Genomic DNA, 112,915 nt, shown 5'->3' on the forward strand with positions numbered 1-112,915 from the left:
AGCACCTTGCTGAAGGTGCCCGCGTACAGCACCCGCCCCTGCGTATCCAGGCTCTTCAGGGCAGGCAGCGGGCGGCCGACGTAGCGGTATTCGCCGTCGTAATCGTCTTCCACGATCCAGGCTCCGCAACGCTCGGCCCAGTCCAGCAGCGCCTGCCGGCGCGGCAATGACAAGGACATGCTCAAGGGGCTTTGATGGGCAGGCGTCACCACCGCGCCGCGCGCCCGTCCCGCCCGCTCGATGCCGGCGCCGACCATGATGCCGTCCTGGTCCACCGGCACGGGTACGGGTTTCAAGCGCGCCTGCTCCAGCAGCGCGCGGGTCGGGGGATAGCCTGGATCTTCCATCCAGACCTGGTCGCCGGCTTCGAACAGCGTCTGCAGGATCAGCGCCATCGTGCTGTTGTAGCCGGCCGTGATGAACACCTGCGAGGGCTGGCAATGGATGCCGCGCGCCACCTGCAGATAGGCGGCGGTCGCGCCGCGCAGGGCCGGCAGGCCGCCATGGGGCGGATAGGCCAGGTCCGTGGCCTGCAGGCCGCGCAACTGCCTCGCGCCCAGGCGGGCCCAGAGCTTGCGGGGAAATTCATCCAGCGCCGGCAGGCCCATCTGGAACGGCCGCAAGCCCGAAGGCTCGCGCCAGCCCGGGCCGTCGCCGGGCGTCTCGGGCGGAATGGCCACGGCGGGCGGCGGCGCGTGCTGGGGCTGCAGGTCGGGCGCCACCACCGTGCCGGCCTGGCCGCGCGCCTGGATATAGCCTTCCGATGCCAGCAGCGAATACGCGACCTCCACCGTGCCGCGCGCCACGCCCATTTCCTTGGCCAGCGCCCGCGCCGACGGAATGCGGTCGCCCGGCTTGAGCGTGCCCTGCGCGATGGCGCCGCGAAAGCGCTCATAGACTTGGCGGTACAGGGGCTCGGCGCCGTCCGGCGGCGCCGGCGGGTCCTGTGGCTGCGGGCTGATCATGGCATAGTCCAGAATTCAATTTATGGCCCTTCTAATTATGGCATGCGGCTCCTAACATGACTGCACATGAACCCCGACACCGCTAGTGCATCCATGACCGAAGCCACCATGCAACACATCGAAAGCCCGCAGGATCTGCGGGCCTGCCTGCCGCTCATGCGCGAACTCAGGCCTCATCTGAAGGAAGACGCCGATTTCATCGAGCGCGTGAGCCGCATGCGCGCCGATGGCTACCGGCTGCTGGCCGCCATGGACCAGGGCCAAGCCGTCGCGCTGGCCGGCTACCGCCTGCAGGAAAACCTGATCTACGGCCGCTTCCTGTATGTGGACGACCTGGTGGTGGCCAACGGCCGTCGCGGCGAACGCTGGGGCGCCCGGCTGCTGCAAGCCCTGGACACCGCCGCGCGTGACAACGGCTGCGCCCGCCTGGTGCTCGACACCGGCCTGGGCAACGCCCTGGCCCAGCGCTTCTACTTCCGCGCCGGTCTCTTGACCAGCGCCATCCGATTCAGCAAATCCCTGGAAACTTCCGCGTCATGAATATCCTGCGCATCATCTGCAGCCCGCGCGGCCGCGCCTCCGAAAGCTATCGCCTGTCGCAAGCCATCGTCGACCAGCTCACCGCCGCCGCCCCGGGCGCGGCCGTGGTCGATGTGGACGCGACTGCCCTGCCCTTGGTCGACTCCGACTATGCGGCCGCACTGAGCGCGCGCCAGGACCCCACGGACGGACGCGAGCATCGCGGCGCGCTGGGCCTCTCATCCGAATTGATCCAGTCCCTGCAGGCCGCGACCCATGTCGTCATCGCGACCCCGATGCACAACTTCACCGTGCCGGCATCGTTGAAAACCTGGATCGACCACGTGGTGCGGGTGCGCAGCACCTTCCAGATCACGGCCCGCGGCAAGGAAGGCAGCCTGGAGGACCGCCCGGTATACGTGGCGATCTCCTCGGGCGGCGACTTCGGCTGCGACGGACAGAGCCAGCCGGACTTCCTTACGCCGTATCTGCAGCACGTGCTGGGTACGATGGGGCTGAAGAACGTGACCTTCTTCTCGGTGCAAGGCACCGCACGCGGCGCGGACGCGTTGCAGGCGGCCCGCGCGCAGGCGCAATCGGAGGTCGTCGCGCATCCGTTCGCGGCAGGATTGCATCCGGAGTTCGCGGCAGCTTGATCGCGCCGGGCTGGTGCCCGCGCATCATGGCGCGCGCACCAAGCCGCCTCATGCTTAGGAATAGCGCCGGCGCCCGGCCCGCGTCCGCAAGAAGTATTAGGCAATCGGGCTGCGTTGACACCTCCAAATAGCCGGCACTACGCTCTTGGCCAGAACCCTCTCGCCTGACCAGACTACGCCGTACATCCTCATTCGGGCATGGGTGCAGGAGGCGTGCAATGACACTGACCAGTCCCGGCATTTTCCTGGCCGCCGCGCTCGCGCTGTGGGTTCTCGCCGCGCCGCGCGCCGAGGCGGCCTGCGCTGACAAGAAGATCCTGTCCATGGCCAACGACGGCCGCACGGTCAATGCCATCGCCAAGGCCTGCAGCATGCCGGCGGCCAAGGTCCGGGGCGTGATCGAGCGCGCCGATGCCGCCGACGACGCGCCGCCGCCCGCACCAACGCCCAAGGCCAAGGCCGAACGCGCCGCCGCGCCGGAGCCGCCTCGGAAGCTGCCGTCCGGCGCAGGACTGGCGCAATGCGATTGCCAGGGCATGGTGCCTTATGGCGAACGGGCGCCGGACCTGCGCTGCCAGAGCGGCATGTCGATGGCGACGCCCTGCGCGGGCTACTGCTCGCCCCACGGGGTCGCGCCATGGCGGCGCATATGTAGTTGAGACCCGCAGTCAGCGCCCGCCGTCAAGACTCGCACAGCCACGCCCTACTGCCTGGCGCTGGGCATGAACCAGCGGTAGTAGGCGTTGTCGCCGTCGTCGCGCGCCAGCTTGTTCATTTCCCTGCCCCAGGTTTCACGATCCCCCACATAGGCCGCCAGCGAAGCCCGGTAGAACGTGTCCAGCCGCGCCCGCTCCAGCTGCATGTCGGCGCGCAGCGCGTCGGACGCGCCGACCAGCGGCGGTTCGCTGCGCAAGGCCAGCAGCGCGGGCAGGACGCGCGCCACTTCGCGCGGCCGGACCCAGGTCGCATACTCGATGCCGGGGCGGTCGTCGGTCACGGCCGGGGTATCGCCGGCAAAGCGCGCCAGGCCGTCCCGGTCTGTGACCCAGGTGGACAACAAGGCCGCGGCCGATGGTACGCCCACTGCCCGCAACGCGGCGGCGGTATCGGGCTGGGCGTAGCGCGCCTGGATGCGGGCCGCGTCCAGCGTCAGCGGCTGCATCGAACCCAACAGCAGCATTTCATGCAGTTCGCTGGTCCAGAGCTGGGCATGCGGAAAGACCTGGATGAAGCTGGCGATGAGCGCGCGGGTGTCGTCCTCGTTCTGCGTGGGCAGCGGCAGCCATTGCGCCACGATGCCTTGCGGCGCGAGCCGGCTTGCGGCCAGTTGGTAGAAGTCGCGGGAATACAGATTCACCACGCCCGCGGCCGAGGGCGGCGGCGGCTCCAGCGTGATCAGGTCCCAGCGTTCGGCGCTGGCCTGCAGCTCGCGGCGTCCGTCGCGCAGCCGTTTGTCCAGGCCCGGATCGGTGGCGGCCTGGAACGTGCCCTGGAAGTGCGGCGCGGCGCGCAGCACGGCCGGCAGCAGCTCGGCGACCGCGCGCTTTTCCAGCCCGCGGTACTGCGACAAGGCGCCGGCCGTGATGCCGGTGCCATAGCCCACCACCAGCGCGGACCTGGGTTCGCCCGCATGCACGATCAAGGGCAGCAGCGCCTGCAGCCGCATGTATCGCAGCGAAGGCATGGCGTCGCCCGAGTTCGATACGCCCTGGATGTAGAGCCGGTGGAAGCGATTGCCGTTGCCGGCGCGCTCGACCACGGCCACCGTGCCGCCATGGCTTTCCTCGTAGAACACCAGGCCCGCGCCGCTCGCCCCGGGCAGTAGCCGCGCAAACTGGTCTGCCGGCAGCATGGCGACCACCGCCAGCGTGGCGAGGCCCGCGATGCCGGTGGCCCAGCCAGTGGCGGCGCGGCCATCCGACCTTCCGCGCCAGGCCGCCACGGCGCCCACCGCCGCTGCGATGGCCGCCAGCACGCTCAGCGTGCGCACCAGCCCCAGGGCGGGCAACAGCAGGAATCCCGTCAACAAGGTGCCCGCGATGCCGCCCAGCGTGTTGCCGGCGAGTACGGCGCCGGCCTTGCAACATCAGCCGGCCTGCGGCGCCTCCTGCCGCATCAGGCTGGCGCGCACCTGGTCGATGCGCAGGCCGTCGCGGCGGGTGACCTCGAAGCGCCAATCGCGCCACTCGATCGCGTCCCCGGCTTCGGGGATCCGGCCGCCGGCGCGCAGCAGGCAGCCCGCCAGCGTGGCATCCGGGTACTCCTCGGCCAGGTCCGGCGCGTCCAGCAGGCGCGCGGCTTCCGCAACGGCCAGGCGGCCTTCCAGCAGCCAGGTTCCATCCGCCAGCTGCAAGGCTTCGGGCTGGTCTTCCTGATGCTCGGGCAGGTCGCCCGCGACGGCGGTCAGCACGTCCATGGGCGTGATCAGACCTTCGCACACGCCATGCTCGTCGACCACGATCAGCATGTGCTCGCGCGAACCGCGCAGCTCATCCAGCACCTTGAGCACCGGCATGGTTTCCATCACATAGCGCGGTTCGCGCGCCAGCTCCACCAGATCGATCGGGCCAGGGTTCTGCAACAGCGGCAATACGTCCTTGAAGTGCAGCACGCCCAACACATTGGACGGATCGCCCGCGCACAGCGGCAGGCGCGAGTGGCCGCTGCCGAACTTGCGCACGATGATCTCCGGCGTATCGGCCACGTCCAGCCAGACCATGTCGCCGCGCGCCACCATGATGGAACGCACGTCCCGCCCGCCGATCGACAGCACGCGTTCGATCATGGTGCTTTCCTCGGGCGCGAAGGCCGGTTCGCCGTCCGCGCCGTCGACCAGCGCGGCCACCTCGTCGGCCTGGCCGGCGGCCTGCCCCGCACGGCCGGCGCGCAGCAGGCGCAGCACGGCCTGCGCGGTGCGCTGGCGGCGGCCCAGGGCGTGGGTGCCTTTGACGCGGTTGCGGCGCGCCAGCTGATTGAACAGCTCGATCAGGATCGAGAAGCCGATCGCGGCGTACAGATAGCCCTTGGGCACGTGGAAGCCCAGGCCTTCCGCCACCAGGCTGAAGCCGATCATCAGCAGCAGGCCCAGGCACAGGATCACCACCGTCGGGTGGCGGCCCACGAAAGCCATCAGCGGGCGGCTGGCCAGCATCATCACGGCCATGGCCACGATCACCGCGATCATCATGATGCTGAGGTCCTGCACCATGCCCACGGCGGTAATCACCGAGTCCAGCGAGAACACCGCATCCAGCACCACGATCTGCAGGATCACCTGCCAGAACACGGCATGCTGCGGCTTCTGGCCTTGCTCGTGGCCGGCGCTGCCTTCCACGCGCTCATGCAGCTCCATGGTGCCCTTGAAGAGCAGGAACAGGCCGCCCAGGATCAGGATCAGGTCGCGTCCGGAGATCTCCGCGCCCAGCAGCGTGAACATGGGTTCGGTCAGCGTGACCACCCACGCGATGCTCGCCAACAGGCCCAGGCGCATCACCATCGCCAGCGTCAGGCCGATCAGGCGCGCGCGGTTGCGCTGCTCGGGCGGCAGCTTGTCGGCCAGGATGGCGATGAACACCAGGTTGTCGATACCCAGCACAATTTCAAGCACGACCAGGGTCGCCAGGCCCAGCCAGGCGGTGGGGTCGGACATCCAATCGAAAATCATCGAGGTTCCATGCAAATCGGGACCGGGCGCCATGCGGCGCCGGCCAGGATCAAGGGGAATGCGCCGCGGATGCGGGCATGAGGCTCAGTGCGGGCGCGAACGGCCCCAAGGACGGCCGGCGGAGCGCGGCCGCCCAGGCGCGGCGTGGCCGCGGCGGCGAACATGGAGTCGGCTTGCGGGCTGCGCGCCCGGGCCGTGGCGGGAAGATGGGGCATCGGGCGCCGGCTTGCTTGCGGCGCCCTGCTAGGGGGTGGGTCTTCAGTCATAGATGGCGGACGGCTCAGGCTGCCGGGGCAGCAAACGGATAGAGCGCCCGCCTTGCTCTCTTTCTTACGGGAAACTGAATACTACATGAATCCGGTCTCTCCCGCATCCGACGAAGCCCAGGCATGCCATGCCGCGGGCACGCTGCTTTGCGGCATTTTTACTGGTGTTTACCCTAGGTCGACGATATACTGCGGGCACCTTCAACTCACCAGAGATCAATGTGGACAACGACGGATGTAGTCGGAACACGACTGCAAGCGCCGCTTGACGCAGGATCCGCGGAAATAGTCCGCGCCGGTCCTGTCTGACAGCCAGGACCCGGCTCTTCGGTACCCGACACGGGACCGCCAGCCCTCTCCCCTACTGCTTGCCGACGCGATGCGTTGCGCCTTGTTGCGCGCGCCTGCGCACCGGCCTGGCGGCGCATGCACGTGGACCTGCCACCGTACTCCCCGCTAAGGAGACGATCATGCGTATCAAGCAATTCCTGCCCTTCCTGGACCGGAGCGGCGCGGCCGCGCCCATGGCGGCCGCGTCCAAGACGGCCCCTACCACCTATCAATTCACCATCGTGAGCCTGGGCGACACGCTCAACGCGCTGCGCAAGCAGCTCTACTACGAACTGCGCGACCTGGACTTGCGCGTGCTGGCGGTGCGGATTTCGCGCGCCGAATCGGACCAGCTCGCATCCACCGTCGTCACGCTGCATTGCCCGCCGCATCTGCGCAATCTGTTGGGCGCGGTGGCCTTGCGGCTGGGCCAGAGCCCGGACGTGCGCCGAGTGCACTGGGAATGCGAGTCCGGCGCGGCCATTGCCGTGCTGCCCGCCTGACGCCAACTCGCGGCCAGGAGGCTGTCATGAAAGATCCGTACAAAACCCTGATGATTGCGCGCGTCGTCCTGCTGGCGCTGATCTGGCTGGCGGGACTGCTGCTGGTCCTGGCGTCGGTCTGGCGCCTGCCCTGAGCCCGCCCGCGCCCATCCATAACATGCTGAAGAAGAGAGAAGAAGATGAAGAACTTCGAAAACATCCAATTCATCACGCTGGCCAATACCCTGGTCAGCCTGCTGACCGCGTTCGTGCTGGGCTCGGTGGTCGGCTTTGAGCGCCAGTTCCGCCAACGCACGGCCGGCCTGCGCACCAATGTGCTGGTGGCGGTGGGCGCCGCCATCTTCGTGGACCTGGCGTTCCGAGTGGGCGGCGCCGATGGCGGCTCACGCGTCATTTCCTACGTGGTCTCGGGCGTGGGCTTCCTGGGCGCCGGCGCCATCATGCGCGAAGGCGGCAGCATCCGCGGCCTGAACACCGCCGCCACGCTGTGGGGCTCCGCCGCCATCGGCGCCTGCGCGGGCGCATCGTTGATCCTGGAAGCGGTTGCCGCCACCGCCTTCGTGCTGGCGGCGAACACCTTGCTGCGTCCGGTGGTCAGCTACGTCAACCGCCAGCCGGTCGACTCGCAGACCACCGAAGTCACGACCGTGATACATGTAATCGCGAACGTGGAGCAGCGGCAGGCGGCCATGACGGTGCTGGAAGACGTGCTCGAAACCGAACAGCTGCCCCTGTCCGAACTGAAGATCGACCAGTTCGGCGAGAACGAAGTCGAAATCGAGGCGGCGTTGAGCGAGGCTTCGGTCGACGAGCTGGACCTGGACCGCGTGACCGCCAGCATCGCGGCCTCGCCCGCCGTGCGCACTGCCTTCTGGGCCGCCCGCACCGTGTAGCGCTGCCCGCCTGGCGCAATGCCGCCGAGGCCGGATCCCAGCGCCGCCCCGGCAGTTACGCCTATTTACGTTTTGGGAACGCGGATTGCTCCGCTTTCCGGATCGACCCATCCGGAGCGTCCATGCCCTCCTCCCGCTACATCGATGCCACCACGCTGACCGTGCTGACCGTGAACACGCACAAGGGTTTCACCAGCTTCAACCGCCGCTTCATGCTGCATGAACTGCGCGAAGCCTTGCGGATGGCGAGCCCCGACATCGTGTTCCTGCAGGAAGTGCTGGGAGAACACCAGGGGCACGCCGAACGGCATCAGGCCTGGCCTGCCCTGTCCCAGTACGAATTCCTGGCGGACTCGCTGTGGACCGATTTCGCCTACGGCCGCAACGCGGTCTACCCGGCGGGACACCATGGCAATGCGCTCCTGTCGAGATATCCCATCGAACGCCACGAAAACCATGACGTCACCGTGCATGGGCATGAGGGCCGCGGACTCCTGCACTGTGTGCTGCGGGTGCCCTCGCTGGATACGCCGGTGCATGCGATATGCGTGCACCTGGGCCTGCTGGAAGGCCACCGGGGCAAGCAGTTGCGCCGCCTGTGCGAACTGGTGGCGCAAGGCGTACCCGCCAGCGAACCGCTGCTGATCGCAGGCGACTTCAACGACTGGCGCCTGCGCGCCGACTCGCTGATGCGGGATTGCGGCACGCGCGAGGTCTACACGTCGCGTCTGGGCCGCCCCGCCCGCACGTTTCCTGCGCGCTGGCCCTTGTTGCGGCTGGACCGCATCTATGTGCGCAACGTCCGGGACTGGCAGCCGGTGCCGCTGGCCTCGCGGATCTGGTCGCGCCTGTCTGACCATGTGCCGATCTGCGCGGAGATCGCGCTATGAACCTGCGCTGGCGCGAGAACAACCGCTACACGCTGCTGGAGAATGGCACCGGGTATTTTCCGGCCGTGCTCGATGCGATTGCCGCGGCGCGCGGCGAAGTGCTGGTGGAAACCTTCATCCTGTTCGACGATGCCGTGGGGCAGGAGTTCCAGCGCGCCCTGATCGCCGCCGCCCGTCGCGGCGTCAGCGTGGACCTGACGGTGGACGGCTATGGCTCGGACGAGCTGGACGGCGCCTTCGTCGGCGCCATGACCGAAAGCGGCATCCGTGTGCATGTGTTTGATCCGCGTCCGCGCTTGCTCGGCGTGCGCACCAATGTGTTCAGGCGCATGCACCGCAAGATCGTGGCGGTCGACCGCCGGGTCGCCTTTGTCGGGGGTATCAATCTTTCCGCCGACCACCTGCCCGACTACGGGCCGCAAGCCAAGCAGGACTATGCGGTGCGGCTGGAAGGCCCGCTGGCCGCGGACGTCGCCGACTTCGCGCGCGAGGCGCTCGCGGTGGACGCGTGGACCCGCAAGCGGCGGCGGCCGGCGCGCCTGGATCCCATGCCGGAAGGCGACGGCGGCGGCCGCCTGGTGGTGCGCGACAACATCGAGCATCAGACGGACATCGAACGCTACTACCGGGCCGGCGTGCGCGCCGCGCGCGAGGACGTGCTGATCGCCAACGCCTATTTCTTCCCCGGATATCAGTTGCTGCACGACCTGGCCAACGCCGCCCGTCGCGGCGTGCGCGTGCGGCTGCTGCTGCAAGGCGAACCCGATGTGCTGGTCGCCCGCCTGGCGGCGTCCATGCTGTATGACTACCTGATCGATGCGGGCGTGGAGATCTACGAGTACTGCAAGCGCCCGCTGCACGGCAAGGTTGCCTGCGTGGACCGAGACTGGAGCACCATCGGATCCAGCAATCTGGACCCGCTCAGCCTGGCGCTCAATCTGGAAGCCAACGTGGTGGCGCGCGACGCCGGTTTGAACGCCGCGCTGCGCCGCAGCCTTGACCGGCTCATCGAACAGGATTGCCGGCGCATCGAGCTGCCCGAGGGGTCCAGGCGGCGCTTGCGGCGGCTGTGGATCGGCGTGGTGGTATTCCATTTCCTGCGGCGCTTTCCCGCCTGGGCCGGCAGCCTGCCCGCGCACAAGCCCCGCCTGAAGTCGCTGCCTATCCAGGCGCAACAGGAGTCGGCATGAGAGTGTTCCGCTCCACGTTGACGCGCGCGTGGAGGCACCGCTGGCCGCGGGTCAAGCGTGCCTTGCCGGTGATCGTGTTGGCGTTGGTGGCGGCGCTGCTGTACTACTTCGGCCGCTCGGTAGACTGGGCGCAGGTCTGGATCGCCATGCGTAGGATACCGCCGGAGACCATAGCCGCTGCCGCCGCACTGGTCGTGGCGGGCTACCTGACCTACGGCGGCATGGATCTCCTGAGCAAGCGCTACACCCGGCATACCCTGCCCTGGCCCAAGGTGTTGGGCGTGGCCATGATGAGCTATGCCCTGAATCTGAACCTGGGCGTGCTGCTCGGCGGCCTGGGCGCGCGCCTCAGGCTGTACGCGCGGCTGGGCTGCCGCAAGTCGGTGGCGACGCGCGTCACGCTGTTTTCGGCAGTGTCGAACTGGATAGGCTACGCGTGGATCGCGGGCGCGCTGTTCGCGGCGGGCGCGGTGTCCGTGCCGCAGGGTTGGGCCATCGGGTCACACCTGCTGCGTGCACTCGGCGTCGCGTTGCTGTTGCTGGCGGCAGGCTACGTGGCTGTGTGCGCACGGGCGAAGCGGCGCACCTGGACCTGGATGGGACAGCATGCGGTGCTGCCCGGCGCCGGCATGGCGGTGGCGCAAAGCGTGGTCGCGGCCCTGTCGTGGGCCATCATGGGGGCCATCATCCATCTGCTGCTGCAAGGCAAGGCCAGCTATTTTGCGGTGCTTGGCATCCTGCTTTGCGCCAGCTTCGCGGCCCTGGTCATCCGCGTGCCGGGCGGACTGGGCACCACGGAAGCCATCTTCGTGGCCACGCTCGCGCCCGGGATCCCTGCTGCCGAGGTGCTGGGCGCGGCGCTGGCCTACCGGGCGCTCTATGCGTTCGCGCCCTTGTTCCTGGCCCTGGCGGCCTTTGCCGCGTTGGAGGTGAAACTGAGGCACAGGCGCGCGCAACCGGCAGTTGAGCCCAGGCCGGCTGCGGCTGACAGGCGCCGCAACGACGCCGGCCACTCGTTCAAGGCTTAGGCGTGAGCAGGTCCGACAAGGCGTTGCCCAGTTCCTTCACGGCGCCGGTAACGCCTTCGGCCGCACCTTCGGCGCCCACGCCGATCGCATGGCTGAAGCCCTGGGCCACCTGGGCGGTAAAGCCGCGCGCGACGGAGAACTTGGGATTGTCGAGGTCGCCTGCCAGGGAAAAATCGAAGCGCAGCGTGCCGCTCTGGTCCTTCAGCGCCGCCAGCACCGCCTTGCGCGGCAGTGAAAACAGGTCGCCGTTGCCGCCGAAGCGCAAGCCTCGCAGGGCCACGGTGCCCGTGGCCTGCAGCCGTCGCTTGGTGATGGCGGTGCGCATGTCCAGGTCCATGGCGCCCGCGGCCAAGGACGTGGCGCCGTTGTCGGCCAGGTACGGCGCGGCATGCTGGATGTCCATGTTGCGCACCGCCACCTTGATGTCGGCATCCGTGCCGCCCAGCACCAGCCAACCCTGCGCGCGCACCGTGGCGGCCCCGTTGCGGTTGCCTTCGACATTGCCGGAGAATTCCATCTCGCTGCGCGAGCCGTCGCCGGGGATGGTCAGCGGACGCAGACTCGCCTCGACGCCCGAAAACGGGATCCTATGCGCGGGCCGAGAGACTGCGGCGTCCTCGAAATCCAGCCGGCCGTCGCGCAGTATCAATTCCGCGATGCGGATAGGCATGTTGCGGCGCGGCTGGCCGTCGCCGCCTTCGCCCGCCCGCATCGAGGCCTGCAACGCGGGCGCAATGTCCATATCGCCATTGGCCCGGCGCACCACGGTGAAGTCGAAGCCTTCGATGATGACGGTCTTGAAGACCGTCTCATGGCGCAGGAAGGCAGACCAGTCCGGCTCCAGGATCACGTGCCGCGCGCGGGCTCCTGCCTGGCCCGTGCCGCCGGATATCGTCACGTCCTTGAGGATCACCTGCCGATAGCCGATGTCGACCTGCCCCACCTCGCCGCGCGGACCCAACATGTTGGCGATGCGCTGCTCGGCGATGCGCAAGGCGGCGAACGCCAGCACGACGCCCACCGCCGCAACCAGGGTCACGACCGCCAAGGCTTTCCCCCATGGCGATTTGCGGCGTGGCGCGGTTGGGTCGAGGTTCATCGTGGATTCCGGTGTTGCGGCGCAATCCGAGCATGGTCCTGGAAACGCCCCGCCCTATCAATGGGCAAAAAGGATTAGGCGCTCAGCGGCGTTTATGGTCGGCCATGAGGCACACGCCCGCCAGCACGCCGATCAGCGCCGCGCCCGCCAGGCTCTTCCAGGCGTTTTCATGGACGTACTCGTCGGCGGCATGGGAAGCATGCCGGGCGCGCTCCCAGGCCGCACGCTCCCAGCCCTTGGCGTGCTCGCGCGCGGCTTCGAGCTGCTGCTTGAGGCTGTCGCGCGCAGCTTCGATCTCGGAACCGCTATAGCTCGCCGTGCTGCGCAAGAGCGCCTCGGTGCCGGCAATCAGTTCGCGCACCGTGCGCGTGTTGTTGTCGGCGGGTTGAAACATGTCCCGCAATCCGTGGTGCTTGTTCATACGTGCTCCTTGTGAAAAAACATGTGCGGCAGAAGGCCGCGGTTCCTCAAAGCCTGTCGATCCCCGGCGTCTGCTGGGGATCCAGTCCGGGCATGGGGTTGGGCAGGCTGTCGGGCGGCCAACGGCCGTGCCGGTCGGTCTCGTGCCGGCCTGGGTCGGGGGTGGGCTGTTCGGCGGGATGCTGCTCCGGCCCTGGCGGTTTGGGGTCCGCGGGCCGGGAAGGCCCGGAAGGTCTGGTCTTGGTCATGGCATGCTCCTGAACGACAGAATGCGATCGATGCGGCCGCGGCCTCATCCCGCCCACCATTGCTTGATGGTCGCGCGCAAGGCCGCGCCTGCCGCGCCGCCCTCTTCCTTGCGCAGCGCCTGGAAGTACGCGGCCACCTGCTTGGCCGGAATGTGCGGCGGCAAGGGTGGCACCTCGGGGTCGGTCACCATTTCCAGCACGACCGGACGGGTCGCCGCCAGGGCTTGGTCCCAGGCGTCTCCCACGGCGTCCGGACTGTCCACCCGTATGCCTTCCAGGCCTAACAGGCGGCCATACTCCGCGTACGAAAACCGGGGCAGCCATTGCGAATCCGGGAACCTGGGGTCGCCTCCCATGACGCGCTGCTCCCAGGTGACCAGATTGAGGTCGCCGTTGTTCAGGACCATGACGATCAAGGTCGGGTTGGCCCAGTCCTTCCAGCGGTGGGCGATGGTGATCAGCTCGTTCATGCCCAGCATCTGCATGGCGCCGTCTCCGACCAGCGCGATGACGGGCCGCTCCGGATGCGCCAGCTTGGCGGCAAGCGCATAAGGCACGCCGCAGCCCATGGTGGCCAGGCCACCCGATACCGAGCCCATCATTCCATCGCGCATGGCGATGTCGCGCGCATACCAGTTCGCCGCCGAGCCCGAGTCGCAGGTCAGAATGCTGCGCGGCGGCAGCCGTTTGGATAGTTCCAGGAAGGGACGTTGCGGATTCAGCGGCCGGGCCTGCACCATTGCGCGCGCCTCCACGGTTTCGTGCCAGCGCGCGACCTTGCCCTCGATGCGTTCGCGCCAGCGGCGCGCGGTCTTGGGCTGCAACAAGGGAATCAGGGCCTGCAGGGTCAACCGGCTGTCGCCGACCAAGCCAAGTTCCACGGGATAGCGCAGGCTGAGCTTGCGGCCGTCCAGATCGATCTGCACCGCCCTCGCCTGTCCTGGCGGCGGCAGGAACTCCGAGTACGGAAACGACGTGCCCACCATCAGCAGGGTGTCGCACTCGTTCATCATGTCCCAGCTGGGCTGCGTGCCCAACAAGCCGATGCAGCCCGTGACGTACGGCAGGCTGTCGGGTACCGCCGCCTTGCCCAGCAGCGCCTTGGCCACGCCGGCGCCCAGCAGTTCAGCGGTCTGGCGCACTTCCGCGCCGGCCTGCAACGCGCCCGCCCCGACCAGCATGGCGACCCGTTCGCCGTGGTTGAGGATGTCTGCGGCATTGCGCAAGGCGGCCTCGCCCGGCACGCCGGCATGCGAGGTCAAGCCTATGCCCGTCGGCACGGTCCCATGTTCGCGGGCGGGCGTCTCCACCGCCGGCAAATCCTGCACATCGTTTGGAAAAATGACGCAGGTCACGCTGCGCCGCTCCAGGGCGATGCGCATGGCGCGGTCGATCATGTGGCGCGCCTGTTCGGCGGTCGCGGCCATCTGCACGTAATCGTGCGCCACGTCCTTGAACAGGCTGATCAGGTCGACTTCCTGCTGGTAGTCGCCGCCCAGGGCGCTGCGGGCCTGCTGGCCGACCAGGGCCACGACGGGCTGATGGTCCAGCTTGGCGTCGTACAGGCCATTCAGCAGATGGATGGCGCCGGGACCGGAGGTCGCCAGGCAGACCCCGGCCTGCCCGGTGAACTTGGCGTGGGCGCAGGCCATGAACGCCGCGGATTCTTCGTGGCGGGCCTGGACGAACTCCAACGGCTCACGGGTGCGGCCGAAGGCGCCGATCAGGCCGTTGATACCGCCTCCGGGGTAGCCGTAGATCCTTCTGACCCCCCATTGCGACAGCCGTTCCAGCACAAAGTCCGCCACAGTCTTCATTCGATGCTCCGCGTTTTCCCGCAATTCGACAGAACGCCCAGACCAGCAATTACCGTTCCCGGCCGTGTCCGCCTGCGCCGGTGCCGGCGCAGGCACGGCGCTTGCGGATGAAAGCCCCAGCGGCGGACGCGCTCGACGATCCGCCTGAACGGGAGTTGGCATGACAAAGATTCGAACCCTGGTAGTGGCGGGTGAAGCGTTTCCCCTGGCCAAGACGGGCGGCCTGGGGGACGCCATCACGGGCATGGCGCGCGGGCTGTGCGAAGCCGGCGTGCCCGTGACGGTGCTGCTTCCGGCCTACCGCGGCGTGCGCCAGCGGCTGGAGCGCTTGCGGGTGGTGGCGCCACTGCACAATCTGCCGGGAGGGGAAGCCCGGCTCCTCGCCGGGCATTGCGCCCAGTCGGGGCTGGACTTCCTGCTGCTCGAGAACGACGCGCTTTATGACCGCCCTGGCATCTATCTGGACGAAAACAGTTGCGAGCACGCCGACAATGCGCTGCGCTACGCGGCGCTGGCCCATGCGGCGGTGCGCGTGGCGGGCGGTTTGCCCGGCATCGCGCGGCCGCAATTGCTGCATGCGCACGACTGGCACGCCGGACTCGTACCGCTGCTGCTGTGTGAATACGGCCCGGGCGACGTCAAAAGCATCATGACCATCCACAACCTGGCGTTCCAGGGACAGTTCCCGATGGAATGCGCCGCCTCCCTGGGCATACCTGAACGCTACCGCAACGACGAAGCCGCCGGCGCCTGGGGCCGCTTGAATTTCCTCAAGGCCGGTATCCGCTACGCCGACCGCGTCACCACCGTCAGCCATACCTATGCCCGGGAAATCCTGACGCCCGCCTTTGGCTGCGGACTGGAGGGGCTGCTGCGGCGGCGCGCCGCGGATCTGGTGGCCATCCCCAACGGCATCGACAACATGGTGTGGAATCCGGTGCGCGATCCGCATCTGGGCTCATTGCGGTTTTCGGCGCGCGACCTGGCCCGCAAGGCGCGCTGCAAGGCGGCCCTGCAGCGGGAGTTCGGCTTGCATGAAGATGCCGAAGCCGTGCTCCTGGCGATGGGCAGCCGCCTGACGGAACAGAAGATGGCGGACGTCGCCGCGCAGGCCTTGCCCGAGGCGCTGGATCGCCACCCGCGCCTGCAGGTCGCGATCCTCGGCCAGGGCGACCGCCGCCTGGAAGAAGCTCTCAAACGACTGTGCGTGCGCTTTCCCGGGCGTTGCTCCACCCGCATCGGCTATGACGAGGCGGTGGCCCACCGGCTGCACGCGGGCTCCGACATGCTGCTGCACGGCAGCCGCTTCGAGCCCTTCGGCCTGACGCCGCTGTATGCAATGCGCTACGGATCCATCCCGATAGGTTCGCGGGTGGGCGGCATGGCCGATACGATCGACGATCCCGGGCCGCGCGCGCCGCTCTCGGCAATGGCCGGCGCCAATGGCTTGCTGTTCGACGGCGACGACCCCGCGGCCATGAATGCGGCCATCGCCCGCGCCCTGCGCCTGCGCGAGGACGCCATGCTCTGGCGCACCATGCAGCGCAACGCCATGAACGCGGATTTCAGCTGGCGCGCCGCCGCGGCGCCCTACGCCGAGCTCTACCGCTCTCTGGCCGATACCGGCAGGAGACCCCGCGTGCCTGCCGCGGCCGAGGTAGCCACTTTGCGCGCTGGCCAGCGTTCTGGCGGGCCGTTGCCCGCGCCCGCCGTCTAGGCGCCCCGACAGGAGGAACCGCAGGTGCCCACAGCCCCGCCAACCCATCCGCACGCTCCCTTGCGCCTCTACCACGCCCGTGGCGGCGCAAGCGGGGACGCCTGCGCCCGTGGCGGCGAAATCGGGCCGCGCCTTTATTCACACTTGCGGCAACGCGGATTCAATGCCCTGCTGATGCCGGCGCCCTGGCTGCAGGGGCCGGAAAGCGCCTCGCCCGCCCCGCTGGATGCCGACAGCGCGCAGCTGGCAGGCGGGCGCGTGCCCATGGCCGACTGGATCGAGCAGGCCGCAGGGCAGCTCGCCGAACATGGTCTGGCCCTGTACCTCGACATCGTCATGGACCGCTGCGCCATCGGCGCCGTAGCCGACACGGCTGGCCCCGGCTGGTACCAACCGCCCGCCGAAAACCCCGCGCGCGATCCGCGCATGAGCGCCGACGTGCGCGAGGCGCTGCACTTGCGTCCGGGGCCGCCGCCGCCCGGCTTTGTGGAGACCTGGAGCAAACGGCTGCGGCGCTGGTTCGAACGCGGCGCCGCAGGCTACGTCTTCCATGCGCCGCAATGCCTGCCGGCCCAGGACTGGGCGGCATTGGCGGTGGCGTTGCGCGGTCCGGATCGCGCCGCGCAACTGTTTGCCTGGGCGCAGGGACTGACGCCCAAGTCGCTGGCGGCCTTGCGCGGCGCGGGCCTGGACGGCCTGTGCTCGTCCTTGCCCTGGTGGGACTGCAAATCCGGCTGGCTGGCGGAGGAAGACCGCAGGCTGCGCGCCATTGCACCCGTCATTGCCGCGCCGCCGCGCGACGTCCCGGACAAGCGCGGCGCCTGGGCCGCGGCGCTATGCGCGGATGTCCTGATGTTCGATGGCGAGGACGATGCCCGGCTGCCCGACGTAGCCGAGGCCAATCGCTGGTTTGCGCAAGCCGGATTGCGCGGCCCGCTGCGTCTGGCCGGCGGGCGCGACGGCCACTGCACCCTGCTGCTGCGCGAATGCGCGGCCGGTACCGCCGTCCTGGCGCTCAATCCGTCGGATACGGAGGAGGCAAGCGTGGATTGGGACGCGCTGGCGCCGCTGCTGCCGCCGGCCGATTTCCTGTCCGAAGGCGTGCCGGACGGCCTGGCGCCGCAAGGCAATGCCATTGCGCCCGCGGGTTGCGCCATGTATCTGCTCGAACCCACGCATCCCGTGCGCGAAGCTTCGCGGCATGTGGCGCGCCGCCAGGACGGCGCCGCCAGCCAGCGCATCGTGGTCGAGCAGGTCAGCCCCACGGTGGATGGCGGCGCCTTCCCCATCAAGAGCATCCCGCATGAGCGGATTCCGGTGCGCGCCGACATCTACATGGACGGCCATGAACTGCTGGCCGCCGAACTGCGCTGGCGCGCGGCCGACGAAAGTTCGTGGCGCGCAGCGCCCTTCACGCGCGGCTTGAACGACCGCTGGGAAGCTTCGTTCCGTCCGCGCCGCATCGGGCCGCACGAGTTCGTGGTGCATGCCTGGCTGGACGCCTGGCAGACCTTCCGCCATGACTTCGAGGTGAAACACCAGGCCGGCGTGGACCTGCGCCTGGAAGTGGAGGAAGGCCTGCTGATGCTGCGCGCGGCGCTGGCGCGCGCCCGCAACGCCTCGCACCCCGGCGCCATGACGTTGCGCAACACGCTGCAGAGATTCGGCAAGGCCGCCGAAGACGAACCGGCCCCGCCCACACCGCAACAGATCGATGCACTGCTGGACGAGGATCTGGCCGGCACCATGCGCGAACTGGACGACCGCCCTTTCGAATACGTCAGCCCCGCGCCCTATCCGGTCTGGGTGGATCGCGGCCAGGCCTGCCACGCCAGCTGGTATGAGCTGTTTCCGCGTTCGCAATCCGCGCTGCCCGGCCAGCATGGCACCTTCGACGACGTCATTGCGCGGCTGCCGGACGTGCGCGAGATGGGATTCGACGTGCTCTATCTCCCGCCCATCCATCCCATCGGGCAACGCAACCGCAAGGGGCGTAACAACAGCCTGCGCGCCGAGCCCGGCGACGTGGGCAGTCCCTATGCCATCGGTTCTGCCGACGGCGGGCACGATGCGGTTGAACCGCTGCTGGGCGGGCTGGACGGCTTCTTGCGGCTGGTGGACGCGGCCCGCGCCCACGGCATGGAAGTGGCGCTGGACTTCGCGATCCAGTGCTCCCCGGACCATCCCTGGCTGGCGCGGCACGCGGACTGGTTCTTGTGGCGTCCGGACGGTTCGCTGCGCTATGCCGAGAATCCGCCGAAGAAGTACCAGGACATTGTCAATGTCGCCTTCTACGGCGCCGTCGCCCGGCGCGCGCGCAAGCTGACCCTGTGGCGCGGCCTGCGCGACGTGGTGCTGTTCTGGGTGCAGCATGGCGTGCGCACCTTCCGGGTCGACAACCCGCATACCAAGCCGCTGCCGTTCTGGCAGTGGCTGATCGCGGAGGTCCACGCGCAGCATCCCGACGTGATCTTCCTGTCGGAAGCCTTTACCCGGCCCAAGATGATGTACCGGCTGGCGAAGATCGGCTTCACCCAGTCCTACACCTACTTCACCTGGCGCAATGACAAGGCGGAATTGGAGGCCTATCTGGAGGAAGTCTCCACGCCGCCCGCCGCCGATTTCTTCCGGCCGCACTTCTTCGTCAACACGCCGGACATCAACCCCTACTTCCTGCAGTCCTCGGGCCGCCCGGGCTTTCTGATACGCGCTGCGCTGGCGGCGCTGGGGTCCGGCCTGTGGGGCATGTACAGCGGCTTCGAACTGTGCGAGTCGGCCGCCTTGCCGGGCAAGGAGGAGTACCTGGACTCCGAGAAGTACGAGTTGCGCCAGCGCGACTGGTTTGCGCCGGGCAACATCCGCGCGGAGATCACCCGCCTGAACCAGATCCGGCGCGCCAACCCGGCCCTGCAGAGCCATCGGGGCCTGACCCTGGCGAATAGCGGCAACGACCGCGTGCTGGCGTTCTGCAAGTCCACGCCAGGCCGCGGCAATTTCATCCTCGCGGTCATCAGCCTGGATCCCTTCCAGCCGCAGGCGGCGCGCATCGAGGCGCCATTCTGGCTGTTCGGCGAGGCCGACACGGGCCGGCTGATCGCAGAAGACCTGCTGGCTGAACGCAGCGAGCCATGGCAGGGGCAGATCCGCGAACTGACGCTGCATCCCGATCAACCCTATCGCGTGTGGCGCTTGTCGCTGCATGGATGACGCCGCGCGCCCATTGCCATGATCAGTGAAACCCAACCTCTCCAGGACGACGGCCTTTGGTACAAGGATGCGGTCATCTATCAGCTGCACGTCAAGTCATTCTTCGACTCGAACGGCGACGGCGTGGGCGATCTGCCCGGCCTGATCTCCAAGCTGGACTACATCTCCAGCCTGGGGGTCAACACGATCTGGCTGCTGCCCTTCTATCCCTCGCCGCGCCGAGACGACGGCTACGACATCGCCGACTACCGTGGGGTGCATGCGGATTACGGCACCGTGGCCGACGTGAGGAAGCTGATCCGCGCGGCCCACGCCCGTGGCCTGCGCGTCATCACCGAATTGGTGGTCAACCATACTTCCGATCAGCACCCCTGGTTCCGCCGCGCGCGGGCGGCCAAACCAGGATCGGCCGCGCGCAACTTCTACGTCTGGTCGGATAACGACAAGGCCTATGCGGGTACGCGCGTCATCTTCTGCGACACCGAGAAATCCAACTGGACCTGGGACCCCGAGGCCGGCGCCTATTTCTGGCACCGCTTCTACTCGCACCAGCCCGACCTGAACTACGACAATCCGCAAGTGCTCAAGGAAGTGCTGGCCGTGATGCGCTATTGGCTGGACATGGGCGTGGACGGCTTGCGCCTGGACGCGGTGCCGTACCTGGTCGAACGTGAAGGCACCAACAACGAAAACCTGCCCGAAACGCACGAGGTGCTCAAGCGCATCCGGGCCGTGATCGACGCCGAGTATCCCAACCGGCTGCTGCTGGCCGAGGCCAACCAGTGGCCGGAGGACGCGCAGGAATACTTCGGCGCCGGCGACGAATGCCATATGTCCTTCCATTTCCCGCTGATGCCGCGCATGTACATGGCGATCGCGCAGGAGGACCGCTTCCCCATCATCGACATCATGCGCCAGACGCCCGACATTCCCGCGTCCTGCCAATGGGCGATCTTCCTGCGCAACCATGATGAGCTGACGCTGGAAATGGTCACCAGCCGCGAACGCGACTATCTGTGGAACGTGTACGCGGCGGACCCGCGCGCCCGCATCAACCTGGGCATCCGGCGCAGGCTGGCGCCGCTGCTGGAACGCGACCGGCGCAGGGTCGAGCTGATGAACAGCCTGCTGCTGTCCATGCCGGGCACGCCCGTGCTGTACTACGGCGACGAGCTGGGCATGGGCGACAACGTGCACCTGGGCGACCGCGACGGCGTGCGCACGCCGATGCAATGGTCGCCCGACCGCAACGGCGGCTTCTCGCGCGCCGACCCCGAACAGCTGCCGCTACCGGTGCTCATGGGCCCGCTGTACGGCTATGAAGCGGTGAACGTGGAGGCGCAACAGCGCGATCCGCATTCCCTGTTGAACTGGACCCGGCGCCTGCTGGCGCAGCGCCGACAAAGCCATGCGTTCGGACGCGGCGCCTTGCGTTTCATCTTCGCGGGCAACCGGAAGATCCTGGCCTATCTGCGCCAATGGCAGGACACCACCATCCTGTGCGTGGCCAACCTGTCCAACGCCGCGCAGCCGGTGGAACTGCAACTGCAGGAGTTCAACGGCCGCGTGCCGGTGGAAATGCTGGGCGGCACGCCGTTCCCCGCGGTAGGCGAGCTGCCCTACCTCCTGACCCTGCCGCCTTACGCCTTTTATTGGCTGGACCTGAGCAACCAGGCTGCCCCGCCCGACTGGCATGCCAGCACGCCCGAACAGATGCCGGAGCTGACCACCCTGGTGCTGCGCGCGCATGGCGGCGCGGCCTTGACGGACGCGTCCCGCGCCACGCTGGAGCGAGAAGTGCTGCCCCAGTACCTGGCGCGCCAGCGCTGGTATCCGGGCAAGCAGCCGCCGGCGCGCGCACGCCTTGCCTACGCCACGCCGTTCACCGGCGCGGATGGCGAGTACTACTGGGCCGAGGTCGAGCCCGAAGACGGCGTCGACGGCCTGCGCGCGCAGGTGCCTTTCGTGCTGGTCTGGGACGAGGCCGCCGCCGTGCAGTATGCGATCGCCCGGGTGCGGCGCGGCGCGGAAGTCGGCGTGCTGGCGGACGCCTTCCTGCAGCCCGGTTTCGTGCGCACGGTCGTTCAGGCTATGCAGCAGGGCCGCGAGCTCGACGGCCGCAGCGGCGGCAAGCCCGGCGACAAGCCGGGGGTCATCCGCTTCCTGCCCGAAGCAGGCCTGGCCGACCTGGAGGTCGCCGGGGACGGCGAACTGCAATGGCTGACAGGAGAACAGTCCAACAGCTCGGTCGTTGTCGATGGCAAGCTGATACTGAAGCTGATCCGCGCCGTCCAGCCCGGCGGATCGCCCGAGTTGGAGATGACCCGCTACCTGACGCGCGCCGGCTACGCCAACATGCCGGCGCTGCTGGGCGAGGTGCAACGGGAGGACGCCGACGGCGTGGTCCATACGCTGGCGGTGGCGCACCGCTATGTCGCCAACGAGGGCGACGCCTGGAACTGGACGCTGGATCTGCTCAAGCGCACGCTGGACAATGCGCTGCTGGTGAACCAGAGTCCTGACGAGTTCGCCCAGGACCTGCAAGGCTACGCCGCAATGGCCGCCACCATGGGCGAGCGCCTGGCGCAGATGCACAACCTGCTGTCGCAGGCCACCGACGACCCCGCGTTCCAGCCGCGCGCCGCCCGCCAGGCGGATGCCGATGCGCACGCGCGGCACGTCCAGGGCCTGCTGGAACGCGCGGAAAAGAACTTGCGTGCGCAACTTGGCGAACTGGAGGCCCCTTCGCGCGCCTGCGCCGAATGGTACTTCGAGCACCGCTCCCGGCTGGCGGCGCGCGTGGCGGCGATGGCGCAGGCCGAGACCGGCGCCTTGCGCCTGCGCGTGCACGGCGACTTCCATCTTGGGCAGGTGCTGGTGGCGCAGGCGGACGCCTATCTGATCGACTTCGAGGGCGAACCCGTCAGCAGCGTGCAGGCGCGCCGCGCCCTCGCCTTGCCCTGCAAGGATGTGGCGGGCATGCTGCGTTCGTTCGACTATGCCGCCGCCTCGATCGCCCGCAGCGACATCATCGGCGGCGCGCCGACCGACGCCAATGCCGGCGCGGGCGAAACGCCGGGCGCGCCTGTCGCGCCAGCGGAACTGCGCGACCTGCTGTTGGCGCGCTTTCGCCAGACCGCCAGCCAGGCCTTCCTGCAAGGCTACCGCGATGCGCGCACCACGGCGCTTGTCCCGCCTGCGGCAGACGACGCGCTGCTGGCCCTGGCGCAACTGGAGAAGGCCGCCTATGAAGTGAGCTATGAGGCCGCGCATCGCCCCGACTGGATTTCGATACCGCTGTGCGCCCTGGTGGAGCTGGCGCGCAGCCTGCTGCTGTCGGCCGCGGTGGATGAGGAGGACGCGTCATCATGAGCCAGGACATGCCCGCAGGCGGCAGCCTCAGCGCCACCTCACCCGTCGAACTGGCTGCGCTGGCCTGCGGCCTGCACAGCGATCCGTATGCCTTCCTGGGGCCACACGAGGGAGAAGTGCGCGTGTATGTCCCCGGCGCGCGGGCTGTCGCTGCGCTGGACGGCGCCGGTGCGCGCATCCCCTTGCGCGAACAGGGCCAGGGACTGTTTCTTGGACGCGTTCCTCAAGCCCGCTCCGGCGACGGCGGCTCGTACCGTCTGGCGATCCAATGGCCCGATGCCGAACAGATCACCGCCGACCCCTATGCCTTCGGCACCCTGCTGGAAGACGGCACGCTGGAGGAGCTGGCGCAAGGCGCATGGCGCAGCGTCGGCACAGCCCTGGGCGCGCGGCTGATGGAAATCGACGGCGTGGCAGGACTGCGCTGCGCGGTATGGGCGCCGAACGCCCAACGCGTGGCGGTGGTGGGCGATTTCAACGCCTGGGACAGCCGCCGGCACGGCATGCGGCTGCGGCACCGCGCCGGCGTTTGGGAGATCTTCATCCCGGGCGTGCAGGCCGGCGAACGCTACAAGTTCGCCATCACCGACCGCGCCGGCAATCAGCGCCTCAAGGCCGATCCGCTGGCGCGGCGCAGCGAAGCGCCGCCGGCCACGGCCTCGGTGGTGGAGGACGGCGCCGGCTATCCGTGGGAAGACCAGGCCTGGATGGCGCAGCGGCGCTCGCGCCAATCCTCCGACGCGCCGCTGTCCATCTACGAAGTGCATGCGGGCTCCTGGCTGCCAGACGACCCGGACTCGCGCGCCTGCATCTGGGACCGGCTGGCCGACAAGCTGCCGGCCTACGCCCGCGCCATGGGCTTCAGCCATGTGGAGCTGCTACCCGTCATGGAGCACCCCTTCGGCGGGTCCTGGGGTTATCAGCCGCTGGGCATGTTCGCGCCCGCGGCCCGCTATGGTCCGCCCGCCGCCTTCGCCCGGTTCGTCGACCGCTGCCACCACGCAGGCATCGGCGTGATCCTGGACTGGGTGCCGGCGCACTTCCCGGACGACGCGCACGGCCTGGCCCGCTTTGACGGCACCGCGCTGTACGAGTACGAAGATCCGCGCGAAGGCTATCACCCGGACTGGCATACCATGGTCTACAACCTGGGCCGCACGGAGGTGCAGGCTTTCATGATCGCCAGCGCGCTGCATTGGTTGCAGCGCTTCCATGTCGACGGCCTGAGAGTGGACGCGGTCGCGTCCATGCTCTACCGCGACTACAGCCGCCAGCCCGGCCAATGGATCCCCAACCGCTACGGCGGCCGCGAAAACCTGGAGGCGGTGCAGTTCCTGCAGGCGCTCAACGGCATCGTGCGACATGAAGTGCCGGACGCCATCATGATCGCCGAGGAATCGACGGCCTGGCCCGGCGTCACCGCGCCGGTCAGCGACGGCGGGTTGGGCTTTCACTACAAATGGAACATGGGCTGGATGCACGACACCTTGCGCTACCTGTCCGAGGACCCCGTGCACCGCAAGCATCACCACCATGACATCACCTTCAGCATGGTGTATGCGTACAGCGAGCGCTTCATCCTGCCTCTATCGCACGACGAGGTGGTGCACGGCAAGGGCTCGCTGCTGGCCAAGATGCCGGGCGACGCGGCCGCCAAGCTCGCCAACCTGCGCGCCTACCTCGGCTTCATGTGGGCCCATCCGGGCAAGAAGCTGCTCTTCATGGGCGGCGAAATGGCACAGCCCAGGGAATGGAACCATGACGTCCCGCTGGATTGGGAGCTGCTGGACCGCCCCGGCCACCTGGGCATACAGCGGCTGGTTGCCGACCTGAATGGCCTGTACCGCGGAGTGCCGGCGCTGCATGCGCTGGATGCCGATCCGGCGGGCTTCGCCTGGACGATCCTGGACGACCGGGACAACAGCGTGGTCGCATTCATCCGCAGCGACGGCGTCCATCATGTGCTCGCGGTCGCCAATTTCACGCCGGTGGCGCGGCATGACTACCGCATCGGCGTGCCTCGGGCCGGCCGCTGGGCGGAAAGGCTGAATACCGACGCCACGCACTACGGCGGATCCGGCCAGGGCAACCAGGGCGGCGCCAGCACCGGCCTCAGCGCGTCCCATGGGCAGCCCCAGGCCTTGTCCTTGACCTTGCCGCCGCTATCCACCCTTTTTCTGCTCTACGAAGGTTGAACGCATATGGATCCCTCCCAATTCACGCGCATCGCCGGCGGCCAGCCCCATCCGCTGGGCGCGGTCAGCGACGGCCTGGGCGTGAACTTCGCGGTGTTCTCGGCCAACGCCACGCGTATCGAGCTGTGCCTGTTCGATCCCAAGGGCCGCAAGGAACTGCGCCGCTTCGACCTGCCGGAATGCACCGACGAGATCTGGCACGGCTACCTGCCCGACGCGCATCCCGGGCTGGTGTACGGCTATCGCGCCCACGGCCCTCACGATCCGCGCAACGGGCACCGTTTCAATCCCCACAAGCTGCTGCTCGATCCCTACGCGCGCCAGTTGACCGGGCCGCTGCATTGGAGCGATGCGCTGTTCGGCTATCGCATGAAGCATGCGCGCGCCGACCTCAGCATCGACCGGCGCGATAGCGCGCCCGCCATGCCCAAGGCCATCGTGGCCGAGGAAACACCCTTCACCTGGGGCAACAGCCGGCCGCCGGCCACGGCCTGGAACGATACCGTGATCTACGAGGTGCACGTGCGCGGCGCCTCCATGCTGCGCGAAGACCTGCGCCAGCCCTTGCGCGGCACCTGCTCCGCGCTGGCCGACCCGCGCTTCATCGAACACCTGCAACGGCTGGGCGTGACGGCCGTGGAGCTGCTGCCCGTCCATGCGTTCCTGCAGGACCGCTTCCTGACCGAACGCGGCCTGCGCAACTACTGGGGCTACAGCACGCTATCGTATTTTGCGCCGGAGCCCGCCTACCTGCAGCACAACCCGAACGAACTGCGCCAGGCCATCCGCCGGCTGCATGCCGCCGGCATCGAAGTGATCCTGGACGTGGTCTACAACCATACGTGCGAGGGCAGCGAGCTGGGGCCCACGCTGTCCTGGCGCGGACTGGATAACGCCAGCTACTACCGCCTGGTGCCGGGCGATGAACGCTACTACATCAACGACACCGGCTGCGGCAACACCGTCAACCTGTCGCATCCGCGCGTCCTGCAAATGGTCACGGATTCGCTGCGCTATTGGGCGCAATCCTATGGCGTTGACGGCTTCCGCTTCGACCTGGGCGTCACCCTGGGCCGCGAAGGCACCGGCTATGACCCGGGTTCGGGCTTCTTCGACGCCGTGCTGCAGGACCCTGCCCTTGCCCGCCTGAAACTGATTTCCGAACCCTGGGACGTGGGCCCGGATGGCTACCAACTGGGTAACCATCCGCCCGGATTCGCCGAGTGGAACGACAAGTTCCGCGATGCCACCCGCCGCTATTGGCGCGGGGATCCCGCCATGCGCGGCGAGATGGCGGCGCGCTTGTGCGGATCGCGCGACCTGTTCGACCGCCGCCACCGGCGCCCCTGGAGCAGCGTCAACTACGTGGCCTCGCACGACGGCTTCACGCTGGCCGACATCGTCAGCTACGACGGCAGCCACAACCAGGCCAACGGAGAAGGCGGCAACGACGGCCACGGCGAGAACTACAGCCATAACTGGGGCGCCGAAGGCCCGACCGGGGACGCCGCCATCCTGGAAACCCGGAAACGGGTGCAGCGGGCTCAGCTGGCCTGCGTGTTCCTGGCCGATGGCACGCCGATGCTGCTGGCGGGCGACGAATTCGGCAACAGCCAGGAAGGCAATAACAATGCCTATTGCCAGGACAACGCCCTGTCGTGGCTGGACTGGACGCAAGCGCAGGCTGACGACGGTCGTGAGCTATCCCGCTATGCGGCGCGCCTGATCGCATTGCGCCGCGCCCACCCCAGCACGCGCGCCGCGCGCTACGGCGACGCGGGCCAGCAGCTCGCGCCTGGCGTGAAAGCCATCTCCTGGTTCGATCCAGCAGGCACCGAACTGGATGCCGCCGCCTGGGAGTCGGAGGCCAATGCCCTGGTCCTGCGCCGCGCCGCCTGCCGCGAAGACGGCAGCGTCGACGTAACGTTGCTGTTGCTGAATCCAGGCGCGGAAGACGCGGTTTTCCAGATGCCGCCGCCCGAACTGGCCTGGATCCGCGAGCTGGATTCCGCCACGCAGGCGCCTGCCGCGCCCTTGTCGGAGCCCGCCGTCACGGTGGCCGCGCGCAGCGTGGTGTTGCTGGCGGCGACCTACGTACCGGGAGATCCGCCATGACATACGACTATGCATCCGGCGCAATCCCGCTGGAGAGCGGCGTCACGCGCTTTCGGCTGTGGGCGCCGACCGCGCCCGCCGGCTTCGCGCTCGAGGTCGAAGGCCATCCTGCCATCGCCCTGCGTCCCGGCCCGGACGGCTACGTGCAGGCCGACGTGGACTGCCCCGTCGGCGCCCGCTATCGCTACCGCCTCGACGCGGACACGGTCGCGCCCGATCCGGCCTCGCGCCTGCAGTACGGCGACGTGCATGGCGACAGCATCGTGGTCGCGCCGGATGCCTACCCCTGGCGCTACGGCAGCTGGCGCGGACGGCCCTGGGAGGATGCCGTGCTGTACGAGACCCATGCCGGCCTGGAGGGAGGCTATGCGGGCCTGCTGGCGCGGCTGCCGGAGCTGGCGGCGCTGGGCGTGACCTTGCTGGAGTTGATGCCCATTGCCGACTTCCCCGGGCCGCGCAACTGGGGCTATGACGGCGTGCTGCCCTATGCGCCCGACGCGACCTACGGCACGCCCGACGAGCTCAAGCGCCTGATCGACGAGGCCCATGGGCTGGAAATGGGCGTGATGCTGGACGTGGTCTACAACCATTTCGGACCCGACGGCAATTACCTGCCGCGCTATGCCGCGCCGTTCTTCAGGCAAGACGTCGCCACGCCCTGGGGCGACGCCATTGATTTCCGTCAGCCGGCGGTTAGCCAGTTCTTCAAGGACAACGCGCTGTACTGGCTGACCGAGTACCGCTTCGACGGGCTGCGCCTGGACGCCGTGCATGCGATCGCGGGCCATGAATGGCTGCATGAGCTGGCCCAGCACCTGCGACAGCATATTCCGCCCGACCGCTACGTGCATCTGGTGCTGGAGAACGACGACAACCGCGCCAGCCTGCTGCAAGGCGATTTCGATGCGCAATGGAATGACGACGCGCATCATGCCCTGCATTGCCTCCTGACCGGCGAAAGCCACGGCTATTACGCCGACTACAGCGCCCGGCCGGCCCAGGCGCTGGCGCGCTGCCTGGCCGAAGGCTGGCTGTACCAGGGACAGCGTTCACCCTACCGCGGCGGACAGCCGCGGGGCCAACCCAGCGCGGAACTGCCGCCGACCGCCTTCGTGCTGTTCCTGCAGAACCATGACCAGACCGGCAACCGTGCGGGCGGCGAACGCCTGGCCAGCCTGGTGGACAGTCCCGCCCGGCTGCGCGCCGCGGTCGCGTTGCAGCTGCTGTCGCCGCAGATCCCGCTGATCTTCATGGGCGAGGAACGCGGCGCGCGCACGCCGTTCCACTACTTCACCAGCCATGCCGACCCGGCCCTGGCGCAAGCGGTGCGCGACGGCCGGCGGCGCGAGTTCTCGCGCTTTCCCGAATTCCAGGGCGCGGGCGCGCTGTCCGACCCGAACGATCCCGCGACCTACCTGGCCAGCAAACCGCGCGCCAGCGCCGCGGACGCGCATGCCTGGATGCGGGACTACGCGGTCCTGCTGCATCTGCGCGCCCGCCTGATCGCGCCGCGGCTGGCTGGCGCGGTCAGCCTGGGCGCGGCCGCCATCGGCGAACGCGGCGTGTACGCGCGCTGGGAACTGGCGGGCGGCGCGCGCCTGACGGTCTATGCGAACTTCGGCCCCGATCGCCTGGCGCTGCCCGAGGCCTTGCAGGCGGGCGTCGAGGCCTATGCCACGCTGCTCTTCGAATCCGTGGCCGGCGCGCGCGACGCGCTGGTCCAGGGCGAGGTGTGCGGCGACAGCACCGTGTGGCTGCTGGAGGAGCCGGCATGACCACCACGCCCGCCGGCGATCCGGCCTTGTCCGCGCTGGCCGCCAAAGCCGGCATCGCCGAACACTGGACCGACGCGCGCCAGCGTCCGCGGCAGGTGTCGCCGGATACTTTACGGCTGCTGCTGGAGGGCATGGGCCTGCCGGCGGGCAACGCCCATGACATCCGCGATAGCGACCATCGCCTGGGCGTGGAGCTCGGGGCCCGGCTGCCGCCCCTGCTGGTCGCGCGCAGCGGCATGCCTGCCTCCCTGCCCGCTTGCGCGCGCGGCCGCTACCGCATCGTGTGCGAGTCCGGGCTGACCTGCGACGGCGAGGTCGCAGAAGACGGCAGCCTGATCGCGCCGCAGGAGCCGGGATATCACTCGCTGCATCTGGCATGCGGCCAGACCGTGCTCGCGGTGGCTCCCCGGCAAGCGCCCAGCCTGGACGATCTGACCGATGGCATGCGACCGCGCGCCTGGGGACTATGCGCGCAGGTCTACAGTCTCAGGCGCGATGCCGGCCAGGCTGGCGACGGCGGCTTCGGCGGCTTCGGCGCGGTGCGCGAGCTGGCCGCCGCTGCCGCGGCCGAGGGCGCCGACGCGCTCGCCATCAGCCCGGTGCACGCCATGTTTGCCGCGCAACCGCAGCGCTGCAGTCCCTACGCGCCATCCAGCCGCTTGTTCCTCAACACCCTGTACGCGGATCCCGCCTCCATCCTTGGTGACGATGCCTTGCGCCGGGCGCTGGCCGAGTTGGCCGCCCAGCCGCCCGTAACCGACTTGATAGATTGGCCATCGGCCGGGATATGGCGGCAGCGCCTGCTGCGCGCGCTACACCGCCAGTTCCGCACAATCGGACCGGAGGATGCCCGCCAGCGCTACGAGGCGTTCTGCGTCCGCCGCGGCAAGGCGCTGCGCGACCACGCCGTATTCGAAGCCTTGCATGCCGCCCAGGCAGCGCATGGCGCACACCACCTGCCCTGGACGCAATGGGCCGCCGGCCTGCGCGATCCGGACTCGCCGGAAGTCGAGCGATATGCGCGGCAGCATCCGGTCGAGGTCGACTTCCATCGCTACGCCCAATGGCTGGCCGCCGAAAGCCTGGGCCACGCGCAGAAGGCGGCGCGCCGCGCCGGCATGCGCGTGGGGCTGATCTCCGACCTGGCCGTGGGCGACAGTCCGGACGGCAGCCACGCCTGGAGCCGCCAGACCGACCTGATGCCAGGACTGTCCATAGGCGCGCCGCCCGACATCCACAATCCGCAAGGACAGAACTGGAATCTGGCCGCGTTCTCGCCGCGCGCGATGCATGCCCAAGGCTACGCGGCCTACATCGACATGTTGCGCGCCGCGCTGGCTCACGCTGGCGGCCTGCGCATCGATCACATCCTGGGCATGGCGCGGCTGTGGCTGGTACCGGATGGACTGGCCGCCGATGCGGGCGCCTATCTGCGTTATCCGTTGCGCGAACTGCTGGCGCTGACGGCGCTGGAAGCCTGGCGCCACCGCGCGCTTGCCATCGGCGAAAACCTGGGCACGGTGCCTGAAGGCTTCAACCGCGAACTGGCGGATCACGGCATCCTGGGCATGAATGTGCTGTGGTTCATGCGGCAGGAGCCTGACATGACCGCGCCGCCGTCCGAGCCGCCCAAGCCGGCGCCTTTTCTTGCCGCCGAAGACTGGCCCGTCCAGGCCGTGGCCATGACCTCGACCCACGACCTGCCGACCTTGCGCGGCTGGTGGGCCGAGCGCGACATCGACGTGCGCGCCGAACTGAACCTGCTGGGCGGCGGCGATGACGAGGCCACGCTGCGGCACAACCGGCGCATGGACCGCAGCTTGCTTGCGCAAGCCCTGGGCTGCGCCGTCGAACCCGCGCGGGCGCCGCTGGAGGACATGCTGCGCTTCGTGTCTTCCAGCCCTTGTCCCCTGCTGCTGGTGCCCATGGAAGACCTGGCGGGCGAACTGGAACAGCCCAACCTGCCCGGCACCGTGGATCAGCATCCCAACTGGCGTCGACGCCTGGCCGCAAGCAGCGCGGCGTGCTTCGCCGACCCAGCCGTGCAAGGCCGGCTGCAAGCCCTGCGCACGGGTCGGAGTCGGCCATGACCATGCCGCGCGCCACGGTCCGCCTGCAACTGCATGCCGGCTACACGCTGCACGACGCCCACGCCTGCGTGGACTACTACGCGGACCTCGGGGTCAGCCACCTCTACCTGTCGCCCATCACCTGCGCCCGCCCCGGCTCGACGCATGGCTATGACGTCATCGACCATGGCGCGGTCAATCCGGAGCTGGGCGGAGAGTCCGCGCTGAGGGACCTGGCCCGGGCGGCCCGCCGGCGCGGGCTGGGCCTCATCGCGGACATCGTGCCCAACCACATGGCGGCACACCCCGCCAATGCCTGGTGGCGCGATGTGCTCGAACACGGCGCCGCAAGCGCGCATGCGCGCTGCTTCGACATCGACTGGAACGCGCCGGATTCCGCGCTGCGCGGCAAAGTCCTGCTGCCCATCCTGCCCGACTCCTACGGCGAGTCGCTGAATCAAGGCGTAATGGCGCTGCGCCACGACGCCACTACCGGGCGCGTCGAACTGGAGGTCTCGGGCCAGCGTTATCCCGTGGCGCCGGAATCGCTTGCGCGCGGGCTCGATCCGCAAACCCTGCTGCGCCGCTGCGACCCGGCGCGCGCATCCGGCCGCGAGCGCCTGCACCGGCTGCTGCAGAGCCAGCATTACCGGCTGGCCTGGTGGCGCTGCGCTGCCGATCAGATCAACTGGCGGCGCTTCTTCGAGATCAGCGAGCTCGTGGGCGTACGGGTCGAGGACGAAGCCGTCTTCGATGCCGTGCATGCGCTGCCGCTGCGCCTGTACGCGCAAGGCCTGCTCGACGGACTGCGCATCGACCACATCGACGGACTGGCCGCGCCGGGCGCCTATCTGCGCAGGCTGAATCGATGCCTGGCCGAAGCCGGAGCCAGCCGTCCGCCGGCTTGCGCCCAATCGCAAGCCTATCTGGTGGCGGAGAAGATCCTGGCGTCGGACGAAGCGCCCGATGGGCGCTGGCAGCTGCATGGCACCACAGGCTACGACTTCATGGATCAGGTCGGCGCCTTGCTGCACGACCCGCAGGCCGAAGCGCCGCTGCGGGCGTTCTGGCAGATGCTCACGGGCGATCTGCGCACGCCGCAGCGCCAGCTGGAAGCGGCGCGCACGCGCATGCTGCAGCGGCACTTTTCCGCGGAACGCCTGGCGCTGGTCCGCTGCCTGGAACGTTTGGCGCGGCACGACCGCCGCACCCGCGACTGGTCCGCGCCGGCCATGGACCGCGTGCTGTCCGCGTGGCTGGCGGCCTTTCCGGTGTACCGGACCTATGCCGAGGACGGCGGGCGCAGCGACGCGGACCGCGACCGCTGCGATGCAGCCGCGCAACGCGCCACAACCCTCCTGCGCGCCCTTCCCGGCTCGGCTGACGCCGCCTTGCTTGCGCAATTGGACCGTTGGCTGAGCGGACGCCCCGCCGACCCCGCAACGGCGGATCATGCCGCCGCGCCGCTCGCGCAAGGTGAAACGGAAGCTGCGCAATCCCTGCGCCGGTTCCAGCAACTGACGCCGCCGCTGGCCGCCAAAGCACTGGAAGACACGCTGTTCTATCGCTACGGCCCGCTGCTGTCGCGCAATGAAGTCGGCGCATCGCCGCAGCGGTTCGCGCTGTCGCCCGAGGCTTTCCATGCTCTGGTCGAAGCGCGGGCGCGCGAATTCCCCCACGCCATGCTGGCCACGGCCACGCATGACCACAAACGCGGGGAGGACGCGCGCGCGCGGCTGGCGGTGCTATCGGAAATGCCGCAAGCCTGGCGCAAGACCGCGTATCGCTGGATCCATGCCCTGCCCGACGCCGGGCAACTCACCTTGGCGGACCGCTACCTGCTGGTGCAGACACTGATCGGGGCTTGGCCCGCCGGCTGGGATGCCGACATCATCGAACAGCGGCCGGCCAGCGTGGCCGCATGGATCGAGCGCGTGGCGCAGTGGCAGCTCAAGGCGCTGCGCGAAGCCAAGCTCCATACCAGTTGGACGGATCCTGACTTCGCTTATGAAGCCGCCGGGCTTGGCGCACTGGAGTTTCTGCGGGACGCGGCCCCCGGCCGGCGCCTGCTGGCCGAAATCGCTGCATACGCCCTGGAGCTGGCCCCCGCCGGCATGATCAACAGCCTGGCGCAGACGCTGTTGCGCAACACGTTGCCGGGCGTGCCGGATCTGTACCAGGGTACGGAGTTCTGGGACGTAAGCCTGGTCGATCCTGATAACCGGCGCGCGGTCGACTATCCGCCGCGGATAGCCATGCTGGCCCGCGCTCGCGCCAGCGCCGCCGTCCGACCCAGCGCAGCGGACTGGCGCAGCGGCGCGGTGAAGCAGGCCCTGATCCAGCGCCTGCTGTCGGCGCGGCTGCGCCACTCGGCATTGTTCGGCCAGGGCGAGTGCATCCCCCTGGCTGCAACCGGGACGCATGCGCAGCACGTCGTCGCCTGGCTGCGGTGTCATGAAGACGAGTGTGCCGTGATCGCCGCGCCGCGGCTGTGCGCCCTGCGCCTGTCCGGCTACGCTCGCGGCGAGCCGCGTGCGGCGCGGGAATTCTGGGCCGATACCGCGCTGTGCCTGCCCGATGCGGTCAGGGACTTGGCGTGGCGCGATGCAATGGGCGACGAAAAGGCGCGGCGCGGCGCCGACGGTGTGCTGCCCTTGTCCGATCTGCTGTGCGAACTGCCGGTAGCACTGTGGCTGTCAGCGGCGGCTTGACGCTTCAATGACGATGCATGAAGCACAAACGGCCTTGTCCGCCCACAGCGGGACAAGGCCGTCCTTACCGCGATACCCGCCCGACTACAGGGCCCGGAACACGCGGTCTATGAGTCAGCGCGGCATCTTGCTTTGCTGGCCCGGGTTCTGGCCAGGTTGCTGCCGATCCTTGTCGGCATGCTGGCCGGATTGGCCGGGCTGCTGCTGCCCGGGCTGATTGCGGTCCCTGGGGTTTTCCTGGGCCTGTTGCTTCTGTTGCTGCTTTTGCTGGTCGGGCTGGTTCTGATTGGGCATTGCAAGTCTCCTGGAAGACGGAAAAAGCTCCGCCGCATTCCATACAGCAACCCGCGTGCCCAAACCCGCGCGGCGGTCAGCCCGCAGCCCCGCGTACGAGGGGGACGCAAGGACTGCTGGTAAAGTCCGGCCAGGTTGGTAAAAAATACGCTGCGCGCCCAGCCCTATTGCGTGGCCGTGTGGCGCTTGCCGCGCGCTGACTGCGGTTCCTGGGCGGAAGCGTCGTAGGCGTCGAGCCAGGATGACGCATAGGCGGCGGGCGCGGCCAGCGGTTCGCCCTGGTCGCGTTGCGTGCGCAGCCGCACCGTCAATTCGTCCAGCGGCATGGGGCGGCCCAGCGCAAAGCCCTGGCCGTAGCGGCAGCCGGCCGCGCGCAAGGCGGGAATGTCCGCCACGTTTTCGACGCCTTCGGCCACCACCCGGCGGCCGAGCCGGTTCGCCAGTTCCGCGGCGGTGCGCAACACTTCGAAGGCGACGGCGCTGCGGCGCATGCGCGTGACGAAATACTGGTCGATCTTGACCTCGGACAGCGGCAGCGCCGACAGCAGCTTCAGCGAAGCGTGGCCGGTGCCGAAATCGTCCAGGCTGACCTCGCAGCCGGCATTCTCGAGCTTGAGCAGCGTGGCGCGGAGCACGTCGAGTTCGCGGATGGGCTGGTCTTCCGTCAGTTCCACGCGCACCAGCGACGCGGGCAGCTCAGCCGCATAGATGCGGTCCAGCAGGAAATCCACCGCGGCCTCGTCCGACAAGGTGGAGGCAGGCGCATTGATGGCCACGGGAATGGCGATTCCGGCGCGCCGCATCGTCAGCAGCATGTCTATGACACGCAGGCAGACGCGCTCGAAAAGCACCTTGTCCAGGCCCAGGCGGTTGACGGCGGGAATGAAGTCGGAAGGCATGATGATGCCCAGGCGGCGATGCCGCCAGCGAGCCAGCGCTTCGGCCGACACGATCCGGCCTGTCAGCAGGTCCACCTGCGGTTGCAACAGCATGCGCAGGCCATCCTTGCCGGTGATCATGGCGGCGATCTCGTCGTCGCTCGCCACCGAGTCTGTGGAAGCCTCTTGATTCGACATCATGTCGATACTCCTTGCGCGCCCCTGGGCGAAAACCTGCGCTGTCCGGGCGCAGAAAGAGGCACATTGGACTGAGTATTCCCAGCTACAGCGCTTTTTGTATGCCATTTCCAGACTTTCTTCCAGGCAATTCTGCGCCGCTGCGGCGGCAAAGTCACATATATGTATCCATACGTATTAAGCTGCTCGGATTCATGAATGAAACGGCCTTTCCGGCCCCGGCCGCCGCCCTCGCCGGAAAGCCTTGTCGACATGGTAGGGTTTGCGACTACCGCCCTGCCGGGCCCACCGCCGCTGCTGCTGTATTCCTCGCGTGAAGAACCTGTATTTCCGTTGGCGCGCCTCGTTGCGCAACGTCCTCTGGCTGGACGCCCTCCAAGCCGCGGCCATCAGCGCCGCGCCCGTCATCCTGGCCGTGCTGGCGCACGAGCCGCGCCTGGGCTGGAGCGCCATCGCGGCGTTCTGGGCCTGCTTCGGGGATCCGGGCGGTCCCCTGCGCCAGCGCGCGGGCGCAATGCTCGCGCTGGGGCTGATAGGCGCGCTGTTCTGCTTTCTGGCCAGCGTCAGCGCGGCCCATCTATGGCTGCTGCTGCCCCTGACCTTCGTGTGCTGCACATTCGGCGGCCTGTTGCGCGTGCTGGGGCCGGCCGCGGCCATCGTCGGCACCTTGCTGTCCGCGGGCTTCGTGGTGGCGGCCGAACTGCCCGCCCCGACCTGGACGGAAAGCCTCTCATACACGCTGTTTTTCCTGGCCGGCGCGGCCTGGGCCATCCTGATGACGGCGCTGGTATGGCGCCGGCGTCCCTGGAAGGACGCCACCCATGCGGTCGCGCACTGCTACCGCGGCCTGGCGGACTTTGCCGACGCGCTGGCCCGCATGTACTCGGGCTTGACGCCCGCCGCCAGTCCCCAGGCCTGGAGCGCGGTCACGCGGCCGCAGCGCAGCGCCCAGCGTGCGGCGCTCGAAGCCGCCCGCACGCGCATCCGCGAAGTGCAGGACGCGCGACCCTCGCGCCGCGCCCGCGCGCACCAGCTGCTGTACCTGCTGGACAATGCTGAGGACAGCTTCATCGCGCTGGTAGCCGCGGCCGATCTGCTGGAATCGAACGCGCCGCGCTGGCTCGGGCGCGGCGCCGGCGCCCATCTGTCGCATGCGCTGCACCGCTACGCCAGCCTGTGCAATGCCATCGCCAGCACTTCGGATGTCAACGACGCCAAGCAAACGCAGTGCCTGCGCGAACGCCTGGCCCATTACAGCGCCGGCCTGCATGAACTGCGCGGCAGCGCCCTGGCCCACGCACCCGAACTCGCCACCATGGCGCCGGTGCTGGACCGGTTGTTGCACACGGCGCAGGCCGTCACGCAGTCCCTGTTCGACCAGGGGCAAGCCCCGGCGGCGCCCACGCGCGACCGCCGCGCAGCCAACCCTGCGCAAGACGCCTGGCGCGCACTGCGCCAGAACCTGAGCTTCGAATCCGACGCCTTCCGCCATGCGCTGCGGGTAGGCGTGGGCGCCACCATCGCCGTGGCGCTGTCCAAGACCTTCGCCGTCAACCATGGCTACTGGATGTCGCTGACGCTGGTCTTCATCCTGCAGCCTTACTTCGCGACCACCTGGCAGCGCACGCTGGAACGCGTGGCCGGCAGCGTGGCCGGCGCCATCGGCGCTTCGGTGCTGGGCCTGTTCCTGAGCACGCCCTTGTCCGTGGCCCTGGCGGTCCTGCCCATCGCGCTGGGCACCTTCGCCGCGCGCACGATTCATTACGCGCTGTTCACGTTCTTCCTGACTTCGCAGTTCGTGCTGGTCACCCACATCCAGCAGCCCGAGATCCAGGAGCCGATGCTCGCGGCCCTGCGCGCGTTCAACAGCGTGCTGGGCGGCGTCCTGGCCCTGCTGGTGGGCTTTCTAGTCTGGCCCGAAAAGGAGCCGCGGCAACTGGCCGGCGCCCTCAGCCTGGCGCTGGAGCGTCACGCCGCCTATGCGCGCGCCCTGTTGCGGGCCAAGAGCGGCGATGCCGGCGATGGGCAGGACCTGGTGGCGCTGCGCCGCATGGCCTGCCTTTCCGCCGACAATGCGCAGGCGTCCTTGCAGCGGCTGCAGCAGAATCCGGTGCATCGCGACCGCAATGTCGGTACGGCGGAAAACCTGCTCAACGCCATGCGCCGCGTCACGGCGGCGGGTACGGTGCTGGAGCTGCAGCCGGCCCCGCCCGTCGGATCGCCCGCCGCCCAAGCGCTCTCCGAGTACGGTCCGGCCCTGGCGCATGCGCTGCATCCGCAGCAGCCCGCGCCCCGCGCAAGCGACCGCCAACTGGCCGTGCCGCCTGCGGTGGCCGCGGGCTATCCGGAACTGGCAGCCCCGCTGAACCGCATCGCGCAACAGGCGCGTCAATTGCGCCAATTGCGCGAACGCGTGGAACGGACTCCCCCCGCGCCATAGCCTGCCGTTTGCGCTCGCCCCGGCGAACTGCCGCGGGCTTGACGCGCATCAAGGGCGAGAAGGCCGGAAAGCGTAACCATATGCACATGGCACGCTTAAACAAGGAGGCCTTCATGTACCGCCGCATTTCCGTCCACCTGGACCACGGATTCGACTGCAAACGCCGCATTGAAGCTGCCCTGGCCCTGGCCAAGCGGCACAAGGCCGAGCTGGTCGGCATCTACGCCAACGCCGCGCCGCCGCAGTATTACTACGGCGAGTCCGTGCTCATGTCGCGTTCGCTGGGTATTATCAAGGAGTTGCAGGCGCAAAGCCGCGACGCGGTGGAAACCGCCTTTCTGGAGGCCGCGGCCGAAGCGGACGTGCCCGCCTTCATGCGCGCGGGTACCTCCTCGCCCAGCGAGACCGTGGCGCTGCTGGGCCGCACCACCGACCTGATCGTGGTCAGCCAGGAAAACCGCGAGGACGTCGAGGCCGCGCACGAGATCGAGTTCGTCGAACAGACCCTGCTGACGGCGGGCCGGCCGGTGCTGGCGATTCCGTCCAGCGGCGAATTCCCGGTCATCGGCGACCGCGTGCTGTGCTGCTGGGACGGCAGCCGCGAAGCCGCCCGCGCGCTGGCCGATGCGGCACCGATATTGCGCCTGGCCTCGCACATGGTCGTGCTGACCATGGACGAAGGCGCTGCCAGCCCCAAGCATGAAGCGCCGTTCGAGGACCTGGCCACCTATTGCGTGGCGCAGGGCATGCCGGCGCCCGAGCATGTGCGCCGCGACATCAAGGGCGTAGGCGTGGGCAGCACCATCCTGAACGCCGCCGCCGACCATAGCGCGGACCTGATCGTCATGGGCGCCTATGGCCACAGCAAGCTGCGCCAGTGGGCGCTGGGCGGGGCGACGGCGTCCATCCTGAAGAGCATGACCGTGCCGGTCATGTTCTCGCACTAGCCTTGGCCTGCTAGCCCCGGCGCACCGGGGTCAGCACCGGCCTGCCGCCGAAGTGCGCCGTGGCGTTGTCCAGGAACAGCGCCACGGTGGCATGCACCGCTTCCGGCGAGCGCCCCGCGCTGTGCGGGGTCAACACCACATTGTCGAGCTCGATCAGTGCCTTGGGTACGTCGGGCTCGCCGTCCACCACGTCCAGGCCCGCGCCCGCAATGCGGCGCTCGGCCAAGGCCGCGATCAGCGCCTGCGTGTCTACCACGCTGCCGCGCGCGATGTTCACCAGATAGCCTTCCGGCCCCAGCGCTTCCAATACCTGCGCGTCCACCAGGTGGCGCGTGTCCGTTCCGCCCGGCGTCGCCACCACCAGGAAATCCGATGCCGCGGCCAGCGCGCGCGGGCTGTCGAAATAGGCATAGCCCGATTCCGGGCGAACGCTGCGGCTGTAATAGCCCACGCTCATGCCGAAGCCGTTGGCGCCGCGCCGCGCGATTTCCAATCCGATGGTGCCCAGGCCCAAAATCCCCAGCCGCTTGCCGGTGACCTGCGGTCCCATGAAGCCGCTCCAATTGCCCTGGCGCACCGACGCATCCGCTTGCGGCAGGCGCCGCGCCGCGCCCAGCAGCAGGGCCATGGCATGGTCCGCCACCGATACCGCGTTCGCGCCCGGACCATGGGTCACGACGATCCCGCGCTCGGCCGCAGCGGCCAGATCGATGTTTTCGTAGCCCACGCCCAGCGAGCAGGCGATTTCCAGCTTGGGCATCGCCGCCATTTCCTGCGCGTGCAAGCCGGTGGCGCCGCGCGTGAGCACGATGCGGATCTCCGGGCCGTGATCACGGATCGCCTGCGCGCGTGAATCGGCGGTAGGCGCAAAAATCGCGCGAAAGCCGCGCGCTTCGATTTCGGGCAGGTAATCCTGCACGCTTTCTATCAAGACAAGCAAGGGGATGGTCATGTCGGGAATGCCGCGGATGGCGGAGGGCTGCACAAAAACCCGGCGATCTTACGCCTGGGCGCAAGCCCGCGCCACCCGCCGGTCCGCCAGACGGCCGCCCGGCGCTCGGACCGATGCGCGAGCCGTCCGACACGGCTCGCGCCTTCATGACCGCATTGGACCTGCTAGAGCCGGCCGGTCAACAGCATCACAATCAGGACGATCAGCAATATGCCCAGTATGCCGCTGGGGTAATAGCCCCAACCGCGGCTATGGGGCCAGGCCGGCACGGCGCCGACCAGGAGCAGGATAAGAATAATCAGCAGGATGGTCGACATGGCGACTCCTCGGTTCTTGTTGGGATCAGGGAAAAGCCACAGCCCGCGTCAGGGGCTGGGCGGCGTGATCTCCTTGCCGGGCGGCGACAAGGGCGGCAGGTCCACGTCCGGTTCGTCGGTATCCGGATCAACAGGCAGGTCGCCGGGCGGCGAACCTGGCGGGATCGGATCTGGCTTGGGCGGAACGTGCAGGTAGTACGAGTACGCGATGTGCATGGCTGTCTCCGGGGAAAATCCACTCCTCCATCAGCAAGCCGCGTGCCCAGCCCCATCGTCGGGGATCGCGGGCACGCCGCATGCTGATGGCAGCGTCCCTGTCCCCCTGTTTGCCGCAGACGACATGAACCCAAGTTCCCGAACGGCGCCCGCCCGCGGCGGCGCAGCGCTGGTCTACTACGACGACAGCCAGGCAGGCTATGCCCGGGTCCGTGTCAACGGCAGCGCCTTCCACTACCTGGACGCCCAAGGCAGACGCATACGCAGCGCGCGGGAAATCAAGCGCATCGACGCCCTGGCAATACCGCCGGCGTACGAAGAGGTGTGGATCTGCCCTACCCCGCTCGGGCATCTGCAGGCCACCGGGCGCGATGCCCGAGGACGCAAGCAGTACCGCTACCACTCCGATTGGACCGCCGTGCGCGATGCGAGCAAGTATCAGAGCCTTGCAGCCTTCGGCCAGACGCTCCCGCGCATACGGCGGCAGGTCGAGCGCGATCTCCGTACCGCCGGGTTGTCCCAGAACAAGGTGATAGCCGTACTGGTACGTTTGCTGGAGACGACGCTGGTGCGCATCGGCGCGCGCGAGTACGCCCGAACCAACAAGTCCTATGGCCTGACCACGCTCAAGCGGCGGCACGCCAGCGTGACGGGCGACAAGTTCCGCTTCCGCTTCCAGGGCAAGAGCGGCGTGACCCACGACGTCAGCGCCGCGGACCGGCGCGTGGCGCGCATCATCAAGCGCTGCCTGGACATACCCGGCCAGCAACTGTTCCAGTATCTGGACGCGGACGGCGGCAGCCATCCTGTCGATTCGGGCGCGGTCAACGCCTATCTGCGCGCAGCCGGCGCGGGCGACTTCACGGCGAAACACTACCGTACCTGGGCAGGCTCCGTCATGGCCTATGCCGCCCTTCAGGCGAACCCGCACAAGAGCGCCGCCCAGGCGCAGAAGACGGTGGTGGAAGTGATCAAGCAGGTCGCGCGGCGCCTGGCCAATACGCCAGCCGTATGCCGCGCCTGCTATGTGCATCCGGCCATTCTGGCCGCCTATCTGGACGGCACGCTACCCGCGCGCTCAGCGGCGCCGCGGGGTCCCCGCGGACTGAGTGCGGACGAACGCCGCCTGCTTGCCTTCCTGGGCGGAGAGGCCGCTGCGGCAGCGAACGCCAAGCAAGCGTCAAAGGATCGATGAGCGCGCGTTCTTGGCCCGCGGTTGCGGCGCGGAACCGTCCGCCCAGTTCGACTCGGTGCGCGTGTCGGCCACGACGCGCTTGTCGCGCGCGGCCTCGTCCGGGGTCGAGGCGTCTGGTTTATCCGGTCTGCGCGGCACATCGACGAGAGCGCGCGGCGGCAGTATCTTAGCGTTGTCTTCCGCCCGCCTGTCGGCTTGCGCCGGCTTCGCGGATCCGGGTATGGATGCTGGCTTCATGCGTGGCTCCTGCAGTGGCTCCCCCGTAGGGAATATGGTTCCCATGCTAGGGCTCCAGGCCGCTGCGGTCATCGCAGCGCGGCATCAAATTGCAAGCGGATGTGGCCCGGCCCCCAGGCATGCCCGTTGCTGCGCGTACCGGGCGCACACAAGGAGATGCAATGCGAGACCAAAATTTCGAGCAATGTGTGCAAGCCTGCTATGAATGCGCCGTCGCCTGCGATGTTTGCGCGTCCGCCTGCCTGCGCGAGAACCCGGCGCACATGCGGCGATGCATTGCGCTGTGCACCGATTGCGGCGCGGTTTGCCGGCTTTGCGCGGCCATGCTGGCACGCGACGGCGAGTTCGCCAATGCGCTTTGCACCTTGTGCGCGTTGATATGCGATGCGTGCGCGCGCGAATGTTCATCGCACGAGGCAGAGCATTGCCAGGTGTGCGCAGGCGCGTGCCTGAGCTGCACCCTGGCCTGCCGCGACATGCTGGAGGCCTGAAACCTTCCGATCCGCTGCGCGGCCGCCCGGGCCGGTCCGCGCAGGCGCATTTCCCGCCCGACAGCCAGGAGCTACCGATGGCCTCTACCGACACCCCCCTGCCCTCAGACTTTCCGGAAAACGGCCCGGACAACCGCGGCGCGCACAGGCGAGCACGGCATCCCGAGGCCTGGATCGACGATCTGGAAGCCACGCTCAGCGATGCCTCGGCGACCGATCTTGAGGCGCTCAAGGCGCGCTTGTCCGAACAGCTGCACGCCACGCGGCGCAGCTTGCGAGACGCTTCCGACCACGCCGGCGACCTGATGCGCGAGACCATAGACTGCACCGAGGAGTACATCCACGCCCGGCCCTGGCAGGCCATCGGCCTGGTGGCCGGCGCAGCTTTCCTTTTTGGCGTGGTGGTGGGACGGCAGTAGCCCCGGCGCGCGGCGGGCCAGGCATGGCATTTGCTCGGCAATGGGGAGGCGCCTGTCGCGCCTGCCCACCAGGAGGCCCACATGAGCAAGCCCGATCAAGCCGACACCGGCGCCCGCCCGCATCCCACACCGCCCATGCCGGCCCAGCACCTGGAAAAGCCGGGGCAGGAAGCCGACATGGTTCTCAAGCCACAGTACCAGGCGCCGCAGTACAAGGGCAGCGGCAAGCTCGAGGGCATGGTTGCGCTGGTGACAGGCGGCGATTCCGGCATAGGCCGTGCGGTCTGCCTGCTGTATGCGCGCGAAGGCGCCGACGTAGCGGTCGTCTATCTCAACGAGCAAGAGGACGCTGAAGACACCCAGCGCGCCGTGGAAAGCGAAGGCCGCCGTTGCCTGCTGATCGCAGGCGACGTACAGGAACCCGCGTTTTGCGAACAGGCGGTGGCACAGACGATCGGGGCGTACGGCAAGCTCGACGTCCTGGTGAACAACGCCGCCTATCAGCAGCACACGGACTCGCTGCCCGAGATCAGCGACGAAAAGTGGGACAAGACGCTGCGCACCAATATCACCGCCTACTTCCAGATGGCGCGCGCGGCGCTGCCGCATCTGCGCGCGGGCGCCTCCATCATCAATACCGGATCGGTCACGGGCCTGCGCGGCAGCGCCAGGCTGTTGGACTACTCCACCACCAAGGGCGCGATCCATGCCTTTACGCGATCGCTAGCCGCCAACCTCGCCGCCAAGGGTGTTCGTGTGAACGCAGTGGCGCCGGGACCCGTATGGACGCCGCTGAATCCTGCGGATCAAAGTCCGGAGAAAATCACGGAATTCGGCAAGCGCACGGACTTGGGGCGGCCGGCGCAGCCCGAGGAAATCTCTCCGGCCTATGTCTTCCTGGCCTCGCCCGTGTGCGCAAGCTACATCACCGGCATCGTCCTGCCCATTACCGGCAGCGCGGGCGATTGAGGCCTGCGCGGCCCGTTACTTTGCCGGCGCGATCGATGCGGGCGCTTCGCGCGACGCGGGTGAAACCGCCGGCGCTTCGCCCTTTGTTGCCGGCTGGATCTTGTCCGCATCGGCGGGCGGCGTGCGTTGCAGCTTGCGGCCCATTGCCAGATGTTCGGCCAGCATGGGCAGCGCGCGCACGGCGAAATCGCGCACCTGCGGATCCTTGGACTCGCGCGCCGCCGTCTCGAACAGGCGGTTGGCGGTAGTATGCGCGTCCACGGCCGCCTTTTCGATATAGAGCGCGTCGAAGTCGGGGCCGGTCCTGTTGCCCAGCTGTTGCAGGGTGTCGCGGTCGGGTTCGGACGGTTCCGCTGGCAGCTTCACCTGCTTGCGTCCGGCCAGGGTCTTCAGCTGGGCGTTCATGGCGCCATGCTGCTCCAGCATCCGCGCGGCGTATGCTTTCACGTCGCGGTCCCCCGCAAGCTTCTTCGCCAGCTCCGCCGCCTCCACCTCGAACATGCCTGAGCCCGCCGCCGCCTGCAGGAAGCGCGCTTCCGGCTCCGCCAGCTCCTGCGCCTGCACCCCGCCCAGCACGCCGGGCGCGGCCAGCAGACATAGCGCGACGACGCCGCAGAGCCATAAGGTCTTTTTCATCTCCGTCTCCCTCGGCCTAGTTCGCCATCGTCGACGCTTCCACATGCCGCGGCGGCGTCAAGGGGTCGAAGTCTTCCCATTTGCCATTCAACCAGCGGCCCTGTGCGCGCTCGATGTCCGTGCCGCCAGCCTGCGTCAGCACGGTTCTTGCCAACGCATCGCGGTCCGGTGATATGTGCAGCGCCAGCATCACGCCCGCCTGGCGTACGGCGGGATGCGCGTCACGGGCGACGGACGCCGCCGGATGCCTGCGCCGTCCGCGCCCGATCACCCATAGCGCGCCGGCCAGCGCGCCCAGATAAGCGCCTACCCCCGCAGCGGCAATGACGATCAAGACCGAAGCCCCGACCCGGGCGGCGATCAAGCCGCCCAGCAGCGCAAACACCAGACCCAGCGCGGAAGCGCCCGCCACCGCGCCGAAATGGCCGCCCCGGGCGTCGGGGTCGGCCACGCGGTCGCCGCCTATCGGAAAGCGCGCGTGTTCACCCGCCGTGTTGATGTAGAAGGTATGGATGTCGTCTTCGGTGAATCCTTCGGCGTACAGCTTGCGCGCCGCCTCGGCGGCGTGGTCGAAAGTGTCGAAACGGGCGGCAACGATCAGGGACATTGTGCTCTCCATCGGGAATCATTCCCTGGCTGCCAGCAACCGCCGTGCCCGCCCTCGGGCATGGCAGTTGCTGTGGCGCTGGCGAGCGGCCTGGTCCGGCAGATTCAGAGGCCGTCCGCCCGCAGTCCCGCCTACCCGCATTCTGCGTAAGGACTTCCACATGGACATGCCCGGCAACCAAGAAGATTTTTCCGAACTGGAAGAAGATCCTGCTCCTCCCCCGGTTCCTCCCGAGGCCCGCGGCCTCTCCCTCCTGGACTGGTCGGCGTTGATCGCGGTGGTCGCGGGGGGGCTGAACTGCGGCCTGATCGCGGCGGTGAACCTGGATGTCTTCGCGAAGGTGCTGCCGTCGGCCGCCGCGACGCGCGGCGTCTACGGCCTGATCGGACTGGCCGCGCTATACAGCGTGGTGCTGCTGTTCCGGCTGGGCGAACAAGAGATGAACGTAAACGCGGACGAACAGCCGGAACAAGCGGCGGACTGAAACCGCCGCGAACGGCTACCTTGAGCCGGGCCGCTTGCCCGGATACTGGCCGCCTTCCTCGTACTCGGCGCCCTTGTCATTGGGCTTCTTGTCCGACTCGCGTTTGGGCGCCGCGGGCGGCTTGCCGAAGTCCGGCTTGTCCGTCCCGAACTGGCCGCTGCGATGCGCGGCTTCAGTTTGCGTGCGCGGCGCATTGGCCTTGCCTTGCTCCGTGTCCGCCTTTTCGTGATCTGCGCGCTTGGTTTGCATGTTCGTATTCCCGTGGTCGTTCAATGAATGCTTGCAGCGTGCGCATGGGCAGCGCCTGCGGCAAGGTGCCGGAGCAAGCGGCGTGCCCGGCAGGCCCGGGAACGCCGCTTGCTTGCACATGCGGCCAGGCCCGGGCGATGCCGGGTCCCCACCCTAGGAGTCAGCCATGAATCTGTCCCGAGTCGTTTTCCCCGCCGTCGCCCTGAGCCTTTCCGCCTTGGCGTTTCAGGCCCAGGCGCAAACCGCGCAAACCAGCGCCGGCCCCGTGCGCAGCAACGCCCAGATCGATGACCAGTACAAGCTGGACAAAAAACATTGCGACGGCATGAAAGGCAACCAGAAGGACGTCTGCCAGCAGCAGGCCGAAGCCACGCGCGACAAGGCCCGGGCCGACGCCAAGGCAGGCAAGGAAAAAGCCGAGGCCTCGCACGACGCGGCGAAGGTGCGCAACGACGCCGACTACAAGGTTGGCAAGGAGAAGTGCGACGCCATGTCCGGCAACGCCAAGGACGCGTGCATGGCCGACCTGAAGACCCGGTACGGCAAATGAAGTCAGGGCCGGTCCTGTTTCCGGCCAGGCGCCGCGGCGGCGCCTTCCGCGTCCGCCGCGGCGTACTCCTCGAGCCGGTTGTACAGCGTCTTGGGGCTGATGCCGAGTACCGCCGCGGCCTGCTTTTTCACGCCGTTGCAGCGCTCCAGCGTCGCCAGGATCAGGCGGCGGTCCGCTTCCGCCAAGGTTTCTCCCACAGGCACGCTGACCTGGCCGCCCTCGCCCTCGCCCGCCGGCGACACCCGCGGCGTCAGCATGTCCACTTCCAGCGTGTCGCCGTCCGCCATGATGAAGGCGCGGCGCACGTAGTTCTTGAGTTCGCGCACATTCCCCGGCCATGCATACTGCTGCAGCGCGGCCAGCGCGCGCGGCGAGAATTCCTTGCTCTTGCCGGATTCCTGGTTCAAGCCTTGCAGGAAGCGATTCGCAAGGAACAGGATGTCGTCGCCGCGCTCGCGCAGCGCCGGCAACTTGATGGGGAAGACGCTCAGCCGGTAATAAAGATCCTCGCGCAGTTTGCCTTCCTTCACTGCTTGCTCGGGATCGCGGTTGGTCGCGGCGACGATCCGGATATCGCAGGCGATCTCCCGATTGGTGCCCACGCGCATGAACTGCCCGGTCTCCAGGACCCGCAAGAGCTTGACCTGCAAGTCAAGCGGCATTTCGGTCACTTCGTCCAGGAACAGGGTGCCGCCGTCGGCGCGCTCGAAGTAGCCCTTGTGCTGGCGGTCCGCGCCGGTAAAGCTGCCGCGCTCGTGCCCGAACATTTCGCTTTCGATCAGGTTGGGAGAGATTGCGCCGCAGTTCACCGCAATCAGCGGCCGCTGGCGGCGCGCGCTGAGTTCATGGATGGCGTGCGCGGCCAGTTCCTTGCCCGTGCCGCTTTCGCCGATCAGCAAGGTCGTCACATTGGTCTTGGCCACGCGGCCGAGCTGCCGATAGAGCTCTTGCATGCAGTCCGACGCACCGTACATCTTGCCGTAGCGTCCCGGCTCCTCGAATGGGGCGCCCGAAAGCTCGCTGCCCGAATTCGCATTCACTCGCGCGAAGATGCCGTTCAAGCGCTCCATGCAGATCGGCTTGACCAGGTAATCGGTGGCCCCAAGTCGCAAGGCCTGCACCGCGTTGTCGACGGTGCCGTGCCCCGTCATCACGACGACCTCCGCGCTGGCGGCGGCCTCGCTCTTGAAGATCTCCATGCCGCTGCCCTCGGGCAGGCGGATGTCGGTCAACACCAAGTCGGGCGCATGGCGCTCCAGCTGGATCAGCGCATCCTTGACGCTCGCTGCCAAGGCCACGGAAAAACCGCTTTCGCGTCCGATCTCGGCCAGCGTTTCGCGTATCGTGGGGTCGTCATCAACGATCAGCAGATGAGGCATGCTTGCTCCGTATCGCGGATGTTGTTGTAAGTCCTTCAGCATAGCGACTACAGGTGGGCCGGGGGTAAATGTTCGATACTTTCCACCAAAATTTTCGAATACTTGCAAATCGTCGCATCCTGCCCTGGTCCAGTTCACTAGCATGGGTTGTGACGTTCACGGTCCGTGCAGGACCCAGGAATCAGCATGCCGAATCGCACCCCGAACGCCGCGCGCGCGCCGGCGCAGGCGTCCCCGGACGTACTGACCGACGCGTCGGGCCTGTCGCCCGTGATGCAAAAGCTCGGCGTCCAACTGCAGTTGGCTGCGGCCACCGACGCCAGCGTCTTCATCGTGGGCGAAAGCGGAACTGGCAAGGAAATCGTGGCGCGCGCCATCCACGACGCCAGCGAACGCCGGGAACAGCCCTTTGTGGCCGTGAACTGCGGCGCCATCAGCGGCAGCCTGGCGCATGCCGAATTGTTCGGCCATGAAAAAGGCAGCTTCACCGGCGCTGTGGCACAGAGCGCCGGCTACTTCGAGTACGCCAGCGGCGGCACGCTGTTCCTGGACGAAGTGACCGAAATGCCGCCGGACCTGCAGGTCAACTTCCTGCGCGTGCTGGAGGCCGGCACTTATCAGCGCGTGGGCGGCTCGGACCTGCTGCGCGCCAATGTCCGCATCATCTGTGCCAGCAACCGCGATCCCTTCGCCTCCGTCGCGCAAGGCCGCCTGCGCCAGGACTTCCTGCACCGGCTGCTGGTGATTCCGTTGCGCGTGCCGCCGTTGCGCGAGCGCGGCGACGATGCGCTGGTGCTGGCGCACTGGTTCCTGAATACCCTGAACACCGCCAACGGTACGCAGAAGACCTTCTCCGCGCAGATGCTGGATGCGATCTCCCTGCATGATTGGCCAGGCAATGTCCGCGAGCTGCGCAACGCCGTGCAGCGCGCGTTCATCCTGGCCGACGGCGAGCTCGAGGACGAGTTGTTGCCGCGGAACCGCGGCGGGCAGCATGCCATGCTGCGCGACGGCGCGTTGACGCTGCCCATCGGCATGTCGCTGGGCCAGGCACAGCGCGCATTCATCCTGGCGACGCTGGCCCATCACGCGGGCGACAAGCGCAGCGCCGCCGAGACTCTGGGCTTGAGTCTGAAGACGCTCTACAACCGGCTCGACGACTACGAGAAGGACTAGCGGGATCCCGCCGGCACGTGAGCATCCGGACCGCGCGGGGAAGCATTTCTTACCGCTTCCTTGTAATACTGGGCCGGCGCCGCCCGCGCGCCGGACGCCCCCCGCCCGCTGCGGCGCCTGGCATGGTCTTTGCTTGAGTTTCAGGATGAGCTGCCCGTCGGCAGCCGCTGTCCAGGAGACTCGATTGGTCTACCCCTCGCAAGAATTGCGCCTGCGTCAGCAGATGACGCTGGCGCCCCGCCTGCAGCAATCCGTCAAGTTGCTGCAGATGACCGCCCTGGAGTTCACCACCGCGGTCGAGCAGGCCCTGGCCAGCAATCCCTTCCTGGAAGACGCCGATGAGCAGGAGGCCGAAGCAGGCCCCGCCGTTGCGGTCTTTCCTCCTTTGGCGGACGGCGCCGATCCGGCTCCGCCGGAACCCGTCCCGCAGGAAGAACCGCCGCTGCCGGACGCGCCGGCCTACTCCGGCGACTATCCGACACGCGGCCAGGGCGACGGCCCCGAGCGTGACCAGGGCCTATGGGCCGCGTCCACGCTGTCCATGAGCCAACGGCTGTCGCTGGAGCTGGGCAACTATCAGTTGGCGCCGCGCGACCGGCTGTTGGCGGAGTACATCATCGATGCTCTGGATGACGACGGCTACCTGCGGGTGCCGCTCGCCAGCCTGTGGGGCGATGCGCGCCGCGGCGCCGAAGCCGTCCCCGACGAAGGCGAATGGATGACCGCGCTGCGCCTGGTCCAACAGCTGGATGCGCCTGGACTGGCTGCGCGCGACCTGGCCGAATGCCTGTTGCTGCAATTGGCGGCAGCGACCGGCATCGGCGACGCGCTACGCGCCCTGTCCATGCGCATCGTGGCCGAGCAGCTCGAGCGGCTGGCCCGCAACGACTGCGCCGGCCTGCGCCAGCAGCTGGGCTGTTCTGAAGACGCCTTGCGCGAGGCTTGCGCGCTGATCCGCAGCCTGGACCCGAAACCGGGAGGCCGCTACAGCGCCGAAGCGCCCGTCTACGTCGTGCCCGACGTGTTCGTCGACAAATGGCAATCGCGCTGGCGCGTGCTGCCCAACCGCAACGCCATGCCCCAGGCGAGGCTGCACCATACCTATGCCGAACTGTTCCGGCGCGCCCGCCTGGACGATCGCAGCCCCATGGCCCAGGAGCTGCAGGAAGCCCGCTGGCTGGTGCGCAACGTCGAACAGCGCTACATCACGATCCAGCGCGTGGCCGAAGCCATCGTCAAGCGCCAGCAGACCTTTTTCGAATATGGCGACGTGGCCTTGCGGCCGTTGATGCTGCGCGAGGTCGCCGATGACCTGGACATGCACGAATCCACGGTGTCGCGCGCCACTGTCGGCAAGTACATGGTGACGCCGCGCGGGGTGTTCGAATTCCGTCACTTCTTTTCCCGCGAACTGGCCACCGACACTGGCGGGTCCTGCTCCGCCACGGCCGTGCGGGCCCTGATCAAGGAAATGGTCGAGGCCGAGGACCCGGCGATGCCGCTGTCGGACGTGGCCTTGACCCAGCAACTGGCGGCCAACGGCATCCTGCTGGCGCGGCGAACGGTCTCGAAGTACCGCGGGCAATTGCGCATGCCGCCCGCGGAATTGCGCCGCCGCCATTAGGCCGTCGCAGGTCAGGGCCGGGCCTGCTGCCCCGGCCTGCCGGGCGCACTGTCCAGCATGCCTTGCACGCGTTCGGACAGCTTGTCGAGCTGGAAGGGTTTGACGATCAGCTCCAGCCCCTGTTCAAGAAAGCCCTGGCCGCGCGCCGCGCTTTCCGCGTATCCGGTCATCAGGAGTACGCGCAGGCCTGGACGCGCCACGCGCGCGGCGTCGGCCAATTGCCTGCCATTGAGTCCCGGCAGCCCCACATCGGTCACCAGCAGGTCGATGCTGCGCGCGGACTGCAACACCTCCAGTCCGGCCTCGCCGTCCACGGCGGTCAACACCTCCAGGCCGAGTTCGGCCAGGCATTCGCGCACCATCTCGCGCACGTTCGCATCGTCTTCCACCACCAGCACGACTTCCTTGCGCGCCGCGCCGCGCGTAGCGGCCGCCGGGAGTTCGCCGTGCTGCACGCTTTCGGGCGCGCCGTCATGGCGCGGCAGGAACAGCCTGACCGTAGTGCCCACGTCCACCGTGCTCTCCAGGCTGGCCGCGCCGCCAGCCTGCTTGGCGAAGCCATAGATCATGGACAGGCCCAGCCCGGTGCCCTGGCCCAAGGGCTTGGTGGTGAAGAACGGGTCGAACGCGTGCGCCAGCACGTCCGGCGGCATGCCGCAGCCCACGTCCTTCACCGATACTTCCACGTAGCGTCCCGCATGCTCCCCGGCGCATTGCGACAGGAGCGGATCGTCCGGCCCCACGTTGCGCGCGGCAACCGTCAGCGCGCCGCCGTTTGGCATGGCGTCGCAGGCGTTGATCACCAGGTTCAACATGGCGTTCTCGAACTGGTTCTTGTCACAGCAGACCGTCCACAGTTCCGGCTGCAGGTCCAGCCGCAGCGCCACGCGTTCGCCGGTATAGCGGTGGAACAGCGCCACCATGGATTGCAGTGCGGACGCCGCGCAGAACGGCTTGGGGTCGATGGGCTGGCGGCGCGAGAACGTCAGGAGCCGCTGCGTCAGGTGCGCGGCCCGGTTCGCGGAATCCATGGCGACGTCGACGAAGCGCAGCGCCTGTTCCGGCGCGCCCGCCGTGATCTTGCGCTCCACCAGGTAGAGCGCGCCCGAGATCCCCTGCAGCATGTTGTTGAAATCATGGGCGATGCCGCCCGTCAGGCGCCCCACCGCTTCCATTTTCTGCGACTGCCGCAGCGCGTTCTCGGTGTCGTGCAAGGCCTCGGCCTGCAGCTTGAGGTCGGTATCGTCCCGGCCGGTCATGTACAGGCTGTCCTGGGTCCAGGACATGCTCCAGGTTATCCAGCAATAGCCACCCTCGCGCTTGAGCAGGCGGTTCTCGAGATGCTTCGCACCAGGACGCGGGCCGGCGTCGCCGGACGCCCAGCTCCACGCCGCCAGCGTCGCCACCAGATCCTCCGGATGGATCAGGTCGCGCAGCGCCATCGACATGAATTGCTCGGGAGTCCAGCCCAGGATGGGCCGCACCGCGGGGTTGACGCTGGCGAAGCGCCCTTGGCGGTCGATCACCGCGAGCAGCTCCGGGGAAAGACGCCAAATGCGGTCACGCTCCGCGATCGCATCCTCGACGCGCTGTTCCAGCGTCCGTGCGTACTGCGAGCGCTCGACCGCGGCGCACATGCGCTCGGCCACTTCCTCGATGAACGCGATGTCGCTGCTCTTGAGCCTGCTGCCCGACCCGGGACATGCCAGCATCGCGCCTGCATGCCGGCCCCAGCGCCGCAGCGGCACGACGATGGCCCATGGGCGGATCTCGCCGCCCGCTTCCCCAAGCAGCGGCGCCAGGTAGGTCGTGCGTCCCAGCCGCAAGGCCGCATGATAGTCGTCGCCCAAGGCATCCAGCGTATGCGGCGGCTGGCCGAGGAGCGCGGACCCCGGGGGCCAGACCGAGGAAATGACCGGGGTATGATCCTCGCCCCGCGTATCCAGCACCGCCATCTGCCCAAGCGCCAGATGCTGGCACAGCCCTTCGCAGGCGGCCTGCTCTATCTCTTCCTCGCGATGCAGTTCGCGCATGCGGTCGCCCAGCGCAGCCAGGTAATTCTTGCGGTGCTGCCCTTCCCACAGTTCAGCCTCGGCCGATTTGCGCGCGGTTACGTCCAGGAACAGCGCCATCATCCGGCCGGCGCCATCCTTGCGCGCGCGTGCCTCGTACCAGGCTTCCTTGGGCGCCGGCACCATGAACTCGAACTGGATAGGCTCGCCGGTCTCGACCACCTGGGCGAAGGTGTCCATGATCTGCCCGGGCACGCCCGGGATCATCTCGCGCAGCGTGTGGCCCAGCGTATCGCCTTCCTTCATGCCGGTCTGCCGCTCGAACGCGGGGTTCACCTCCAGGAAGCGGAAATCGACGATGCGGCCGACATCGTCGCGCAGCGCCTCGCTGAGAAAGAACGCCTCCTGCATGCCGGCGAACATCGCACGCCAGCGTTCGCCGCTTTGGCGCAGCGCCAGTTCCGTCAGATGCCGTTCGATCGCCAGGGCGGCGCTGCGCGTCACCAGTGCGATCGCGTCGATATCGTGCGCCGATGGCGAGCGCACCACCGCGTAGTAATTGGAAAACACGCCCAGCAGGCGGCCATCGGGCGCCTTGATCGGCGTGGACCAGCAGGCCCGCAAACCGTGCGACAGGGCCAGGTCGCGCCAGCGCTCCCAACCCGGATTCAGGGCGATGTCTTCCACATAGACCGGGCTGCCGGTGTAGGCCGCCTCGCCCCAGGATGCGCTGCCGGGGCCGATGACGGCCTTATGCACCGCGGTGTTGTAGGCCACCGGCAGGCTGGGCGCGGCGCCGTGCAGCAGGAAGCCGCCAGTTTCGTCCACCAGTGCGATGGATGTGCGCAGCTCCACGCTGGATTGCGCCTCGATGGCATGCAGCACGTGCTCCAGCACTTCGGCCAATGGCATGCCGGCGGCTATGCGCTGCAACATGATGCGCTCGTCTTCCAGGCGGGCAAGCGTGTCCGTCCAGGGTAGCGCCACTCGGTCCCGCTTGGTCAGCATGTCGGCCCCCCTTGCCCCTCGACTGTATTGCGCCTGTGGGCGCGCAGCCGAAACGCTAGGTAACGCGACGCTACGGTTCCCGGCTCAGTTGCCCGTCTTCAGCGGCTGACGTTCCAGCCGCAGCGCCTGCAAGGCTTCGGGCTTGTCGACCAGCACGCATTGTTTACCGGTGCGGGTGCAATGGTCCTTGACGCGCCAGTAGGCGCCGTGGCTGACGCAGCCGGTCTGGCAGATCACCAGGTCCGCGGCCACCAGGCTGGCTTCCAGCGTTTCGCCATCGGCATCCGCGCCGCCGTCATGGCCGAGATAACGCCCGCCGGCCAGTTCGACCATCTTGCGGGTCAGCGCCAGTGCCACCGCGTCCTCGCCGACGCACAGCACCGCCTTCTCGCGCAGCACCACCGCGGGCGGCGCGGGACGCCAGGCAGGCGGTTCCGCAAGCGTCTCGAGTTCACGCGCGCCAGCGCCGGCCCGGCCCTGCCAGGCCAAGCGCTCGCGCATGAGCGTCTGCACGCGCTCCATCAACTGGGCGACGCGGCGCGCCAGCGCCACGCGTTTGGGCAGCCCTGGAATGGAAGTCTCCAGCGTATTGCGGTCTTCACGCGCCCAGGCCAGCGCCGTGTCGCGCTGGATGACGGCTGCGCGCAGGCGCATGGCCTCGCTCTCCAGATACAGGATGCGCGCGGCCTGGGCCGCCAGGAGCCGGCTGCAATGCGCTTGCGCCTGTCCGTAGGCGGCAAGCAGCGCGGCATGCTCGCGCTGCAGGTTATGGCTGTCGGGAGAAATAGGATTCATCGCGGCCCTCGGATCTGGATGGGATGGCGCTCACCGAGCGTGCCGCAAATTATAAATGAGAATTAATATCGTTTATGGCATTCTAGGAGACGCCCCGCCCCACCGCGGCCGATGCCGGCACGCGGCCAGTGCGCTTGTACAGGCCCGCGCTGATGGCCAGCGCCAAAGTCAGCAGTCCGCCCGCCATCGCGGCCACGCCGGCCCACTGGCCCGTGGTCCAGAAGTGTCCGCCCAGGGATCCGAGCACGCTGGAACCCACGTAGTACACCAGCAGATAGAGCGACGCCGCCAACGCCTTGTAGCCGCGCGCCATCTGTCCGACCCAGCCGCTGGCGACGGCGTGGGCCGCGAAAAAGCCGAAAGTGAACACCACGATCCCGGCGATCAGCAGCGGCAGCCAGTTGGACAGCGTCAGCAGCAGCCCCGCCAGCGCCATTCCGGTGGCGGCCGACAGCATCGCGCCGCGCCCATGGCGGTCGGCCAGGCGGCCGAACCAGGTCGACGCGAAGATGCCGACCAGATAGACCACGAAGATGAAGCCGATGAAGGTCTGGCTCAGCGAAAATGGCGGCAGCAGCAGGCGAAAGCCCACGTAGTTGTAGACCGTGACGAACGCGCCCATCAGCAGGCCGCCCAGCGCGAACAGCCCGCACAGGGGACCATTCTTCAGGTGCGAGGCGGCGCCTGCGCGCACATCGCCCCACACGCCTGCCCAGCCCCTGCCCCGCTGCGGCGCAAACCGGCGCGACGCGGGCAGCAGCCACACGAACAGCACCGCCGCCACGATGCCCAGGAGGCCCAGCGTGCCCAGCGCGGCGCGCCAGCCGAAATGATCCGACACCAGGCCGGTGATGACGCGGCCGGACAGGCCGCCGAACGCGCTGCCGCCGATGTACAGGCCCATGGCGAAGCCCAGGGTGCCGGGTTCGACCTCCTCGGCCAGGTAGGCCATGGCCAGCGCCGGCACGCCGCCCATCGCCAGCCCTTGCAACGCGCGCAGCGCCAGCAGGCTGTGCCAGTCGGGCGCGGCGGCGGCGATGGTGCCCAGCAAGGCGGACGCGAACAGCGACAGCGCCATGGCGCGCTTGCGCGGCACGGCTTGCGAAAACAAGCCCACGAAGAAGATGGCGACAGCCAGGAAGCCGGTACACAGCGATAGCACCAGGCTGCTCTGCGCGGGCGACACGCCGAACGCATGGGTGAACAGCGGCATCAGCGGCTGCACGCAATACAGCAGGGAAAAAGTGGAAAAACCGGCCGCGAACAAGGCCCACTGGGCGCGCCGCAACCCGGGGGTGCCGCGGGCGAGATGATCGGTAGGCGCAGAGACGGGTTCCGCCGGCGCGGACGCGGCGATTGGGGACGAGGGACTGGCTAAGGGGGCAGACATCGGGATTCTCGAAAACGGCGGGCATGCAGCCCACGTAATCAAAGTAGACTTTTGCCCTGCATATGTCCAATATATGAAAGTCACCCCGACCATATGTAATAACGATGGAATTGCGCCACCTGCGGTATTTCACCGCCGTCGCCGAAGAGCTGCACTTCACGCGCGCCGCCGCCAGGCTGGGCATAGGCCAGCCGCCGCTGAGCCAGCAGATCCAGCAGCTGGAACGCGAAATCGGCACCCCGCTGTTCCTGCGCCTGCCGCGGGGCATCGCGCTGACCGAGGCCGGCGCCCAGTTCCTGGAGGACGCCCGCGCCATCCTCGCCAGCGCCGATCGCGCCATCGACACGGCCCGCCGGCTGGGCCGCGGCGAGCGCGGGGCGATCACCGTGGGGTTCACGGCGTCGGCGGTGTTCCACCCCTACCTGCCACGGGCCATCCGCGCGTACCGGGACCGCTATCCCGACGTGCGCGTCACGCTCACCGAGAGCAATACGGTCACGCTGCTGCGCGGCCTGCGCGCGGGCGACGTCGACGTCGCCTTCGTGCGGCCGCCCTACGTACTGGACCCGGAGTTCGAGTCCGAGCGCGTGCTGGACGAACCCATGCTGGTGGCGCTGCCGCCAGACCATGCGTTGAGCCGCAAGCGCAGCGTGCCCATCGCCGCGTTGGCGGACGAGGACTTCGTGCTGTATCCGCGCCCCATCGGGGCCGGCTTGTACGACGCCATCATGTCGGCCTGCCAACGCGCCGGCTTCGTGCCTCGGGTCATCCAGGAAGCGCCGCAGATGGCTTCCATCGTCAGCCTGGTGGCGGCCGGCGTGGGTATTTCCATCGTGCCGGCGGCGATGCGGCACATGGGCGCGCAAGGCATCGAATACCGGCCCATCAAGGGCGACGCGCCGCATGCCTTGCTGGACATGGCCTACCGCCGCCACGACCGCTCGACGGCGGCGGGCAACGCCGTGGACATGCTGCGCGCGCTGGCCCATCCCTGAGGGCCGTGCGGTATCGCCCTGTCGCGTTTGTCATCTTCTGTAAAACCAGCGCCCAGGCCACAATGTAAATTTGGCGCGCGCGGCGGGCCGTCCCTGCCCAAAGGACACGGCGCCGCGCGATTCCAACCTGTCTAAAGGTGAAATAGTGCGACGTACCCTTCTGGCCTTGGCCATTGCGACGATCCCCGGCCTGGCCGCAGCCGCCGGGCTGCCTTCCTCCATCGGTTCCGTGACCGTCTACCAGGACCGCGCCGTCGTGACGCGCGCCGCCAGCAGCGAGCTGGCCGCGGGCGAACACGAACTGGTGCTGGAGAAACTGCCGGCCAGCCTGCAGGAGAATTCGCTGCAAGTCTCTGCCAAGAGCACCGGCCAGGCGACGTTGCTGGATGTGAAGGTGCGCGACGCCTATCAGGCCGACACCGCCAACGAACGCGTCAAGCAGCTGGAGGAACAGGTACGCAAGCTGCAGGGCCAGCAGGCGCTGCTGGACGACGAAGCGGCAGTGCTGGACAACCAGCGTGAGTTGGTGCTGATGATGCAGCGCGGCGCCACCGAGCCCTCGAAGGACGGCGCGCGCCTGACGCTGGACGAACTGAAGGCGATCCAGTCCCTGAGCGCGGACTCCCTGGCCAAGTCGCTGGCCGGACTGCGCCGGGTGGCCGAACAGAAAGAGGCGCTGGAGCGCGAACTGACCGCATTGCAAGACCAACTGGGCCAGCTGCAAAGTTCGCTCAACCGCCGCACCAAGACCGTCACCCTGCGCGTCAACCTGGCGCGCGCGGGCAAGCTGGATCTGAACGTTTCCTACGCCGTGGCCGGCGCCCGCTGGACGCCCGCCTACGATGCGCGCCTGCGCCCTGCCGACCGCAGCGTGGACCTGGGCTATTTCGGCGTCATCCGCCAGAACACCGGCGAAGACTGGAATAACGTCAAGCTCACGCTGTCCACCGCGCGGCCCTCGCTGGGCGGCGGCGCGCCCGCGCTGCAGCCCTGGATCGTCGACGTGGCCGCCCCGCCTCCTCCGCCCCGTCCGCGCCCCAGCCCGGCGCCGGTCGCCGCGGCCAGGCAAGAAGCCGAAGCCAAGATGTCGCGCCAGCGCGTCCAGTCCTTCGAGGACGCCGCCGCGCCGGTTGCCGAGATGAGGCCGGAACCGCTGGAGCAGGCGACCGCCGAGGTGCAGGCCGAAGCGACCAGCGCATCGTTCCAGATCAAGAATCCGGCCACGCTGCTGTCCGACAATTCTTCGCAGCGCGTGGCCATCGCCACGGCCAAGCTGCCTGCCACGCTGCAGTACCAGTCCACGCCGGCCCTGCGCGAAGCCATGTTCCTGACCGCGCACGCCAGCAACAACACGGAATTCCCCTTCCTGGCCGGTTCGCTGAACACCTTCCTGGACGACGCCTTCGTCGCGGCCAGCTCCATGAAGGCGGTGATGCCGGGCGAGAAGCTCGAATTGGCGCTGGGCGCCGACGAAGGCATCTCGATCAAGCGCCAGCTGGTCAACCGCTATACCGAAAGCACCGGCTTTTCGGGCAGCGGCAAGCGCGTGACCTACGAGTACAAGATCACGGTCAAGAACAGCAAGGCCACCAAGGAGCAGGTGTCGTTCAAGGACCGCCTGCCCATTTCGCGCAACGAGAAGATCGTGGTCAAGCTGCTGTCGCCGGCAGACCGCGAGATCAAGCGCGAGGAAGACGGCAAGCTGGTGTGGGACTGGGAAATGGAACCCGGCAAGTCGCGCGAAACGGTGTTGAAGTTTTCGGTCGACTATCCGGGCGACATCGAGGTGTCCGGCATCTGATGCGCTCAGCGCATCTGGAACGCCTCCTGGTGAAACAGCTCGCTCACCGGCATGCCGCGCCGGTGCAAGCCGTCCTTCAAGGCATCGGCGAATCCCGTCGGGCCGCAGAACCACACGCTGGGCCATCGCGCGCCCGGCTTGTGGTCCGCGGCCAGCTCGGCGGCCGTCAGCGGCCGCTGGGTATCGCTGTAACGCACCTGCAGCGTCACGTTCGGCACGCGCGCGCATAGCGCTTTCAGATGGTCCGCGAACGGCGCGTCGCCGGCATTGCGGGCGCAGTAGTACAGGGTCGCGACCGGCGCGGTGTCCGGGTCCGTCTGCAGGGATTCCATCCATGAAATGAACGGCGTGACGCCGATGCCCGCGGCCACCCAGATCTGCGGCCGCCCATCGCCGCGCTGGAAGTCGAAGCAGCCATAAGGGCCTTCGATGATGACGTCCTGCCCCACTTGCAGGCTGCGCTGCAGACGCCGCGTGTAGTCGCCGAGCGCCTTGATGGAGAACTGCACCCGGCCGGTGCCGTCGTCCGCGCCGGACATCGTAAAGGGATGCGCGCCCTCGCGCCGGTCCGCCGTCAGGAACGCGAACTGCCCGGCGCGATGGTGCCAGTTGCCCTCCACCCTACAGGTCAGCGCCAGGATGTCGTCGGAAAGATGATCGATGGCCAGGACCTGCCCCCGGTAGCGGCGGCCGCGTCCGATATTGCCGGTCAGCGCCATGACGGCGCAAACCGTCCCCACCGCGGTGCACAGCGCCACCAGCCAGCCGGCGGGCTGCCACCACCAGGCGGCCGGCGTCAGCACCACGCCATGGAAGGCGACCACCAGGAAGATCACCGCGGCGATGCGGTGGACCTGGCGCCAGATGTGGTACGGAAAGCGCCGCCACAGCGTGAGCAACACCATCGCCGCCAGGATCCACACGGCCCATTCGCCGATGTCCTTGGCGGATCCGCGGAACATGTCCAGCAAGGCGGCCGCGCGCGGCGTCTTGGGCACGGGGTCGAACAGCGCCAGCAGCAGCGGTTTGCCCAATTTGATCAGGTAATGCGCCGCCGCCAGCACGGCGGCCAGGATGCCGCTCCACTTGTGCAGCCGGTACATCTTGTCCAGCCCGCCTATGCGCGTTTCCAGCCACATGGGACGCACCGCCAGCAGCATGATCAAGGCCATGAGCGCGTAGGCGCCCAGGCCTGTCAGCAGGATGAGCTGATCGCGCGCGGTCCAGACGTTGAGTTCGGCCGGAGGTTGCGCCCAATAGGCGCCGGCCCAGGCCAGCAGGGAAATCAGCAGTACGGCGGCCAGTATGCGTCGCATTGGTTCATCGCTCCATCGAGGGGACCGCGCCACCGTGCGCAGCCCGCATGAAGCCATGGTAAATCCACCCGTGGGGCCAATTTTCCATGCGCGGGCGCAGTCTTGATCGGGGTCAAGTCCGCCGAAAGTCGGGAGGGTCCGGACGGACCCGGCCTGCGCCAGGATACCCCATCGCGCCGGGCGGATGACTCAATGGCTGCGGCAGAATTCGACGAAGGCGTCGGGTTCCAGCGGCACGGAAATGCCGTAGCCTTGCGCCACGTCGCAGCCCAATTCGCGCAGCAACTCCACGTCGCGCTCGTGCTCCACGCCTTCGGCGACCACGCGCCGGCCCAGCACGCGGCCCATCTCGATGGCGGCCGCGACCACCGCGCGCGACGCGGGCTCGCGATGCATATGGACAATGAAGTCGCGGTCGATCTTCAGTTCGGTGAAGGGCATGGCCGAGAACAGGCGCATGGAGGCGATGCCCGCGCCGAAGTCATCCATCGCCAATTCAAAGCCGCGCACGCGCAGCAGGTTCAGCGCCGAGGACAAGGCCAGCCAATCGGTCACCGGCTCATCCTCGGTCAGTTCGACCTTGATCAACCGGGCCGGCAGGCTGGCCTGCGCAACGCGCTGCTCCAGCAGGCCCGGCAGGTCGCGCGAACACAGCGTGGAGGCCGAGGCGTTGATCGCGATGGGCACGGCGATGTCCTCGGCATGCATGCGCTGCTGCAGCTCCAGCACCTTGTCGGTCACCAAGCAGAACAAGGTCCGGTCCAGCCCCAGCCGGTGCGCGGCAGGCACGAAGTCCGCCGCCGGAATCGCGCCCAGTTCGGGGTGATCCCAGCGCGACAGCGCCTCGGCGGCGAGCACGCGGCCCGTCGACAGGCTCATCTGCGGCTGCAGCACCACGCTCATGCCCTGCCCCGTGATCAGCGCATGGCCCAACGCCGCCTCGATGACGTCGCGCCGCAGCGAGCGCGGCCGGGTCGAGGCGGCATCGTCTTCGTCGATGCTGCGCAACGCCGTCTTGATGGCCTGCTGCATGGCGCTGCGGGACACCGGTTTGGACAAGGCCTGCGCGGAGGGACAGCCGGCCTGCAGGGCCAGCCGCACGTGCGACTGCAACAGTTCATCGCTGAGGCTGCTGATCCAGATGATGGGCGGCATGCTCTTGAGCCGTCCGGCGTCCACCAGGCGCCGCAGTTCGTTGGGCAGCCGCGTGCCGTCGCCCTCGCCCGTGATGATGTCGCTGATGACCACGTCGTAGAACTGGCGCGTCAGCGCGCTGACCGCTTCTATGCTGCTGCCCAGGCCGGCGACCCGGCGGAAACCCAGCGCCAGCAGCACGTTCTGCAGATAGGCGCGTTCGACCGGGTGGTCTTCGACGAGGAGTATCCGTCGGGTTCCGCCGGGTTCCGTTTTAGGCATGGTCTACCGTCCTACTCATATAGGGCGGGCCCCCGCAGGCGGCCGCTGGAAAACTGTGTCCCCCATGCTAAGGCATCCGCGCGCGCGCTGTCGTTATCGCTAACGGGTTAATGCAGCCCCATCGCCGATAGTCGTAGTATTCGCGGCATCAGCCAGACGGAGGCAGCCTTCCGTCGCCCCGCGGCGCGGCCGGTGCCATAATAGATGGCTTTCTTCCCGCATCTACGGCACGGAGCTACCCTTGACCCGCATTGACGACCCCCTGCACGACCGCGAGGTCGGCGCGGCCGACTCCACCCAGGACAACACGCGCACCGACGATACCCGCATCAGCGCGGTGCGCCCCTTGATTTCGCCCGCCCTGCTGCAGGACGAACTGCCGGTTTCGGCCGAGATCCAGACGCTGGTCGAGCAAAGCCGCGTCCAGATCGCCGACGTCCTGCACGGCCGCGACGACCGCCTGGTGCTGGTGGTGGGCCCCTGTTCCATCCACGACCATGGCCAGGCCATGGAATACGCGCGCCTGCTGCGCACCGCCGCCGAACAGCACCAGAAAGACCTGCTCATCGTCATGCGCGTGTACTTCGAGAAGCCGCGCACCACCGTGGGCTGGAAGGGCTACATCAACGATCCGCGCCTGGACGGCAGCTTCCGCATCAACGAAGGCCTGCGCCGCGCGCGCGAACTGCTGCTGGACATCAGCGGCCTGGGCTTGCCGATCGCCACCGAATTCCTGGACCTGCTCAGCCCGCAGTACATTGCCGACCTGATCGCGTGGGGCGCCATCGGCGCGCGTACCACCGAAAGCCCCAGCCACCGCCAGCTGAGTTCCGGCCTGAGCTGCCCGCTGGGCTTCAAGAACGGCACCGACGGCGGCGTGCAGATCGCCGCGGACGCCATGGTCGCCGCCAGCGCCAAGCACGCGTTCATGGGCATGACCAAGATGGGCATGGCCGCCATCTTCGAAACCCGCGGCAACCAGGACACCCACGTCATCCTGCGCGGCGGCAAGCAAGGTCCGAACTACGACGCGGCCAGCGTCGACGCCTGCTGCGCCGCCCTGCGCGCCGCCGGCCAGCGCGAACAGGTCATGATCGACTGCTCGCACGCCAACTCCAACAAGTCGCATCTGCGCCAGGTCGAGGTGGCCAACGATATCGCCGCCCAGATCTCCCAGGGCGACGGCCGCATCACCGGCGTGATGATCGAAAGCCATCTCGAAGAAGGCCGCCAGGACCTGAAGCCCGGCCTGCCGCTGCGCCGCGGCGTGTCCATCACGGACGCCTGCCTGGGCTGGTCGCAGACCGCGCCGGTGCTGGAAACGCTGGCCCTGGCCGTGCGCCAGCGCCGCGAAAAGGCCGCAAAACCGGCCTGAGAACCGCGCTTCTCGCGTCTCCTGCCGCGTACGGCCTCAGCGGCCGACGCGGTAAGGCGCCGGATCCATGTCCGGCGCCTGGCCCGTGATCATGCAGGCCAGCAGCTTGCCCGTCACCGGACCTAGCGTAAAGCCATGATGCGCATGGCCGAACGCCAGCCACAGGCCGGGATGGCGCGGCGCTGGTCCGATGACCGGCCGCATGTCCGGCATGCAGGGCCGGCAACCCATCCACGGTTCGCGCTCCACGGCCTCGCCCAGCGGCAGCAGCTGCCGCGCCAACGCCCGCGTGCGCTCGATCTGGATCGGTGAAGGCGGCGCATCGCGCGCCGCGAACTCGGCGCCCGTGGTCAGGCGCACGCCCAGGGTCATGGGCGTCACGACGAAACCGCTTTCGATGTCCGCCACCGGATGCGACAAGGTCGCCCCCTCTTCCAATGCGTAATGCTGGTGATAGCCGCGCTTGACCGCCATGGGAATGCGATAGCCCAGCGGGCGCAGGATGTCCGGCGACCACGGGCCCAGCGCAACCACCACATCGCGGGCCTCGATCAGCCCTTGTTCTCCCTGCACCTGCCAACCCTGGCCAGATGGCTTGAGGCTGCGCGCGTCGCCGCGCGCGAGCACGCCGCCGCGCCGTTCGAACAAGGCCGCGTAGCCGCGCGTGACGGCGCCCGGGTCCGAAACGTTGACCGGATCCAGCCAATGCACCGCACCGGCCATGCGCGACAGCGAAGGTTCCAGCGCCGCCAGCGCCTGGCGATCCAATACGCGGTAGTTCAGCCCGTACGGCGCGAGCGCCTGGGCCTCGGCCGCGGCCCGGGCCAGGCCGGCCTCGCCGCGTACGCCATCGATCCAGCCGCTGCGCCGGAACAGGCGCGAGATGCCGGCCTCGTCCTTGAGCGCGTCGTGCTCCGCGACGCAGCGCTCGATCAGCGGCAGCATGGCCTGGGTCGCGCGCGCCAGCCGCGACGGCGCCGAATGCCACCAGTAGCGCAGCAGCCATGGCGCGATGCGCGGCAGAAAGCGCGGGTGGTAGCTGACGTCCGGCGTATTGTTCCTGGCGTAGCGCCACAGGCTGCGCCAGTCGCGCGGGAAGGCATAGGGAATCACGCTGGCCCGTTCGATCAGGCCCGCGTTGCCGTAGCTGGTTTCCTCGCCAGGGCCGCGCCGGTCCAGCAGCACCACTGAACGGCCGCGCGCCGCCAGATGCAGGGCGGTGCTCACCCCGACGATGCCCGCACCCAGGACCAAGGCGTCTGTTTTCATGCGGCGCATTCTGCGCTTGCGTGCGGTATTCGGCAAGGGCGCGCGCGCGTAGAATCGCCTGCTGCACGCCCTGCCCTCCGCGCCCACGCTCCGATCAAGGAATACGTCATGACCAGCCCCCGCCTGCAACCCGTCACGCTCGCTGGCGAGGTCGTGCGCCTTGAACCGCTCACCGCCAGCCATGCCGAGCCGCTCGCGCAGGTGGGCCTGCACCCCGAGCTGTGGCGCCTGCAACCCGAACCCGTGCAGACGCTGGACGATATGCAGCGCTATGTCGACCGCGCGCTGGCCGGCCAGCGCGATGGCAACTGCCTGCCATTTGTCATCGTGCGGCAGGACAACGGCCAGGTCATCGGCGCAACGCGCTATATGGACATCGCGCTGGCGCACAAGCGCCTGGAGATCGGCGGCACCTGGCTCACGCCCGCAAGCCAGCGTTCCGGCGCCAATACCGAGGCCAAGTTCTTGCTGTTGCAGCACGCCTTTGAAACAATTGGTATCATGCGCATCGTATTCAAGACTGAACTGAGCAATATGCAATCGCGCCAGGCCATCCTGCGGATCGGCGGCGTGGAGGAAGGCGTGTTCCGCAAGCACCTGATCGCGCAATCGGGGCGCGCGCGCGACATGGTCTACTTCGCGATCCTCGACGAGGACTGGCCAGCCGTCAAAGCGCGCTTGCTGATGCGCATGCGCCGCGCCGGATAGCGCGCATCGCCCGCTCTTTTCGCAGCTTGTCCGGGCCGCCAGGCCTGCCCCGCACTATTGAAGCCAGTTATGCAACAGACCTACGCCGCGCCAGCGCGTCACACGATATACATCTACACCGAGGAACAGCGCGGCAACCAGCTGGTCGAGTCGCTGGTGATCGGCATGCTGTCCGACATATCGGGGTCCGACAAGCTCGTAGTGGTGCAGGATCCGCACAGCGGCTTGAAGTTCGTCTACCGCATCGATCACGACAGCAGCAATCTGGACGCCGCGGCAATCACCGAACAGGATGCGGCCGTTTTCAATGGCAAGACCTCGGTGCAGATCAACTCCATGACCTATCGCCTTGGCACCGCCGAGAACGCGATGAAATTGCTGCGCGGCAAAAATGAGTGGATACAGGACAAGGGCGCGGTGCTGTCCGTGCTGCTGCAGAACGCCGCTGCCCGCAAGACCCGCTTCGCCCCGCCGCGCATCGAGCGCGACCGCATGCGCAAGGTGCCGCCGGGCGTTGCCGTCGAACACCTGTCTACATAAAAAGCACAGTATCCACAGGGCCGGCCTTATCCACAATTTCTGTGGATAAAAAAGCCTCGAACCCCTGGCTGATGGCCGTTCGGCCGATGCGCAACGGGCTGCTCATTTTTTGACCAGCTGAAAATTGGCCGGCGCCCGGCTGCCATCCTTGATTCTTGACGCGGCGCCGCAGGGGCGATGATGATATTCTCCGCAAGCGCGCGATACGAAAAATATCGCGCCAGCGGACTCCCCCTATACAAGAAGACCCACATACAAGGAGCGGACAGCGTGTTTGCATTCGAAGCTCCCTGCGCGCAACCGCTGACGCCGGAATCGCCGTGACCATCATCATCGTCGACGACCACGGAGACTGGCGCGACACCATCGCTGAATACATCGAGGATCTGGGCCTGGACCGCAGCATCCTCACCGCCGGCTCGCTCGCGGAGCTGGACCAACTGTTGCTCACCGTGACGCCAGGCATCCTCGTGCTGGACGCCATGCTGCCCGACGGGGACGCGCTGACCCGCGTCTCGCACCTGCGGACATCCTTCCCGTCGATGGGCATCATCATGCTCACCGGCCGCCTCTTGAGCGAAGACAAGGTCTCGGGCCTGAGCCTGGGCGCCGACCACTACCTGACCAAACCCGTCAACCTGGCCGAGCTTGGCGCCACGCTGGTGTCGCTGTCGCGCCGCCTGCGGGTGGTGCCGGCGGGCGACGCCGACGCTCCGGAATCCGATGCCTGGCGCTTCGATCCGTCCCGGCGCACGCTGCTGTCGCCGCAGCAGGTCAGCGTGGACATCACCGATACCGAAAGCCGGCTGATCGGCGCGCTGATCCAGGCCGCGCCGCTGCCCCTGTCGCGCGGCCGCCTGATCGAGGCGCTGGGCGCCAGCGTGGAGGCCTACGATACCCACCGGCTGGACGCCCACATGCACCGCCTGCGGCGCAAGCTGCGCGCGCAGGCCGGCGGCGACATGGGCATACGCACGGTGTACGGCGTGGGCTATGTCTGCACCACGCCTGTGCAGATCGTCGGCAACGCCAAGTACTGAAACCATGACTCCTGCCATCCGACCCCGCCGTTCCGTACTCTATATGCCTGGCGCCAACGCGCGCGCGCTGGACAAGGCGCGCAGCCTGGACGCCGATGTCCTGATCCTCGACCTGGAGGATGCCGTCGCGCCCGATGCCAAGGCGCAAGCCCGCGAGCAAGTCGCCGCGGCGCTGCGCGCTGGCGGCTATGGCCGCCGCGAATGCGTGGTGCGCATCAATGCGCTGGACACGGCATGGGGCCTGGACGACGTCAGGGCCATTGCCCAGGCGGGCGCGGACGCGGTGCTGCTGCCCAAGGTGCAGTCCGCCGCCGAGCTCGACGCGCTCGCGCGAGCGCTGGACGCGGCGGGCGCGCCAGCCAGCCTGCCCTTGTGGGCCATGGCCGAAACACCCTTGGGATTTTTGCGGCTGGACGCCATCGCTTCCGGCCATCCGCGGCTGGCGGCCATCGTCGTCGGCACCTCGGACCTGGTGAAGGATCTGCACGCGCGGCATACGCCGTCTCGCGAAGAAACCCTGCTGGCACGCTCGATGGCGGTGATGGCGGCACGGGCCCACGGCCTGGCGGCGCTGGACGGCGTGCACCTGGACCTGCATGACGACACCGGCCTGGCGGCGGCTTGCAGGCAGGGACGCGACCAGGGCTTCGATGGCAAGACGCTCATCCATCCCAAGCAGATCGCGGCGGCCAACGCCGCCTTTGCGCCCTCGGCAGAAGAACTCGCCGCCGCGCGCAAGCGCCTGGACGCCTGGCGCGCCGCGCAGGCCGCGGGCCTGGGCGTGGCCGTGGTCGACGGCGCGCTGGTGGAAAACCTGCATGCGCGCGAAGCGGAGCGCGTGCTGGCGCTGGCCGAGGCCATCGCAGACGCGCACCAGTGACAACGGCGCCAACCGCAGTAATATCGACTTTCAAATGCATATTGCCGGTAACGCCCTGCCGGGCGCGTGGCCGGCGTATCGGGGAGCGCTCGTGACGCTGATCTTGCGGCAAATGTCGATCTCATTCTGCGTGGCGGCTTTGTGGGCCGCCACGGCGGCGGGCTTGCCGGCGCCGGCGCGCGCCCAGGCTGCCAATTTCCATCCCTGCAATTCCCAGCCTTCCCTGCCGATGTGCCTGCATGGCTACGGCAAGCGCATCGCCGTGCAGCGCTGGGGCGCGCAGCCCGACCCGCTGGACCCGGACGCGGCCGCCAACGCCTCGCTGGTCACGCGCGACCCGGCCAAGGAAATCGGCAAGCTCAAGTCCAGCACGATCCTGGTGCAGGACATGGACACGTCCGAAGTCCTGTTCGCGCGCAACGAGGACGCCGTGCGGCCCATCGCTTCCATCACCAAGCTCATGGCGGCGCTGACGCTGGTCAAGGCCGGCCTGCCGATGGACGACGTCATCACCATCGACGCCAGCGACACCCGCTCCACCAGCGAGTTGCCCTCGCGCCTGACGGCCGGCACCAAACTGAGCCGCGCCGATCTGCTGCGCCTGGCGTTGATCCCTTCCGAAAACAGCGCCGCGCAGGCGCTGGGACGCACCTATACCGGCGGCACGGCGGCTTTCGTCGCGGCGATGAACGCCGAGGCCCGCGCGCTGGGCATGACCGATTCCAGCTTCGCCGAACCTAGCGGCCTGTCCAACGAAAACCAGTCTTCGGCCAGGGATCTGGTCAAGTTGCTCGCGGCGATTTCCGCCCAGCCGCTGTTGCGGCAATACACCGGCGAGACCAGCTACCAGGCCGCCGGCCAGACTTTCCGCAACACCAACATCCTGGTGGGCCGTCCGCAATGGGACATCCTTGTGTCCAAGACCGGCACCACCCGCGAAGCCGGCGATTGCCTGGTGATGGCGGTCAAGGTCGGCAAGCGCAACCTGGCCATGGTGCTGCTCAACGCGCAGGGCATCAACGGCTCGCGCTTCGGCGACGCGGTGCGCCTGCGTCGGGTGCTGGACAGCCGGTACGCCTCGCGCTGACGGGCGGCATTGCGCGCCTGGGTCGCCAAGCCCGGTACAATACCCGCCTTTGACGCGGAACGAACGCCCGTTCCGTCCGCCTGCCGCGCTGCCTGAGCGCCCTGCTTCCCCACCTTCTTCTCTGCGCCTGGCCGGCGGGAATCCTGCCGCGTCCCCTGTTGCACCACCCATGATCCGCTTCCAACAAGTTTCACTCATGCGCGGCGTCAAGCCCTTGCTAGACAAGGTCGACCTGCTGCTCAACCCCGGCGACAAGATCGGCCTGATCGGCGCCAATGGCGCCGGCAAGTCCAGCCTGTTCGGTCTCTTGCGCGGCACGCTGCACGCGGACCAGGGCGACCTGGACTATCCGGCCAGCTGGCGCATGGCCTATGTGGCGCAGGAAACGCCCGCGCTGGACCGGCCCGCCATCGAGTACGCCATCGACGGCGACGTCACGCTGCGCAAGCTGGAGGCGGAACTGGCGCAGCTGGAAGCCGAGCCTGAAAGCACCGAGAACGGCCTGCGCATGGCCGACATCTACGCCGCGCTGGCCGACGCCGACGCCTACACCGTGCATTCGCGCGCCGAACAGCTGCTGACCGGCCTGGGCTTCACGCAGGCCCAGATGCACCTGCCGCTGACGAGCTTTTCCGGCGGCTGGCGCATGCGCCTGAACCTGGCGCAGGCGCTGATGTGCCCGTCCGACCTGCTGCTGCTGGACGAGCCCACCAACCACCTGGACCTGGACGCCATCATCTGGCTGGAAGACTGGCTCAAACGCTACCCAGGCACGCTCATCGTCATCTCGCACGACCGCGACTTCCTGGATGGCGTGGTCAACGTCATCGTCCATATCGACGAACGCAAGCTCAAGCGCTATTCGGGCAACTACTCGTCCTTCGAGCGCCAGCGCGCCGCGCAGCTGGAGCTGGCGCAAGGCATGCTGGAAAAGCAGATGCGCCAACGCTCGCACCTGCAATCCTTCATCGACCGCTTCAAGGCCCAGGCCAGCAAGGCGCGCCAGGCGCAGAGCCGCATCAAGGCGCTGGCCCGCATGGAAGAAGTCGCGCCGCTGCGCGCGGCGGCCGAGTTCTCGTTCGAGTTCCGCGAGCCCTTGCGTGCGCCCAACCCGCTCTTGACCATGGACGCGGTCAGCGCCGGCTATCGCATCGCGGACGAGGAAACGGAAGTCGAGTCCGACAAGATCATCGTGTCGGGCATCAATTTTTCGCTGCAGGCGGGCCAGCGCATCGGCCTGTTGGGCATCAACGGCGCGGGCAAGTCCACCTTCATCAAGACCATCGCGGGTGAACTCGCAACGCTGGCCGGCGAAGCGCAGTTCAACAAGGGGCTGTCCATCGGCTACTTCGCCCAGCACCAGGTGGAGATGCTGCGCCATGACGAATCGCCGCTTTGGCACATGACGAAGATCGCGCCCACCGTGCGCGAGCAGGAGCTGCGCAACTTCCTGGGCAGCTTCAATTTCAACGGCAACATGGCCACCAGCTCCATCGCACCGTTCTCCGGTGGTGAAAAGGCGCGCCTGGCGCTGGCCCTGATCGTCTGGCAGCGTCCCAACCTGCTGCTGCTGGACGAGCCCACCAACCACCTGGACCTGGAAACCCGTGAAGCGCTGACCACCGCGCTGGCGCAGTTCGAAGGCACGCTGATGCTGGTGTCGCACGACCGCCATCTGCTGCGCGCCACCACCGATGAATTCATCATCGTGGCCGACGGCGAGGTCAGCCCCTTCGACGGCGACCTGGACGACTACAAGGACTGGCTCTACAAGACCAAGCTGGCCGCCAAGGCCGCTTGAAGCCAGGCGCGGGCGGCCTGCCCGCGCCACGTCACGCCAGCGCGCTGGGATAGGGGCTGGTGTCGATGTGTTCCAGCATGCCGTAGGCCAGCCGCTCCAGCAGCCGCGCACGGTCGGCGGCGTGCGCGGGATCGTCCCACAGGTTGCGCAGCTCGTGCGGGTCCTGGTTCAGATCGTAGAGCTCACCCCAGCGCGCGCCATCGTAGACCGTAGCGCGAAAGCCGTCGGCCAGCAGCGTGCGGCAGCGGATGCGGCTGTTGAAGCCGAGTATCACGCGCTGCCCTTCTTCCTCGATCATCAGCGCATCGCGCACGGCGGCCTCGCGTCCGCCGATGAGGCCGGCCATGTCGCGCCCCTGAATGCCGTTGTAGGGCTGCACGCCGGCGCGCGCCAGCACCGTGGGCGCGACGTCGATGGTGCTGAGCAAGGCATCGCTGGCCGCGCCCGCCGTCCGCGCCGCAGCCGGGTCTCGCCAGATGAAGGGCACGCGGGTCAGGCCGCGGTAGTGGATCGGCCCCTTCAGCATCAGCTGATGGTCGCCCAGGTAGTCGCCATGGTCGCTGGTGAAGATCACCACGGTGTTGTCGGCCAGCCCCTGCGCATCGAGTTCGGCCAGTACCCGGCCGATCTGGTTGTCGATGTTGGCGATCGACCCATAGTTCAACGCCAGCGCTTCGCGCGCCTCGCGCTCGTTGCACGAAAAGATCGCGGGCGTATGCTTGACCGCCGTACCGGCGTCGCGCTGCGCGCGCAGCCAGGCCACGTGCGGCGGCGGCGTGCCCTGGCCGTGGAACGACGCGGGCAGCTCCATGTCCTCGGGCTTGTGCAGATCCCAGAACCGCCCTGGCGGCGTGAAGGGATGGTGCGGATCCGGAAACGAGCATTGCAGGAAGAACGGCTGCCCGGATGCCGCATAGCCGCGCAGCGCTTCGATGCTGCGGTCGGCGATGTAGGCCGTGGGATAGAGTTCTTCCGGCACGCGCGTGCGCCAAGCCTGGCGGATGCGCGTCAGCTCGTATTCCGGCGCGGGGATGGCATGCGCGGGGCCGATCAGCGCCTCGATCTCCGGATGCTCGCGGCGCAGCCAGCGCCGGTAGTGGCCATGCACGTCGTCGCTGTGATCGTCGACCAGGTCCACGCGCTCGAAACCATAATAGGGATAGCTCAGCTCGTGGTCGGCGCGTTCCAGCCACAGCTTGCGCTGCTCCTGGTCGTAGCGGCCGGCGTCCGGTTCGACCGCCTCGCGCGGCAATCTGTCTTCAGCGCGCACCGGCCAGGAAGGCGGAATGTCGGTCATGTTCTGCAAGTGGACCTTGCCGACCAGCGCGGTGCCGTAGCCGGCCTCGCGCATGGCTTCGACGAAGGTGCGGCTGCGCAGCGACAGGGCGATGCCGTTGTGGCGCGCGCCGTGCGCGGACGGAAAGCGGCCGGTCATCAGGCTGGCGCGGTTCGGCATGCAGATGGGCGTGGCCACGTGCATGTTGTCGGCGCGCCATCCGGACGCGGCCAGGCGGTCCAGGTTGGGCGTGCGGACCACGCGGTTGCCATAGGCCCCCAGATGGTCGGCGCGGTGCTGGTCGGTAATGAACAGCAGGAAGTTGACGGGCTTCGCAGCGGGCGTCATTGCTTCGCTCCCGACATCTCCACGGCGGAGCGCCAGGCCGGCATGTCGCGCTTGATCATGTCGCCGAAGGCCTGCGGCGTCATGTAGATCGGCACCATGCCCAGGGACTGCAAGGCCTGCGCGAACGCGCTGTCGGTCAGCACCGCCTCCAAGTCCGAGTTCAGCTTCTTCACCACCGCGGGCGGTGTGCCGGCGGGCGCGAACAGGCCGATCCAGGAACGCACGGCGACGCCTGCGGCCACGTCCGAGAACAGCGGCACATCGGGCAGCGCCGCGTACTTTTCAGTATTGGCCACGCCCAGCACCTTGACCTTGCCGGACGCGAGGAACGGAATGGCGGGCGCGATGCCGCCTATCATCAGCGGCACGTGGCCCGCGACCAGGTCGGCCATCGCCGGCGCGGCGCCCTTGTATGGCGCATGCACCACGTCCAGGCCGGCAGCGTGCTTCAACTGTTCCATCGCCAGCTGGTGCACCGTGCCCAGGCCGGGCGAGCCATAGGTGTACTTGCCGGGATTGGCCTTGATCAGTTTGACGGCATCGGCCAGCGTCGATGCCGGAAACTCGGCATTGGCCAGCAGCACCACCACGTTGTCCGCCACCAGGCCGACCGGCGCGAAATCGCGCACCGGGTCGTACGGCAGGCTGGAATACAGCGCACTGTTGATGCCGTGCGTATTGGTGGTGCCCATCAGCAGCGTGTAGCCGTCGGGCGCGGCGCGCGCCACCATGGACGCGGCAATGTTGCCGCCCGCGCCCGGCTTGTTCTCCACCACCAGCGTGTAGCCGCGAGGCTCCAGGCGCTGCGCCAGTTGGCGCGCCAGCACGTCCACCGCGCCGCCAGGCGAGAACGGCACCACGATCTGCACGGGCCGCGCCGGGTAGGCATCCGCCGCCGCCGCCGTACCCGCAATGCCACAGGCCCAGCTCGCGGCCAGGGCCATCCAGAACTTCTTCATGAATCGTCTCCATCCCGGCGTCCTTCCCGGCCCAGCCTGGGGAACGCCTGTCTCTCGTAGAGCGGCAAGTATGCCTAGCGCCCGGTGCCGGCGTGAAATGAAATAAACTGAACGATTCATAACCATTTGAATATGAATCGCCATGTCAGAGCGCACCGGCGCCCATCTCAAGCGGCGTCATGCCGAACTGTTGGTCGCGCTCGACGACGAACGCCACCTGGGGCGCGCGGCCGAGCGCCTGCACATGTCCCAGCCCGCCGCGTCCAAGGCGCTGGCGCAGCTGGAGGAACAGGTGGGCTACGCGCTATTCGAGCGCGGAACCCAGGGCACCCTGCCGACAAATGCCGGAATGGTTATGATCCGCCACGCCCGGCACAGCCTGGGCGCGGCCCAGCGCGTGGCGGCCGAACTGCGGGCCGCCGAAGAACGCGGCGCCAGCCTGCTGCGCCTGGGCACCCTGCCCTCGGCCGCGCCCCGGCTCGCGCCGCAGTTGATCGCGCATCTGCTGGGCCTGGCGCCGCGGCTGGAAGTGAAACTGGTGGAAGGCGCGCTTGGCGAACTCATGGACAAGCTGGCGCGCGACGAACTGGACATCGTGCTGGGCCGCCTGGGCAGCCGCCTGCTGCCCGCGGACTGCGAGGTGATCCGCCTGCACGAAGAACCTATCCTGGTGGTGGCGCGCCCCGGCCATCCGCTGGCCGCAAGCCAGGCACTGGAGGCCGTCGAACTGGCGCGCTGGCCCTGGGTGCTGCCGCTGGAAGCCACCATGATGCGCGAGCGCCTGGACGAGGCTTTCGTGCATGCCGGAGCGCGCCCGCCAGATTCCAGCATCCAATCCAATTCGCTGCTGGCCACCCTCGCCCTGCTGGCCCAGGACGACCGCCTGGTGGCCCTGCCCCAGGCAATTGCGCGCTACTGCGAACGCCAAGGCAGCGTGGCCGTGCTGCCGCTGCGGCTGGATGCCAACTTCGGCGCCATCGGCGCCGTGGTCAACCGCAACACGGCCGGCATGCCGGTGGTGCAGGCGGCAATGGCGTGGCTGCGCGGCTTGCCGCCAGGCGCGAATCAGGCCGCGCCGGGCCCGGGCGCCTGATAACCCAGCAGCACGCTGGCCGCTTCGGCTTCGCGCCGTACCGCCTGCGCGATCGGGCCGTCCGCCGAGGCGTCGAATCCGCCCGTCGCGCCCAGCGCGGTCAGCGCGGCGCAAGGCCGGCCGTTGTGGTCCAGCAGCGGCGCCGACACCGCGCTGATGCCCTTCAAATTAGTGTCGCGCACCGTGGCGCAGCCCTCGGCCAGCACCTGGCGGCGCAGACGGCCAATCGGGTCGGCGGCGTCCAGCAGCGCCCGCATGTCGGCAGGCGCGCGCGTCAATTCGGCCTCGGCAAGCGCCCGCACCCGCGCATCGTCCTGCATGGCCAGGAACACCCGTCCGGTGGCGGACCAGAGCATGGACAGCACCGAACCCATGCGCACGTTGACCGTCACCGGCAGGCCCGGCTCCTCGAAACGCACGATGGTCGGCCCCTTGTTGCCCATGACCGCGATGAAGCAGGTCACTTCCAGGCCTTCGCGCAGGCGCACCAGGCTGGGCTCGGCCAGGCGGATGGGATCGGCCTGGCGCAGCGCGGCCAGGCCCAGCAGCATCGCTTCCAGTCCCAGGCAGTACTGTTGAGTGGCGGCATCCTGCGCCACCAGCCCTGCTTCCATCAGGCTGACCAGGTAGCGGTGCACCTTGGCGGGGCTTTCGTCCACGTGCGCCGCCAGCAGCGTCAGGCTGGCGCGGCCGCCCAGCCGGCCCAACCCCTTCAGCACCGCCATGCCGGTTTCGGCGGCCTGCACGCGCTGGCGCCGTTCACGCGGACGGGGCGCGTCGGTAGTCTGAACGGGAACGGAGGAAGGTTCGGGAGTCTGGGTCATGGGCGCGGGGTCATGGCGCGATAAGGGATCTGCCTAGCGGCTGCGGATGCAGCCCGGAGATTACCCCAATTGAATAATTACGCAATGCGTATATGATTTACGCAATTGTAATCCGGAGCGACGACATGGGCCACCCAACCACCCCTGCAACCACCGCGCCCGCCAATACCGGCGGCTGTCCGATAGATCACGCCGCGCTGGCGCGCGCCCAGGCCTGTCCGGTCAGCCCTCGCGCCGCGGAATTCGATCCTTTTGGCGACGGCTATCAGCAGGATCCGCCCGAGTACGTGCGCTGGGCGCGCGAACAGGAACCCGTGTTCTACAGCCCCAAGCTGGGCTATTGGGTGGTCACCCGCTACGACGACATCAAGGCCGTGTTCCGCGACAACCACACCTACAGCCCCTCGATCGCGCTGGAAAAGATCACGCCCACCGGCCCCGAGGCCAACGCCGTGCTGGCCAGCTACGGCTACGCGATGAACCGCACCCTGGTCAACGAGGACGAGCCGGCCCACATGCCGCGCCGCCGCGTGCTGATGGACCCGTTCACGCCGGACGAGCTCAAGCACCACGAACCCATGGTGCGGCGCCTGACGCGCGAATACGTGGACCGCTTCATCAACGACGGCCGCGCCGACCTGGTCGACCAGATGCTGTGGGAAGTGCCCTTGACGGTTGCCCTGCACTTCCTGGGCGTACCCGAGGAAGACATGGATCTGCTGCGCAAGTACTCCATCGCGCACACCGTCAACACCTGGGGCCGGCCCAAGCCGGAAGAACAGGTGGAAGTGGCGCATGCGGTGGGGAACTTCTGGCAGCTGGCGGGCAAGATCCTGGACAAGATGCGCCAGGATCCCGACGCCCCGGGCTGGATGCAGTACGGCATCCGCAAGCAGAAGGACCACCCCGAGGTCGTCACCGACTCCTACCTGCACTCGATGATGATGGCGGGCATCGTCGCGGCGCATGAGACCACCGCCAACGCCTCGGCCAACGCCATCAAGCTGCTGCTGCAGCACCCCGACGCCTGGCGCGAACTGTGCGAGGACCCCGGCCTGCTGCCCAACGCGGTCGAGGAATGCCTGCGCCACAACGGCTCGGTCGCGGCCTGGCGTCGCCTGGCCACGCGCGACACCGAGATCGCCGGCGTGGCGATTCCCGCGGGCGCCAAACTCCTGATCGTGTCGTCGTCGGCCAACCACGACGAGCGCCATTTCGCCGACGCCGACTTCTTCGACATCCGCCGCGACAACGCCAGCGACCAGCTGACCTTCGGCTATGGCGCGCACCAATGCATGGGCAAGAACCTGGCGCGCATGGAGATGCAGATCTTCCTGGAAGAGCTGACGCGCCGCCTGCCGCACATGCGCCTGGCCGAACAGCAGTTCACCTACGTGCCGAACACCTCGTTCCGCGGCCCGGAGCATCTGTGGGTGGAATGGAATCCGGCCGACAACCCCGAGCGCCGCGACGCCGCCCTGCTGGATCAGGTGCAGCCGGTTCGCATCGGCGAGCCTTCCACCCACGCCATCAGCCGCAAGCTGGTCGTGACCGAGGTCACGGCCGCGGCCGACGGCATCGCGCGCATCCGGCTCGAATCGCCCGATGGCAAGCCGCTGCCGCGCTGGACGCCCGGCTCGCACATCGACCTCGAATGCGGCGACACCGGCCTGTCGCGCCAATATTCGCTCTGCGGCGATCCGGCCGCCGCGCATGCGCTGGAGATCGCCGTGCTCAAGGAAACCGCGGGCCGCGGCGGTTCCGCCTGGATCCACCAGCACCTGCGCGCGGGCAGCATCGTCCGCGCACGCGGCCCGCGCAACCATTTCCGCATGGACGAAAGCGCCAAACGCCTGATCCTCATCGCCGGCGGCATAGGCATCACGCCCATCAGCGCCATGGCGCGCCGCGCGCGCGAACTGGGCCAGGATTACGAACTGCACTACAGCGGCCGCTCGCGCGCCAGCATGGCCATGCTGGACGAACTGCAGCAACTGCACGGCGCGCGCCTGCATCTGCACGTCAGCGACGAAGGCAGCCGCAACGACTTCGGCGCCCTGCTGTCCCGCCCCGAGGCCGGCGTCCAGATCTACGCCTGCGGTCCGGAGCGCATGCTGGATGCCCTGCAGGTCGCCTGCGCCGCCTGGCCCGAGGACAGTCTGCGCGTGGAGCACTTCCATTCCACGCTCGCCACGCTGGACCCGTCCAAGGAACATGCCTTCGAGGCCGAGTTGAAGGACTCCGGCATCGTCGTGCAGGTGCCTGCCGACCAGACCCTGCTGAGCGCGCTGCGCGGCGCCAATATCGACGTGCAGAGCGACTGCGAGGAAGGACTCTGCGGCTCCTGCGAGGTGCGCGTGCTGGGCGGCGCGGTCGATCACCGCGACGTGGTGCTGACCCGCGCCGAGCGCGAGGCCGGCAACCGCATGATGGCCTGCTGCTCCCGCGCCCAGGGCAAGCGCATCGTGCTGGAGCTGTAGGGGCTGGCGTGCCAGCAATGCCGCGCGCTTGCGCCTGGCGTCGCAGGCACGCATTCATATGCCTGAAGTGCGCCTGAAAGCGGTAGAATTCACCCCTCTGCTCATCACCACGTCGTCCCGCTGCAACGCGGGACGACGTTTTTTGACGCGGCCAGTCCCGGGCTTGAAGGCGGGCCCACTGCGGGCCGGCCCATGCCGCGGCCGGCCGCGGGGTAATTTCTCAGCGCTCCTAGATGCCGATCAAAGACCAACTATTCCTCGCCAGCCAGTATCTCGCCCCTCACCATCTGGTGTCGCGGCTCTTCGGGTACGCATCCGACTGCCGGGAACCCGCGGTCAAGAACTGGATGATCTCGCGCTTCGTCCGCCGCTATGGCGTGGACATGCGCGAAGCGCTGCAGGAAGACCCGCTGGCCTACGATTGCTTCAACGACTTCTTCACGCGGGCATTGAAGGAAGACGCGCGGCCGCTGGACGACGAGCCGGGCTCGGTGGTGTGTCCCGCCGACGGCGCCATCAGCCAGATGGGCGCGATCGAACATGGCCGGATCTTCCAGGCCAAGGGCCACAGCTACGGCCTGGCCGACCTGCTGGGCGGCGACACCGAGCGCGCAGCCCCGTTCCAGGGCGGCGAATTCGCCACCATCTATCTGTCGCCCAAGGATTACCACCGCGTGCACATGCCGGTCGCGGGCACCCTGCGCGAAATGGTCCACGTGCCCGGCCGCCTGTTCTCAGTCAATCCGCTGACCGCCCGCAACGTGCCGCGTCTGTTCGCGCGCAACGAGCGCGTCGTGTGCATCTTCGACACCGAGCACGGCCCGATGGCGGTGGTGCTGGTGGGCGCGATGATCGTCGCCTCCATCGAGACGGTGTGGGCCGGCCTGGTCACGCCGCACAAGCGGCGTGTCAAAGCCACCCGCTACGATGACGCGGCGCGCGCCCCGATCCATCTGGCCAAAGGCGCGGAAATGGGCCGCTTCAAGCTGGGCTCCACCGCCATCGTGCTGTTCGGCCCCAACCAGATCCGCTGGGCGGATACGCCCTCCGTGCTGGGTCCGGTGCGCATGGGCGAACTGATGGCGCTGCCCGCGTAGTTTCCGGACAGCTCTTCGCTTAAATCGAAATTGGATGTCTGGTTTTATTCGCTTTATGCGATGAATCGGCGTTGCTAGATTACGGGCTTTTGCCGGCCCGCCATGACATCCCTGCTCTCGACCACCGCCAGTCCCCGCGCCGCCTCGGCCGATCGCCCCTTGCCGCGCGCGCTGGCGCGCATGCTGTCGCTGGACGACTTCGAGGCGGCCGCGAAACGCCGCCTGCCGCGGCCGATCTTCGGCTATGTCGCCGGCGCGGCCGAAGACAACCAGTCCCTGCGCGGCAACCGCAACGCCTTTGCGCAGTACGCGTTTTCCCCGCGCGTGCTGGTGGACGTGTCGCGCCGCACGCAGCAAACCGAGCTCTTTGGCCGCCGCTATGCCTCGCCCTTCGGCATTGCCCCGATGGGCATCAGCGCGCTGTCGGCCTACCGCGGCGACATCGTGCTGGCGCGTGCGGCGCGTGAGCAAGGCATACCCGCCATCCTCAGCGGCACCTCGCTGATTCCGCTGGAAGACGTCATCCGCGCAGCGCCCGGCACCTGGTTCCAGGCCTATCTGCCGGGGGATCCGCAGCGCATCGACGCGCTGGTCGAGCGCGCCCGCCACGCCGGCTACGAAACGCTGGTGCTGACGGTGGACATCCCCGTGTCGGCAAACCGCGAAAACAACGTGCGCACCGGCTTCTCCACGCCGCTCAAGCCCAGCCTGCGCCTGGCCTGGGACGGCCTGACGCGGCCGCGCTGGCTGGCCGGCACGTTCATGCGCACGCTGCTGGCCCATGGCATGCCGCATTTCGAAAACTCCTTCGCGACGCGCGGCGCGCCGATCGTGTCGTCGTCGGTGCTGCGCGACTTCAGCGCGCGCGACCACCTCAGCTGGGAACATGTGGCGCGCATCCGCCGCCAGTGGCCGGGCACGCTCATCATCAAGGGCATCCTGCACCCGCAGGACGCGGCGCTGGCGCGGCAGCATGGCGCCGACGGCATCATCGTGTCGAACCATGGCGGCCGGCAACTGGACGGCGCGGTCTCGCCGCTGCGCGCCCTGCCCGGCGTGGTCGCCGCCGCCGGCAACATGACCGTGATGATGGATAGCGGCGTGCGCCGCGGCAGCGACGTGCTCAAGGCGCTGGCGCTGGGCGCAAGCTTCGTCTTCGTCGGACGACCCTTCAACTACTCGGCGGCGGTCGGCGGCGAAGCCGGCGTAGCGCATGCAATCCGCCTGCTGCGCGCCGAGGTCGACCGCAACATGGCGATGCTGGGCATCAACCATGTGCGGGAGATGGGGCCGGATTTGCTCGTGCGGGAGAATCCGCACGCGGCATAGAATGACGGTTCCCTTGCCACCCGCGCCGCGGCTTTCCGCCCGGCGCGCCCCAGAGTCGCCGTGTCCCTACGCCAATCCTCATTCTTCCTGCGCTTCCTGACCCTGGGCGCCCTGGCTCACGTCTACGTGGGCGCCCGCCTGATCCCCGACGCCCAACTGGGCGGAGCGGGTTCCGCCGCCGCCATCCTTGCCTTGCTGCTGTCCTGCATCCTGATTCCGCTGGGGATGCTGGGGCGTTCTTCCGTGCACCCGCCCTGGGGCGACCGCATCGCCTGGGTCGGGCTGTTCGCAATGGGCCTGTTCTCGTCCCTGTTCGTGCTGACGGTGCTGCGCGACGCGCTGCTGCTGGCGGCGGGGCTGGCGGACCTGCTCATCGGCGCCGGTCTGCCTTGGACCGCGCTGCGCCGGGTCAGCGCCTGGACCGTGCCCCTACTGGCTCTCGCCGCGACCTTGGCCGGCCTGTACAACGCCCGCAAGCGGGCGCGCGTGGTCGATGTCGATGTGCCCATCGCCGGGCTCGCGCCCGACCTGGACGGTTTCACCATCGTGCAGATCAGCGACATCCACGTCGGCCCGACCATCAAGAAGCGCTACGTGCAGGCTATCGTCGACGCCGTCAATGAACAGCTGCCGGACATGATTGCGATCACTGGCGATGTGGTCGACGGCAGCGTCGAGCAGCTCTCCGCCCAGGCCAGCCCGCTGGGTCAGCTGCGCGCGACCCACGGGGTTTATCTGGTGACCGGCAACCATGAATACTATTCGGGCGCCACGCCCTGGATCGCCGAGTTCCGCCGCATGGGGCTGCGCGTGCTGATGAATGAACACGTGGTCATCCATCCCGCCGGCCTGCCCGTGGTGGTGGCGGGCATCACCGACTACAGCGCCGGCTCGTTCGATCCGCAGCAGCGCAGCAGCCCCAAGGCGGCGCTGGCGGGCGCGCCCGCCGATGCCATGCCCCGGATACTGCTGGCGCACCAGCCGCGCAGCGCGGCGGCGGCCGAGCCGCTGGGCTATACCCTGCAATTGTCCGGCCATACGCATGGCGGACAATTCTTCCCCTGGGGTTTCTTCGTGCGGTTCCAGCAGCCCTATACGGCCGGCCTGCATCGCCTGGGCAAGATGTGGATCTACATCAGCCGCGGCACGGGCTATTGGGGACCGCCCAAACGCCTGGGCGCGCCCTCCGAGATCACGCGCCTGCGGCTGCGCGCGGCTTGAGCGGCGCGGTTCAGCCGTTGTCCGGCAAGGGCCCGCGCTCCAGATAGCTGGTCAAGGCGATGTCGCTGGTGGTGTTGGTGATGCCGTCGATCTGATGGATGCGGGCCAGCAGCGCCTCCAGCGCCTGCGTGTCGCGCACGCGCACTTTCAGCAGCATGGCGCTCTTGCCGGTGATGGTGTGGATCTCTTCCACCTCGGTCAGCTCGGCCAGCCCCAGCACCTGCTGCGTAATGGTCCAGTTGTTGGTGTCCACGTGCACGAAGGCCAGCAGCGGCCGGCCGATGCGCGCGCCATCCAGCTTGGCGGCGATGCCTTTTATCAGGCCGTCGCGCTTCAGACGCTTGACCCTTTCATGCACGGCCGGGGCGGAGAGGTTCAGCATTTTGCCCAGTTCGGCGTAGCTGGGGGAGGCATCGTCGGCCAGCAGCGTTAATAGCTTTCGGTCGCGGTCGTCAAGATCAGGCATTGGAATTGGGTTCTGCCGAACGGCATTCGAACTTTTATGGAATAAGGAAATATAAGCGTTAACCCTTATTTTATTCCAATAAAATTTCGCGATGCAAAACCGTAGCACCCGCAGCGCCCGCCCCGCCTCTTCCGTCCCCGCCCTGATGTTCGCCGTCAGCGTCGTAGGCTCCAACGGTCTGGCGCTCAGCCCCATCCTTAGCGACGTGGCGCGCTCCTTTTCTACTTCCCCGCTGACCATCAGCACCGCCATTTCCGCGTATGGCGCGGCCACCGCCGCCAGCGCCTTCTTCCTGGCCGCCCGCATCGACCGCATCGGCGTGCGCCGCTCGCTGCTGGGCGCGATGGCGGTGCTGATCGCCGCGCTGGTCCTGTCCGCCTGCGCGCCGCACTGGATCGTGCTGACGCTGGCGCAAGCCCTGGCAGGCGCCGCGGCGGGCGTCATCCTGCCCGCGGCCTATGGATCGGCCGCGCTGATCGCGCCGCCCGGCCAGGAGGCGCGCACCCTGGGCCGCGTCATCGCGGGTTGGTCCGTGTCGCTGGTGGCGGGCGTGCCGCTGTCCGCGCTCATCTCCGACGCCGTGGGTTGGCGCGCCACCTACGCCACGCTGGCGCTCTGCGCCGCCATCGCCGTGCTCGGGCTGCGCCAGCTGCCGGAGCGCCGCGCCGAGAATCCCGCGCCGCTGCGCCTGTCGCGCCTGCTGGCGCCGTTGTCCTACCGCGACGTGCCCGCTTTGCTGCTGGGCTGCCTGGCGTTCTCGTCGGCCTTCTATGGCGTGTATGCCTTCCTGGCCGACCATGTGCGCGGCCTGCTGGGGCTATCCGCGGGACAGGTAGGCTTCATCGCTTTCGCCTACGGCGCAGGGTTCCTGCTGGCCGGGGTAGCTGGCGCGCCGCTGATCGAGCGGCTGGGGCCGCGCCGCGCCCTGCCGATGGCGTTGGGCGTGATCGCGCTGGTGTATCTGGGGCTGCTGCCGGCCACGCATGCGTTGAGCGCGGTGCTTGCCATCGCCACTCTCTGGGGCGCGGCCTCGCAACTGAGCCTGAACCTGCTGGTGCTGCTGCTGTCGCGCGCCCGGCCCGAAGAGCGCGGCGCGGTGCTGGGGCTGAATACCTGCACCACCTATCTGGGCGCAAGCGTCGGCACCGCGATCGCCGGCACCATCTACACCCACGCGGGGTTCGAAGCGCTGGGCTTGGCCGCGGCCTGCGCCCTGGCCGCCGCGGCGCTAGGCCTGCATTGGCGCCTGAACGGCCGGCGCGCGGCGGGCGGCCAGGCGGCTGCCTGAGCGCGCCTCAGCTCCGGTACTCCACCGCGCAATCCCTACCCGACCGCTTGGCCTGATATAGCGCGAAATCCGCACGGCGCAGCACGTCCGACGCGGTGGCGTCGCCAGGTAGAAAGCTCGCGATGCCGCCGCTGACCGACAGCGTCACCACCGCCCCGTCGATATCCGCCGGATGCTGCCTCAGGCTGGCGCGCAGGCGCTCGCAGATCGCGCGCGCCACCGCCGCGTCGGCGTCCGCCAGCAGCACCAGGAATTCCTCGCCGCCCAGCCTTCCTGCCGAATCGCCCTCGCGCAGACAGGCGCGCAGTTGATCGCAGAAGTGCCTCAGCGCCACGTCACCCCCCAAGTGCCCATGGCGGTCGTTGACCTGCTTGAAGTAATCCAGGTCCAGCATCAGCGCGGTGGTCGGCCCGCCCGCGCCACGGCGGCCGTCGGCCAGGCGTTCTTCCATGCGCTTGAGGATTTCGGCGCGGTTCCAGCAGCCGGTCAGGCTGTCCACCCGGGCCATGCGCTCCAGCGCGGCTTCCGCGCGCCGGCTTTCAGTGATGTCCATGCCCAGGTTCACGACCTTGCCGTCGGGCAGCTTGACGTTGGACCAAAGCACCGACAGTTGCTCGCCGTCGCGTGTGCGCGGCTGCCATTCGCGGAACGAGCGTTCGGGCCGCGCGACGACGCTGTCCATCGCGCGATCCCGTACCGCCGGATCGGGGTAGAACAGCGCAAACGGGTTCGAGCTCAGCTTGATCTCGGCTTCGGACCAGCCGAAGCGCCGCACACAGGCGTCGTTCCACAGCGTGCAGCGGCCGTCCTGATCGAAGGCGTTGATCAGCACCGGCGCCGACCGGAACAGTGCGCCGAACTGCGCAATGACTTCGTTTTGGCGCGCCAGCTCGCTTTCGCGCGCGGCCGCGCCCAGCACGGCGTGCTGCGCGAAGCTGGCCAGTATGGCTTGCGCGTTGGCGTGGGCTGACGCATCGGCCAGCTCGCGCCTGAAGAGAAAGGCGATGTGGCCGCAGGCGACTCCATTCCCGTCGAAGAGCGTACGCGCCACGCAGGCCCGCACGCCGGCCTCGAGCAGCCAGGGATGGTCTTGCCGCAAGTCTCGCAGACACGCCTGCGAGGTCTGATCCGCCAGCCGCGCATGCAAGGCGTCGCCCGCGCCCGCGGGATCGGCCGCCAGGCCCGCGCCGCAACTGACGCTGGCGATCAGCTCCGTCCCGCCGCCGGCGTCATGCAGCCGCACCCAGGCGTAGTCCACGCCCATGTCCGCGACCGCGCGGTTGACCAGCGTATCGAAAAAACCGGCCTGCGGCCCCGCCGCGAGGATCGCGCTGGCCGCAGCCAGGATGCGGCCGTCATCGACGGGCAGGACCTGGGCATGGGCGGCATCGTCGGGCGATGGAATACGCATGGCTTGGGGCTCGAAAGTAGAGGGCGCGCCCTGCGGAGCAGCCATGGCGGCGCCTGATCTCCGGGCGGGAGGAAAATTGGGGCCAGTATACGAGCTATCTCTGAGCCGAACTGCCAAGAATCGTCAACGCCCGCCCCCCCTCGGCTCGCCGCGCCGCGCTACCAGGGAAAGTCGATCAGGTCGCCATAAAGGCTGCGCAGCTTGGCCTTCACTTCGGCCGAGTTCTGGTAGATCGAAATGAACTTCAGCAGGCGCGGATCCTGCGCGCCGGCCGGCGTGGCCACCCAGCGGATGGCATAGCGCCGCACATTGGCCGGATCGGTGTTGTCAAAGGCCAGGCCGTCCTTCTCGTTCAAGCCGGCCTGCTTGGCGAAGGTGGTGTAGGTGACGGACGCGGTCACGTCGTCGAAGGTGCGCGCGGACTGGGAGCCTTCGATCGGCACGAACTTCAGCTTCTTGGGGTTCGACACCACGTCCTCCAGCGCGGCCTGGTGCGCCACGCCGGGCTTGAGCTTGATCAGGCCGATGGATTCCAGCAGCAACAGCGCCCGGCCGGTGTTGACCGGGTCGTTGGGAACCGCAATGGTCGCGCCCTCGGGCATCGCGTCGCCCTTCTTCAGCTTCTTGGAAAACAGGCCGATGGTGGTGGAATAGCCGTAGGCGATGGGCTTGAGGTCAGCGCCGCGGCGCTGGTTGAAGAGTTCCAGGAAGGGTTCATGCTGGAAGAAGTTCGCGTCCACCGAACCGTCGGCGACCGCGATGTTGGGCAACACCCAGTCGTTGAATTCCACCAGCTTGACCTCCAGGCCTTCCTTTTGGGCCTGGGCGATGGCGATCTCGGTGGCGGCATTGGCCACGCTGGGGATCACGCCGATGCGCAGCGGCTTGTCCTGCGCCATGGCGGCGGAGGCGCAGGCCAGCGCCAACCCGGCCGTGGCCGCGCAGCGGGTGAATTTCAGTAGCAGTTTGTGCAACAACATGAGGACCATCCAGGTAGGAAAACAGGGCATCGCCCCGCGCAGCCGCTATTGTGCAGCAGCCCGCGGCATCGCCCGGCAATGGCCTTTGTCACGCAATGGCAATGCCGCGGACCGGATTGCGGCGCTAAGATGGCTGCAATACCTCCTCGGGAGACGCTCATGAGCGCGGTATTGAACACCCAGCCGGGCGCGCAGTCCGCCGCCAGCCACCGCGACCGCGTGGAAGACCAGCTCGGCGCGCACAACTACCATCCGCTTGACGTGGTCATCGCGCGCGGCAGCGGCGTCTGGCTCTACGACGTGGACGGCCGCAAGTACCTGGATTGCCTGTCGGCCTACTCCGCCGTCAACCAGGGGCATTGCCATCCCGCCATCCTGGCCGCCATGGCCGAGCAGGCGCAAAAGCTCACGCTGACCTCGCGCGCCTTCCGCCACGACCAGATGGCGCCGTTCTACGAAGACCTGGCGCGCCTGACCGGAGCGCACAAGATCCTGCCCATGAACAGCGGCGCGGAAGCCGTGGAAACCGCCATCAAGGCCGTGCGCAAATGGGGCTACGAAGTGCGCGGCGTGCCGGAGAACCAGGCCGAGATCATCGTCTGCGCCAACAACTTCCATGGCCGCACGCTGGGCATCGTGGGCTTCTCTACCGACCCCGACGCCTATGGCCACTATGGGCCGTTCGCGCCGGGATTCAAGATCGTTCCTTTCGGCGACTACGAGGCCTTCGACGCCGCCATCACGCCCAACACCGTGGCATTCCTGGTGGAACCGATACAGGGTGAAGCCGGGGTAGTCCTGCCGCCTGCGGGCTATTTCGCGCGGGTGCGCCAGCGCTGTACCGAGCGCGGCATCACGCTGATCCTGGACGAGATCCAGACCGGCCTGGGCCGCACCGGCAAGCTGCTGGCAGAAGAGCATGAAGGCATCGAAGCGGACGTCACCTTGATCGGCAAGGCGCTGTCGGGCGGTTTCTACCCCGTGTCGGCGGTGCTGTCCAACGCCGACGTGCTGGGCGTGTTCCAGCCCGGCCAGCACGGCAGCACCTTCGGCGGCAACCCGCTGGCCTGCGCCATCGCGCGCGCCGCGCTGCGCGTGCTGATCGAGGAAGGCATGATAGAAAACGCGGCCGCCATGGGTTCCTACTTCCTGGACCGCCTGCGCACGCTGCCGGGTCCCGTGCGCGAAGTGCGCGGACGCGGCCTGATGCTGGCTGTGGAACTGGAGCCCGACGCCGGCGGCGCGCGCCTGTGGTGCGAACGCCTGCAGGCACGCGGCATGCTGGTCAAGGATACGCACGGCCACACGCTGCGCCTGTCGCCGCCGCTGATCGTGACGCGCGAACAGATCGACTGGGCCTGCGACCAATTGAGCGCGGTATTATCCGCCACTTGATGCCCCCCCTACCGGAGTCCGCGATTTGCAGAACACCGCCAACCTGCCCCACCACATCACCCTGATCGGCGCGCCCACCGACATCGGCGCCGGCGCGCGCGGCGCGTCCATGGGGCCTGAAGCCCTGCGCGTGGCGGACCTGGGCCCGGTCATCGAGGCCCAGGGCTTCCAGGTGACCGACCGCGGCAACCTCTACGGCCCCGCCAATCCCTGGCTGCCGCCGGTGGATGGCTATCGCCACCTGGACGAAGTCGCCGCCTGGAACCACGCGGTGCACGACGCCGTCCATGAGGAATTGAGCCAGGGCCGCCTGCCCATCCTGCTGGGCGGCGACCACTGCCTGGGCATAGGCTCGATCAGCGCGGTCGCGCGCCATTGCCGCACGGCGGGCAAGAAGCTGCGCGTGTTGTGGCTGGACGCCCATGCCGACTTCAATACCAACGCGCTCACCCCCACCGGCAACATCCACGGCATGCCGGTGGCCTGCCTGTGCGGCTACGGCCCGGCGCAGATCACGGGCCTGTCCGGCCAGACGCCCGACATCGAGCCGGGCTGGGTGCGGCAGATCGGCATCCGCAGCGTGGACCAGGGCGAAAAGCGCCTGGTGCATGAGGCCGGGCTGGAAGTCTTCGACATGCGCTACCTGGACGAAATGGGCATGCGCGCCACCATGGAAGCGGCCCTGTCCGGGCTGGACGCCGATACCCATCTGCACGTGAGCTTCGACGTGGATTTCCTCGACCCGGAAATCGCCCCCGGCGTGGGCACCACCGTCCCGGGCGGCCCCACCTACCGCGAGGCGCAGCTGTGCATGGAAATGATCGCCGACACCGGCCTGATGCGGTCACTGGACGTGGTGGAACTGAACCCTGCCTTCGACGTGCGCAACAAGACCGCGGAACTGGCGGTGGACCTCATTGAAAGCCTGTTCGGCAAGTCCACGCTGATGCGCCGCGGTTCCTGAGCCGCCTGCACAGGCCCTAAGCTTCCCGGCCGAGACGGATCGCTTCCGCCGTCTCGGTCAACAAGCGCAGGTTCTCTGCGCGCCTCTCGGCAACGCGCGACGTGGGTCCCGCCATGCACAGCGCGTACCATTCCCCGCCCAGGTCCAGCGCCACCGCCAGCCCGGTAAGGTCGGCCACGCTTTCGCCGGCGTTTTCGGCCCAGCCCCTGGCCGCCGTCCGCTCCACTTCGTCCAGCAGCGCCTGGCGCGTGACCAGCGTGCGATCCGTATAGCGTTCGTACTCGGCGTCCGCGAGGATGCTCTCGCGCTCGGCCGGCCCCAGGCGCGCAAGAATGGCCTTGGCCACGGCGCTGGTGTGCAAAGGCCGCCGCACCCCGGGCCGGGTCGCGTAGTGCACCGGGTGGGTGGATTCCGCCATGTCCAGGAACAGCACCGCGCCGTCCTGGATCTTGCCCAGCATCACCGTTTCATTGGCCGCATCGCGCAGCGCCGCGAGCTGCGGACGCACCCGCTCCATCCAGGGATCGCCCGATTGGATCGACCCGCACAAGGCATGCAGCTTGGGCGTGGGGTAGTAGCCGGCGCGCCGCCGGACCTCGTACAGATAGCCCCGCGCCACCAGCGTGCGCACCAATGCCAGGCAGCTGGACATGGGCGCGCCCAGGCCCTGCGCCAGCTCGGTCAGCGGCATCGGCCGCCGCTCCTGGGCAAACAGTTCGATCAGTTCCAGCGTTCTTGCGACGAGCTTCACTTCCATGCGTCTACCCCTCGCGCGGCGTCCCTCCAGCCGGCGCGCCCGCGCTTCGACTTGGGAAATCCACTATGTTGACTTTTCATATGTGCGAACCTAAATTCTTGCACAAGAATTTTCTTTCACCAATGTGAAATAATTTTCGGCCAGATGGAGAACTGGCGCCCCGCAAGCAGATACACAGCATCCCAACGAGACACCAATAATTCGGCCCTCATCGGGCCGGGAGGCAAGCAGATGCGTATCAAACCCCTGTTGGCGGCGCTGGCCGCCTCGCTGGCCGCCTGCGCGGCCCAAGCCCAAAACGACGTGGTGCGCCTGGGCGTGTCCAACGACCGTTCGGGCATCTATTCCGACCTGGGCGGGCTGGGCTCCGAGATGGCCGTGCGCATGGCGGTCGAGGACTTTGGCGGCAAGGTCGCCGGCAAGACCGTCGAAGTCATAGGCGCCGACAACCAGAACAAGGCGGACGTGGCCTCGGCCCTGGTTCGCCGCTGGTTCGACACGCAAGGCCTGGTGGCCGTGGTGGACGGCGGCGCCAGCTCCGCAGGGTTGGCCGCGCAGGGCGTGGCGCGCGAAAAAGGCGGAACCGCCCTCATCAGCGGCGGCTTCGCCGGGGACTTCAGCGGCAAGCAGTGCAGCAATCTCAGCACCCAATGGGCGCCCGACACCTATGCCCTGGCCAATGCCGTGGTCAAGAGCGTGGTCGAAAGCGGCGGCAAGTCCTGGTACTTCATCACCACCGATTACGTCTTCGGCAAATCGCTGGAAGCCAACGCCTCGCGCTTCGTGGACAAGGCCGGCGGCAAGGTGCTGGGCAGCACCCGGCATCCGCTGGGCGCGCTGGATTTCGCTTCGTTCCTGGTGCAGGCCCAATCGTCCAAGGCTGACGTGGTGGGCCTGGCCAGCGCCGGCGGCGATCTGGTCAACCTGATCAAGCAGGCCCAGGAGTTCGGACTGACCGGCGGCAAGCAGCGCATGCTGACCTTCCTGACCTTCATCAACGACGTCCAGGCGATGGGCCTGCCCGTGGCGCAAGGGCTGACTTTCCCGACCGGTTTCTATTGGGACGCGGACGAGGACACCCGGGCCTGGACCCAGCGCTGGCAAAAGAAGATGGGCGTGACGCGCGCGCCGTCCATCGTGCAGGCGCTGAGCTACGTTGCCACGACGCACTATCTGCAAGCCGCCCAGGCCGCCGGCACCTTCGACGGCGCGACCGTCAACCAGAAGATGCGCGAGTTGCCCATCACCACCAAACTGATCAAGAATGCCCGGGTGCGCCCCGAAGACGGCCGCGTCATCATGGATCTGTATCTGGTCGAAGTGAAGAAACCCGCCGAATCCAAGTACCCCGGCGACTTCTACCGCATCCTGTCCACGGTGCCGGGCGAAAAGGTCTTCGTGTCCCTGGCGGACAGTGAATGCCCGACCGTGAAGAAATAGCCTTGCCACGCCGCGCCCGCCTCGCGGGCCGGCCGTAGAAACCACCCAGGAGGAGACATCCCATGAAGTGCTATTGCGTCGTGAACTTCCGCGAGCCCTTGCAGGAAATGAACCAGCCCACGCCCGCGCCGCAAGGGTCGCAGGTGCTGCTGAAGGTCCGCGCGGCTGGCGTATGCCACAGCGATATCCACTTGTGGGAAGGCGGTTACGACCTGGGCCAGGGCCGCACGCTGTCGCTGAAGGACCGCGGCGTGTCGCTGCCGCTGACCATGGGCCACGAAACCGTGGGCGCCGTCGTCGCCGCCGGCCCCGACGCCCAGGGACTCTCGGCCGACCGCAACTACCTCGTCTATCCCTGGATCGGCTGCGGCAAGTGCGCACCGTGCCTGGCCGGCATGGAGAACCACTGCTCCGCGCCCGCCTGCCTGGGCGTGCACCGCGCCGGCGGCTATGCCGACCACATCCTGGTGCCGCATCCGCGCTACCTGATCGACATCGGCGACCTCGATCCCGCGCAGATCGCGCCCTATGCCTGCTCGGGGCTCACCACCTATTCCGCGCTGAAGAAGATCGGCCCGGACGTCTACCGTTCGCATCCCGTGGTCATCTTCGGCGCGGGCGGCCTGGGCCTGATGAGCCTGACGCTGATCAAGGCCCTGGGCGGCGCCGGCGCCATCGTCGTCGACATCGACCCGGCCAAGCGCCAGGCCGCGCTGGAAGCCGGCGCGCTCGCCGCCATCGACGGCGCCGCGCCCGATGCCGCGCAGCAGATCATCAAGGCGGCCGGCGGCAAGCCTGTCCAGGCGGCCATCGACCTGGTCGGCGCGCCCGCGACCACCTCGCTCGCCTTCGACTTCCTGACCAAGGGCGGCAAGCTGATCATCGTGGGCCTGTTCGGCGGCGCATCGTCCTGGCCCATCGCGCTGATCCCCATGAAGGCCCTGTCCATCATCGGCAGCTACGTCGGCAACCTGACCGAACTGCAGGAACTGATGGAGCTGGTGCGGGCCGGCAAGGTTCCGCCCATGCCCGTGCATCGCCACGCGCTGGCCGAAGCCGACAGCGTGCTCGCATCGCTGCGGGCCGGCAAGGTCGTGGGCCGCGCGGTGCTGACGGACTGAACTAGACGGGGCGCAGGCGCGGATCGTAGATGAAGCGTTCGCGCCGCACCACCACGATGTGCTCGGCGTCCGGGTGCGCCGGATTGATCAGGAAATTGCAGTCCGGCACACCCCGATAAGGCACGATGGCGCTGGGCAGTTCAAGCAGCGCCGACACGCCGGACTGCACCCAGTTGTCGCCGACGGCCTGCGAGGCTTCGGCGAAAGGCACGGCGTCCCAGAACGGATAATCCTCGTGCAACTGCGTCAGGCTCAGCGCCTGGCGGGCTTCGTGGACGGCGCGCGGCACCGCCAGTTCGATCAGATAGCGGTTGGCCTGCTCGGATGCGCGGGCCGCAAAGTGCACCACCGTTTCCAGCGCCGCCAGCGCCACGCTGGCCGAGGCATAGACCACCGCCGTACCCGGGCTGTTGTAGCGCCCGCCCACGGCTGCGGCGCCCGCCCCGCTCAAATCGTCGGCGCGGTACTTGCCTGCGGTAGTCCCGATACGCCAGATCGAAATGCTGTCGTCCGTCATGCGTAGACGCCCGCCGCGGCGCGCGCCAGCGTGTCCTCGACGATGCGGCTGCTGGCGTCGGATGTCAGCAGGGACAGCGGCTTGACGTTGCCCAGCGCGGGCACCGGCGTGTTCAGCCAGGCGACCGCTTCTTCGTCGCTGCCCAGCACCTGGCGCGCCACCCGCGCCACCCGCGCGACGCGGGCCAGGCGGTCCGATTCGCCCAGCGGCAGCATCAGGCCTTCGCGGCTCCAGCGCGACAGCGACGCCGCCTTGACCTCGGTGATGGCCATGATTTCAGACTTGGGCACCTGCAGGTAGTCGGCGGCGTCGTCGACCATCTGCGCGGGCAGGCCGCGGCGCACGTCGCGCGCCATGTCCACCAGAGGGCTGTCGACCAGGCTGCGGAACAATTGCTTGGCGCGCGCCGCCGCATGGCGCGACGGACGTTTGGCGGGGTTTTTTTGAAGGGCGGCTACGCTCATGGCCTGGCTCCTGCATGTCTGGAGGCCGCGGCTGCGGGCCCCTGAAATTTCCAAATTGAATTCATGATATTCCATTTGGAATTCTCGCCACAAGATCCGTCCCCGAAAGCGACACCCCCGGGGTGGAGGCTGGATTTGGGCATATCATAGGCGGCTGTAACACAATAGCTCAGACACTTATAAGGACTGGCGATGACGGACCGGCAGCTGACGATACTCGCGGCGTTGAATCTCATGGTGGCGGTGGGCGCGGGGGCCTTTGGCGCCCACGGCCTCAAGCGCATGCTGACGCCGGAACTGCTTTCCGTCTGGCAGACCGGCGTGCTGTACCACCTGGTCCATGCGCTGGGCCTGTTCGTCGTCGCGCTGCTGGGCGCCCGCTACGGTTCGTCCCTGCTGTCCGCGGCTGGCGTGGTGATGTTCGTCGGCATCGTGCTGTTCTGCGGCAGCCTGTATGTGCTGTCCCTGACCGGCACGCATTGGCTGGGCGCCGTCACGCCTTTCGGCGGCGTCGCCTTCCTGGCGTCATGGGCCATGGTCGCGCTGGCGGCCTATCGCGCCCAAGGCTGAACCCTCCCCCCTTCCTTCCCTTTCGGGCGGCCGGAACCGCCGCCCTCCCAGGCTGTAGATGTCCACCTCTTCCGTACTTCCCGCCGCCCAGGCCCAATCCGCCGCAGCAGGCATCGCCTGCGTGGTGGGCGGCATTTTCTTCCTGACCTTGAGCGACGCCAACGCCAAATGGCTCGGCGCCAACTACAACCCGCTGCAGATCCTGTTCCTGCGGGCGCTCATCGCCCTGCCTTTCGTCGCCTCGCTGGCGCTGTGGCTGGGCGGACGCCGGGTCTTGCGTACCGCGCACCCCGGCCTGCACCTGACGCGCGGCGCCATCAACGTCGTCTCGGCCTATTGCTTCTATCTGGGCCTGCGCACGCTGCCGCTGGCCGAGGCCACCGCCATCGCGTTCGCCGCGCCGCTGTTCGTGACGGCGCTGTCGGTGCTGGTCCTGAAAGAACGGGTGGACGGCAAGCGCTGGCTGGCCGTGCTGGCCGGTTTTGCCGGCGTGCTGATCGTGGTGCGGCCGGGGGCCGCAACCTTCCAGGCGGCCACCTTGCTGCCGCTGGTTACCGCCTTGCTTTATGGGGTGATGATGATCACGGCGCGCGGCATCAACCGCAACGAAGGCATGCTGACGACCACGCTCTACATCGTGCTGGGCCAGCTGGTCTGTAGCGCGGTCGCCCTGCCCCTGGTATGGGAGCAGCCCGCGATGGAGGATCTGCCGTACTTCGGCGCCGTCGCGCTGTTCAGCACCCTGGGTCTGGCGCTGATCACCCAGGGATTCCGCATCGGTCCCGCCTCGGTGGTTGCGCCCTTCGACTATACCGGGCTGATCTGGGCCACCATCCTGGGCTGGATCTTCTGGCAAGAGACCCCGGACGCCTATGCCTATCTGGGCGCGCTCTTCATCGCCGGCAGCGGCGTCTACATTGCCTTGCGCGAAGCGCGGGCCAAGTCCAGGACCCGCAAGCCGGCCAAGGCCTGACACCGAGCTACTCCGTGGGCGGCGGAAAATGCCGCTGCAGCACGCGGGCCACGTTGGGTTCCAGCGCCGCCTCGCACGCCACGGCGGTCAGCGCCGGACACTCGGATGCGAACCACGCCGGCCCGGGACGCCAATGCGTCATGACCGTCACGTACAGGTCCAGCGCCGAAAAGCGCCGGCCCAGCATGTGCGGGGCGCCAGCCTGACGTTCCAGTTCCAGCCAGATCTCCGCCCGCCGCATGTGCACGCGCTGCCTCAGCAGCTCGGCGGCGGGGCCTGCCGTGGTCCATTGCGGCGGATCATCGCCATAGGTGAACGTGGGATAGATCGCCGCCACCAGCCGGATCAGCAAATTCAGGAATCGGGCGCGCTCAGGCTTATCGGGCGCGGGCGCCAGGCCGGCGTGGGGCGCCACGTCGTTCAGATGCAGGATCATGGCCGCGCTCTCGGTCATGACTTCGCCGTCCGGCAGGACCAGCGTGGGCACCTGCCCCAACGGATTCAATTGCAGCAGCCTGTCGCGTTCGGCGCCGGGCTTGAGGTACGGCAGGTCCGTCAAGGTGTGCGGCACGTTGGCCAGCACCAGCGCCATCTCGACGATGGCGGATCCGCAGCCCGCGGATCCGATCAGCTCATACGGTTTCATGGCGTTCACTCCCCCTGTTCGGCCGGCGCCAGGCGCAGCAACTCTCCCGGCGAGGCGTCCGTCAACACGTACACATAACCGTCCGGTCCTTGCCGCACGTCGCGTATCCGCTGCTTGCGATCCGTCAGCAGCCACTCCTGCGCCACCACGCGGTCGCCGTCCAAGGTCAGGCGGATGAGATTCTGGTTGGCCAGCGCGCCGATGAACACGGAATTGCGCCAGGCGGGAAACCGGTCGGCGCTATAGAAAGCCATGCCGCTGATGGCCGGCGACTTCGGCCACCAGTATAGCGGCGGCTCCATGCCGGGCAGGTCGGCGCCCTTGGCTTCGGGGATGGGCTGGCCCGAATAGTTGATGCCGTGGGTAGCCAGCGGCCAGCCGTAGTTCTTGCCGCGCTGGACCAGATTGATCTCGTCTCCGCCGCGCGGCCCGTGTTCGTTCTCCCAGAGCTGGCCGCTCCAGGGATTGAGCGCCATGCCCTGCGGATTGCGATGCCCGTAGGACCAGATCTCGGGCCGCGCGCCGGCCTGGCCGACGAAGGGATTGTCGGGCGGCACCGAGCCGTCGGCCTTCAACCGCACCACCTTGCCTTGCAGCTTGTCCAGGTCCTGCGCCGTGGGCCGCTGGTTGTTCTCGCCCAGCGAGATGTACAGATAGCCCTTGCCGTCGAACACCAGCCGCGATCCGTAGTGCAGGCCCGACGACAGCTTCGGTTGCTGGCGGAACAGCACGCGGAAATCCTCCAGCGCAGTACCGTCGGCGGACAGCTTGCCGCGGCCCACGGCGGTGCCGCTCTTCGAACCGTCGGCCTCGGCATAGGACAGGTAGACATAGCGGTCCCGCGCGAAGTCCGGCGACAGCGCCACGTCCAGCAGGCCGCCCTGGCCCTGCGCCGCGACCTTGGGCACGCCGGCCAGCGGCTTGGACAATCCGCCCGGGATGCGCAGCAGCCTGAGGTTGCCGGGACGCTCGGTAATGAGCACGCCGCCTTCGGGCAGAAAAGCCATGGCCCAAGGATGATTGAGCCCGCCCACCACGGCCGTGACACGGGCCGGGACCGATGCGGGTTCGGGCCCCGGCTGCGCGGACGCGGGCAGCGCCAAGCACAAGGAGAACGACAGGAACAGCGCGCGCGCGATTGCGGCGGGACGTGACGGCATGGGCATCTCCGGCAACGGGTGGCGTACCATATCGGCCAGGAACGGAGATCCCCGTCCTTGCTCTCAGGAGACCCCATCTGATGAAACTGTACTACATGCCCGGCGCGTGCTCGCTCGCTTCCCACATCGTTCTGGAATGGATCGGCAAACCCTATGAAACGCACAAGCTGAGCCGCGACGAGCTCAAGGGTCCGGAGTTCCTGAAGGTCAACCCGCTGGGCGCCGTGCCCGCCCTGGCGCACGACGGCTGGACCGTCACGCAGAACGCGGCGATCCTCGAATACCTGGCTGAACACGCGCCGGAACTGCAGCTGCTGGGCGACGGCTCGCCGCGCTCGCGCGCCGAAGTGCGCCGCTGGCTCGGTTTTATCAACTCGGACATCCACAAGACCTTCTCGATGATCTTCGGCGCGTCGCGTTTCGTCGGCGACGAAGGCGCGCAGAAGGAGCTGGCCGCCTCGGCTTCCGCGCTGCTGACCAAGCTGTTCGCGCAGCTGGACGGGCAGCTCGCCGGCAAGTCCTACCTGACGGGCGACAAGCCTTCCATCGCCGACGCCTACCTGTACGTGGTGCTGCGCTGGGCGCACGCCAAGGAAGTGAACCTGTCGGGCCTGGACAACCTGGCCGCGTTCTTCAAGCGCATGGAAGCCGACAAGGGCGTCCAGGCCGCGCTCAAGGCCGAAGGCCTGTAAGGCCTCGGCGGGGCTTGCGCCGCCAGCCGCAAGCCCTCAGCTGGAAGCGCCGGGCGCCAGTTCGCGCGGCGCGCCCTCTTCCAGCGTCTTCTTCACTGCCGCCAGAAAGCGCCGCGCCAGCAAGGGCGGCGCGCTCAGATTCGAATGCGTGGCCCAGATATCCACGCTGGCCTGCGGCAATATCGGGCGCAAGACCATGTGCGCGGCCTGATCCGGCGTCACGCACCAGGCGTCCACCAGCGCCGGCCCCAAGCCCTGTTGCACGAAAGAACAGGCGGTCACGGGCGAATGCACCTCCACCGCCGCCGCGCAGGCCGGCCCCTCGCCGAAGAAGGGCTTGAGCGCACGCGCGAGCGGCGTGCCGCGGGGATAGCCGATCCAGGCCGCGGAGGAGAAATCCTCCGGCCGCACCACCTCGCGCGCCGCCAACGGGTGGCCGGCAGGCAGCGCGCAGACGATAGGCACCCGCGCCAGGCGCACGGACCGCAGATTGGGATGATCGGGGGGCTGCATGGAGATGCCTATGTCCGCCTGGCCCGATAGAAAATACGCGGCCAGCTCGTCAAAGGTCACGCTGCGATAGTCGACGCGCGCATCCGCATTGCGGCCGCGGAAGCGATCCAGCGCCATCGGAATGAGGCGCTGCCCGAAACTGGCGCTGGCGACGATCTTCAGCATGCCCGCGCCCGACTGGCCCAGGCTGGCAGCCAGGTCGTTCACGCGCTGGATGCCGCCGTAGACCTGCTCCACTTCCGCGTATAGCCGGCGCGCCTCGGCCGTCGGCGACAGCCGGCTCTTCACGCGTTCGAACAGCTTGTAGCCCAAGCGGCTCTCGGTCAGCGCCAGCACGCGGCTGACGGCCGGTTGCGAGACATGCAGCATGCGGCCCGCGCCGCTGATCGATCCAGCCATCATGATGGCGCGGAACACCTCGATCTGGCGCAGGTTCAAAGGCCGTCCGGCGGTGGGTCCGACCTCGTCCGCGTAGGCATGCTCATCCATTTCTTCCCCTGGCAAATCAGCACCAAACCGATAACGCCCGATTATAGGTTTTCGACATTTTTCGATGAGGGCGCGCGCGGATGCGGGGTGTAACCTGCCGGCCTCAACACCACAAAATCAAGGGGAATCCACCATGCGCAGCAAACTCTTCCGCGGCCTTTCCGCGCTGGCGCTCGGCGCCGCCATGTCGGCCGGCGCCACCGCCGGCGCCTATCCGGACAAGCCCATCACCTTCGTGGTGCCGTCGGCCGCCGGCGGCTCGCCCGACGTGCTGTCGCGCCTGATCACGACCCAGCTGGCGCGCGACACCGGCGCCACGGTGGTGGTCGAGAACCGCCCCGGCGCCGCCGGCAACATCGGCATCGCCCTGGTCAAGCGCGCCGCGCCCGACGGCTACACCGTCGGCTACGGCAACATCAACACGCTGGCCGTGAACCGTTCCCTGTTCAAGCGCCTGCCCTACGACGTGGACGCGGACCTGACGCCCGTGGCCCATCTGTTCGACCTGTACAACGCGCTGATCGTGCCGGCCGACTCGCCGATCAAGAGCGTGCAGGACCTGATCGACCGCGCCCGCAAGGAACCCGGCCGCCTGTCCTACGGCGCTTCGGGCGTGGGCACCACCGGCCACATGGGCGGCGAACTCTTCAAGAGCATGGCAAAGGTCAACGTCATGTTCATCCCGTACAACGGCGGCCCCGCCGCCATCCAGGACCTGCTGGGCGGCCGCCTGGACTACCTGTTCGTCAACACCTCGGAAGCGACCCCGCTGGTCAAGAGCGGCAAGGTCCGCGCCATCGGCGTAAGCAGCCTGAAGCGCCTGACCCTGATGCCCGACGTGCCCACTCTGGACGAAGCTGGCCTGAAGGGCTACGAAACCGTGGCCTGGGGCGGCGTGGTGGCGCCCAAGGGCACGCCGCCGGAAGTGGTGGCAACCCTGAACGCCGCCATCCAGAAGGCGCTGCAGGCGCCTGAAGTCCGCACGGGCCTGGCCACGCTGGGCGCCGAGCCGGCCAGCGGCTCGCCCGCCGACTTCAAGCAGCTGATCGACCGCGAAACCGCCAAGTGGCAACGGATCATCGACGGCGCCGGCATCGAGAAACTCGACTGAACATGAGCGCGCGCATGCTGCAAGCAGACTTCATCGTGGCGGGCGCCACGCTCGTCGACGGCACCGGCGGACCCGCCCGACAGGGCGACCTGGCGGTGCATGACGGCCGCATCGCGGCGGTGGGCAACTTCGCCCACCCCGCTGGCGTGCCGGTCATCGACGCCGGCGGCCTGGCCCTGGCGCCCGGATTCATCGACTCCCACACCCACGACGACGGCTACCTGCTAGCGCATCCGGACATGCTGCCCAAGGTCTCACAGGGCATCACCACCGTGGTCACCGGCAATTGCGGCATCAGCCTGGCCCCCTTGGCCGGGACCGCCATCCCGCAGCCGCTGGACCTGCTGGGTCCGGCCGAACTGTTCCGTTTCAGCAGTTTCCGCGCCTGGATGGACGCGCTGCGCGCCACGCCCGCCGCTGTCAACGTGGCCCCGCTGGTCGGCCACACCACGTTGCGCGTGGCGGTCATGGACGACACCTCGCGCGCCGCCGACGCGGACGAACGCGCCGCGATGCGCGCGCTGCTGCAAGAGGCGCTGGACGCGGGCGCCTTCGGCGTATCCACCGGCACCTTCTATCCGCCGGCCAGCGCCGCGCCCACCGACGAGATCATCGACGTCTGCGCGCCGCTGCGCGGCCGTCCCGGCGTCTACGCCACCCATCTGCGCGACGAGGCAGACCACATCGTGCCGGCCATGGAAGAAGCGCTGCTGATCGGCCGCGAACTCGACTGCCGCGTGGTGTTCTCGCACCACAAGCTGGCCGGCGAGCGCAACCACGGCCGCAGCCGCGAAACCCTGGACCTGATCAGCCGCGCCGCCGCCACCCAGGCGGTGTGCCTGGATTGCCATCCCTACCCCGCCACCTCCACCATGCTGCGGCTGGACCGCGCGCGGCTGGCCAGCCGCACCATGATCACCTGGTCCAAGGGCTACCCCGAAGCCACCGGCAGCGACTTCAGCGAAGTCATGGCGGAACTGGGCCTGGACGACGAAGCCGCTGTCGCACGCCTCGCGCCTGCCGGCGCCATCTACTTCCTGATGGACCCGGCCGACGTCGGCCGCATTTTCTCGCATCCGCTGACCATGGTGGGGTCGGACGGCCTGCCCTTCGATCCGCATCCGCACCCCCGCCAATGGGGCACCTTCACCAACGTGCTGCGCGCCATGGTGCGCGAACAGCGCCTGCTGACGCTGGAAACGGCCATCCACAAAATGACCGGCCTCGCCGCGGACCAATACGGCATCGCCGAGCGCGGCCTGTTGCGGGAGGGGTATCATGCTGATCTGGTGCTGTTCAATCCCGCCACGGTGACAGATGTGGCCACTTTTTCAGCTCCCATTCAGGCAAGCCAGGGCATCCAAGCAGTTTGGGTCAATGGCAGGCAGGTCTGGGACGGGGAACGAACCAGCGCCGAACGCCCGGGCCAGGTCTTGACGCCCGGGACGGCATTACCTCGGAGTAAATAACGTGAACAGCTATTCCCAGGGTTGTTACCTGGGTGTATTGGGCGGCATGGGCCCCATGGCGGGCGCCGCCTTTGCCCTGCGCCTGGCGGCATTGACGCCCGCCGCGATCGACCAGCAGCACATCCCCACGCTGCTGCGCAACGACCCCCGCATTCCCGACCGTTCCAGCGCCTACATGGCCGGCGGCGAGAATCCCCTGCCCTACATGCAGGAAGGCGTGCGCTTTTTGCAGAACGCCGGCGCGCAGCTCATCGCCATTCCGTGCAACACGGCCCACCTCTGGTACGACCAGATCGCCGCGTCCACCGACCTGCCCGTGCTGCACATCATCCAGGCCGTCATCGACGACCTGCGCCGCCTGGGCCTGCCCGCCGGCCGCATCGGCCTGATGGGCACCGCGGCCACGCTCAAGCTGGGCCTTTACCAGCGGCATCTGGAAGCGCAAGGCTACGAGTGCATCGTGCCCGACGACGACGAAGTCGAGCGTTACTGCATGGGCTCGATCCGCGCGGTCAAGGCCAACCGCCTGGAGGACGCCTACGCGCCGGCCGCCGAATGCATCGCCCGCCTCAAGGCGCGCGGCGCGGACGCCGTGGTGCTCGGCTGCACCGAACTGCCGCTGGCCGTGCCGCACGCGCTGCGCCCCAGCCTGGGCGTGACGCTGACCGACTCCATCGACGCGCTGGCGCGAGCCGCAATCGCGCACTACCAGGCCGAACAACTGCTGGCGGCCTGAGCCCGCTACTCCTTCCCCGCGCCAAGCAGGCGAAAAAAAAGGCGCATCTTCCGATGCGCCCCAATTTCCCTTCGCGGGGAATCGCAATCAGCCGCCCAGATACGCCTTGCGCACCTGATCGTTGACCAGCAGATTGGCGCCGGTGTCCTGCAACACCACGCGCCCGTTTTCCAGCACATAGCCGCGGTCGGCCACGCCCAGCGCCTTGTTGGCGTTCTGTTCGACCAGAAACACCGTCACGCCCTGCTCGCGGATCTCGCGGATGATGTCGAAGATCTGGGCGATCACCAGCGGGGCCAGGCCCAGCGTCGGCTCGTCCAGCAGCAACAGGCGCGGACGCGTCATCAGGGCGCGGCCGATGGCCAGCATCTGCTGCTCGCCGCCCGACATCAGGCCGGCGCGCTGGCTGGCGCGCTCTTTCAAGCGCGGAAACAGCCCGTACACGTGGTCGATGCCCGCCTGGATCTCCTCGCGCTTGGCGAAGAAGCCGCCCATCATCAGGTTCTCGGCCACGGTCAGGTCCTTGAAGACCCGCCGCCCCTCCGGCGAAATGGCGATGCCATTGCGCATGATGTGGTGCGTGTCCTTGTGGGTGATGTCCTCGCCCTCGAACGTGATCGTGCCTTCCTTGGCGCGGGGGTTGCCGCAGACGGTCATCAGCAGCGTCGTCTTGCCCGCGCCGTTGGCGCCGATCAGCGTGACGATCTCGCCCTTGTTGACCTCCACCGACACCCCGTTCAACGCCTGGATGGCGCCGTAGTAGGTATGAATGTTATCCAGCTTAAGCATTACTCTTCCCCCAGGTACGCCTTGATGACGCGCTCGTCGTTGCGCACCTGCTCGGGGGTGCCGGTAGTGATGGGCTTGCCGTGCTCCATGACCAGGATGCGGTCGGAGATGCCCATGATCAGGCTCATGTCGTGCTCGATCAGCAGCACCGCGACGCCGAACTCGCGCCGCAGCTGGTCGATCAGCGACTGCAGATCGCGCTTTTCCTGAGGATTCAGGCCCGCCGCCGGTTCGTCCAGCATCAGCAGACGCGGCTTGGTGATCATGCAGCGCGCGATCTCCAGGCGGCGCTGGTGGCCGTAGGCCAGGTTGCCCGCCTCGCGGTTGGCGAACTCGCGCAAACCCATGAAATCCAGCCATTGCGCGGCGCGCGCCAGCGCGTCGGTCTCGGATTGGCGATAGGACTTGAGCTTGAGCAGGCCCGGCAAGAGCCGCGACTCCACCTGCGTGTGCTGCGCGACCAGCAGGTTCTCCAGCACGGTCAGCTGCTTGAACAGGCGCACGTTCTGGAAGGTGCGCACCAGCCCGTGGCGCGCCACCTTGTGGCTGGGCAAACCGGTGATGGCCTTGCCGTCCATGGTGATGTCGCCCGCCGTCGGCGCATAGAAGCCGCCCACGCAGTTGAACACGGTGGTCTTGCCTGCCCCATTGGGGCCGATGATGGCGAACACCTCGTCGGATTTGACTTCGAACGCCACGCTGTCCACGGCCAGCAGGCCGCCGAACCGCATGGTGAGTCCGGATACTTTCAGCAATGCCTCGCTCATTTAGCCAACTCCACATGGGGACGCTTCATGGGCAACAACCCCTGCGGACGCCACATCATCATCAATACCATCACCAGGCCGAACATCAGCATCCGGTACTCGGCGAACTCGCGCGCCACTTCCGGCAACACCGTCAGCAGCACCGCGGCCAGGATCACGCCCACCTGCGAGCCCATGCCGCCCAGCACCACGATGGCCAGGATCAGCGCGGATTCGATGAAGGTGAAGGACTCCGGATTCACCATGCCCTGGCGCGCCGCGAAGAACGCGCCGCCGAAACCGGCGAACATGGCGCCCAGCGTGAACGCGGACAGCTTGATCCGCGTGGGATTCAGCCCCAGCGAACGGCAGGCGATCTCGTCCTCGCGCAGCGCTTCCCAGGCCCGGCCGACCGGCATCCGGATCAGCCGCGTCGACACGAACAGCGTGACCAGCGCCAACAGCAGCGCCATCAGGTACAGGTACACCACCATGTCCTGGTTCTGGAAGTTCCAGCCCATGAATTCATGGAACGTGGTGCCGCCTTCCGTGCTGGCGCGGCGCGTCATTTCCAGGCCAAACACCGTCGGCTTGGGGATGCCCGAGATGCCGTCCGGACCGCCGGTCAGCGTGTTCAGGTTGATCAGCAAGAGGCGGATCATTTCACCGAAGCCCAGCGTCACGATGGCGAGGTAGTCGCCGCGCAATCGCAATACCGGAAAGCCCAGAATGAAGCCGAACAGCGCGGCCATGGCGCCCGAGAACGGCAGCGCTTCCCAGAAGCTCCAGCCGCCCCAGTGGTACAGCAAGGCGTAGGTATAGGCGCCGACGGCGTAGAAGCCCACGAAGCCCAGATCCAGCAGGCCGGCGAAACCCACGACGATGTTCAGGCCCAGGCCCAGCATCACGTAGATCAGCACCAGCGTGGCGATGTCCACCGAACTGCGTCCGGCGAAGAACGGCCACACCACCGCTATCGCCAACAGCAACAACGCGAGCGGCTTGTGGGTCTTGACAGGCGCCGCCGGCAAGGTCGGCAGGCTCGTCTTGAGCTTCTGGAACGGCTTGGCGATCCAGGGGCGCAGCAGCTGGAACACGAACACGATCGCGGCGGCAATCGCCACCAGCGACCAGTTCGATTCCATCGTGGTGCGGGCGCCCTGGCGGATCAACTGCAGGCCGAAGACGGGGGTGACGATGACAGCCGTCAGCACGGCCGCCATCGTGGCGTTTTTCAGATTGTTGTTCGACATCAGACTTTTTCCACCTCAGGTTTGCCCAACAGCCCGGTGGGACGGAACAGCAGGATCAGGATCAGCAGCGAAAACGCCACGATGTCCTTGTACTGTGAGGAGATGTAGGCAGCCGCGAAGGTCTCGGCCAGCCCGAGCAGCACGCCGCCCAGCATGGCGCCGGGGATGCTGCCGATGCCGCCCAGCACTGCCGCGGTAAAGGCCTTGATGCCGGCCAGGAAGCCGATGAAGGGATTGAGCTTGCCGATGGTGATGGCGATCAGCACGCCGCCCACCGCCGCCAGGATCGCGCCCATCACGAAGGTGAACGAGATCACGCGGTTGGTGTCGATGCCCAGCAGGTTCGCCATGTGCATGTCCTGCGAGCAGGCGCGCGAGGCGCGGCCCATGCGGGAATACTTGATGAACAGCGTCAGCCCGATCATCAGCACCACCGTGACCACGATGATCATGATGCGCGAATACGGCACCGTCACGTCGAAGTCGGAGCCCATGTGGAACTGCACGGCGCCCGACACCAGCGATGGCACGGCCATGTCGCGCGCGCCCTGGCCCAGGGCCACCCAGTTCTGCAGGAAGATCGACATGCCGATGGCCGAGATCAGCGCCACCAGGCGGGGACTGCCGCGCACCGGCCTGTAGGCGACGCGCTCGACGCTGAAGCCGTAGATGCCCGTGACCACGATGGCCACGACCAACATGGCGGCGATGATGAACGGTATCGGCAAGCCGCTATTGGTGCCGATGGCCGTCAAGGTGACCAGGCCGACATAGGCGCCGATCATATAGATTTCGCCGTGAGCGAAGTTGATCATACCGATGATGCCGTAGACCATTGTGTAGCCGATGGCAATCAACGCATAGATCGCGCCCAGAGACAATCCGTTGAAGAATTGCTGGGTAAGTTGGGGTATGAGGTCAGACATTATTTCTCTTGCTCCAAATGGTTCCGGCCCCGGTGGAGAGACCCGGAGCCGGAAACCTGGGCGTATTTTATAAGGGCCTGGCATCTGCGCCCGCCGGCCGCACAGCGCTTTTGGCGCATCGCTACGCGGATTACGGCAGAACGAGGACGACAGGCCCTACACGCCGGCGACGCCGGCGGGATCGCGAGTTTACAGCTGGGTCTTCTTGCCGTCCTTATCCCATTTATAGACGGCGAACTCGAAGTTCTTCAGGTCGCCCTTGGCGTCGTACTCGACCTTGCCGATGCCGGTGTTGAAAGTGGTCTTGTGCATATAGTCGGCCACCTTGGCGGGGTCTTCGCCCACCGCGTTGATGCTGTCGGCCAGGATCTGCACGGCGGCGTACGCCGGCATCTGGAAGGCGCCGTCCGGATCGCGCTTGGCGTCCTTGAAGGCCTTCACGATGCTCTCGTTGCCGGGCAGCTTGGTGAAGTCGGCCGGCAGCGTGACCAGCAGGCCGTCGATGGCCGGGCCGGCGATCGCCACCAGATCCTGGTTGGCGGTGCCTTCCGGACCCATGAACTGGACCTTCAGGCCTTGTTCACGCGATTGGCGCAGCAACAGACCCAGCTCGGGGTGGTAGCCGCCGAAATAGACGAGGTCCACGCCAGCCGACTTGAGCTTGGTGATGATGGCCGAGTAATCGCTGTCGCCGACGTTGATGCCTTCGAACATGGCGACGTTCACGCCTTCCTTGCCCAGCGAATCGCGGACCTGGGTGGCCACGCCCGAACCGTAGGTCTGCTTGTCATGCAGCACGGCGACCTTCTTGGGCTTCAGGGTCTTGGCGATGTAGTTGGCGGCGTACGGACCTTGCTGGTCGTCGCGGCCGATGGTGCGGAAGAAGTAATGCGGCTTGATCGTGTCGGTGACCAGCGGCGAGGTCGCGCCCGGGGTGATGCCGACGATGCCCTCTTCCTCGTAGACCTTGACGGCAGCCACGGTCACGCCCGAGCACGCGTGGGCCACGGCGAACTTGGCGCCGGAGTTGACCACGCGGTTGGCGGCCGGCACGGCCTGCTTGGGTTCGCAGCCGTCATCGATGAGGATGGGTTCGAGCTTCTTGCCCTTGACGCCGCCCTTGGCGTTGATGGTCTCGATCGCGGTCAATGCGCCGGCCTGGATCTGGTCGCCGTATTGCGTATTGGGGCCGGTCATGGGCTGGGGAATGCCGATCTTGATCGTGTCGGCGGCGTGCGCGGCGCCAGCCAAGGCAAGTGCCCCAAGCGCCATGGCTACCGGGGTAAGGCGATTCAGAAACTTCATGCGGAGTTCTCCAGCGAGGTTTTGAGCGGCTCTGTCCGACGCGGTTTATCGGTTGGGTAATCCGTTAATCCTCGTCGCCCGTCGCCGGCTTCTTGGGCAAAAACACGGTGTGGCCGGTATTCTGGAAGCAAGCCGCCATACTGTCACTGCGTGTAATCCCCAATATTTTGGCGCGCACCTTTAATCGTGACGGATAGCCGGGGCAAACCCATGAAATCGTTGGAGAATCCGCAAGAAAATCGTATTTATCATCTGGCGCGCCATCCGGAATTGTGCTTTGGGATATATATAGCCGCCGATTAATACGCTGTTTAAGGACGCATTTAAATACAGTGCTTACGCAGGACTTACGAATAATAATTAACGTGCGTAGTTATTCACTGGATTAAAGCCCGGGGCGGCCTGAAGACCACAGGCGCCCCGCCGCATGCTCAGGCATTGGCCGGCTTGGCCAGATTCCACATCAGCGCCCGGAAAGGCGCCAGCATGCTGATATTGACCGCGAGCTTGATCGCCAGGTCGCCCATCATCCAGGTCATCCAGGGCGCGCCGGTAGCCGCGAAAGCCACGCTGAAGAACACGGCCGTGTCCAGGATGGCGCCAAGCACGCCCGACACCAAGGGCGCGCGCCACCAGCGCTGGTCGCGCAATCGGTCGAACACCTGGATGTCGACCAGTTGCGCGCAGATATAGGCCAGGCCCGAAGCCAGCGCGATGCGCGGCGAGGCCACCCATACCGACACGACCAGGGCGGCGGCAAAACCGAACCAGACCACTCGGCGCGCGGCCGCCGGGCCGAAACGGCGATTCAGCACGTCCGTGACCAGGAAGGCGACCGGATAGGACAGCCCGCCCCAGGTCAGCCAGTCATTCAGCGGCACCTGCACCAGGATGTTCGAACCGACCACCACCACCAGCATGCACAGCACGGCGATGGCGAATTGCGGCCGGCTCATGAGCGCAAAGCGCCGGGAGCCCGCGCTCCCGTCCGCGGCCGTCATTTGCCGAACTCCTCCGCCAGCTCGCGCGAGCGTTGGGCGGCGGCCGCCATGGCGTCTTCGACGATGCCGGCAAACCCGGCCGCGCCGAACGCATTGAGCGCCGCGGCCGTGGTGCCGCCCTTGGACGTCACACGTTCGCGCAGCGTGGCCAGCGGTTCAGAAGACTCGGCGGCAAGGCGCGTCGCCCCAGCCAGCGTGCCCAACGCCAATTGCTTGGCTTGCTCGGCCGTCAGGCCGACCTTCTGCCCGCCGGCCACCAGCGCTTCCAGGAACAGGAACACATACGCCGGGCCGCTGCCCGACAACGCGGTCACGCCATCGAGCGCGGCGTCGTCGGCGACCCACACCACGTCGCCCACGCTGGACAGCAATCGGGCCGCCAGGTCGCGGTCGGCTGCGTCCACCCCATCCAGGGCCGCCAGGCCGGTGATGCCGGCGCCCACCAGGGCCGGCGTGTTCGGCATGCAGCGCACCAGGCGCTTGAACGGCGCGTCGGGCGTGCCTAGCCAGGCGGCCAGCGTATCGGCACGGATGCCGGCCGCCACGCTTACCACCAAAGTGTCTTCACGCAACCATTGACGCGTGGAAGCCACAACGTCCTTCATGTTCTGTGGCTTGACAGCGAACACCCAGACCCGGCACCGCGCCAGGGCCTCGCCCGGAGCCGTCGCGGTGGTCATGCCGCGAGCCTGCCAGGCGGCATGCGAATCCTGGTTTATGTCAATGACATGTATGTTGCCGGCGGCGCATACTTTGCCGGCCAGGCCGGAGGCCAGCGCAGCGGCCATATTGCCGCCACCGATGAACGCAATCGAAAGTTCGTTTTTCATAGGGGCCGATTGTAAACGGGAGTTCTCGTTGGGAAAAAAAAGAAAAATGTTCGTTCGCGCCTAAAACGCGCAATTTGACAGGCGTTTGGAGTGATGTGAAAGTCACGGTTTTGTCACAAACAATTCATAAGGTGTCGTGTTTTCTGCGCCCGGACAACCCGGTCGCGTCACGCCCAACTGGAGGAACCTCTCTATGCGATCCCACCGTATTGCCTTAACCTTTGCCGCCATCATGACGGCTTTCGCAGGCGCCTCCGCGCATGCCGCCACCGAGATCCAATTCTGGCACTCGATGGAAGGCGCGCTGGGCGACCGCGTGAACGGCCTGGTCGACGAATTCAACAAAAAGAACCCCGACTACCAAGTCAAGGCAGTCTACAAGGGCAACTACGGTGAATCCATGAACGCCGGCATCGCCGCGTTCCGCGCCGGCAACGCCCCGGACATCCTCCAGGTGTTCGAAGTCGGCACCGCCACCATGATGTACGCCAAGGGCGCCATCAAGCCGGTCCAGCAGATGTCGGAAGAAGTCGGCAACCCGATCGATCCGAAGGAATTCATCGGCGCCGTGGCCGGCTACTACTCGTCGGCCGACGGCAAGCTGGTGTCGATGCCCTTCAACAGCTCGACCGTGGTGTTCTACTACAACAAGGACGCCTTCAAGAAGGCCGGCCTGGACGCCGACAAGCCGCCCAAGACCTGGGAAGAGCTGGCTGCCGCCGGCCAGAAGCTGAAGGCCGCCGGCCAGGAATGCGGCTACACCACCTCCTGGCCGTCGTGGGTCCAGCTGGAAACGTTCTCGGCCTGGCATAACGTGCCGTACGCCACCAAGGACAACGGTTTCGGCGGCCTGGACGCCCGCATCGCCATCAACACCCCGCTGCACGTGCGCCACCTGGAAAACCTGGCCAAGCTGGGCAAGGAAGGCATCTTCATGTACGGCGGCCGCGGCGACGAGCCGAACTCGCTGTTCATCAGCGGCAAGTGCGCCATGATCACCGGCTCGTCCGGCCTGCGCGCCAACATCGCCAAGAACGCCAAGTTCGAATTCGGCACCTCGACCCTGCCCTACTACGCCGACGTGCAAGGCGCGCCGCAGAACACCATCATCGGCGGCGCTTCGCTGTGGGTCTTCGCCAACAAGAAGCCGGAAACCTACAAGGGCGTGACCGCGTTCTTCAAGTTCCTGGCCAGCCCGGAAATCGCCGCCCGCTGGCACCAGCAGACCGGCTACGTGCCTGTCACCAAGGCCGCTTACGAGCTGACCAAGAAGGACGGCTTCTACGACAAGAACCCGGGCACCGAAGTCGGCGTCAAGCAGCTGAACGTCGAAACCACCGCGCAATCGCGCGGCCTGCGCCTGGGCTTCCTGCCGCAGATCCGTGAAATCGAAGACGCCGAAATCGAACGCATCGTTTCGGGCAAGGTCAGCGCCAAGGACGGCGCCGACAACATCGTCAAGCGCGGCAACGAACTGCTGGAAAAATTCGAGAAGAGTGTAAAGTAACGCCCTTCCGCGACGTCAGCCCAGTCCTGTCAATCGGTATTTTCCATGCCGTAACAAGGACTTGGGCTGTTTTGCACCAGGCAGTACAAGGCTTAAGGCCCTGGGGTTTTTAGGGCTTTAAGCCTGTCGCATTTTACGAAGGCGGTTTCAGGCGGCGGTTACTCCAACCGCCGCTTTTCTGTACCTTGGGTTCCCCCTATGGAAAAACGTGTTGTATTCGGGCACAAGACCTTGCCCTATCTGCTGCTCCTGCCGCAGATCATCATTACCGTGGTCTTCTTCTTCCTGCCGGCCGGCCAGGCCATGTGGCAATCGCTGCGGCTGGAAGATGCATTCGGCTTGTCCTCCGAGTTCGTCGGGCTGGACAACTTCATGGAACTGTTCTCGCAACAGGCCTACCTGGATTCCTTCCGCGTCACCGCCGTGTTCTCGATCCTCGTGGCGGTGGTCGGGCTGGGCGTGTCCTTGCTGCTGGCCGTCATGGCAGATCGCGTCATCCGCGGCGCCGGGCTCTACAAGACACTGCTGATCTGGCCCTATGCCGTGGCGCCCGCCGTCGTCGGCGTGCTGTGGCTGTTCCTGTTTTCGCCTTCCGTCGGCATCCTGGCCGTGGCCCTGCGCCATGCCGGCGTCGACTGGAATCCGCGCCTGGACGGCAACCAGGCCATGACCCTGGTGCTGATCGCCGCGGTATGGAAGCAGGTGTCGTACAACTTCCTGTTCTTCCTGGCCGGCCTGCAATCGATTCCGCGCTCGCTCATCGAAGCCGCCGCGATCGACGGCGCCAGCCCGTCGCGCCGCTTCTGGAGCATCGTGTTCCCGCTGCTCTCGCCCACCACGTTCTTCCTGCTGGTGGTCAACATCATCTATGCCTTCTTCGACACCTTCGCCGTGGTGGACACGACCACGCAGGGCGGTCCGGGCACGTCGACCTCCATCCTGGTCTACAAGGTGTACAGCGACGGCTTCCGCGGCCTGGACCTCGGTTCGTCCGCGGCGCAGTCGGTGGTGCTGATGTTCATTGTGATTGCCTTGACGGTCGTGCAGTTCCGCTACGTCGACCGCAAAGTGCAGTATTGATTTTGTCCGAGGCTATAAACAATGGTTGAACGCCGTCCCTGGCTGGATATTCTGGCCCACGTCATCCTGCTTTGCGGCGTGGCGATGGTGGCATTTCCGCTCTATGTCACTTTCGTCGCGTCCACCCAGACCGCGCAGGAAGTGGCGTCCGCGCCGATGTCCCTCATCCCCGGCAAGCATTTCGTCGACAACTACATGCAGGCGCTGTTCGGCGGCTCGTCCGGCGGTTCGTCGGGCGCGCCCGTGGGCCGCATGATGTACGTCAGCCTGATCATGGCGCTGGCGATTTCCATCGGCAAGATCGCCATCTCGCTGCTGTCGGCCTTCGCGGTGGTGTACTTCCGCTTCCCCGGCCGCATGTTCTTCTTCTGGATGATCTTCGTCACGCTGATGCTGCCCGTCGAAGTCCGCATCGCGCCCACCTACAAGGTCGTGGCCGACCTCGGCCTGCTCAACAGCTACGCCGGCCTGACCCTGCCGCTGATCGCCTCGGCGACCGCGACCTTCCTTTTCCGCCAGTTCTTCCTGACGGTGCCTGACGAGCTGATCGAGGCCGCGCGCATCGACGGCGCGGGTCCGGTGCGCTTCTTCCGCGACGTGCTGCTGCCCTTGTCCAAGACCAGCATCGCCGCGCTGTTCGTGATCCAGTTCATCTACGGCTGGAACCAATACCTGTGGCCGCTGCTGGTCACCACGCAGGAAGACATGTACCCCGTCGTCATCGGCATCAAGCGGATGATCAGCGGCGGCGACAGCGTGACCGAATGGAACATCACCATGGCCACCGCCATGCTCGCGATGATTCCGCCGGCGCTGGTCGTCATCCTGATGCAGAAATGGTTCGTCAAGGGTCTGGTCGACACTGAAAAATGACCCCCACGCCGCGCCTTCGGCTTGCTGCCCCCCAGGGGGGCGTTTTCATCTTGAGACGGCTCGGCGATGAAAAGGTGCCCCCTGCCCGCCCTCGCCCACCCGAACACGACTCCGAACACGAATAACTCATGGCTACTCTCAGCTTCCGTAACGTCAAGAAAACCTACGCCGGCAATGTGCCGGTCATCCATGGCATCGACATGGACGTCAAGGACGGTGAATTCATCGTCATCGTCGGCCCCTCGGGCTGCGGCAAATCCACGCTGATGCGCATGGTCGCCGGCCTGGAAACCGTCACCAGCGGCGAAATCCTCATCGACGACAAGGTCGTCAACAACCTGGAACCCGCCGAGCGCGACATCGCGATGGTGTTCCAGAACTACGCGCTCTACCCGCACATGACCGTGTTCGAGAACATGGCCTACGGCTTGAAGATCCGCAAGTTCTCCAAGGACGAGATCAAGAAGCGCGTGGACGTGGCCGCGCAGATCCTGGAACTCGGCCACCTGCTGGACCGCCGCCCGCGCGCGTTGTCCGGCGGCCAGCGCCAGCGCGTGGCCATGGGCCGCGCCATCGTGCGCGAACCCAAGGTGTTCCTGTTCGACGAACCGCTGTCGAACCTGGACGCCAAGCTGCGGGTGGCGATGCGCCTGGAAATCATGAAGCTGCATCGCCGCCTGGGCACCACCAGCCTGTACGTGACCCACGACCAGGTCGAAGCCATGACGCTGGCCCACCGCATGATCGTCATGTATCAGGGCGTACCTGAACAGATCGGCTCGCCGATGGAAGTATTCGAAAAGCCCGCCTCGACCTTCGTCGCCGGCTTCATCGGTTCGCCGCCGATGAACCTGATGGAAGTGAACGTGGCCGGCGACGGCACGGTGCAGACACTGGACGGCGTCGCGCTGGATATCTCGCCGCTGCAGGTGCCCTCCCAGGTGCGCGGCCGCAAGATCATCATGGGCATGCGTCCCGAGCACATGCTGCTGAACACCCAGGGCGTGCCGGCCGAAGTCGAAATGGTCGAAACGCTGGGCTCCGAACAGCTGGTCCACAGCCGCTGCGGCAAGAACATGCTGGTCGTGCGTTGCACCACGCGCCAGCTGTCCGAGTCCTCGGCCAAGGTCGGCGACCGCGTCAACCTGGGCCCGGACGGCCGCCATCCGCTGCATTGGTTCGAGGCCGACAGCGGCCGCCGCGTGCAAGGCCTGTAAACCATCCCTGGCCGGAAGCCGGCGGCAATGCCCGCCCGCTTCCGCCTAGCCCGCTCCCGTCCGGGAACGGGCTTTTCCCCCGATCAATACGAGTACGTCATCATGGTGCCGATGGAGTACTGCGCACGGTCTCGCACGATGGGACTGTCCGCCGCGTCGCCATACAGGCGCCGGGCTTCCGCCGCCGTCGTCCACGACCAGGACTTGGAGAGCGGCACGGTCCACGTCGCGCCCAGGCCCACGCTTTCCAGGCCGCCCTTGGGCGTGTACTTGCGATAGCCCGAGTTCGCCGACTGCTTGCCGCTCACGCCATACCAGGTGCGCATGTAGTTGCCGTCGCCGAAGGTGCCGGACAAGGCCAGCGAGATCGCTCCGGCGCTGCCTTCGTACACGGTGGTGCTGGCTCCCAGGTTGAACATCGTGTAGGCGCTGCCCACGTCCCGGTCATCGCCCTTCTTGAAGGCATGCGCGATCGTGGCCGACAGGGTCACCGGGCCCAGCGTGGTTTCGGCATCCATGCCGATCTGCGCACGGCTCTTGATGTCGCCCATGCCGCGCAACTTGTCCGAGCCCTGGTAGCCCTTCTTGTGGTCCTTGCGCGCCGCGCTGGGCTGCAGATAGAAGCTGAATGTGCTGTTCAGCGCGTGCGTCTCCCAGCCGAGGCCGCGGTCGGTACCGAGGAAGAAGCCGCCCGGACTGCGCACGCCTGCGCCGAAGATCGGCGTCGCGGAGTACTCGTCGCTGCCGCTGTAGCGCGGCGCGTAGCCTGCGCCCAGCGTGCCGTAGAACAGCCATTCGTCCGCCGGCCCCTCCCCGGTCGCCACCGTCAACCCGCGCGAGCTGGCCCCGCGCTGGCCGTAGACGGAACTGTTCGCAGCGTCATCGGCCAGGGACAGTCCCGGGACTAAAGCCAGCAGACACGCGACGCCGGCGCCGCGTTTAAACAGGGTGGAACGGATTTTTCGCTTCATAACAGCTTCCAAGAAACGAGGTTGAGGGGGGATAAAACCGGGGAGCCGGGAACGGCCCGATCTATTGGGCGATTGCGCCCTGCTTGGCCTGGCGCATCAGCGCCATCGCCATCGTCGACACCGAGGCCACCAACGGCTCGCTCGTGTCGGAATTGCTCATGACCAGCACTGCGAGCTTGTCGCGCGGAGCCAGCACCAGGCGCGAATGGAAGGCTTCGGTGGCGCCGCTATGCAGGCGCAATGGCGTGCCGGCGATATCGTCGCCACAGGGCGCTGCCAGCCAGGACAAGGCCAGGCGGCACTCCAGCGCCAAGCCGCCTTCCACCGTTTCCATGTCGAGCACGGCGCGGGCCGAGTCGGCATTGAGTATCCGGCGCCCTTCGTAGACGCCGTCGGCGAACAGCATGCTGGAGAAGCGCGCCATCTCCGAGGTGCTGAGCCACAGGCCGTCGGCCGCTTCGTTGGGCTGGGGCGCCTCGGTCCAGGGCGCGCCGCGACGGTAGCCCGAGGCGCGCAATTCGAGCATGCGCGGGTCGGGATGGAACCCGGCGCGCGGCATGTTGAGCGGCTGCAGGATGGTGCGGCGCACGTAGGTGTCGAACGGTTCGCTCGCCACGTGCGCGACCATGTCGCCCAACAGGGCGTAGGCCATGTCCGCGCGTGCGCGTCCCATGGTGTCTTCCAACGATCCAGGGTGCACCGCCAGCAGATTGCGGGCGGTGAAGGGATGCGTGCCCAGCCATTGCATGGCGCCGCGGCGCGGTTGGATGTCCCAATCGGGCAGCGCCTGCGAGGCGGGCTGGTCCAGCGCCAGGCGTCCGTCGTCGGCAGCGCGCAGCACGCCCGCGGCCGTGACGATCTTGGTGATGGTCCCTACGCGATACAGCGTGTCGCTGGTGGCGCTGCGGTGGCGCAGCGGGTCCGCGTAGCCGAAGCCCGTGCTCCACACCACGCGCTGGTCGTCGACGATGGCGATCGACAGGCCCGGCACGCCGGAAGCGTCCATGTCATAGGGGATGCGCTGGGCCAGATAACCCACCACCGCCTTGTAGTCGCCCTGGGCGATCGGAGGCGGCGCTTCGGGAGGCACGCCCTGGCAACCGCCCGCGGCGACCAGCAACATACCTACGGCAACCAGGCGGCTGAGGGAAAACATGGCTAGCGGCAAGACCTCTGAAGAGAACTGCCGTCATGCTATCCAGGCGCCTGCCCGCGATCTTTCCCGCTTTGTATGGAGTTTGTGAAGATTGCGGCGGCGGATTGTGAAGTTTGTTTACGTTGTGCCGCG

98 protein-coding genes and 1 pseudogene (1 of these 99 only partly in view) are annotated in these 112,915 nt (G+C 67.7%); 55 read left to right on the plus strand and 44 right to left on the minus strand.

Annotation, left to right across the window (positions count from 1 at the left end):
* Window positions 1–965: the 5' portion of a PLP-dependent aminotransferase family protein gene (locus tag ACM1PE_RS11850; protein ID WP_419343363.1), read on the minus strand. Its footprint begins 466 nt before the window's first position; the window shows 965 of its 1,431 coding nt (coding positions 1–965); its start codon is at window positions 963–965; its stop codon lies beyond the left edge, outside the window.
* Window positions 966–1,031: 66 nt separating this feature from the next.
* On the opposite strand from ACM1PE_RS11850, the gene ACM1PE_RS11855 reads away from it, so the two are divergent.
* The 3 genes from ACM1PE_RS11855 to ACM1PE_RS11865 all read left to right on the plus strand — a co-directional run bounded on the left by ACM1PE_RS11855 (window position 1,032) and on the right by ACM1PE_RS11865 (window position 2,799).
* Window positions 1,032–1,505: a GNAT family N-acetyltransferase gene (locus tag ACM1PE_RS11855; protein WP_419343364.1), complete on the plus strand. Its 474-nt coding sequence runs from the start codon at window positions 1,032–1,034 to the stop codon at window positions 1,503–1,505.
* On the plus strand, window positions 1,502–2,140 hold the full coding sequence (locus tag ACM1PE_RS11860; RefSeq protein ID WP_419343366.1) for an FMN-dependent NADH-azoreductase: 639 nt from the start codon (window positions 1,502–1,504) through the stop codon (window positions 2,138–2,140). Before ACM1PE_RS11855 ends, ACM1PE_RS11860 begins: the two co-directional genes overlap by 4 nt.
* Before the next feature lie 218 nt (window positions 2,141–2,358).
* Window positions 2,359–2,799 (plus strand): hypothetical protein, encoded by a 441-nt coding sequence (locus ACM1PE_RS11865; RefSeq protein ID WP_059376072.1) that lies wholly within the window; start codon window positions 2,359–2,361, stop codon window positions 2,797–2,799.
* A 44-nt stretch (window positions 2,800–2,843) separates the two neighbouring features.
* Here ACM1PE_RS11865 and ACM1PE_RS11870 read toward each other — a convergent pair.
* Both ACM1PE_RS11870 and ACM1PE_RS11875 read right to left on the minus strand, forming a co-directional pair.
* A pseudogene (locus ACM1PE_RS11870) lies at window positions 2,844–4,217 on the minus strand (spermidine synthase); the annotation flags it as partial.
* 9 nt (window positions 4,218–4,226) lie between these two features.
* On the minus strand, window positions 4,227–5,804 hold the full coding sequence (locus tag ACM1PE_RS11875; RefSeq protein WP_059376066.1) for a TerC family protein: 1,578 nt from the start codon (window positions 5,802–5,804) through the stop codon (window positions 4,227–4,229).
* A gap of 736 nt (window positions 5,805–6,540) precedes the next feature.
* Here ACM1PE_RS11875 and ACM1PE_RS11880 point away from each other — a divergent pair.
* The 5 genes from ACM1PE_RS11880 (at window position 6,541) to ACM1PE_RS11900 (ending at window position 10,904) form a co-directional block, all read left to right on the plus strand.
* A complete protein-coding gene (locus ACM1PE_RS11880; RefSeq protein ID WP_118932419.1) occupies window positions 6,541–6,903 on the plus strand; it encodes a hypothetical protein in 363 nt (120 codons plus the stop codon).
* A gap of 179 nt (window positions 6,904–7,082) precedes the next feature.
* Complete coding sequence (locus tag ACM1PE_RS11885; RefSeq protein WP_119449206.1) at window positions 7,083–7,796, plus strand: MgtC/SapB family protein; 714 nt, start codon at window positions 7,083–7,085, stop codon at window positions 7,794–7,796.
* A gap of 122 nt (window positions 7,797–7,918) precedes the next feature.
* A complete protein-coding gene (locus ACM1PE_RS11890; protein ID WP_059376059.1) occupies window positions 7,919–8,686 on the plus strand; it encodes an endonuclease/exonuclease/phosphatase family protein in 768 nt (255 codons plus the stop codon).
* Window positions 8,683–9,876, plus strand: coding sequence for a cardiolipin synthase ClsB (gene clsB / locus ACM1PE_RS11895; RefSeq protein ID WP_059376057.1), 1,194 nt, complete (start codon window positions 8,683–8,685; stop codon window positions 9,874–9,876). The genes ACM1PE_RS11890 and clsB overlap by 4 nt, the downstream gene beginning before the upstream one ends.
* Window positions 9,873–10,904, plus strand: a complete 1,032-nt coding sequence (locus ACM1PE_RS11900; protein WP_419343369.1) for a lysylphosphatidylglycerol synthase domain-containing protein — start codon at window positions 9,873–9,875, stop codon at window positions 10,902–10,904. The genes clsB and ACM1PE_RS11900 overlap by 4 nt, the downstream gene beginning before the upstream one ends.
* On the opposite strand, the gene ACM1PE_RS11905 is transcribed toward ACM1PE_RS11900, so the two are convergent.
* From ACM1PE_RS11905 to ACM1PE_RS11920, 4 genes are all read right to left on the minus strand, one after another.
* Window positions 10,894–12,003 (minus strand): DUF748 domain-containing protein, encoded by a 1,110-nt coding sequence (locus ACM1PE_RS11905; RefSeq protein ID WP_419343371.1) that lies wholly within the window; start codon window positions 12,001–12,003, stop codon window positions 10,894–10,896. The two genes, ACM1PE_RS11900 and ACM1PE_RS11905, sit on opposite strands and share 11 nt — an antisense overlap.
* Before the next feature lie 82 nt (window positions 12,004–12,085).
* Window positions 12,086–12,424 carry a DUF883 family protein gene (locus ACM1PE_RS11910; protein WP_059376048.1) on the minus strand — a complete coding sequence of 113 codons (339 nt, stop codon included), beginning with the start codon at window positions 12,422–12,424 and terminating at the stop codon, window positions 12,086–12,088.
* A gap of 46 nt (window positions 12,425–12,470) precedes the next feature.
* Window positions 12,471–12,671: a hypothetical protein gene (locus ACM1PE_RS11915; RefSeq protein ID WP_306632649.1), complete on the minus strand. Its 201-nt coding sequence runs from the start codon at window positions 12,669–12,671 to the stop codon at window positions 12,471–12,473.
* Window positions 12,672–12,715: 44 nt separating this feature from the next.
* Window positions 12,716–14,488 (minus strand): thiamine pyrophosphate-requiring protein, encoded by a 1,773-nt coding sequence (locus ACM1PE_RS11920; RefSeq protein ID WP_419343374.1) that lies wholly within the window; start codon window positions 14,486–14,488, stop codon window positions 12,716–12,718.
* 160 nt (window positions 14,489–14,648) lie between these two features.
* Between ACM1PE_RS11920 and glgA the strand changes: the two genes are divergently transcribed.
* The 8 genes from glgA (at window position 14,649) to treY (ending at window position 33,649) form a co-directional block, all read left to right on the plus strand.
* Window positions 14,649–16,205: a glycogen synthase GlgA gene (glgA, locus tag ACM1PE_RS11925; RefSeq protein WP_419343376.1), complete on the plus strand. Its 1,557-nt coding sequence runs from the start codon at window positions 14,649–14,651 to the stop codon at window positions 16,203–16,205.
* Window positions 16,206–16,379: 174 nt separating this feature from the next.
* Entirely contained in the window at window positions 16,380–19,412 is a 3,033-nt protein-coding gene (locus tag ACM1PE_RS11930; RefSeq protein WP_419343833.1) for an alpha-1,4-glucan--maltose-1-phosphate maltosyltransferase, read from the plus strand.
* A gap of 18 nt (window positions 19,413–19,430) precedes the next feature.
* Entirely contained in the window at window positions 19,431–22,784 is a 3,354-nt protein-coding gene (gene treS / locus ACM1PE_RS11935; protein ID WP_306632645.1) for a maltose alpha-D-glucosyltransferase, read from the plus strand.
* Complete coding sequence (gene glgB / locus ACM1PE_RS11940) at window positions 22,781–24,979, plus strand: 1,4-alpha-glucan branching protein GlgB (protein WP_419343379.1); 2,199 nt, start codon at window positions 22,781–22,783, stop codon at window positions 24,977–24,979. Before treS ends, glgB begins: the two co-directional genes overlap by 4 nt.
* Window positions 24,980–24,985: 6 nt before the next feature.
* On the plus strand, window positions 24,986–27,094 hold the full coding sequence (gene glgX, locus ACM1PE_RS11945) for a glycogen debranching protein GlgX (RefSeq protein ID WP_419343380.1): 2,109 nt from the start codon (window positions 24,986–24,988) through the stop codon (window positions 27,092–27,094).
* Window positions 27,091–28,869, plus strand: a complete 1,779-nt coding sequence (treZ, locus tag ACM1PE_RS11950) for a malto-oligosyltrehalose trehalohydrolase (RefSeq protein WP_419343382.1) — start codon at window positions 27,091–27,093, stop codon at window positions 28,867–28,869. The genes glgX and treZ overlap by 4 nt, the downstream gene beginning before the upstream one ends.
* Window positions 28,866–30,959, plus strand: coding sequence for a 4-alpha-glucanotransferase (malQ, locus tag ACM1PE_RS11955; protein ID WP_419343384.1), 2,094 nt, complete (start codon window positions 28,866–28,868; stop codon window positions 30,957–30,959). The genes treZ and malQ overlap by 4 nt, the downstream gene beginning before the upstream one ends.
* A gap of 2 nt (window positions 30,960–30,961) precedes the next feature.
* Complete coding sequence (gene treY / locus ACM1PE_RS11960; RefSeq protein ID WP_419343834.1) at window positions 30,962–33,649, plus strand: malto-oligosyltrehalose synthase; 2,688 nt, start codon at window positions 30,962–30,964, stop codon at window positions 33,647–33,649.
* A gap of 114 nt (window positions 33,650–33,763) precedes the next feature.
* Here the strand turns inward: treY and ACM1PE_RS11965 are convergent, their stop codons facing one another.
* A complete protein-coding gene (locus ACM1PE_RS11965) occupies window positions 33,764–33,943 on the minus strand; it encodes a hypothetical protein (protein WP_059376020.1) in 180 nt (59 codons plus the stop codon).
* Between the two features lie 164 nt (window positions 33,944–34,107).
* Window positions 34,108–35,022, minus strand: coding sequence for an EAL domain-containing protein (locus ACM1PE_RS11970; RefSeq protein ID WP_059376017.1), 915 nt, complete (start codon window positions 35,020–35,022; stop codon window positions 34,108–34,110).
* Window positions 35,023–35,332: 310 nt separating this feature from the next.
* Between ACM1PE_RS11970 and ACM1PE_RS11975 the strand changes: the two genes are divergently transcribed.
* Together ACM1PE_RS11975 and ACM1PE_RS11980 are read left to right on the plus strand one after the other, a co-directional pair.
* Complete coding sequence (locus tag ACM1PE_RS11975; RefSeq protein WP_419343386.1) at window positions 35,333–37,459, plus strand: FUSC family protein; 2,127 nt, start codon at window positions 35,333–35,335, stop codon at window positions 37,457–37,459.
* Window positions 37,460–37,572: 113 nt separating this feature from the next.
* A complete protein-coding gene (locus ACM1PE_RS11980; protein ID WP_118932436.1) occupies window positions 37,573–38,406 on the plus strand; it encodes a universal stress protein in 834 nt (277 codons plus the stop codon).
* A gap of 10 nt (window positions 38,407–38,416) precedes the next feature.
* Here ACM1PE_RS11980 and ACM1PE_RS11985 read toward each other — a convergent pair whose 3' ends face one another.
* The 3 genes from ACM1PE_RS11985 to ACM1PE_RS11995 all read right to left on the minus strand — a co-directional run bounded on the left by ACM1PE_RS11985 (window position 38,417) and on the right by ACM1PE_RS11995 (window position 39,891).
* Window positions 38,417–39,358, minus strand: coding sequence for a 2-hydroxyacid dehydrogenase (locus ACM1PE_RS11985; protein ID WP_059376202.1), 942 nt, complete (start codon window positions 39,356–39,358; stop codon window positions 38,417–38,419).
* Between the two features lie 164 nt (window positions 39,359–39,522).
* Entirely contained in the window at window positions 39,523–39,675 is a 153-nt protein-coding gene (locus ACM1PE_RS11990; RefSeq protein WP_013393887.1) for a DUF3309 family protein, read from the minus strand.
* A 48-nt stretch (window positions 39,676–39,723) separates the two neighbouring features.
* On the minus strand, window positions 39,724–39,891 hold the full coding sequence (locus tag ACM1PE_RS11995; protein WP_013393888.1) for a hypothetical protein: 168 nt from the start codon (window positions 39,889–39,891) through the stop codon (window positions 39,724–39,726).
* 124 nt (window positions 39,892–40,015) lie between these two features.
* Here ACM1PE_RS11995 and ACM1PE_RS12000 point away from each other — a divergent pair, with 124 nt between their 5' ends.
* Entirely contained in the window at window positions 40,016–41,086 is a 1,071-nt protein-coding gene (locus tag ACM1PE_RS12000; RefSeq protein WP_419343389.1) for a DNA topoisomerase IB, read from the plus strand.
* On the opposite strand, the gene ACM1PE_RS12005 is transcribed toward ACM1PE_RS12000, so the two are convergent.
* Window positions 41,072–41,323, minus strand: coding sequence for a hypothetical protein (locus ACM1PE_RS12005; RefSeq protein WP_419343391.1), 252 nt, complete (start codon window positions 41,321–41,323; stop codon window positions 41,072–41,074). The two genes, ACM1PE_RS12000 and ACM1PE_RS12005, sit on opposite strands and share 15 nt — an antisense overlap.
* Window positions 41,324–41,484: 161 nt before the next feature.
* Here ACM1PE_RS12005 and ACM1PE_RS12010 point away from each other — a divergent pair, with 161 nt between their 5' ends.
* The 3 genes from ACM1PE_RS12010 to ACM1PE_RS12020 all read left to right on the plus strand — a co-directional run bounded on the left by ACM1PE_RS12010 (window position 41,485) and on the right by ACM1PE_RS12020 (window position 43,202).
* On the plus strand, window positions 41,485–41,814 hold the full coding sequence (locus tag ACM1PE_RS12010; RefSeq protein ID WP_059376006.1) for a four-helix bundle copper-binding protein: 330 nt from the start codon (window positions 41,485–41,487) through the stop codon (window positions 41,812–41,814).
* A gap of 77 nt (window positions 41,815–41,891) precedes the next feature.
* Window positions 41,892–42,233 (plus strand): DUF883 family protein, encoded by a 342-nt coding sequence (locus ACM1PE_RS12015; RefSeq protein WP_419343392.1) that lies wholly within the window; start codon window positions 41,892–41,894, stop codon window positions 42,231–42,233.
* A gap of 81 nt (window positions 42,234–42,314) precedes the next feature.
* Window positions 42,315–43,202, plus strand: a complete 888-nt coding sequence (locus tag ACM1PE_RS12020; RefSeq protein ID WP_419343394.1) for an SDR family oxidoreductase — start codon at window positions 42,315–42,317, stop codon at window positions 43,200–43,202.
* 15 nt (window positions 43,203–43,217) lie between these two features.
* On the opposite strand, the gene ACM1PE_RS12025 is transcribed toward ACM1PE_RS12020, so the two are convergent.
* Entirely contained in the window at window positions 43,218–43,838 is a 621-nt protein-coding gene (locus tag ACM1PE_RS12025) for a DUF4142 domain-containing protein (protein WP_059376001.1), read from the minus strand.
* Between the two features lie 16 nt (window positions 43,839–43,854).
* The gene (locus tag ACM1PE_RS12030) at window positions 43,855–44,445 is read right to left on the minus strand and encodes a hypothetical protein (protein WP_419343396.1); all 591 of its coding nucleotides are present in this window, start codon (window positions 44,443–44,445) and stop codon (window positions 43,855–43,857) included.
* Window positions 44,446–44,605: 160 nt separating this feature from the next.
* Here ACM1PE_RS12030 and ACM1PE_RS12035 point away from each other — a divergent pair, with 160 nt between their 5' ends.
* Window positions 44,606–44,929, plus strand: a complete 324-nt coding sequence (locus tag ACM1PE_RS12035) for a DUF378 domain-containing protein (protein ID WP_419343398.1) — start codon at window positions 44,606–44,608, stop codon at window positions 44,927–44,929.
* A gap of 15 nt (window positions 44,930–44,944) precedes the next feature.
* Here ACM1PE_RS12035 and ACM1PE_RS12040 read toward each other — a convergent pair whose 3' ends face one another.
* Window positions 44,945–45,178 (minus strand): hypothetical protein, encoded by a 234-nt coding sequence (locus ACM1PE_RS12040; RefSeq protein WP_419343400.1) that lies wholly within the window; start codon window positions 45,176–45,178, stop codon window positions 44,945–44,947.
* Window positions 45,179–45,344: 166 nt separating this feature from the next.
* Here ACM1PE_RS12040 and ACM1PE_RS12045 point away from each other — a divergent pair, with 166 nt between their 5' ends.
* On the plus strand, window positions 45,345–45,728 hold the full coding sequence (locus tag ACM1PE_RS12045; protein ID WP_059375993.1) for a hypothetical protein: 384 nt from the start codon (window positions 45,345–45,347) through the stop codon (window positions 45,726–45,728).
* A 2-nt stretch (window positions 45,729–45,730) separates the two neighbouring features.
* Here ACM1PE_RS12045 and ACM1PE_RS12050 read toward each other — a convergent pair whose 3' ends face one another.
* Entirely contained in the window at window positions 45,731–47,107 is a 1,377-nt protein-coding gene (locus ACM1PE_RS12050; RefSeq protein ID WP_059375991.1) for a sigma-54-dependent transcriptional regulator, read from the minus strand.
* A gap of 273 nt (window positions 47,108–47,380) precedes the next feature.
* Between ACM1PE_RS12050 and ACM1PE_RS12055 the strand changes: the two genes are divergently transcribed.
* Both ACM1PE_RS12055 and ACM1PE_RS12060 read left to right on the plus strand, forming a co-directional pair.
* The gene (locus ACM1PE_RS12055) at window positions 47,381–48,283 is read left to right on the plus strand and encodes a sigma-54 interaction domain-containing protein (RefSeq protein WP_251880909.1); all 903 of its coding nucleotides are present in this window, start codon (window positions 47,381–47,383) and stop codon (window positions 48,281–48,283) included.
* 145 nt (window positions 48,284–48,428) lie between these two features.
* Window positions 48,429–49,907 (plus strand): RNA polymerase factor sigma-54, encoded by a 1,479-nt coding sequence (locus ACM1PE_RS12060; protein ID WP_419343401.1) that lies wholly within the window; start codon window positions 48,429–48,431, stop codon window positions 49,905–49,907.
* Window positions 49,908–49,918: 11 nt separating this feature from the next.
* On the opposite strand, the gene ACM1PE_RS12065 is transcribed toward ACM1PE_RS12060, so the two are convergent.
* The 3 genes from ACM1PE_RS12065 to ACM1PE_RS12075 form a co-directional block, all read right to left on the minus strand.
* The gene (locus ACM1PE_RS12065; RefSeq protein ID WP_419343402.1) at window positions 49,919–52,927 is read right to left on the minus strand and encodes a GAF domain-containing protein; all 3,009 of its coding nucleotides are present in this window, start codon (window positions 52,925–52,927) and stop codon (window positions 49,919–49,921) included.
* A gap of 84 nt (window positions 52,928–53,011) precedes the next feature.
* Entirely contained in the window at window positions 53,012–53,722 is a 711-nt protein-coding gene (locus tag ACM1PE_RS12070) for a DUF2325 domain-containing protein (RefSeq protein WP_118932444.1), read from the minus strand.
* An 82-nt stretch (window positions 53,723–53,804) separates the two neighbouring features.
* Window positions 53,805–55,112 carry an MFS transporter gene (locus ACM1PE_RS12075; protein WP_118932445.1) on the minus strand — a complete coding sequence of 436 codons (1,308 nt, stop codon included), beginning with the start codon at window positions 55,110–55,112 and terminating at the stop codon, window positions 53,805–53,807.
* Window positions 55,113–55,216: 104 nt separating this feature from the next.
* Between ACM1PE_RS12075 and ACM1PE_RS12080 the strand changes: the two genes are divergently transcribed.
* Window positions 55,217–56,107, plus strand: a complete 891-nt coding sequence (locus ACM1PE_RS12080; protein WP_118932446.1) for a LysR family transcriptional regulator — start codon at window positions 55,217–55,219, stop codon at window positions 56,105–56,107.
* 145 nt (window positions 56,108–56,252) lie between these two features.
* Complete coding sequence (locus ACM1PE_RS12085; protein ID WP_280016874.1) at window positions 56,253–57,908, plus strand: mucoidy inhibitor MuiA family protein; 1,656 nt, start codon at window positions 56,253–56,255, stop codon at window positions 57,906–57,908.
* A gap of 5 nt (window positions 57,909–57,913) precedes the next feature.
* On the opposite strand, the gene ACM1PE_RS12090 is transcribed toward ACM1PE_RS12085, so the two are convergent.
* Window positions 57,914–59,224: a ferric reductase-like transmembrane domain-containing protein gene (locus ACM1PE_RS12090; protein ID WP_419343404.1), complete on the minus strand. Its 1,311-nt coding sequence runs from the start codon at window positions 59,222–59,224 to the stop codon at window positions 57,914–57,916.
* Between the two features lie 189 nt (window positions 59,225–59,413).
* Window positions 59,414–60,640: an EAL domain-containing protein gene (locus tag ACM1PE_RS12095; protein ID WP_419343406.1), complete on the minus strand. Its 1,227-nt coding sequence runs from the start codon at window positions 60,638–60,640 to the stop codon at window positions 59,414–59,416.
* Between the two features lie 241 nt (window positions 60,641–60,881).
* Between ACM1PE_RS12095 and ACM1PE_RS12100 the strand changes: the two genes are divergently transcribed.
* Window positions 60,882–62,015 carry a 3-deoxy-7-phosphoheptulonate synthase gene (locus tag ACM1PE_RS12100; protein WP_419343407.1) on the plus strand — a complete coding sequence of 378 codons (1,134 nt, stop codon included), beginning with the start codon at window positions 60,882–60,884 and terminating at the stop codon, window positions 62,013–62,015.
* A 36-nt stretch (window positions 62,016–62,051) separates the two neighbouring features.
* Here ACM1PE_RS12100 and ACM1PE_RS12105 read toward each other — a convergent pair whose 3' ends face one another.
* A complete protein-coding gene (locus ACM1PE_RS12105) occupies window positions 62,052–63,284 on the minus strand; it encodes an NAD(P)/FAD-dependent oxidoreductase (RefSeq protein WP_419343409.1) in 1,233 nt (410 codons plus the stop codon).
* Between the two features lie 108 nt (window positions 63,285–63,392).
* On the opposite strand from ACM1PE_RS12105, the gene ACM1PE_RS12110 reads away from it, so the two are divergent.
* The 6 genes from ACM1PE_RS12110 (at window position 63,393) to ACM1PE_RS12135 (ending at window position 69,340) form a co-directional block, all read left to right on the plus strand.
* Window positions 63,393–63,992, plus strand: coding sequence for a GNAT family N-acetyltransferase (locus ACM1PE_RS12110; protein WP_251880035.1), 600 nt, complete (start codon window positions 63,393–63,395; stop codon window positions 63,990–63,992).
* A 69-nt stretch (window positions 63,993–64,061) separates the two neighbouring features.
* Complete coding sequence (locus ACM1PE_RS12115; RefSeq protein WP_059375963.1) at window positions 64,062–64,532, plus strand: hypothetical protein; 471 nt, start codon at window positions 64,062–64,064, stop codon at window positions 64,530–64,532.
* Between the two features lie 320 nt (window positions 64,533–64,852).
* A complete protein-coding gene (locus tag ACM1PE_RS12120; RefSeq protein ID WP_306632630.1) occupies window positions 64,853–65,572 on the plus strand; it encodes a response regulator transcription factor in 720 nt (239 codons plus the stop codon).
* Window positions 65,573–65,576: 4 nt separating this feature from the next.
* Entirely contained in the window at window positions 65,577–66,452 is an 876-nt protein-coding gene (locus tag ACM1PE_RS12125) for an HpcH/HpaI aldolase/citrate lyase family protein (protein WP_118932450.1), read from the plus strand.
* A 91-nt stretch (window positions 66,453–66,543) separates the two neighbouring features.
* Window positions 66,544–67,539 carry a serine hydrolase gene (locus tag ACM1PE_RS12130; RefSeq protein WP_419343412.1) on the plus strand — a complete coding sequence of 332 codons (996 nt, stop codon included), beginning with the start codon at window positions 66,544–66,546 and terminating at the stop codon, window positions 67,537–67,539.
* A gap of 169 nt (window positions 67,540–67,708) precedes the next feature.
* The gene (locus ACM1PE_RS12135) at window positions 67,709–69,340 is read left to right on the plus strand and encodes an ATP-binding cassette domain-containing protein (protein ID WP_059375957.1); all 1,632 of its coding nucleotides are present in this window, start codon (window positions 67,709–67,711) and stop codon (window positions 69,338–69,340) included.
* Window positions 69,341–69,371: 31 nt separating this feature from the next.
* On the opposite strand, the gene ACM1PE_RS12140 is transcribed toward ACM1PE_RS12135, so the two are convergent.
* Together ACM1PE_RS12140 and ACM1PE_RS12145 are read right to left on the minus strand one after the other, a co-directional pair.
* The gene (locus ACM1PE_RS12140) at window positions 69,372–70,964 is read right to left on the minus strand and encodes a sulfatase (RefSeq protein WP_419343414.1); all 1,593 of its coding nucleotides are present in this window, start codon (window positions 70,962–70,964) and stop codon (window positions 69,372–69,374) included.
* Window positions 70,961–71,923 carry a Bug family tripartite tricarboxylate transporter substrate binding protein gene (locus ACM1PE_RS12145; RefSeq protein ID WP_419343416.1) on the minus strand — a complete coding sequence of 321 codons (963 nt, stop codon included), beginning with the start codon at window positions 71,921–71,923 and terminating at the stop codon, window positions 70,961–70,963. Before ACM1PE_RS12145 ends, ACM1PE_RS12140 begins: the two co-directional genes overlap by 4 nt.
* A gap of 142 nt (window positions 71,924–72,065) precedes the next feature.
* Here ACM1PE_RS12145 and ACM1PE_RS12150 point away from each other — a divergent pair, with 142 nt between their 5' ends.
* Window positions 72,066–73,016, plus strand: a complete 951-nt coding sequence (locus ACM1PE_RS12150; RefSeq protein WP_419343418.1) for a LysR substrate-binding domain-containing protein — start codon at window positions 72,066–72,068, stop codon at window positions 73,014–73,016.
* Here the strand turns inward: ACM1PE_RS12150 and ACM1PE_RS12155 are convergent.
* Window positions 72,989–73,840 (minus strand): IclR family transcriptional regulator, encoded by an 852-nt coding sequence (locus tag ACM1PE_RS12155; RefSeq protein WP_059375946.1) that lies wholly within the window; start codon window positions 73,838–73,840, stop codon window positions 72,989–72,991. The genes ACM1PE_RS12150 and ACM1PE_RS12155 overlap by 28 nt on opposite strands.
* 125 nt (window positions 73,841–73,965) lie before the next feature.
* Between ACM1PE_RS12155 and ACM1PE_RS12160 the strand changes: the two genes are divergently transcribed.
* The 4 genes from ACM1PE_RS12160 (at window position 73,966) to ACM1PE_RS12175 (ending at window position 79,967) form a co-directional block, all read left to right on the plus strand.
* Complete coding sequence (locus tag ACM1PE_RS12160; protein ID WP_419343420.1) at window positions 73,966–76,320, plus strand: cytochrome P450/oxidoreductase; 2,355 nt, start codon at window positions 73,966–73,968, stop codon at window positions 76,318–76,320.
* 233 nt (window positions 76,321–76,553) lie between these two features.
* Window positions 76,554–77,417 (plus strand): archaetidylserine decarboxylase, encoded by an 864-nt coding sequence (gene asd / locus ACM1PE_RS12165; RefSeq protein ID WP_059375944.1) that lies wholly within the window; start codon window positions 76,554–76,556, stop codon window positions 77,415–77,417.
* 102 nt (window positions 77,418–77,519) lie between these two features.
* Window positions 77,520–78,746, plus strand: coding sequence for an alpha-hydroxy acid oxidase (locus ACM1PE_RS12170; RefSeq protein ID WP_419343422.1), 1,227 nt, complete (start codon window positions 77,520–77,522; stop codon window positions 78,744–78,746).
* A 60-nt stretch (window positions 78,747–78,806) separates the two neighbouring features.
* A complete protein-coding gene (locus ACM1PE_RS12175) occupies window positions 78,807–79,967 on the plus strand; it encodes a metallophosphoesterase (RefSeq protein ID WP_419343424.1) in 1,161 nt (386 codons plus the stop codon).
* Window positions 79,968–79,977: 10 nt separating this feature from the next.
* Here ACM1PE_RS12175 and ACM1PE_RS12180 read toward each other — a convergent pair whose 3' ends face one another.
* Window positions 79,978–80,433, minus strand: a complete 456-nt coding sequence (locus ACM1PE_RS12180; protein ID WP_054454198.1) for an Lrp/AsnC family transcriptional regulator — start codon at window positions 80,431–80,433, stop codon at window positions 79,978–79,980.
* Between the two features lie 91 nt (window positions 80,434–80,524).
* Here ACM1PE_RS12180 and ACM1PE_RS12185 point away from each other — a divergent pair, with 91 nt between their 5' ends.
* The gene (locus ACM1PE_RS12185; RefSeq protein ID WP_419343426.1) at window positions 80,525–81,721 is read left to right on the plus strand and encodes an MFS transporter; all 1,197 of its coding nucleotides are present in this window, start codon (window positions 80,525–80,527) and stop codon (window positions 81,719–81,721) included.
* A gap of 7 nt (window positions 81,722–81,728) precedes the next feature.
* Here the strand turns inward: ACM1PE_RS12185 and ACM1PE_RS12190 are convergent, their stop codons facing one another.
* Both ACM1PE_RS12190 and ACM1PE_RS12195 read right to left on the minus strand, forming a co-directional pair.
* A complete protein-coding gene (locus ACM1PE_RS12190; RefSeq protein WP_419343428.1) occupies window positions 81,729–83,177 on the minus strand; it encodes a sensor domain-containing diguanylate cyclase in 1,449 nt (482 codons plus the stop codon).
* A 113-nt stretch (window positions 83,178–83,290) separates the two neighbouring features.
* Window positions 83,291–84,112, minus strand: a complete 822-nt coding sequence (locus ACM1PE_RS12195) for a MetQ/NlpA family ABC transporter substrate-binding protein (RefSeq protein ID WP_059375936.1) — start codon at window positions 84,110–84,112, stop codon at window positions 83,291–83,293.
* A gap of 159 nt (window positions 84,113–84,271) precedes the next feature.
* On the opposite strand from ACM1PE_RS12195, the gene rocD reads away from it, so the two are divergent.
* Both rocD and rocF read left to right on the plus strand, forming a co-directional pair.
* Complete coding sequence (gene rocD, locus ACM1PE_RS12200; protein WP_059375934.1) at window positions 84,272–85,507, plus strand: ornithine--oxo-acid transaminase; 1,236 nt, start codon at window positions 84,272–84,274, stop codon at window positions 85,505–85,507.
* Window positions 85,508–85,532: 25 nt separating this feature from the next.
* Window positions 85,533–86,471: an arginase gene (gene rocF / locus ACM1PE_RS12205; RefSeq protein WP_419343431.1), complete on the plus strand. Its 939-nt coding sequence runs from the start codon at window positions 85,533–85,535 to the stop codon at window positions 86,469–86,471.
* A gap of 16 nt (window positions 86,472–86,487) precedes the next feature.
* Here rocF and ACM1PE_RS12210 read toward each other — a convergent pair whose 3' ends face one another.
* Window positions 86,488–87,228 carry an IclR family transcriptional regulator gene (locus ACM1PE_RS12210; protein WP_059375927.1) on the minus strand — a complete coding sequence of 247 codons (741 nt, stop codon included), beginning with the start codon at window positions 87,226–87,228 and terminating at the stop codon, window positions 86,488–86,490.
* Window positions 87,229–87,459: 231 nt separating this feature from the next.
* Between ACM1PE_RS12210 and ACM1PE_RS12215 the strand changes: the two genes are divergently transcribed.
* Together ACM1PE_RS12215 and ACM1PE_RS12220 are read left to right on the plus strand one after the other, a co-directional pair.
* Complete coding sequence (locus ACM1PE_RS12215) at window positions 87,460–88,668, plus strand: ABC transporter substrate-binding protein (protein ID WP_059375924.1); 1,209 nt, start codon at window positions 87,460–87,462, stop codon at window positions 88,666–88,668.
* Window positions 88,669–88,730: 62 nt separating this feature from the next.
* On the plus strand, window positions 88,731–89,789 hold the full coding sequence (locus ACM1PE_RS12220) for an alcohol dehydrogenase (RefSeq protein ID WP_059375921.1): 1,059 nt from the start codon (window positions 88,731–88,733) through the stop codon (window positions 89,787–89,789).
* Window position 89,790: 1 nt separating this feature from the next.
* On the opposite strand, the gene ACM1PE_RS12225 is transcribed toward ACM1PE_RS12220, so the two are convergent.
* On the minus strand, window positions 89,791–90,306 hold the full coding sequence (locus tag ACM1PE_RS12225) for an RES family NAD+ phosphorylase (protein WP_059375918.1): 516 nt from the start codon (window positions 90,304–90,306) through the stop codon (window positions 89,791–89,793).
* Window positions 90,303–90,770: an antitoxin Xre/MbcA/ParS toxin-binding domain-containing protein gene (locus ACM1PE_RS12230; RefSeq protein WP_059375915.1), complete on the minus strand. Its 468-nt coding sequence runs from the start codon at window positions 90,768–90,770 to the stop codon at window positions 90,303–90,305. Before ACM1PE_RS12230 ends, ACM1PE_RS12225 begins: the two co-directional genes overlap by 4 nt.
* A 192-nt stretch (window positions 90,771–90,962) precedes the next feature.
* On the opposite strand from ACM1PE_RS12230, the gene ACM1PE_RS12235 reads away from it, so the two are divergent.
* Together ACM1PE_RS12235 and ACM1PE_RS12240 are read left to right on the plus strand one after the other, a co-directional pair.
* The gene (locus tag ACM1PE_RS12235) at window positions 90,963–91,340 is read left to right on the plus strand and encodes a DUF423 domain-containing protein (RefSeq protein ID WP_059375913.1); all 378 of its coding nucleotides are present in this window, start codon (window positions 90,963–90,965) and stop codon (window positions 91,338–91,340) included.
* Window positions 91,341–91,398: 58 nt separating this feature from the next.
* Entirely contained in the window at window positions 91,399–92,313 is a 915-nt protein-coding gene (locus ACM1PE_RS12240) for a DMT family transporter (protein WP_118932462.1), read from the plus strand.
* A gap of 7 nt (window positions 92,314–92,320) precedes the next feature.
* Here ACM1PE_RS12240 and ACM1PE_RS12245 read toward each other — a convergent pair whose 3' ends face one another.
* Both ACM1PE_RS12245 and ACM1PE_RS12250 read right to left on the minus strand, forming a co-directional pair.
* Entirely contained in the window at window positions 92,321–92,959 is a 639-nt protein-coding gene (locus ACM1PE_RS12245; protein ID WP_419343435.1) for a glutathione S-transferase family protein, read from the minus strand.
* Between the two features lie 5 nt (window positions 92,960–92,964).
* Entirely contained in the window at window positions 92,965–94,119 is a 1,155-nt protein-coding gene (locus ACM1PE_RS12250; RefSeq protein ID WP_306632615.1) for a PQQ-dependent sugar dehydrogenase, read from the minus strand.
* Window positions 94,120–94,199: 80 nt separating this feature from the next.
* Between ACM1PE_RS12250 and ACM1PE_RS12255 the strand changes: the two genes are divergently transcribed.
* A complete protein-coding gene (locus tag ACM1PE_RS12255) occupies window positions 94,200–94,811 on the plus strand; it encodes a glutathione S-transferase family protein (RefSeq protein ID WP_118932464.1) in 612 nt (203 codons plus the stop codon).
* Window positions 94,812–94,847: 36 nt separating this feature from the next.
* Here ACM1PE_RS12255 and ACM1PE_RS12260 read toward each other — a convergent pair whose 3' ends face one another.
* Window positions 94,848–95,813, minus strand: a complete 966-nt coding sequence (locus tag ACM1PE_RS12260; RefSeq protein ID WP_419343436.1) for a LysR family transcriptional regulator — start codon at window positions 95,811–95,813, stop codon at window positions 94,848–94,850.
* A gap of 133 nt (window positions 95,814–95,946) precedes the next feature.
* On the opposite strand from ACM1PE_RS12260, the gene ACM1PE_RS12265 reads away from it, so the two are divergent.
* Genes ACM1PE_RS12265 through ACM1PE_RS12275 form a run of 3 tightly spaced genes read left to right on the plus strand, consistent with a single transcriptional unit; the run spans window position 95,947 to window position 99,129 of the window.
* Entirely contained in the window at window positions 95,947–96,924 is a 978-nt protein-coding gene (locus ACM1PE_RS12265; protein ID WP_306632614.1) for a Bug family tripartite tricarboxylate transporter substrate binding protein, read from the plus strand.
* A 2-nt stretch (window positions 96,925–96,926) separates the two neighbouring features.
* Window positions 96,927–98,393, plus strand: a complete 1,467-nt coding sequence (locus tag ACM1PE_RS12270; protein WP_419343437.1) for an N-acyl-D-amino-acid deacylase family protein — start codon at window positions 96,927–96,929, stop codon at window positions 98,391–98,393.
* Between the two features lies 1 nt (window position 98,394).
* Window positions 98,395–99,129, plus strand: coding sequence for an aspartate/glutamate racemase family protein (locus ACM1PE_RS12275; protein ID WP_118932467.1), 735 nt, complete (start codon window positions 98,395–98,397; stop codon window positions 99,127–99,129).
* 87 nt (window positions 99,130–99,216) lie between these two features.
* Here the strand turns inward: ACM1PE_RS12275 and ACM1PE_RS12280 are convergent, their stop codons facing one another.
* From ACM1PE_RS12280 to proC, 7 genes are all read right to left on the minus strand, one after another.
* A complete protein-coding gene (locus ACM1PE_RS12280) occupies window positions 99,217–99,918 on the minus strand; it encodes an ABC transporter ATP-binding protein (protein WP_013393945.1) in 702 nt (233 codons plus the stop codon).
* Window positions 99,918–100,685, minus strand: a complete 768-nt coding sequence (gene livG / locus ACM1PE_RS12285; RefSeq protein WP_013393946.1) for a high-affinity branched-chain amino acid ABC transporter ATP-binding protein LivG — start codon at window positions 100,683–100,685, stop codon at window positions 99,918–99,920. Before livG ends, ACM1PE_RS12280 begins: the two co-directional genes overlap by 1 nt.
* The gene (locus tag ACM1PE_RS12290) at window positions 100,682–101,917 is read right to left on the minus strand and encodes a high-affinity branched-chain amino acid ABC transporter permease LivM (protein ID WP_059375894.1); all 1,236 of its coding nucleotides are present in this window, start codon (window positions 101,915–101,917) and stop codon (window positions 100,682–100,684) included. The genes livG and ACM1PE_RS12290 overlap by 4 nt, the downstream gene beginning before the upstream one ends.
* The gene (livH, locus tag ACM1PE_RS12295; protein WP_054454161.1) at window positions 101,917–102,843 is read right to left on the minus strand and encodes a high-affinity branched-chain amino acid ABC transporter permease LivH; all 927 of its coding nucleotides are present in this window, start codon (window positions 102,841–102,843) and stop codon (window positions 101,917–101,919) included. The genes ACM1PE_RS12290 and livH overlap by 1 nt, the downstream gene beginning before the upstream one ends.
* A gap of 189 nt (window positions 102,844–103,032) precedes the next feature.
* The gene (locus ACM1PE_RS12300) at window positions 103,033–104,148 is read right to left on the minus strand and encodes a high-affinity branched-chain amino acid ABC transporter substrate-binding protein (RefSeq protein ID WP_059375890.1); all 1,116 of its coding nucleotides are present in this window, start codon (window positions 104,146–104,148) and stop codon (window positions 103,033–103,035) included.
* A 431-nt stretch (window positions 104,149–104,579) separates the two neighbouring features.
* Entirely contained in the window at window positions 104,580–105,149 is a 570-nt protein-coding gene (locus ACM1PE_RS12305; RefSeq protein ID WP_059375887.1) for a queuosine precursor transporter, read from the minus strand.
* Window positions 105,146–105,979: a pyrroline-5-carboxylate reductase gene (gene proC, locus ACM1PE_RS12310; protein ID WP_118932469.1), complete on the minus strand. Its 834-nt coding sequence runs from the start codon at window positions 105,977–105,979 to the stop codon at window positions 105,146–105,148. The genes ACM1PE_RS12305 and proC overlap by 4 nt, the downstream gene beginning before the upstream one ends.
* 193 nt (window positions 105,980–106,172) lie before the next feature.
* Here proC and ugpB point away from each other — a divergent pair, with 193 nt between their 5' ends.
* From ugpB to ACM1PE_RS12330, 4 genes are all read left to right on the plus strand, one after another.
* Window positions 106,173–107,486, plus strand: a complete 1,314-nt coding sequence (gene ugpB, locus ACM1PE_RS12315; protein WP_059375879.1) for a sn-glycerol-3-phosphate ABC transporter substrate-binding protein UgpB — start codon at window positions 106,173–106,175, stop codon at window positions 107,484–107,486.
* A gap of 198 nt (window positions 107,487–107,684) precedes the next feature.
* Window positions 107,685–108,566 (plus strand): sn-glycerol-3-phosphate ABC transporter permease UgpA, encoded by an 882-nt coding sequence (gene ugpA / locus ACM1PE_RS12320; protein ID WP_059375876.1) that lies wholly within the window; start codon window positions 107,685–107,687, stop codon window positions 108,564–108,566.
* 21 nt (window positions 108,567–108,587) lie between these two features.
* The gene (gene ugpE, locus ACM1PE_RS12325; protein ID WP_013393954.1) at window positions 108,588–109,439 is read left to right on the plus strand and encodes a sn-glycerol-3-phosphate ABC transporter permease UgpE; all 852 of its coding nucleotides are present in this window, start codon (window positions 108,588–108,590) and stop codon (window positions 109,437–109,439) included.
* A 128-nt stretch (window positions 109,440–109,567) separates the two neighbouring features.
* Window positions 109,568–110,656, plus strand: a complete 1,089-nt coding sequence (locus ACM1PE_RS12330) for a sn-glycerol-3-phosphate import ATP-binding protein UgpC (RefSeq protein WP_419343438.1) — start codon at window positions 109,568–109,570, stop codon at window positions 110,654–110,656.
* 83 nt (window positions 110,657–110,739) lie between these two features.
* Here the strand turns inward: ACM1PE_RS12330 and ACM1PE_RS12335 are convergent, their stop codons facing one another.
* Both ACM1PE_RS12335 and ACM1PE_RS12340 read right to left on the minus strand, forming a co-directional pair.
* Window positions 110,740–111,627 carry a MipA/OmpV family protein gene (locus ACM1PE_RS12335; RefSeq protein WP_059375869.1) on the minus strand — a complete coding sequence of 296 codons (888 nt, stop codon included), beginning with the start codon at window positions 111,625–111,627 and terminating at the stop codon, window positions 110,740–110,742.
* A gap of 61 nt (window positions 111,628–111,688) precedes the next feature.
* A complete protein-coding gene (locus ACM1PE_RS12340; RefSeq protein ID WP_059375865.1) occupies window positions 111,689–112,783 on the minus strand; it encodes a serine hydrolase domain-containing protein in 1,095 nt (364 codons plus the stop codon).
* Window positions 112,784–112,915 lie beyond the last annotated feature (132 nt).

Origin of the sequence: Achromobacter sp. PD1, from assembly GCF_048541815.1 — a bacterium.
GTDB classification, from domain to species: domain Bacteria; phylum Pseudomonadota; class Gammaproteobacteria; order Burkholderiales; family Burkholderiaceae_B; genus Achromobacter; species Achromobacter bronchisepticus_A.

Coding starts and splice junctions, on each gene's coding strand:
- ACM1PE_RS11855 (WP_419343364.1), top strand. CDS start 1,032: ATGAACCCCGACACCGCTAGTGCATCCATGACCGAAGCCACCATGCAA.
- ACM1PE_RS11860 (WP_419343366.1), top strand. CDS start 1,502: ATGAATATCCTGCGCATCATCTGCAGCCCGCGCGGCCGCGCCTCCGAA.
- ACM1PE_RS11865 (WP_059376072.1), top strand. CDS start 2,359: ATGACACTGACCAGTCCCGGCATTTTCCTGGCCGCCGCGCTCGCGCTG.
- ACM1PE_RS11875 (WP_059376066.1), bottom strand. CDS start 5,804: ATGATTTTCGATTGGATGTCCGACCCCACCGCCTGGCTGGGCCTGGCG.
- ACM1PE_RS11880 (WP_118932419.1), top strand. CDS start 6,541: ATGCGTATCAAGCAATTCCTGCCCTTCCTGGACCGGAGCGGCGCGGCC.
- ACM1PE_RS11885 (WP_119449206.1), top strand. CDS start 7,083: ATGAAGAACTTCGAAAACATCCAATTCATCACGCTGGCCAATACCCTG.
- ACM1PE_RS11890 (WP_059376059.1), top strand. CDS start 7,919: ATGCCCTCCTCCCGCTACATCGATGCCACCACGCTGACCGTGCTGACC.
- clsB (WP_059376057.1), top strand. CDS start 8,683: ATGAACCTGCGCTGGCGCGAGAACAACCGCTACACGCTGCTGGAGAAT.
- ACM1PE_RS11900 (WP_419343369.1), top strand. CDS start 9,873: ATGAGAGTGTTCCGCTCCACGTTGACGCGCGCGTGGAGGCACCGCTGG.
- ACM1PE_RS11905 (WP_419343371.1), bottom strand. CDS start 12,003: ATGAACCTCGACCCAACCGCGCCACGCCGCAAATCGCCATGGGGGAAA.
- ACM1PE_RS11910 (WP_059376048.1), bottom strand. CDS start 12,424: ATGAACAAGCACCACGGATTGCGGGACATGTTTCAACCCGCCGACAAC.
- ACM1PE_RS11915 (WP_306632649.1), bottom strand. CDS start 12,671: ATGACCAAGACCAGACCTTCCGGGCCTTCCCGGCCCGCGGACCCCAAA.
- ACM1PE_RS11920 (WP_419343374.1), bottom strand. CDS start 14,488: ATGAAGACTGTGGCGGACTTTGTGCTGGAACGGCTGTCGCAATGGGGG.
- glgA (WP_419343376.1), top strand. CDS start 14,649: ATGACAAAGATTCGAACCCTGGTAGTGGCGGGTGAAGCGTTTCCCCTG.
- ACM1PE_RS11930 (WP_419343833.1), top strand. CDS start 16,380: ATGCCGGCGCCCTGGCTGCAGGGGCCGGAAAGCGCCTCGCCCGCCCCG.
- treS (WP_306632645.1), top strand. CDS start 19,431: ATGATCAGTGAAACCCAACCTCTCCAGGACGACGGCCTTTGGTACAAG.
- glgB (WP_419343379.1), top strand. CDS start 22,781: ATGAGCCAGGACATGCCCGCAGGCGGCAGCCTCAGCGCCACCTCACCC.
- glgX (WP_419343380.1), top strand. CDS start 24,986: ATGGATCCCTCCCAATTCACGCGCATCGCCGGCGGCCAGCCCCATCCG.
- treZ (WP_419343382.1), top strand. CDS start 27,091: ATGACATACGACTATGCATCCGGCGCAATCCCGCTGGAGAGCGGCGTC.
- malQ (WP_419343384.1), top strand. CDS start 28,866: ATGACCACCACGCCCGCCGGCGATCCGGCCTTGTCCGCGCTGGCCGCC.
- treY (WP_419343834.1), top strand. CDS start 30,962: ATGCCGCGCGCCACGGTCCGCCTGCAACTGCATGCCGGCTACACGCTG.
- ACM1PE_RS11965 (WP_059376020.1), bottom strand. CDS start 33,943: ATGCCCAATCAGAACCAGCCCGACCAGCAAAAGCAGCAACAGAAGCAA.
- ACM1PE_RS11970 (WP_059376017.1), bottom strand. CDS start 35,022: ATGATGTCGAATCAAGAGGCTTCCACAGACTCGGTGGCGAGCGACGAC.
- ACM1PE_RS11980 (WP_118932436.1), top strand. CDS start 37,573: ATGTACCGCCGCATTTCCGTCCACCTGGACCACGGATTCGACTGCAAA.
- ACM1PE_RS11985 (WP_059376202.1), bottom strand. CDS start 39,358: ATGACCATCCCCTTGCTTGTCTTGATAGAAAGCGTGCAGGATTACCTG.
- ACM1PE_RS11990 (WP_013393887.1), bottom strand. CDS start 39,675: ATGTCGACCATCCTGCTGATTATTCTTATCCTGCTCCTGGTCGGCGCC.
- ACM1PE_RS11995 (WP_013393888.1), bottom strand. CDS start 39,891: ATGCACATCGCGTACTCGTACTACCTGCACGTTCCGCCCAAGCCAGAT.
- ACM1PE_RS12000 (WP_419343389.1), top strand. CDS start 40,016: ATGAACCCAAGTTCCCGAACGGCGCCCGCCCGCGGCGGCGCAGCGCTG.
- ACM1PE_RS12005 (WP_419343391.1), bottom strand. CDS start 41,323: ATGAAGCCAGCATCCATACCCGGATCCGCGAAGCCGGCGCAAGCCGAC.
- ACM1PE_RS12010 (WP_059376006.1), top strand. CDS start 41,485: ATGCGAGACCAAAATTTCGAGCAATGTGTGCAAGCCTGCTATGAATGC.
- ACM1PE_RS12015 (WP_419343392.1), top strand. CDS start 41,892: ATGGCCTCTACCGACACCCCCCTGCCCTCAGACTTTCCGGAAAACGGC.
- ACM1PE_RS12020 (WP_419343394.1), top strand. CDS start 42,315: ATGAGCAAGCCCGATCAAGCCGACACCGGCGCCCGCCCGCATCCCACA.
- ACM1PE_RS12025 (WP_059376001.1), bottom strand. CDS start 43,838: ATGAAAAAGACCTTATGGCTCTGCGGCGTCGTCGCGCTATGTCTGCTG.
- ACM1PE_RS12030 (WP_419343396.1), bottom strand. CDS start 44,445: ATGTCCCTGATCGTTGCCGCCCGTTTCGACACTTTCGACCACGCCGCC.
- ACM1PE_RS12035 (WP_419343398.1), top strand. CDS start 44,606: ATGGACATGCCCGGCAACCAAGAAGATTTTTCCGAACTGGAAGAAGAT.
- ACM1PE_RS12040 (WP_419343400.1), bottom strand. CDS start 45,178: ATGCAAACCAAGCGCGCAGATCACGAAAAGGCGGACACGGAGCAAGGC.
- ACM1PE_RS12045 (WP_059375993.1), top strand. CDS start 45,345: ATGAATCTGTCCCGAGTCGTTTTCCCCGCCGTCGCCCTGAGCCTTTCC.
- ACM1PE_RS12050 (WP_059375991.1), bottom strand. CDS start 47,107: ATGCCTCATCTGCTGATCGTTGATGACGACCCCACGATACGCGAAACG.
- ACM1PE_RS12055 (WP_251880909.1), top strand. CDS start 47,381: ATGCAAAAGCTCGGCGTCCAACTGCAGTTGGCTGCGGCCACCGACGCC.
- ACM1PE_RS12060 (WP_419343401.1), top strand. CDS start 48,429: ATGAGCTGCCCGTCGGCAGCCGCTGTCCAGGAGACTCGATTGGTCTAC.
- ACM1PE_RS12065 (WP_419343402.1), bottom strand. CDS start 52,927: ATGCTGACCAAGCGGGACCGAGTGGCGCTACCCTGGACGGACACGCTT.
- ACM1PE_RS12070 (WP_118932444.1), bottom strand. CDS start 53,722: ATGAATCCTATTTCTCCCGACAGCCATAACCTGCAGCGCGAGCATGCC.
- ACM1PE_RS12075 (WP_118932445.1), bottom strand. CDS start 55,112: ATGTCTGCCCCCTTAGCCAGTCCCTCGTCCCCAATCGCCGCGTCCGCG.
- ACM1PE_RS12080 (WP_118932446.1), top strand. CDS start 55,217: ATGGAATTGCGCCACCTGCGGTATTTCACCGCCGTCGCCGAAGAGCTG.
- ACM1PE_RS12090 (WP_419343404.1), bottom strand. CDS start 59,224: ATGCGACGCATACTGGCCGCCGTACTGCTGATTTCCCTGCTGGCCTGG.
- ACM1PE_RS12095 (WP_419343406.1), bottom strand. CDS start 60,640: ATGCCTAAAACGGAACCCGGCGGAACCCGACGGATACTCCTCGTCGAA.
- ACM1PE_RS12105 (WP_419343409.1), bottom strand. CDS start 63,284: ATGAAAACAGACGCCTTGGTCCTGGGTGCGGGCATCGTCGGGGTGAGC.
- ACM1PE_RS12110 (WP_251880035.1), top strand. CDS start 63,393: ATGACCAGCCCCCGCCTGCAACCCGTCACGCTCGCTGGCGAGGTCGTG.
- ACM1PE_RS12115 (WP_059375963.1), top strand. CDS start 64,062: ATGCAACAGACCTACGCCGCGCCAGCGCGTCACACGATATACATCTAC.
- ACM1PE_RS12125 (WP_118932450.1), top strand. CDS start 65,577: ATGACTCCTGCCATCCGACCCCGCCGTTCCGTACTCTATATGCCTGGC.
- ACM1PE_RS12135 (WP_059375957.1), top strand. CDS start 67,709: ATGATCCGCTTCCAACAAGTTTCACTCATGCGCGGCGTCAAGCCCTTG.
- ACM1PE_RS12140 (WP_419343414.1), bottom strand. CDS start 70,964: ATGACGCCCGCTGCGAAGCCCGTCAACTTCCTGCTGTTCATTACCGAC.
- ACM1PE_RS12145 (WP_419343416.1), bottom strand. CDS start 71,923: ATGAAGAAGTTCTGGATGGCCCTGGCCGCGAGCTGGGCCTGTGGCATT.
- ACM1PE_RS12150 (WP_419343418.1), top strand. CDS start 72,066: ATGTCAGAGCGCACCGGCGCCCATCTCAAGCGGCGTCATGCCGAACTG.
- ACM1PE_RS12155 (WP_059375946.1), bottom strand. CDS start 73,840: ATGACCCAGACTCCCGAACCTTCCTCCGTTCCCGTTCAGACTACCGAC.
- ACM1PE_RS12160 (WP_419343420.1), top strand. CDS start 73,966: ATGGGCCACCCAACCACCCCTGCAACCACCGCGCCCGCCAATACCGGC.
- asd (WP_059375944.1), top strand. CDS start 76,554: ATGCCGATCAAAGACCAACTATTCCTCGCCAGCCAGTATCTCGCCCCT.
- ACM1PE_RS12170 (WP_419343422.1), top strand. CDS start 77,520: ATGACATCCCTGCTCTCGACCACCGCCAGTCCCCGCGCCGCCTCGGCC.
- ACM1PE_RS12180 (WP_054454198.1), bottom strand. CDS start 80,433: ATGCCTGATCTTGACGACCGCGACCGAAAGCTATTAACGCTGCTGGCC.
- ACM1PE_RS12185 (WP_419343426.1), top strand. CDS start 80,525: ATGCAAAACCGTAGCACCCGCAGCGCCCGCCCCGCCTCTTCCGTCCCC.
- ACM1PE_RS12190 (WP_419343428.1), bottom strand. CDS start 83,177: ATGGCTGCTCCGCAGGGCGCGCCCTCTACTTTCGAGCCCCAAGCCATG.
- ACM1PE_RS12195 (WP_059375936.1), bottom strand. CDS start 84,112: ATGTTGTTGCACAAACTGCTACTGAAATTCACCCGCTGCGCGGCCACG.
- rocD (WP_059375934.1), top strand. CDS start 84,272: ATGAGCGCGGTATTGAACACCCAGCCGGGCGCGCAGTCCGCCGCCAGC.
- ACM1PE_RS12210 (WP_059375927.1), bottom strand. CDS start 87,228: ATGGAAGTGAAGCTCGTCGCAAGAACGCTGGAACTGATCGAACTGTTT.
- ACM1PE_RS12215 (WP_059375924.1), top strand. CDS start 87,460: ATGCGTATCAAACCCCTGTTGGCGGCGCTGGCCGCCTCGCTGGCCGCC.
- ACM1PE_RS12220 (WP_059375921.1), top strand. CDS start 88,731: ATGAAGTGCTATTGCGTCGTGAACTTCCGCGAGCCCTTGCAGGAAATG.
- ACM1PE_RS12225 (WP_059375918.1), bottom strand. CDS start 90,306: ATGACGGACGACAGCATTTCGATCTGGCGTATCGGGACTACCGCAGGC.
- ACM1PE_RS12230 (WP_059375915.1), bottom strand. CDS start 90,770: ATGAGCGTAGCCGCCCTTCAAAAAAACCCCGCCAAACGTCCGTCGCGC.
- ACM1PE_RS12235 (WP_059375913.1), top strand. CDS start 90,963: ATGACGGACCGGCAGCTGACGATACTCGCGGCGTTGAATCTCATGGTG.
- ACM1PE_RS12240 (WP_118932462.1), top strand. CDS start 91,399: ATGTCCACCTCTTCCGTACTTCCCGCCGCCCAGGCCCAATCCGCCGCA.
- ACM1PE_RS12245 (WP_419343435.1), bottom strand. CDS start 92,959: ATGAAACCGTATGAGCTGATCGGATCCGCGGGCTGCGGATCCGCCATC.
- ACM1PE_RS12250 (WP_306632615.1), bottom strand. CDS start 94,119: ATGCCGTCACGTCCCGCCGCAATCGCGCGCGCGCTGTTCCTGTCGTTC.
- ACM1PE_RS12255 (WP_118932464.1), top strand. CDS start 94,200: ATGAAACTGTACTACATGCCCGGCGCGTGCTCGCTCGCTTCCCACATC.
- ACM1PE_RS12260 (WP_419343436.1), bottom strand. CDS start 95,813: ATGGATGAGCATGCCTACGCGGACGAGGTCGGACCCACCGCCGGACGG.
- ACM1PE_RS12265 (WP_306632614.1), top strand. CDS start 95,947: ATGCGCAGCAAACTCTTCCGCGGCCTTTCCGCGCTGGCGCTCGGCGCC.
- ACM1PE_RS12270 (WP_419343437.1), top strand. CDS start 96,927: ATGAGCGCGCGCATGCTGCAAGCAGACTTCATCGTGGCGGGCGCCACG.
- ACM1PE_RS12280 (WP_013393945.1), bottom strand. CDS start 99,918: ATGCTTAAGCTGGATAACATTCATACCTACTACGGCGCCATCCAGGCG.
- livG (WP_013393946.1), bottom strand. CDS start 100,685: ATGAGCGAGGCATTGCTGAAAGTATCCGGACTCACCATGCGGTTCGGC.
- ACM1PE_RS12290 (WP_059375894.1), bottom strand. CDS start 101,917: ATGTCGAACAACAATCTGAAAAACGCCACGATGGCGGCCGTGCTGACG.
- livH (WP_054454161.1), bottom strand. CDS start 102,843: ATGTCTGACCTCATACCCCAACTTACCCAGCAATTCTTCAACGGATTG.
- ACM1PE_RS12300 (WP_059375890.1), bottom strand. CDS start 104,148: ATGAAGTTTCTGAATCGCCTTACCCCGGTAGCCATGGCGCTTGGGGCA.
- ACM1PE_RS12305 (WP_059375887.1), bottom strand. CDS start 105,149: ATGACGGCCGCGGACGGGAGCGCGGGCTCCCGGCGCTTTGCGCTCATG.
- proC (WP_118932469.1), bottom strand. CDS start 105,979: ATGAAAAACGAACTTTCGATTGCGTTCATCGGTGGCGGCAATATGGCC.
- ugpB (WP_059375879.1), top strand. CDS start 106,173: ATGCGATCCCACCGTATTGCCTTAACCTTTGCCGCCATCATGACGGCT.
- ugpA (WP_059375876.1), top strand. CDS start 107,685: ATGGAAAAACGTGTTGTATTCGGGCACAAGACCTTGCCCTATCTGCTG.
- ugpE (WP_013393954.1), top strand. CDS start 108,588: ATGGTTGAACGCCGTCCCTGGCTGGATATTCTGGCCCACGTCATCCTG.
- ACM1PE_RS12330 (WP_419343438.1), top strand. CDS start 109,568: ATGGCTACTCTCAGCTTCCGTAACGTCAAGAAAACCTACGCCGGCAAT.
- ACM1PE_RS12335 (WP_059375869.1), bottom strand. CDS start 111,627: ATGAAGCGAAAAATCCGTTCCACCCTGTTTAAACGCGGCGCCGGCGTC.
- ACM1PE_RS12340 (WP_059375865.1), bottom strand. CDS start 112,783: ATGTTTTCCCTCAGCCGCCTGGTTGCCGTAGGTATGTTGCTGGTCGCC.